This window comes from Gordonia sp. CPCC 205333 (genome assembly GCF_048537885.1).
GTDB lineage: Bacteria > Actinomycetota > Actinomycetes > Mycobacteriales > Mycobacteriaceae > Gordonia.
Window position 1 is genome coordinate 459,763 of the sequence record NZ_JBCLVI010000005.1, and the last position, 114,852, is coordinate 574,614.

114 protein-coding genes (2 of these 114 cut by a window edge) are annotated in these 114,852 nt (G+C 62.5%); 39 read left to right on the top strand and 75 right to left on the bottom strand.

The window, feature by feature from the left end:
* On the top strand, positions 1-380 hold the 3' portion of the coding sequence (locus AAFP29_RS20020; RefSeq protein ID WP_419219151.1) for a DUF3137 domain-containing protein. The gene continues 418 nt to the left of window position 1, outside the view; the window shows 380 of its 798 coding nt (coding positions 419-798); the start codon falls outside the window, past its left edge; the stop codon is at positions 378-380.
* Positions 377-970 carry a LemA family protein gene (locus AAFP29_RS20025; protein ID WP_419219152.1) on the top strand — a complete coding sequence of 198 codons (594 nt, stop codon included), beginning with the start codon at positions 377-379 and terminating at the stop codon, positions 968-970. Before AAFP29_RS20020 ends, AAFP29_RS20025 begins: the two co-directional genes overlap by 4 nt.
* 9 nt (positions 971-979) lie before the next feature.
* Here AAFP29_RS20025 and AAFP29_RS20030 read toward each other — a convergent pair whose 3' ends face one another.
* From AAFP29_RS20030 to AAFP29_RS20070, 9 genes are all read right to left on the bottom strand, one after another.
* Complete coding sequence (locus AAFP29_RS20030) at positions 980-1,858, bottom strand: lysophospholipid acyltransferase family protein (protein ID WP_419219153.1); 879 nt, start codon at positions 1,856-1,858, stop codon at positions 980-982.
* On the bottom strand, positions 1,855-2,784 hold the full coding sequence (locus AAFP29_RS20035) for a GNAT family N-acetyltransferase (RefSeq protein WP_419219154.1): 930 nt from the start codon (positions 2,782-2,784) through the stop codon (positions 1,855-1,857). Before AAFP29_RS20035 ends, AAFP29_RS20030 begins: the two co-directional genes overlap by 4 nt.
* Positions 2,785-2,860: 76 nt before the next feature.
* Positions 2,861-3,811 (bottom strand): electron transfer flavoprotein subunit alpha/FixB family protein, encoded by a 951-nt coding sequence (locus AAFP29_RS20040; protein WP_419219155.1) that lies wholly within the window; start codon positions 3,809-3,811, stop codon positions 2,861-2,863.
* 101 nt (positions 3,812-3,912) lie between these two features.
* Positions 3,913-4,695: an electron transfer flavoprotein subunit beta/FixA family protein gene (locus AAFP29_RS20045; protein ID WP_419219156.1), complete on the bottom strand. Its 783-nt coding sequence runs from the start codon at positions 4,693-4,695 to the stop codon at positions 3,913-3,915.
* A gap of 132 nt (positions 4,696-4,827) precedes the next feature.
* Complete coding sequence (gene sfnG / locus AAFP29_RS20050; RefSeq protein ID WP_419219157.1) at positions 4,828-5,952, bottom strand: dimethylsulfone monooxygenase SfnG; 1,125 nt, start codon at positions 5,950-5,952, stop codon at positions 4,828-4,830.
* A gap of 216 nt (positions 5,953-6,168) precedes the next feature.
* Positions 6,169-6,684, bottom strand: coding sequence for a DUF3558 domain-containing protein (locus AAFP29_RS20055; protein WP_419219158.1), 516 nt, complete (start codon positions 6,682-6,684; stop codon positions 6,169-6,171).
* 17 nt (positions 6,685-6,701) lie between these two features.
* Entirely contained in the window at positions 6,702-7,328 is a 627-nt protein-coding gene (locus AAFP29_RS20060; RefSeq protein WP_419219159.1) for a DUF3558 domain-containing protein, read from the bottom strand.
* Positions 7,321-7,833: a DUF3558 domain-containing protein gene (locus AAFP29_RS20065; protein ID WP_419219160.1), complete on the bottom strand. Its 513-nt coding sequence runs from the start codon at positions 7,831-7,833 to the stop codon at positions 7,321-7,323. Before AAFP29_RS20065 ends, AAFP29_RS20060 begins: the two co-directional genes overlap by 8 nt.
* A gap of 29 nt (positions 7,834-7,862) precedes the next feature.
* On the bottom strand, positions 7,863-8,381 hold the full coding sequence (locus AAFP29_RS20070) for a DUF3558 domain-containing protein (protein WP_419219161.1): 519 nt from the start codon (positions 8,379-8,381) through the stop codon (positions 7,863-7,865).
* Between the two features lie 229 nt (positions 8,382-8,610).
* Between AAFP29_RS20070 and AAFP29_RS20075 the strand changes: the two genes are divergently transcribed.
* The 4 genes from AAFP29_RS20075 (at position 8,611) to AAFP29_RS20090 (ending at position 13,075) form a co-directional block, all read left to right on the top strand.
* Positions 8,611-9,405: a class I SAM-dependent methyltransferase gene (locus AAFP29_RS20075; protein ID WP_419219162.1), complete on the top strand. Its 795-nt coding sequence runs from the start codon at positions 8,611-8,613 to the stop codon at positions 9,403-9,405.
* A complete protein-coding gene (locus tag AAFP29_RS20080) occupies positions 9,402-10,976 on the top strand; it encodes a 1,4-alpha-glucan branching protein domain-containing protein (RefSeq protein ID WP_419219163.1) in 1,575 nt (524 codons plus the stop codon). Before AAFP29_RS20075 ends, AAFP29_RS20080 begins: the two co-directional genes overlap by 4 nt.
* A 1-nt stretch (position 10,977) precedes the next feature.
* Positions 10,978-12,249, top strand: a complete 1,272-nt coding sequence (locus AAFP29_RS20085) for a glycosyltransferase family 4 protein (protein WP_419219164.1) — start codon at positions 10,978-10,980, stop codon at positions 12,247-12,249.
* Between the two features lie 160 nt (positions 12,250-12,409).
* Complete coding sequence (locus tag AAFP29_RS20090; RefSeq protein ID WP_419219165.1) at positions 12,410-13,075, top strand: AIM24 family protein; 666 nt, start codon at positions 12,410-12,412, stop codon at positions 13,073-13,075.
* A gap of 18 nt (positions 13,076-13,093) precedes the next feature.
* Here AAFP29_RS20090 and AAFP29_RS20095 read toward each other — a convergent pair whose 3' ends face one another.
* Complete coding sequence (locus tag AAFP29_RS20095; RefSeq protein ID WP_419219166.1) at positions 13,094-13,852, bottom strand: acyltransferase; 759 nt, start codon at positions 13,850-13,852, stop codon at positions 13,094-13,096.
* A gap of 174 nt (positions 13,853-14,026) precedes the next feature.
* On the opposite strand from AAFP29_RS20095, the gene AAFP29_RS20100 reads away from it, so the two are divergent.
* Positions 14,027-15,355 (top strand): PQQ-binding-like beta-propeller repeat protein, encoded by a 1,329-nt coding sequence (locus tag AAFP29_RS20100; RefSeq protein ID WP_419219167.1) that lies wholly within the window; start codon positions 14,027-14,029, stop codon positions 15,353-15,355.
* A 15-nt stretch (positions 15,356-15,370) separates the two neighbouring features.
* On the opposite strand, the gene AAFP29_RS20105 is transcribed toward AAFP29_RS20100, so the two are convergent.
* Genes AAFP29_RS20105 through AAFP29_RS20115 form a run of 3 tightly spaced genes read right to left on the bottom strand, consistent with a single transcriptional unit; the run spans position 15,371 to position 18,389 of the window.
* Positions 15,371-16,576, bottom strand: coding sequence for a THUMP-like domain-containing protein (locus AAFP29_RS20105; protein ID WP_419219168.1), 1,206 nt, complete (start codon positions 16,574-16,576; stop codon positions 15,371-15,373).
* Between the two features lie 11 nt (positions 16,577-16,587).
* Positions 16,588-17,565, bottom strand: coding sequence for a class I SAM-dependent methyltransferase (locus AAFP29_RS20110; RefSeq protein ID WP_419219169.1), 978 nt, complete (start codon positions 17,563-17,565; stop codon positions 16,588-16,590).
* A 35-nt stretch (positions 17,566-17,600) separates the two neighbouring features.
* Positions 17,601-18,389 carry an enoyl-CoA hydratase/isomerase family protein gene (locus tag AAFP29_RS20115; RefSeq protein ID WP_419219170.1) on the bottom strand — a complete coding sequence of 263 codons (789 nt, stop codon included), beginning with the start codon at positions 18,387-18,389 and terminating at the stop codon, positions 17,601-17,603.
* 57 nt (positions 18,390-18,446) lie between these two features.
* Between AAFP29_RS20115 and AAFP29_RS20120 the strand changes: the two genes are divergently transcribed.
* From AAFP29_RS20120 to ligD, 8 genes are all read left to right on the top strand, one after another.
* Entirely contained in the window at positions 18,447-19,766 is a 1,320-nt protein-coding gene (locus tag AAFP29_RS20120; protein ID WP_419219171.1) for an NAD(P)/FAD-dependent oxidoreductase, read from the top strand.
* Positions 19,763-20,500 carry a DUF1365 domain-containing protein gene (locus tag AAFP29_RS20125; protein ID WP_419219172.1) on the top strand — a complete coding sequence of 246 codons (738 nt, stop codon included), beginning with the start codon at positions 19,763-19,765 and terminating at the stop codon, positions 20,498-20,500. Before AAFP29_RS20120 ends, AAFP29_RS20125 begins: the two co-directional genes overlap by 4 nt.
* On the top strand, positions 20,497-21,768 hold the full coding sequence (locus AAFP29_RS20130; RefSeq protein WP_419219173.1) for a class I SAM-dependent methyltransferase: 1,272 nt from the start codon (positions 20,497-20,499) through the stop codon (positions 21,766-21,768). The genes AAFP29_RS20125 and AAFP29_RS20130 overlap by 4 nt, the downstream gene beginning before the upstream one ends.
* The gene (locus tag AAFP29_RS20135) at positions 21,761-22,546 is read left to right on the top strand and encodes a DUF1295 domain-containing protein (protein ID WP_419219174.1); all 786 of its coding nucleotides are present in this window, start codon (positions 21,761-21,763) and stop codon (positions 22,544-22,546) included. The genes AAFP29_RS20130 and AAFP29_RS20135 overlap by 8 nt, the downstream gene beginning before the upstream one ends.
* Before the next feature lie 94 nt (positions 22,547-22,640).
* Positions 22,641-23,219, top strand: a complete 579-nt coding sequence (sigK, locus tag AAFP29_RS20140) for an ECF RNA polymerase sigma factor SigK (protein WP_419219175.1) — start codon at positions 22,641-22,643, stop codon at positions 23,217-23,219.
* Entirely contained in the window at positions 23,212-23,943 is a 732-nt protein-coding gene (locus AAFP29_RS20145; RefSeq protein ID WP_419219176.1) for an anti-sigma factor domain-containing protein, read from the top strand. Before sigK ends, AAFP29_RS20145 begins: the two co-directional genes overlap by 8 nt.
* 30 nt (positions 23,944-23,973) lie before the next feature.
* Positions 23,974-25,359 carry a cryptochrome/photolyase family protein gene (locus AAFP29_RS20150; protein ID WP_419219177.1) on the top strand — a complete coding sequence of 462 codons (1,386 nt, stop codon included), beginning with the start codon at positions 23,974-23,976 and terminating at the stop codon, positions 25,357-25,359.
* A gap of 34 nt (positions 25,360-25,393) precedes the next feature.
* A complete protein-coding gene (gene ligD, locus AAFP29_RS20155) occupies positions 25,394-26,362 on the top strand; it encodes a non-homologous end-joining DNA ligase (RefSeq protein WP_419219178.1) in 969 nt (322 codons plus the stop codon).
* A 40-nt stretch (positions 26,363-26,402) separates the two neighbouring features.
* On the opposite strand, the gene AAFP29_RS20160 is transcribed toward ligD, so the two are convergent.
* Together AAFP29_RS20160 and AAFP29_RS20165 are read right to left on the bottom strand one after the other, a co-directional pair.
* Complete coding sequence (locus AAFP29_RS20160; protein WP_419219179.1) at positions 26,403-27,218, bottom strand: NUDIX hydrolase; 816 nt, start codon at positions 27,216-27,218, stop codon at positions 26,403-26,405.
* Positions 27,219-27,299: 81 nt separating this feature from the next.
* A complete protein-coding gene (locus tag AAFP29_RS20165) occupies positions 27,300-28,148 on the bottom strand; it encodes an ABC transporter ATP-binding protein (protein WP_419219181.1) in 849 nt (282 codons plus the stop codon).
* A gap of 100 nt (positions 28,149-28,248) precedes the next feature.
* Here AAFP29_RS20165 and AAFP29_RS20170 point away from each other — a divergent pair, with 100 nt between their 5' ends.
* Positions 28,249-29,274: an LLM class flavin-dependent oxidoreductase gene (locus tag AAFP29_RS20170; RefSeq protein WP_419219182.1), complete on the top strand. Its 1,026-nt coding sequence runs from the start codon at positions 28,249-28,251 to the stop codon at positions 29,272-29,274.
* A 73-nt stretch (positions 29,275-29,347) separates the two neighbouring features.
* Here AAFP29_RS20170 and AAFP29_RS20175 read toward each other — a convergent pair whose 3' ends face one another.
* From AAFP29_RS20175 to ctaD, 4 genes are read right to left on the bottom strand one after another with little or no spacing between them, the layout of a single operon-like run.
* Positions 29,348-30,142, bottom strand: a complete 795-nt coding sequence (locus AAFP29_RS20175) for a peptidyl-tRNA hydrolase (protein ID WP_419219183.1) — start codon at positions 30,140-30,142, stop codon at positions 29,348-29,350.
* Between the two features lies 1 nt (position 30,143).
* Entirely contained in the window at positions 30,144-31,031 is an 888-nt protein-coding gene (locus tag AAFP29_RS20180) for a DUF4190 domain-containing protein (RefSeq protein WP_419219184.1), read from the bottom strand.
* Positions 31,032-31,037: 6 nt separating this feature from the next.
* Positions 31,038-32,285, bottom strand: coding sequence for a phosphoserine phosphatase SerB (gene serB / locus AAFP29_RS20185; RefSeq protein ID WP_419219185.1), 1,248 nt, complete (start codon positions 32,283-32,285; stop codon positions 31,038-31,040).
* A 23-nt stretch (positions 32,286-32,308) separates the two neighbouring features.
* The gene (gene ctaD, locus AAFP29_RS20190; protein ID WP_419219186.1) at positions 32,309-34,009 is read right to left on the bottom strand and encodes a cytochrome c oxidase subunit I; all 1,701 of its coding nucleotides are present in this window, start codon (positions 34,007-34,009) and stop codon (positions 32,309-32,311) included.
* A gap of 328 nt (positions 34,010-34,337) precedes the next feature.
* On the opposite strand from ctaD, the gene AAFP29_RS20195 reads away from it, so the two are divergent.
* A complete protein-coding gene (locus AAFP29_RS20195; protein WP_419219187.1) occupies positions 34,338-35,369 on the top strand; it encodes an ABC transporter substrate-binding protein in 1,032 nt (343 codons plus the stop codon).
* 101 nt (positions 35,370-35,470) lie between these two features.
* On the opposite strand, the gene AAFP29_RS20200 is transcribed toward AAFP29_RS20195, so the two are convergent.
* Complete coding sequence (locus AAFP29_RS20200; protein ID WP_419219188.1) at positions 35,471-36,004, bottom strand: DinB family protein; 534 nt, start codon at positions 36,002-36,004, stop codon at positions 35,471-35,473.
* Between the two features lie 52 nt (positions 36,005-36,056).
* Here AAFP29_RS20200 and AAFP29_RS20205 point away from each other — a divergent pair, with 52 nt between their 5' ends.
* The 3 genes from AAFP29_RS20205 to AAFP29_RS20215 are packed head-to-tail and all read left to right on the top strand — an operon-like array spanning position 36,057 to position 40,102.
* The gene (locus AAFP29_RS20205) at positions 36,057-36,455 is read left to right on the top strand and encodes a PPOX class F420-dependent oxidoreductase (protein ID WP_419219189.1); all 399 of its coding nucleotides are present in this window, start codon (positions 36,057-36,059) and stop codon (positions 36,453-36,455) included.
* A gap of 41 nt (positions 36,456-36,496) precedes the next feature.
* On the top strand, positions 36,497-39,346 hold the full coding sequence (locus AAFP29_RS20210) for a DEAD/DEAH box helicase (protein WP_419219190.1): 2,850 nt from the start codon (positions 36,497-36,499) through the stop codon (positions 39,344-39,346).
* Between the two features lie 18 nt (positions 39,347-39,364).
* Positions 39,365-40,102, top strand: a complete 738-nt coding sequence (locus AAFP29_RS20215; RefSeq protein WP_419219191.1) for a hypothetical protein — start codon at positions 39,365-39,367, stop codon at positions 40,100-40,102.
* Positions 40,103-40,186: 84 nt separating this feature from the next.
* On the opposite strand, the gene AAFP29_RS20220 is transcribed toward AAFP29_RS20215, so the two are convergent.
* From AAFP29_RS20220 to AAFP29_RS20230, 3 genes are all read right to left on the bottom strand, one after another.
* Entirely contained in the window at positions 40,187-41,572 is a 1,386-nt protein-coding gene (locus AAFP29_RS20220) for a DUF2252 domain-containing protein (protein WP_419219192.1), read from the bottom strand.
* A 91-nt stretch (positions 41,573-41,663) separates the two neighbouring features.
* Entirely contained in the window at positions 41,664-42,665 is a 1,002-nt protein-coding gene (nrdF, locus tag AAFP29_RS20225) for a class 1b ribonucleoside-diphosphate reductase subunit beta (RefSeq protein ID WP_419219193.1), read from the bottom strand.
* A gap of 176 nt (positions 42,666-42,841) precedes the next feature.
* Positions 42,842-43,357 (bottom strand): TrmH family RNA methyltransferase, encoded by a 516-nt coding sequence (locus AAFP29_RS20230; RefSeq protein ID WP_419219194.1) that lies wholly within the window; start codon positions 43,355-43,357, stop codon positions 42,842-42,844.
* Positions 43,358-43,681: 324 nt separating this feature from the next.
* On the opposite strand from AAFP29_RS20230, the gene AAFP29_RS20235 reads away from it, so the two are divergent.
* On the top strand, positions 43,682-44,314 hold the full coding sequence (locus AAFP29_RS20235) for an LON peptidase substrate-binding domain-containing protein (RefSeq protein WP_419219195.1): 633 nt from the start codon (positions 43,682-43,684) through the stop codon (positions 44,312-44,314).
* Between the two features lie 35 nt (positions 44,315-44,349).
* Here the strand turns inward: AAFP29_RS20235 and nrdE are convergent, their stop codons facing one another.
* The 4 genes from nrdE to AAFP29_RS20255 all read right to left on the bottom strand — a co-directional run bounded on the left by nrdE (position 44,350) and on the right by AAFP29_RS20255 (position 48,507).
* Positions 44,350-46,542 (bottom strand): class 1b ribonucleoside-diphosphate reductase subunit alpha, encoded by a 2,193-nt coding sequence (gene nrdE, locus AAFP29_RS20240; protein WP_419219196.1) that lies wholly within the window; start codon positions 46,540-46,542, stop codon positions 44,350-44,352.
* 61 nt (positions 46,543-46,603) lie between these two features.
* Positions 46,604-47,074: a class Ib ribonucleoside-diphosphate reductase assembly flavoprotein NrdI gene (gene nrdI, locus AAFP29_RS20245; protein ID WP_419219197.1), complete on the bottom strand. Its 471-nt coding sequence runs from the start codon at positions 47,072-47,074 to the stop codon at positions 46,604-46,606.
* Between the two features lie 110 nt (positions 47,075-47,184).
* The gene (gene nrdH, locus AAFP29_RS20250; protein WP_419219198.1) at positions 47,185-47,418 is read right to left on the bottom strand and encodes a glutaredoxin-like protein NrdH; all 234 of its coding nucleotides are present in this window, start codon (positions 47,416-47,418) and stop codon (positions 47,185-47,187) included.
* Positions 47,419-47,901: 483 nt separating this feature from the next.
* Entirely contained in the window at positions 47,902-48,507 is a 606-nt protein-coding gene (locus tag AAFP29_RS20255) for a TetR/AcrR family transcriptional regulator (protein ID WP_419219199.1), read from the bottom strand.
* Between the two features lie 134 nt (positions 48,508-48,641).
* Here AAFP29_RS20255 and AAFP29_RS20260 point away from each other — a divergent pair, with 134 nt between their 5' ends.
* Positions 48,642-49,217, top strand: coding sequence for an NAD(P)H-dependent oxidoreductase (locus AAFP29_RS20260; protein ID WP_419219200.1), 576 nt, complete (start codon positions 48,642-48,644; stop codon positions 49,215-49,217).
* A gap of 25 nt (positions 49,218-49,242) precedes the next feature.
* Here AAFP29_RS20260 and eccB read toward each other — a convergent pair whose 3' ends face one another.
* Positions 49,243-50,733, bottom strand: coding sequence for a type VII secretion protein EccB (eccB, locus tag AAFP29_RS20265; RefSeq protein WP_419219201.1), 1,491 nt, complete (start codon positions 50,731-50,733; stop codon positions 49,243-49,245).
* A gap of 209 nt (positions 50,734-50,942) precedes the next feature.
* Between eccB and eccE the strand changes: the two genes are divergently transcribed.
* On the top strand, positions 50,943-52,682 hold the full coding sequence (gene eccE, locus AAFP29_RS20270; protein ID WP_419219202.1) for a type VII secretion protein EccE: 1,740 nt from the start codon (positions 50,943-50,945) through the stop codon (positions 52,680-52,682).
* Here the strand turns inward: eccE and manA are convergent.
* Genes manA through AAFP29_RS20285 form a run of 3 tightly spaced genes read right to left on the bottom strand, consistent with a single transcriptional unit; the run spans position 52,597 to position 55,424 of the window.
* The gene (manA, locus tag AAFP29_RS20275; protein WP_419219203.1) at positions 52,597-53,859 is read right to left on the bottom strand and encodes a mannose-6-phosphate isomerase, class I; all 1,263 of its coding nucleotides are present in this window, start codon (positions 53,857-53,859) and stop codon (positions 52,597-52,599) included. The two genes, eccE and manA, sit on opposite strands and share 86 nt — an antisense overlap.
* The gene (locus AAFP29_RS20280; RefSeq protein WP_419219204.1) at positions 53,856-54,944 is read right to left on the bottom strand and encodes a hypothetical protein; all 1,089 of its coding nucleotides are present in this window, start codon (positions 54,942-54,944) and stop codon (positions 53,856-53,858) included. Before AAFP29_RS20280 ends, manA begins: the two co-directional genes overlap by 4 nt.
* Before the next feature lie 30 nt (positions 54,945-54,974).
* Positions 54,975-55,424, bottom strand: coding sequence for a DUF3499 domain-containing protein (locus AAFP29_RS20285; RefSeq protein WP_419219205.1), 450 nt, complete (start codon positions 55,422-55,424; stop codon positions 54,975-54,977).
* A gap of 100 nt (positions 55,425-55,524) precedes the next feature.
* Between AAFP29_RS20285 and AAFP29_RS20290 the strand changes: the two genes are divergently transcribed.
* Positions 55,525-56,037 (top strand): metallopeptidase family protein, encoded by a 513-nt coding sequence (locus AAFP29_RS20290; RefSeq protein WP_419219206.1) that lies wholly within the window; start codon positions 55,525-55,527, stop codon positions 56,035-56,037.
* A 75-nt stretch (positions 56,038-56,112) separates the two neighbouring features.
* On the opposite strand, the gene AAFP29_RS20295 is transcribed toward AAFP29_RS20290, so the two are convergent.
* A complete protein-coding gene (locus AAFP29_RS20295) occupies positions 56,113-56,376 on the bottom strand; it encodes a WhiB family transcriptional regulator (RefSeq protein ID WP_419219421.1) in 264 nt (87 codons plus the stop codon).
* Between the two features lie 495 nt (positions 56,377-56,871).
* Here AAFP29_RS20295 and cofD point away from each other — a divergent pair, with 495 nt between their 5' ends.
* From cofD to AAFP29_RS20310, 3 genes are read left to right on the top strand one after another with little or no spacing between them, the layout of a single operon-like run.
* Positions 56,872-57,888, top strand: coding sequence for a 2-phospho-L-lactate transferase (gene cofD, locus AAFP29_RS20300; protein ID WP_419219207.1), 1,017 nt, complete (start codon positions 56,872-56,874; stop codon positions 57,886-57,888).
* A complete protein-coding gene (locus AAFP29_RS20305; protein ID WP_419219208.1) occupies positions 57,885-59,249 on the top strand; it encodes a coenzyme F420-0:L-glutamate ligase in 1,365 nt (454 codons plus the stop codon). Before cofD ends, AAFP29_RS20305 begins: the two co-directional genes overlap by 4 nt.
* The gene (locus tag AAFP29_RS20310) at positions 59,246-59,845 is read left to right on the top strand and encodes an NUDIX hydrolase (RefSeq protein ID WP_419219209.1); all 600 of its coding nucleotides are present in this window, start codon (positions 59,246-59,248) and stop codon (positions 59,843-59,845) included. Before AAFP29_RS20305 ends, AAFP29_RS20310 begins: the two co-directional genes overlap by 4 nt.
* A gap of 121 nt (positions 59,846-59,966) precedes the next feature.
* Here AAFP29_RS20310 and AAFP29_RS20315 read toward each other — a convergent pair whose 3' ends face one another.
* Both AAFP29_RS20315 and glgC read right to left on the bottom strand, forming a co-directional pair.
* Positions 59,967-60,428: a hypothetical protein gene (locus AAFP29_RS20315; protein WP_419219210.1), complete on the bottom strand. Its 462-nt coding sequence runs from the start codon at positions 60,426-60,428 to the stop codon at positions 59,967-59,969.
* The gene (gene glgC / locus AAFP29_RS20320; RefSeq protein WP_419219212.1) at positions 60,412-61,629 is read right to left on the bottom strand and encodes a glucose-1-phosphate adenylyltransferase; all 1,218 of its coding nucleotides are present in this window, start codon (positions 61,627-61,629) and stop codon (positions 60,412-60,414) included. Before glgC ends, AAFP29_RS20315 begins: the two co-directional genes overlap by 17 nt.
* Positions 61,630-61,760: 131 nt before the next feature.
* On the opposite strand from glgC, the gene glgA reads away from it, so the two are divergent.
* On the top strand, positions 61,761-62,996 hold the full coding sequence (gene glgA / locus AAFP29_RS20325; protein ID WP_419219214.1) for a glycogen synthase: 1,236 nt from the start codon (positions 61,761-61,763) through the stop codon (positions 62,994-62,996).
* Here glgA and AAFP29_RS20330 read toward each other — a convergent pair.
* The 9 genes from AAFP29_RS20330 to dapE form a co-directional block, all read right to left on the bottom strand.
* Positions 62,959-63,807, bottom strand: coding sequence for a methyltransferase domain-containing protein (locus AAFP29_RS20330; RefSeq protein ID WP_419219216.1), 849 nt, complete (start codon positions 63,805-63,807; stop codon positions 62,959-62,961). The two genes, glgA and AAFP29_RS20330, sit on opposite strands and share 38 nt — an antisense overlap.
* A gap of 41 nt (positions 63,808-63,848) precedes the next feature.
* Positions 63,849-64,016, bottom strand: a complete 168-nt coding sequence (locus AAFP29_RS20335; RefSeq protein WP_007320197.1) for a DUF3117 domain-containing protein — start codon at positions 64,014-64,016, stop codon at positions 63,849-63,851.
* Between the two features lie 101 nt (positions 64,017-64,117).
* Positions 64,118-64,474 (bottom strand): DivIVA domain-containing protein, encoded by a 357-nt coding sequence (locus AAFP29_RS20340; RefSeq protein WP_419219218.1) that lies wholly within the window; start codon positions 64,472-64,474, stop codon positions 64,118-64,120.
* 5 nt (positions 64,475-64,479) lie between these two features.
* Positions 64,480-65,472 (bottom strand): glucosyl-3-phosphoglycerate synthase, encoded by a 993-nt coding sequence (locus AAFP29_RS20345; protein WP_419219220.1) that lies wholly within the window; start codon positions 65,470-65,472, stop codon positions 64,480-64,482.
* The gene (gene folP / locus AAFP29_RS20350) at positions 65,469-66,344 is read right to left on the bottom strand and encodes a dihydropteroate synthase (RefSeq protein WP_419219222.1); all 876 of its coding nucleotides are present in this window, start codon (positions 66,342-66,344) and stop codon (positions 65,469-65,471) included. The genes AAFP29_RS20345 and folP overlap by 4 nt, the downstream gene beginning before the upstream one ends.
* A 54-nt stretch (positions 66,345-66,398) precedes the next feature.
* Entirely contained in the window at positions 66,399-68,180 is a 1,782-nt protein-coding gene (locus AAFP29_RS20355) for a long-chain-acyl-CoA synthetase (protein ID WP_419219224.1), read from the bottom strand.
* A gap of 48 nt (positions 68,181-68,228) precedes the next feature.
* Positions 68,229-68,765: a TIGR00730 family Rossman fold protein gene (locus AAFP29_RS20360; protein WP_419219225.1), complete on the bottom strand. Its 537-nt coding sequence runs from the start codon at positions 68,763-68,765 to the stop codon at positions 68,229-68,231.
* On the bottom strand, positions 68,762-69,577 hold the full coding sequence (locus AAFP29_RS20365; RefSeq protein WP_419219226.1) for a TIGR00730 family Rossman fold protein: 816 nt from the start codon (positions 69,575-69,577) through the stop codon (positions 68,762-68,764). The genes AAFP29_RS20360 and AAFP29_RS20365 overlap by 4 nt, the downstream gene beginning before the upstream one ends.
* 77 nt (positions 69,578-69,654) lie before the next feature.
* Positions 69,655-70,746: a succinyl-diaminopimelate desuccinylase gene (gene dapE / locus AAFP29_RS20370; RefSeq protein WP_419219227.1), complete on the bottom strand. Its 1,092-nt coding sequence runs from the start codon at positions 70,744-70,746 to the stop codon at positions 69,655-69,657.
* Positions 70,747-70,841: 95 nt separating this feature from the next.
* On the opposite strand from dapE, the gene AAFP29_RS20375 reads away from it, so the two are divergent.
* Together AAFP29_RS20375 and dapD are read left to right on the top strand one after the other, a co-directional pair.
* Complete coding sequence (locus AAFP29_RS20375; protein ID WP_419219228.1) at positions 70,842-71,288, top strand: VOC family protein; 447 nt, start codon at positions 70,842-70,844, stop codon at positions 71,286-71,288.
* A gap of 11 nt (positions 71,289-71,299) precedes the next feature.
* Positions 71,300-72,268, top strand: a complete 969-nt coding sequence (gene dapD, locus AAFP29_RS20380) for a 2,3,4,5-tetrahydropyridine-2,6-dicarboxylate N-succinyltransferase (RefSeq protein WP_419219229.1) — start codon at positions 71,300-71,302, stop codon at positions 72,266-72,268.
* On the opposite strand, the gene AAFP29_RS20385 is transcribed toward dapD, so the two are convergent.
* Together AAFP29_RS20385 and AAFP29_RS20390 are read right to left on the bottom strand one after the other, a co-directional pair.
* Positions 72,265-73,581 carry an ABC1 kinase family protein gene (locus AAFP29_RS20385; protein WP_419219230.1) on the bottom strand — a complete coding sequence of 439 codons (1,317 nt, stop codon included), beginning with the start codon at positions 73,579-73,581 and terminating at the stop codon, positions 72,265-72,267. The genes dapD and AAFP29_RS20385 overlap by 4 nt on opposite strands.
* 187 nt (positions 73,582-73,768) lie before the next feature.
* A complete protein-coding gene (locus AAFP29_RS20390; RefSeq protein ID WP_419219231.1) occupies positions 73,769-74,122 on the bottom strand; it encodes a hypothetical protein in 354 nt (117 codons plus the stop codon).
* A 207-nt stretch (positions 74,123-74,329) separates the two neighbouring features.
* Between AAFP29_RS20390 and AAFP29_RS20395 the strand changes: the two genes are divergently transcribed.
* Entirely contained in the window at positions 74,330-75,916 is a 1,587-nt protein-coding gene (locus AAFP29_RS20395; RefSeq protein ID WP_419219232.1) for a flavin-containing monooxygenase, read from the top strand.
* On the top strand, positions 75,916-76,473 hold the full coding sequence (locus tag AAFP29_RS20400) for an SRPBCC family protein (RefSeq protein ID WP_419219233.1): 558 nt from the start codon (positions 75,916-75,918) through the stop codon (positions 76,471-76,473). Before AAFP29_RS20395 ends, AAFP29_RS20400 begins: the two co-directional genes overlap by 1 nt.
* Here the strand turns inward: AAFP29_RS20400 and AAFP29_RS20405 are convergent.
* The 18 genes from AAFP29_RS20405 to fdxA form a co-directional block, all read right to left on the bottom strand.
* Positions 76,470-77,075 (bottom strand): TetR/AcrR family transcriptional regulator, encoded by a 606-nt coding sequence (locus AAFP29_RS20405; RefSeq protein WP_419219234.1) that lies wholly within the window; start codon positions 77,073-77,075, stop codon positions 76,470-76,472. The two genes, AAFP29_RS20400 and AAFP29_RS20405, sit on opposite strands and share 4 nt — an antisense overlap.
* Positions 77,075-77,773: a TetR/AcrR family transcriptional regulator gene (locus AAFP29_RS20410; RefSeq protein WP_419219235.1), complete on the bottom strand. Its 699-nt coding sequence runs from the start codon at positions 77,771-77,773 to the stop codon at positions 77,075-77,077. The genes AAFP29_RS20405 and AAFP29_RS20410 overlap by 1 nt, the downstream gene beginning before the upstream one ends.
* Before the next feature lie 89 nt (positions 77,774-77,862).
* Complete coding sequence (locus AAFP29_RS20415) at positions 77,863-79,461, bottom strand: flavin-containing monooxygenase (protein ID WP_419219236.1); 1,599 nt, start codon at positions 79,459-79,461, stop codon at positions 77,863-77,865.
* An 8-nt stretch (positions 79,462-79,469) separates the two neighbouring features.
* Complete coding sequence (locus AAFP29_RS20420) at positions 79,470-80,324, bottom strand: SDR family NAD(P)-dependent oxidoreductase (RefSeq protein ID WP_419219237.1); 855 nt, start codon at positions 80,322-80,324, stop codon at positions 79,470-79,472.
* Positions 80,321-81,886, bottom strand: coding sequence for a flavin-containing monooxygenase (locus AAFP29_RS20425; protein ID WP_419219238.1), 1,566 nt, complete (start codon positions 81,884-81,886; stop codon positions 80,321-80,323). Before AAFP29_RS20425 ends, AAFP29_RS20420 begins: the two co-directional genes overlap by 4 nt.
* A 77-nt stretch (positions 81,887-81,963) precedes the next feature.
* Positions 81,964-82,734: a hypothetical protein gene (locus AAFP29_RS20430; protein ID WP_419219239.1), complete on the bottom strand. Its 771-nt coding sequence runs from the start codon at positions 82,732-82,734 to the stop codon at positions 81,964-81,966.
* A 40-nt stretch (positions 82,735-82,774) separates the two neighbouring features.
* Entirely contained in the window at positions 82,775-83,728 is a 954-nt protein-coding gene (locus AAFP29_RS20435; RefSeq protein ID WP_419219240.1) for an MlaD family protein, read from the bottom strand.
* Positions 83,729-84,751, bottom strand: a complete 1,023-nt coding sequence (locus AAFP29_RS20440) for an MlaD family protein (protein WP_419219241.1) — start codon at positions 84,749-84,751, stop codon at positions 83,729-83,731.
* Positions 84,748-85,872 (bottom strand): MlaD family protein, encoded by a 1,125-nt coding sequence (locus tag AAFP29_RS20445; RefSeq protein WP_419219242.1) that lies wholly within the window; start codon positions 85,870-85,872, stop codon positions 84,748-84,750. The genes AAFP29_RS20440 and AAFP29_RS20445 overlap by 4 nt, the downstream gene beginning before the upstream one ends.
* Before the next feature lie 4 nt (positions 85,873-85,876).
* Positions 85,877-86,920: an MlaD family protein gene (locus AAFP29_RS20450; protein ID WP_419219243.1), complete on the bottom strand. Its 1,044-nt coding sequence runs from the start codon at positions 86,918-86,920 to the stop codon at positions 85,877-85,879.
* Complete coding sequence (locus AAFP29_RS20455) at positions 86,917-87,930, bottom strand: MlaD family protein (RefSeq protein ID WP_419219244.1); 1,014 nt, start codon at positions 87,928-87,930, stop codon at positions 86,917-86,919. The genes AAFP29_RS20450 and AAFP29_RS20455 overlap by 4 nt, the downstream gene beginning before the upstream one ends.
* Positions 87,927-88,982, bottom strand: a complete 1,056-nt coding sequence (locus tag AAFP29_RS20460; protein ID WP_419219245.1) for an MlaD family protein — start codon at positions 88,980-88,982, stop codon at positions 87,927-87,929. The genes AAFP29_RS20455 and AAFP29_RS20460 overlap by 4 nt, the downstream gene beginning before the upstream one ends.
* A gap of 4 nt (positions 88,983-88,986) precedes the next feature.
* The gene (locus tag AAFP29_RS20465) at positions 88,987-89,853 is read right to left on the bottom strand and encodes an ABC transporter permease (RefSeq protein WP_419219246.1); all 867 of its coding nucleotides are present in this window, start codon (positions 89,851-89,853) and stop codon (positions 88,987-88,989) included.
* The gene (locus AAFP29_RS20470) at positions 89,853-90,680 is read right to left on the bottom strand and encodes an MlaE family ABC transporter permease (protein WP_419219247.1); all 828 of its coding nucleotides are present in this window, start codon (positions 90,678-90,680) and stop codon (positions 89,853-89,855) included. The genes AAFP29_RS20465 and AAFP29_RS20470 overlap by 1 nt, the downstream gene beginning before the upstream one ends.
* Positions 90,677-91,687 (bottom strand): alpha/beta hydrolase fold domain-containing protein, encoded by a 1,011-nt coding sequence (locus AAFP29_RS20475; protein ID WP_419219248.1) that lies wholly within the window; start codon positions 91,685-91,687, stop codon positions 90,677-90,679. Before AAFP29_RS20475 ends, AAFP29_RS20470 begins: the two co-directional genes overlap by 4 nt.
* A 109-nt stretch (positions 91,688-91,796) precedes the next feature.
* Positions 91,797-93,188 carry an ABC1 kinase family protein gene (locus AAFP29_RS20480; RefSeq protein WP_419219249.1) on the bottom strand — a complete coding sequence of 464 codons (1,392 nt, stop codon included), beginning with the start codon at positions 93,186-93,188 and terminating at the stop codon, positions 91,797-91,799.
* 171 nt (positions 93,189-93,359) lie between these two features.
* Complete coding sequence (gene dapC / locus AAFP29_RS20485; RefSeq protein ID WP_419219250.1) at positions 93,360-94,454, bottom strand: succinyldiaminopimelate transaminase; 1,095 nt, start codon at positions 94,452-94,454, stop codon at positions 93,360-93,362.
* A 4-nt stretch (positions 94,455-94,458) separates the two neighbouring features.
* The gene (gene fdxA / locus AAFP29_RS20490; RefSeq protein WP_040525998.1) at positions 94,459-94,791 is read right to left on the bottom strand and encodes a ferredoxin; all 333 of its coding nucleotides are present in this window, start codon (positions 94,789-94,791) and stop codon (positions 94,459-94,461) included.
* A gap of 374 nt (positions 94,792-95,165) precedes the next feature.
* On the opposite strand from fdxA, the gene AAFP29_RS20495 reads away from it, so the two are divergent.
* Both AAFP29_RS20495 and AAFP29_RS20500 read left to right on the top strand, forming a co-directional pair.
* Positions 95,166-95,765: a cysteine dioxygenase gene (locus AAFP29_RS20495; RefSeq protein WP_419219251.1), complete on the top strand. Its 600-nt coding sequence runs from the start codon at positions 95,166-95,168 to the stop codon at positions 95,763-95,765.
* Between the two features lie 2 nt (positions 95,766-95,767).
* Positions 95,768-96,148 carry a rhodanese-like domain-containing protein gene (locus tag AAFP29_RS20500; protein WP_419219252.1) on the top strand — a complete coding sequence of 127 codons (381 nt, stop codon included), beginning with the start codon at positions 95,768-95,770 and terminating at the stop codon, positions 96,146-96,148.
* 192 nt (positions 96,149-96,340) lie between these two features.
* Here the strand turns inward: AAFP29_RS20500 and AAFP29_RS20505 are convergent, their stop codons facing one another.
* The 5 genes from AAFP29_RS20505 to typA all read right to left on the bottom strand — a co-directional run bounded on the left by AAFP29_RS20505 (position 96,341) and on the right by typA (position 104,239).
* Positions 96,341-98,899, bottom strand: a complete 2,559-nt coding sequence (locus AAFP29_RS20505) for a bifunctional FO biosynthesis protein CofGH (protein ID WP_419219422.1) — start codon at positions 98,897-98,899, stop codon at positions 96,341-96,343.
* Between the two features lie 142 nt (positions 98,900-99,041).
* Entirely contained in the window at positions 99,042-99,458 is a 417-nt protein-coding gene (locus AAFP29_RS20510; RefSeq protein WP_419219253.1) for a facilitated glucose transporter, read from the bottom strand.
* Complete coding sequence (gene mshB / locus AAFP29_RS20515; protein WP_419219254.1) at positions 99,455-100,330, bottom strand: N-acetyl-1-D-myo-inositol-2-amino-2-deoxy-alpha-D-glucopyranoside deacetylase; 876 nt, start codon at positions 100,328-100,330, stop codon at positions 99,455-99,457. The genes AAFP29_RS20510 and mshB overlap by 4 nt, the downstream gene beginning before the upstream one ends.
* Positions 100,327-102,204, bottom strand: coding sequence for an ABC transporter family substrate-binding protein (locus AAFP29_RS20520; RefSeq protein WP_419219255.1), 1,878 nt, complete (start codon positions 102,202-102,204; stop codon positions 100,327-100,329). Before AAFP29_RS20520 ends, mshB begins: the two co-directional genes overlap by 4 nt.
* Positions 102,205-102,325: 121 nt before the next feature.
* Positions 102,326-104,239 (bottom strand): translational GTPase TypA, encoded by a 1,914-nt coding sequence (gene typA, locus AAFP29_RS20525; RefSeq protein ID WP_419219256.1) that lies wholly within the window; start codon positions 104,237-104,239, stop codon positions 102,326-102,328.
* A gap of 96 nt (positions 104,240-104,335) precedes the next feature.
* On the opposite strand from typA, the gene AAFP29_RS20530 reads away from it, so the two are divergent.
* Positions 104,336-104,512, top strand: a complete 177-nt coding sequence (locus AAFP29_RS20530; RefSeq protein ID WP_419219258.1) for a hypothetical protein — start codon at positions 104,336-104,338, stop codon at positions 104,510-104,512.
* On the opposite strand, the gene AAFP29_RS20535 is transcribed toward AAFP29_RS20530, so the two are convergent.
* Genes AAFP29_RS20535 through AAFP29_RS20550 form a run of 4 tightly spaced genes read right to left on the bottom strand, consistent with a single transcriptional unit; the run spans position 104,509 to position 108,625 of the window.
* Positions 104,509-104,916, bottom strand: coding sequence for a (deoxy)nucleoside triphosphate pyrophosphohydrolase (locus AAFP29_RS20535; protein WP_419219259.1), 408 nt, complete (start codon positions 104,914-104,916; stop codon positions 104,509-104,511). The genes AAFP29_RS20530 and AAFP29_RS20535 overlap by 4 nt on opposite strands.
* Before the next feature lie 2 nt (positions 104,917-104,918).
* Entirely contained in the window at positions 104,919-105,956 is a 1,038-nt protein-coding gene (locus AAFP29_RS20540; RefSeq protein WP_419219260.1) for an ABC transporter ATP-binding protein, read from the bottom strand.
* Entirely contained in the window at positions 105,957-107,615 is a 1,659-nt protein-coding gene (locus tag AAFP29_RS20545) for an ABC transporter permease (RefSeq protein ID WP_419219261.1), read from the bottom strand. It abuts the gene before it with no gap.
* The gene (locus tag AAFP29_RS20550) at positions 107,579-108,625 is read right to left on the bottom strand and encodes a thiamine ABC transporter substrate-binding protein (protein ID WP_419219262.1); all 1,047 of its coding nucleotides are present in this window, start codon (positions 108,623-108,625) and stop codon (positions 107,579-107,581) included. Before AAFP29_RS20550 ends, AAFP29_RS20545 begins: the two co-directional genes overlap by 37 nt.
* Before the next feature lie 293 nt (positions 108,626-108,918).
* On the opposite strand from AAFP29_RS20550, the gene AAFP29_RS20555 reads away from it, so the two are divergent.
* Together AAFP29_RS20555 and AAFP29_RS20560 are read left to right on the top strand one after the other, a co-directional pair.
* Positions 108,919-109,776 carry a hypothetical protein gene (locus AAFP29_RS20555; RefSeq protein WP_419219263.1) on the top strand — a complete coding sequence of 286 codons (858 nt, stop codon included), beginning with the start codon at positions 108,919-108,921 and terminating at the stop codon, positions 109,774-109,776.
* 305 nt (positions 109,777-110,081) lie between these two features.
* On the top strand, positions 110,082-110,885 hold the full coding sequence (locus AAFP29_RS20560; protein WP_419219264.1) for a hypothetical protein: 804 nt from the start codon (positions 110,082-110,084) through the stop codon (positions 110,883-110,885).
* An 8-nt stretch (positions 110,886-110,893) separates the two neighbouring features.
* Here the strand turns inward: AAFP29_RS20560 and AAFP29_RS20565 are convergent, their stop codons facing one another.
* From AAFP29_RS20565 to AAFP29_RS20575, 3 genes are all read right to left on the bottom strand, one after another.
* On the bottom strand, positions 110,894-111,601 hold the full coding sequence (locus tag AAFP29_RS20565) for a lysoplasmalogenase (RefSeq protein ID WP_419219265.1): 708 nt from the start codon (positions 111,599-111,601) through the stop codon (positions 110,894-110,896).
* Positions 111,602-111,652: 51 nt separating this feature from the next.
* Positions 111,653-113,107: a sugar porter family MFS transporter gene (locus tag AAFP29_RS20570; protein WP_419219267.1), complete on the bottom strand. Its 1,455-nt coding sequence runs from the start codon at positions 113,105-113,107 to the stop codon at positions 111,653-111,655.
* A gap of 97 nt (positions 113,108-113,204) precedes the next feature.
* On the bottom strand, positions 113,205-113,705 hold the full coding sequence (locus AAFP29_RS20575; RefSeq protein WP_419219268.1) for a hypothetical protein: 501 nt from the start codon (positions 113,703-113,705) through the stop codon (positions 113,205-113,207).
* A gap of 32 nt (positions 113,706-113,737) precedes the next feature.
* Between AAFP29_RS20575 and AAFP29_RS20580 the strand changes: the two genes are divergently transcribed.
* Together AAFP29_RS20580 and AAFP29_RS20585 are read left to right on the top strand one after the other, a co-directional pair.
* A complete protein-coding gene (locus tag AAFP29_RS20580; RefSeq protein WP_419219269.1) occupies positions 113,738-114,316 on the top strand; it encodes an HhH-GPD-type base excision DNA repair protein in 579 nt (192 codons plus the stop codon).
* A gap of 32 nt (positions 114,317-114,348) precedes the next feature.
* Positions 114,349-114,852, top strand: the 5' portion of a protein-coding gene (locus AAFP29_RS20585) for a hypothetical protein (RefSeq protein WP_419219270.1). It continues 405 nt past the right edge of the window; 504 of the gene's 909 nt are visible here — the first part of the coding sequence; the start codon lies at positions 114,349-114,351; its stop codon lies off the right edge, out of view.

Genomic DNA, 114,852 nt, shown 5'->3' on the forward strand with positions numbered 1-114,852 from the left:
TCCAGGTCTCGACTCACTACCGGAACGTTTTCGCTTTGAAATTGCCGAAAGCGTTGCCTCCGTTGACCATTGGTCCGACGATCAGCACCGAAGCTGGCTCCACTGTCGCTTTTGAATCAATCGACTTCAACACGTACTGGTCGGTGACCTGCCCTGACCCGACCTTCGCGAAGGCAGCGATCACCCCGGTGACAATGGACCGATTGCTTGCGCTCGACCTACCCCTAACCGCCACCACCCGGATCGCGATCGTCGGCAATGAACTTGTCGCAATCAGCATCAGCGGCACGCGCGGTACCGATATCACTCGGATGTATTCTGCGTTACGCATTGTTGCCGAGGGCATTTCACCTTACGTCTGGCAGGAGTACGGCCAATGATCTGGATTTACGTAGCGATTGCCGTCGTCGTGCTGATTACGGTAGGAACCTGGCCGATCCGGGCACGCAATCGCCTGGTGTCGATGCAAACGACCGTCGCGGAATCATGGCGCAACGTCGACATCGAACTGGCGCGTCGCTGGGATCTGATCCCGCAACTCGTCGCCGTTGCCAAGGCTTACGCGGCACACGAGGCACAGACACTGGCCAATCTGGTGGCACTGCGTACCGGAGCCGGGGTATCCGCCGATCCGGCACATGCGTTGGCCGAACTGAGCGACCATGTGATTGCCGACGAGACTCGTCAGGAAAATGAATTGTCCACCGCGGTAGCGCAATTGCGTACGGTCGCCGAGGCGTATCCGCAGTTGCGGTCCTCCGACCACTACAGCGCGGTCATCACAAATCTTCGGGATACCGAGGACCGTATCGCCGCGGCTCGGCGCCTCTACAACGGGAATGTGTCGCGCTACAACGCCGCGCTGCACTCCTTTCCGGCATCGACGATCGCCAGGCGGGCCGCAATGACGCGCGCGGAGTTCTTCGAAATCGCAGATGCTCACAAAGGACTGCCCCGCCTGGAGCTGTAATCACTGGAACTATCCGGCCAGTGCGTGCACATAGGGCCGCTCGGGATCGGCGACGACGATGGGCCCCAGCTCATCGGGACGTATCCCAAATACCAGCTCTTCACAGCGAGTGGCGAGATATCGGCGGTCCGGCACCGGTAATTGCAACTCGTGCACTACGACGGTCACCGTCATCGAGCGTTGCGCGAGGACTCGGCCCATTGTGTCGTCGACCTCGTCGTCACCAATGAAAGCAGGTGCGGTACAAACTTTTCCGTCGATATCGGTATATTCCAGGGTCATCGGCAACACTGGTACGCCCGCGTCGATCGCGGCCTGGAAGAACGCCGGCCGAAAGCGGCCCGAGCTGCGTCCACACCACGTGGTCCCCTCCGCGAATACGGCGGCACACTTATCCCGGTGCAGCGCCTCGACCACGGTATCGACCGAGCTGGGGAGCTTGCGCAGCGAACCGCGATCGACGGGGATAACTCCCAGGGCGCGAGCAAGTGCTGAGACGGCGCCCATCTCCATCACATCGGACTTAGCCACAAAATGCGCCGGACTCACCGAGGCAATCGCCAGTACGTCCAGGAAGGACACGTGATTGGCGACGATCAACCCACGCGCGTGGGCCGGGAACGGTCGCCGATCATCAATGACGATATGAATTCCCATCGCGCCCAGCAGCATTCGTGCCACCGACCGCAAATATCGACGTCGAACCACACGTGGCGTCGGCAGGACGAACACCACCGTCAGCACGAGGTATCCGACGACGAGCAGCAGTGCGCATACCCGCAGCGTCATCCGGAGCCGACCGACACCAGCCGCTTGGGCGCGGACACAACTCGCATCACACGGGCTGGCTGGAAACCACGCGTGTCGATGTTCCGTCGCGGTAGTCATGCCACTCCCTCGGCCGACAGGCGAGAAACGGTGTCCTGCAATCGTTCCCGGTATCGCGAGACACCAGCGTCGCTATCGAGGACGGTAAGGAAGTCGCCGACGTCGAAGATGTCGTCGATGGCTGGATCGCCACACACCTTGGCGCCCAGTCGAAGGTAGCCGCGCATCAGCGGCGGAACGATCACCTTCGTCGGTGGATCGATATCGTCGAGCGGCGTCCCGTCCACAACGGGCCGTCGCAGTGGGCGAACCCGCCAGGGCGCCGCGTGATCGGCCGCGAGTGTGTCGCGAATTCCGCGCAGGTCGACGCCGCGGCTGTTACGCAGTCCGCGGCCTCGGACCGCAGCACCGTCGAGCGGCACCGACACACAGCCCATCAGATATCGGTAGTCAGTTTGGGTCAGATAGTCGAGGATCGCGGCCCACATCAGCGCGGTAACCGAACCGCTACGCTGATCGCCCGCGACACACGCCCGCCCCATCTCGACGGTCTGCGACCGGATGACGTCGAGTTCGCTCAGATCGAATTCATCTGCCGAATACCACCCGCCGGCGGCGATCGCGCCCGGCGGCGGCAGGAGTCGGCTACAGCCGACCAACGCGCCGGTCTGCTCGTCACGGGCCAGCAGATGGTCGCAGAACTCGTCGAAGCGATCGGCGTCGAGGCCAGTGCTCGCATCGCCGATCTGATCGGAGAAACCCGGCTCTGCGGCGAACACGTCGTAACGCAGGCGTTGAGCGTCGACAATGTCGTCGGGATTATTGGAAATGTCGAGGACGTAGCCGCCCCCGGCCAGAATCGTGCGGCGTCGATCACCGGTAATGATCGTATTTGCGCTGCTACCAGTCATGATTTGAATGAAAGCGATGGCAGGAGACCACACCGCAACCGCCGACTGTCGTGTCGGGGGTCGGCGCGTGAACATGCCTCAACCTGCGGTGAAAAACACGATGACCCCCGGCTTACCGCCGGGGGTCATCGAGTTGAACAGACTTGTGAGCCTACTTGCGCTTGTTGATCGCTTCGGTCAACTGCGGTGCGACGTTGAACAGGTCGCCGACGATGCCGTAGTCACTGATCTCGAAGATCGGGGCTTCCTCGTCCTTGTTGACGGCCACGATGGTCTTCGAGGTCTGCATACCCGCGCGGTGCTGGATCGCGCCGGAAATGCCCAGGGCGATGTACAGCTGTGGCGACACGGTCTTACCGGTCTGACCGACCTGGAACTGGCCCGGGTAATAGCCCGAGTCGACAGCCGCACGCGATGCGCCGACTGCGGCACCGAGCGAATCAGCGAGCTCTTCAACGACCGAGAACTTCTCGGCCGAGCCCACGCCACGACCACCGGAGACGACGATCGACGCCTCGGTGAGTTCGGGACGATCGCCGCCGACATTCGGCTCAACCGAGAGAACCTTCACGGCGTTCTCGGCCGGAGCGGGAACCTCGACGTCAACGCGGGTACCCGCGCCGGCGGCCGGAGCTGCTTCAATGGCACCCGGACGGACCGTCGCGATGACGGTTCCGGTTACCTCGGCGTCGACGGTGTATGCGCCACCGAAGATCGAGTGGACGGCTCCACCCGGCTTGACCTCGATGACGTCGGCGAGAACGCCGCCACCGAGGCGCACGGCGAGGCGACCAGCGATCTCCTTGCCGTCCGAACCGGCGGCCAGCAGGATGCCTGCCGGCGCGGCGGTCTCCGCGATGGACGACAGGACGTCGACCTGCGGGCTCAACAGATAAGCGGTGTTCTCATCGGACTCCGCGACATAGATCTTTTCGGCGCCGGCTTCGGTAAGTCCGGCGATGACGGCGTCGGCCGAACCGGACTTGCCGATGACGACGGCCGACGGCTCGCCAAGCGCACGAGCCGCGGTGATGAGTTCTGCGGTGACCTTCTTCAGTCCACCTTCGGCATCCTGCTCTACGAGCACGAGTACTTCTGCCATGGTTTCTCTCCTGGAATATGTGGTGTGAGTGTCTTCGAACGCGATCGGCCCGGTGCGGGGTCCGCTACTGATAGGCCCGCCGCCCGGGATCGATGGTTGAGTTAGATGATCTTCTGTCCGACCAGGAACTCGGCAACCTTGGTGCCGCCGTCGCCCTCGTCGACCACACGCTCACCGGCCTGCTTGGCCGGCTTGGGGGTCACCGCGGTGACCTTGCTGCCCGCATTCGCCAGGCCGACGACGTCTGCCTCGATGCCCAGGTCTGCCAGCGTCAGAACCTCGATCTCCTTCTTCTTCGCAGCCATGATGCCCTTGAAGGAGGGGAAACGCGGTTCGTTGATCTTCTCGTTCACACTCACAATCGCCGGGAGAGCGCCCTCGACGGTGGTGATGCCTTCGTCGGTCTCACGCTCGCCGGTGATCTTGTCGCCGTCGACAGTGACCTTGCGCAGCGAGGTGAGGTGCGGGAGTTCGACGTACTCGGCGATCATCGCCGGCACCGCGCCGACTCGACCGTCCGAAGCCTCGTTGCCCGCGATGACCAGCTCGACACCTTCGACGGTCCCCAGCGCAGCAGCCAGCACATAGGCGGTCTGCACGGCGTCGGAGCCGTGGAGCAGCTCGTCGTTGATGTGGATCGCCTTGTCCGCACCCATTGACAGCGCCTTGCGAATCGCGTCGGTTGCCTTGTCGGGTCCGGCGGTCAACACGGTCACTTCGCCGCCGTTGGCCTCCTTGATCTGCAGGGCTTCTTCGACGGCCTTCTCGGTGATCTCGCAGATCACCGGGTCGATCTCGCGATCGAGGGTGAAGTCCGAGTCATTGAGCTTGCGTTCCGACCCGGTGTCGGGAACCTGCTTGATCAGTACGACAATGTTTGTCATGGGTCTTCGTCGACCTCCTGCGTCGGGTTCAGGCAACTTACCGGCGGGTAAGGCCTATGGGTCCTCCCTACTTTAACGCGTTGCCACGACAGACCAAACGGGGCCTACCTCACAGTTTGGGTGAGAAACTTCTCACACCCCGACCAAAATCTGATCCTTCTGGCGCTCGGCGGCCTCGATCTCGCGAACCAGCGGGAGCACTTTCGCGCCGAAGTATTCGATCTCTTCCTGGAAGTGCAAGAAGCCACCCAGAATGAGGTCGACGCCGCGGCGCCGATAGTTGGCGATCCGCTCGGCGATCTGCTCAGGAGTGCCGATGAGCTGCGTGCGGAACCCGTCGTTGTACTGCACCAGGTCCTCGAAGCTGGAGTCGGCCCACATGCCCTGCTTGCTCGACGTCGAGCTGCCCGCCTGCTGCACCGCGTCCCGGAACCCTTCCACCGCAGGACGATTCGCCTTCTCGATGATTTCACGAAGGGTGTCGCGGGCTTCTTTTTCGGTATCGCGGGCGATGATGAAGCCGTTCAAGCCGAACTTCACCTCGCGATTGTTGGCCTGAGCCTCGGCACGAACATCAACGATCTGTTCGGTGACGCCGTCGTAGTCCTTGCCGTTCGAGAAGTACCAGTCGGCATGACGACCGCCGTTACGTCGAGCGGCCTGCGAGTTTCCGCCCTGGAAGATTTCCGGGTTGGGCCGCTCGGGAGTGTTGAGCGGTTTGGGCTTGAGGGTGAAATCGTGGATGCGATAGAAGTCGCCGCGGAAGTCGACGTCGTCTTCGGTCCAGATCTTGCGCAGCACCTGTAGGAATTCGGCGCTGCGACGGTACCGCTCGTCGTGTTCGAGCCAGGGCTCTCCCAGGTGGGTGAACTCGTCCTTGAACCAGCCGCTCACCACGTTGACCGCGAACCGGCCACCGGAGAGGATGTCGGCGGTCGCGCCCAGTTTTGCCAGTACAGCCGGCTGCCACAGGCCCGGGTGTACGGCGGCGATGACCTTCAAACGCTCGGTGGCCAGCAGTAGCGCCAGACTGAAACTCGTCGACTCGTGCTGGAATTCCGCGCCGTAGCTGGCCTCGTAGCGCACCTGAGAGAGCGCGTAGGTGAAGCCGTTGTTCTCGGCGGTCTGCGCGAGCTTCTTGTTGTATTCGTAGTCCCAGCTGGTGCGCTGCTCAATGTCGCTGGTGACAAGGCCACCACTCACATTGGGTACCCAGTAGGCGAATTCAACTTCGTCGGCGACGCGTTCGGTTGTCATGGTGTCCCTCTCCTTCACGCGACACGACAAATCAGCCCTCCACCGTGCGAGGAGAGCCAAATATGCTGCGGCACTACAGGTTTGATGATTCTCGTTACGCGACGAGACGTCGTCGCATGCGGCTTCAGGACATCACCGGGCGACCGAAGTGGTCAACAAAATCGCTCAGCGTGAGTTTAAGGAGGCGATGGTGCACCCATCACCCGGTTCCCGTCGCTACGCGCTCAATTCCAGCGACAACTCCATCAGTTTCTTCGGCGCTGCGCACGGATCTCCCCCGCCAACCGGGCGATTCACAAACCAGGTGTAGACCCCCCGGCCCGGCGATTTGGCGGTCACACCGCACGTATCCGGCCGACGACCCTTCACCTGGGTGAAGCCGGTGGTGCCACCGATCTTGATGGTCTCGGTCGTGTAGCCCAGTGCGGTGGCAACCGACTTCTCCCGCCGAATCGTGTTCCACTCGAACCAGTGAAAACTGACCCACACATCGCCGGCGGCTTCCCACCGGCAGATCGGCCCGGTGAATTCGTTGTCCTTGATCGGCGCACCCACGGTCTCGGCGATCTGCTCGATTGTCAGTAATTCGCACTCAAGGCTCAGTCGCTCGAACTTGTCGGTGTCCACCCGCGCCTGACGACTCGGATTCGATGAGGCGGCAACGTCGGGACCGTCTGTCGTGGACCCACCGCAGGCGGTGAGCGCCACCATTGCACCGGCCACAACCGCCACCAGTTCCCGCGTGCACCTCATTTGGCGCGCTCAATCGAAATCCGTGCCAATTCACGCACTGCGTGACACACTTTCTCGATCCCGACGTTGTTGGCGCCTGTCTCGTCCATCCGCGCACTCCACTCGATGAAATCCGCGTCGAAGCCAATGCCGGTCTCGCAGACCGATCCTTGCCACGCGATGAATCCGGTATGCCCCGCGATCTCGACGTCCTGGATGAAGTCTTTTGTCCGCTCGACGCCTCCCCGCTCCCGATCGATTGGCGAGCCGCGATACCAGTTGAAAGAGACGCGCGCCGAATTGCCTGCCACCCACTGACACTCCGCCGTCGTCTCGGCGACTAGCCGCACACCGCTGAAACCGGTTTGAGTCGCAACCTCGTCCAGGTCGACGCCGCCGCACGCCCGGAACGACGGACCAGTAACCGTCGGAGTCGCGGTGGTTGTTTGGGCGTCGTCGGCGGCATCGTCGGCGCAGGCGGTGATAACTAACAGTGCCGCGATTAGCACGACGACTATCGAAACCCCTGACCGCACAATCAACTCCAACTCATCGCGAACCCGATAACGGCGGATATTCGGCATAGCCAACGTCGTTGTTACGGTAGCAGCAGTCGCGGTGTCCGGTGCCTGTTCGCTACGCACTCGCCTTCAACACAAGTTCCATCAGTTTGAGCGGAGCATCGCACGGATCCCCCACTGCCACTGGTTGATTCACGAACCAGGTATAGATTCCGCGTCCGGACGCTTTGGCGGTCACACCGCAGGTTCCCGGCCGTTGCGGGTCACGTTGAGTAAATACGGTCGCGCTGTTGATCTTTCGAGTCTCCGTCGTATAGCCGAGCCGGCGGGCAACATCCTTCTCGCGCGCCATCGTGTTCCACTCGAACCAGTTGAATGTCACCCACACATCGCCGGTGGCCGACCATCGGCAGATCGGGCCGGTGAAACTGTCGCCGATGATCGTCTGGCCGATTGCCTCGCCCATTTGCTCAGTGGTGAGCATCTCGCACTCGCGGTCGAACAAGTCGTATTTGTCGGTGTCAACCCACCCAGCTTGCGCATCATTCGATGCCCCTGCGGCCGCCTGCCGCTCAGCATTTCCGCAAGCCGCCAGGATCGATGCCAAGACGAAGAATCCCACAATCACCAGAGCACATCTAGCTGCCAAGGATTTCATCATCGCGCCCGCTCAATCGACAGGGTGGCCAACTCGCGAACGGCCTGACACAGTTTCTGCACGGGAATGTTGTTGACACCGCCATCTTGCCGTGCGGCTGACCATTCGATGAAGTCGCGACCGAATCCGATGGCAGTTTCACACACATGCGAATTCTTCGCGATGAATCCTGGGTAACCCTTGATCTCGATCTCTTCTATCGAATCCTTGCTCAATTGAATGCCGCCGCGTTCCCGGTCGATCGGCGACCCCCGATACCAGTTGAACGAGATGCCCGCATAACCGGAGTCAACCCATTCGCAGTCCGATGTGGTGCGCTCGGCCAATCGAAGCCCGACGAACCCCGACGCCGAAGCGACCTCGTCGAGTTGGACACCCCCGCACGTGGCGAAGAACGGACCAGTGTGCGACGGAACCTCCTCCGTCGCAGGTTCGGCTTCCCCGGAATCGTCGCCACAGCCCGACACCAACACAGCCATCACCATCGACAAACACACCGCAACAACGCTTGATCTCAAGTCGCCTCCACCCACCGGTATTCACGATTCGCAATACTGACATCACAGTATCAGTGGCTGCCCCAGCGGCGATGACTCGAATTCCAGCCAACCCAACCGCATCGAATTGAAACAAGTTCACCCGGTCGCGCCGCAGGCAACGCCCCGATTCGCCCCCTTGGCCGCACCATATGACTGGTCAGTAGGATCAATTGTCGCTGCCTATCCCCCTACGGCTACCCTCAAAGGGATGACCGAATCAACGAGCGCTGCGACCGATGCGTCAAATACCGCCACTGACCAGGAAACTCTTGCCCTGACCGGTGAGCGGACCAGCCCCGGAATTCCCGAGGAGAACTACTGGTTCCGTCGGCACGAGGTGGCCTATGAATACATCCTCGACGCCGTCGCCGGCAAAGACGTGCTGGAGGCCGGTTCCGGCGAAGGATACGGAGCGTCGATGTTGTCGACGCGCGCAGCGGCTGTCGTGTGCGTCGACTATGACGTCTCCGCGGTCGAACACACTCGTGCCCGCTATCCCCAGTTGACCGTCCACCAGGGCAACCTGATCGACCTGCCGCTCGCCGACGAATCGGTCGACGTCGTGGTGAACTTTCAAGTCATCGAGCACCTGTGGGATCAGCCACTGTTCATCCGCGAATGCGCGCGCGTGCTGCGACCAGGCGGTCGTCTGCTCATCTCGACGCCGAATCGCATCACCTTCTCACCGGGGCGCGACACCCCCCTCAACCCGTTCCACACCCGTGAACTCAACGCGCTGGAACTTACCGAACTCCTCGTCGAGAACGGCTTCGACATTCCCGAAATGCTCGGCGTACATCACGGCGACGCTCTACTCGATCTCGACGCAAAATGGGACGGATCGATCATCGACGCACAGATCAATCGAGCCCTGGCCGGGGAACCGTGGCCAGCATCGCTGACCGCCGACGTCGCAGGCGTCACCACTGCCGATTTCGCGATCCGTCCCGGCGACGTCGACGCAAGTCTTGATCTCCTTGCCTTGACGACTCGGGGATCATGACCGACCACGTTCCCGGACAGTTCACCCTGGTCCTGCATTCGCATCTCCCGTGGCTCGCCAACCACGGGCGGTGGCCCGTCGGCGAGGAATGGCTCTACCAGTCCTGGGCAGCGTCGTACCAGCCGGTCTTCGACGTTCTCCGTCGCCTCGCCGACGATGGTATGAAAAACCAAGTGTCCCTGGGTATCACGCCCGTCCTCGCCGCGCAGCTCGACGACCCGCACACAACCGCGTCGATGTATGAATGGCTCGCGGATTGGCAACTGCGCGCGATGGAATTGGCAACCAGCCGGGATCCGATCCGGCGTGAACACGGCAATCGCGAATATCGTTCGGCCGCAGCCGCTTTGACCGACTTCGAACAGCACTGGCGGCACGGCGGGAGCGCGGCCATCCGGCCGCTGATCGACACCGGCGTGATCGAACTACTCGGCGGACCGCTGGCACATCCGTTCCAGCCCCTCCTTCACTCCCGACTGCGCAGATTCTCCCTTGCCGAGGGTCTCGCCGATGCGCGGCGGCGGTGGGGGCATGTCCCGACCGGCATCTGGGCACCCGAATGCGCGTTCACCCCCGGCATGGAAGCCGAATACTCCGCTGCGGGCGTCGCACATTTCATGGTCGACGGCCCAACCCTGCGCGGCGATACTGCCCTGGGCCGTCCCATCGGTGACACCGATGTCGTCGCCTTCGGTCGTGATCTACAGGTCAGTTACCGCGTATGGTCGCCGAAATCGGGATATCCGGGTCACGCCGCATACCGCGACTTCCACACCTACGACCATGAGTCGGGCTTGAAACTCGCCCGGGTTACCGGTCGTACCGTTGATGGCCCCGACAAAGCTCCGTACGACCCCGTACGCGTGGACGCCGTTCTGGACCGCCATGTTGACGAATTCGTGAGTCATGTCCGACAACGTCTCATCGACGAGTCCCAGCGCATCGGCCGCGACGCACTCGTAGTCGCCGCCTTCGATACCGAACTCTTCGGCCATTGGTGGCATGAGGGTCCACAATGGCTCGAACGCGTCCTACGTCGCCTGCCCGAGGCAGGAGTCACCGTCGGAACCCTCGACAACGCGCGACGTGACGGATTCGTCGGCGCGCCAGTCGAACTCACCGATTCATCGTGGGGATCGGGTAAGGATTGGCGAGTCTGGGCCGGACCTCAGGTCGAGCATTTCGTCGATCTCAACGCTGAGGTCGTCGAGACCGCGCTCGACACCGTCGACAAGCAAATGGCAAGTCACCCAATGACATTCCGCGATCGGGTGAGTGATCAAATTCTGCGTGAAGCGTTGCTGACAGTGTCATCGGACTGGCCGTTCATGGTCTCCAAAGACACCGCTGCCGGATATGCCACCGATCGCGCGCACAAACACGCGCATGCCACGCGGGAGATCTGCGATGCCGCGGCGTCAGGCCGCTCCCAGACCGCAGCTCGACTGGCGGCGAACTGGAATCGCGCGGACAATCTATTCGCGGAGATCGACGCGCGCAGGTTGCCCGCGACGCTGGACGTAATCGAATCGGTCCCGCGGTCCCAGCGGTCACCATCCGAAGGGATCTGAGATGAAAATCCTGCTCGTATCCTGGGAGTACCCACCTGTCGTCGTAGGTGGACTGGGCCGACATGTACATAATCTCGCCATCAAACTGGCCGCCGACGGCAACGACGTCGTCGTATTGACCCGACGACCGACGGGTACCGACGCCCTCACTCACCCCACCGTCGATCATCGGGTCGAAGGTGTCCGGGTGATCGCTGCTGCTGAGGACCCCGGCGCATTCGATTTCGGCAACGACATGATGGCCTGGACTCTCGCGATGGGTCACTCACTGATCCGCGCGGGCCTGAAGATGGCTGCGTTCGGTGCTACCAATACCGGTGAGCCGTGGGTGCCCGACGTCGTGCACGCACATGACTGGCTAGTCGCGCATCCGGCCATCGCACTCGCCGAATTCTTCGACATCCCACTGGTTTCCACGATTCACGCGACCGAAGCGGGCCGTCATAGCGGCTGGGTATCGGGTCCAGTCAACCGGCAGGTGCACTCAGTCGAGTGGTGGCTGGCGGCTGAGTCCGATGCATTGATCACCTGCTCGACGTCGATGCGCGACGAGGTGAATCGACTCTTCGGGCCCGACATTCCCGAGATCAGCGTCATCCACAACGGAATCGACATCGCCACTTGGCCTTTCGCGGAGCGGCCGGTGCGAACCGGCGGGCCTGAGCTGCTATTCGCCGGACGACTGGAATATGAGAAAGGCGTGCAGGATCTGCTCGCCGCACTCCCGCGTATCCGGCGCAGCCACCCCGGTACGACGGTGACGATCGCTGGTGCGGGTACGCAACTGGACTGGCTCACCGAACAGGCAAAACGCCATCGGGTTTCCGGAGCGGTCGAGTTCATCGGCGGCGTCGATCACGAGGGCCTCGTCGACCTGATGCACCGCTGCGACGCGATCGTGCTGCCCAGTCGCTACGAACCGTTCGGCATTGTCGCACTGGAAGCCGCGGCAACCGGTGCGCCCCTTGTGGTTTCGACCGCGGGTGGCCTGGGCGAGGCAGTCGTCGACGGCGTGTCCGGGATGACCTTCCCGCCAGCCGACGTCACCGGACTGGCCGCAGCCGTGCGAGCCACCCTCAACGATCCAGCCGCAGCGTCGAATCGCGCCCGTCGCGCCCGTGAACAACTAACCGAAGACTTCTCCTGGGGCGAGGTAGCCGAACGGACGGCCGGTGTGTACCTGGCCGCCAAACGTCGGGTCCGGCACGCCATCGGGCGCCCGAATATCGTCGAACGTCCACTGCCGGAACGGGATCCGAATAGGCCGGCCTAGCCCCCATGAGAAAATCGTCCGAATAACTGTGCGGGAAGGGCAATATGCCCTTCCCGCACAGTTATTCGGACGATTTTCACCGAGTGGGGACCAGCTTCACAAAACGGACACCGGCCTGTCGTAGGATCGATGCATCATCGCAAATGCCATAGGAGAACTGATGCGTAGCAATATCTTTGACCAGGCCAACCAAGCGGTAACCAGCCAGGAACGATGGAGCCTTCAATCCACCAAGATGCTCCGCGTCGGATTCGGCCCCGACGTCCTGGCCGCGAAGGGCGCGATGGTCGCCTATCAGGGCCAGTTCCAGTTCAGACACGAAGGCGCCGGCAGCGTCGGAAACTTCCTCAAACGCGCGGTGACCAACGAGGGCGGCCAGATGATGCGCGTTTCGGGCCAGGGCGAGGTCTACTTCGCGCAGAACAACCACAACGTCTTCACGCTGCAGCTGGAGGGCGACGCCATCACCATCAATACGTCGAGCTTGCTTGCCTTCGACGCCGACCTCCAGTGGAAGATCACCACTATTGGCAATGCCGGCATGCTCGCCGGTGGACTGTTCAACCTCGAGGTCGCCGGTCACGGCACCGCGGGCGTCACCTGTCACGGGACCCCGCTGGTACTCGACTGTTCAAAGCAGCCGACCTTCGTCGACCCACAGGCCGCGGTGTGCTGGTCGGCAGGTCTGCAGCCAACCATCAAGAACGATATGAAACTCGGGGCACTGATCGGTCGCGGCTCGGGTGAAGCATTCCAGCTCGCTTTCCACGGCCCCGGATTCGTCGTGGTGCAGCCCAGCGAGGGGCGCAGCGTCCTACCAGGCTGAGCAAAATAGGCGCGGACGTCAGACGCCGCGCTGGTCGGCCTTCGCGGCCGCCTTCTTACGTTCGATGTCGGCCAGTGCGCGTTCAAGTTCCGCGCGCTGGGCCGCATTGGAATTCCAGTCGTCGAGCCGGTTTTTCACCACGCGGGCCGGAGCGCCGACCGCGATCGAATAGTCCGGGATGACGCCTTTCACGACGGCGTGCGAGCCAAGGACGCAGCCACGACCAACGGTTGTGTTGCGCAACACCGAGACTTTCGCCGCAACCCAGGTGTCGGCGCCGATCCGCACCGGCCCCTTGACGATGCCCTGGTCTTTGATCGGCATCTCGATATTGTCCATCTTGTGGTCGAAGTCGCAGATGTAGCACCAGTCGGCGACCAGAGTCGACGCCCCGATTTCAAGATCGAGGTATGAGTTGACGACATTGTTGGCGCCGAAGACCACTTTGTCGCCGATACGCATACTGCCCTCGTGCGCACGCAGTGAGTTGCCGTCGCCGATATGGACCCACCGACCGATCTCCATCCGCGCCAATTCAGGTGTCGCATGGATCTCGACGTTGCGGCCCAGGAAGACCATGCCACGCAGCACGATATGCGGATTGGCGGCCCGAAACCGGAAGAGCCGGTAATAGCGCACCAGATACCACGGGCTGTACGCGCGATTGGACAACACCCAGCGCAACGAGTCACGAGTCACGAAACGCGCCTGCATCGGGTCGCGTCGACGGCCCGCCCGCCAGCGCGATTTATAGGACGCATTCCACATCGTCGTCATCGGTGATCTCCCATCGCACTACGCACTATCCGTATCGGATATCCGGTCGACTTTATCGCTCGACACCGGCGCGCCGGGTGGGCGGACCCGTGGTCGGTCGACCACGGGTCGGCACACGATAGGCTCACATGCGTTGATGCCAGACCGACGGCGTCGAATCAGCGAGGAGAACAGATGCGTGCAGTGGTCCGCCGACTATCCGGTGCAGTTCGGGTCGCCGTCGGAGTCGCTACCGTCGCGGTGACCGCGACCGCGCTCGTTTCCTGCTCCGACGGTCACATCGACGTTCGTTCGGTTGCCAGCCCGGGATGGTCGAGTTTCGGCGGCAATGCCGCGAATTCCAACTACGCCTATCCAAGCGTCCCCGACGACCTGGCATTGCGTTGGTCCCGGCCGACCGGCGGACCGATCACTGCGCCGATCACGCTGTCGAACCAGTCGAATGTCGGGGTCACGGCTACGACGCCGAGCGGCTGTAATCTCCTCGTCCTCGACCCGAATTCGGGCAGGAAAAACTTCTGCAAGCGAATGCGTGACGGTGTCGCGGTCAATTCCCTACTCGTCGATCAGTACGACCAGCCGTATATCGGCGAGTCGACCGCGTTCCTCGCTTTTAACGCCGGCGGTGCGATTCGCTGGCGAATGCCGGTGATCGGGGTCCCGCTGTCGTCGAAGTTCGTCGCACCGGGTGTCGTACTGGCCGCGACCACACAGGGGCAGGTCCTCCTGCTCGACACCCAGACCAACACCTTCGTCGCGCCCGAAGTACGACTGCGGCCCGACATCCATCCCGAGGACGGCCTGTACGGCTTCGGGGACTGCGTCACCAATGGGCCACGCTGTGCCATTCCGGCACCCGCTGCAGTGGATATCGGCGCCGAGCGGATGTTCATCAACTTCTGGCCAAATGGTGCCATCGCCTCCCAAATCCGCGCATTGGACTACTCGGTGGTCGACGGAAAACGCGCTGTCCGCGAGGCGTGGCACGCGGACATTCCCGGCGGCGTCATCGGACCGGCGACGCTCTCGGCCGACGGCAAGACGGTATATACCTACAGCCGATTGGGGCAGATCTACGCCCTGCACGCCGACACCGGAAAAGTGAAGTGGCGCTTCGAGAACGGCGGCTACGGATTCGGCACGATGACGGTGTCGCCCAGCGGTGACATAATTCCGGCGGGAGTCGTCGGGGCACCGCTGAAGATGATCCACGACGCCGGCGACCACGCCGAACAGGTATGGCAGCGCGACGATCTCAAATCGGTGAGCCTGTCGACGCTGACCGAGGCGAAGACCGCATGGACTGTCGTGCGGGATGCGGGCAAGGATTCGCTGTCGCTCACCGAGGTGTCATCGACCGACGGAAAGACCAAACGCACACTGCCGCTACCTGATTCGGTTGGTTTCGCGACGGGAGTCGCGGTATCGCCGAAGGGGCAAATCGCGGTCGCGACGAATATCGGCAAGGTCTATTTCTTCGACAGCAAGTCCGAGTTCGAGTAGGTCAATCCAGTTCCCCTAGAACCGGACCCCAGCTTCGCAGATGAATCCGACGCCCTGCTTTCCGATCCTGGTCAATACCAGCGACAGTGACCGAGAACCTTTGAGCTTCAGCTTCTTTCGCAGTTTGTCCGGATCGACGTCCAGCCCGCGAACTAAGATCTCCAACGTCCCGCAGTCCTGCGCCGCGAGCGCGGTACGCAATCCACGTTCGGCGACGCCGACCTGTTCGATAACCCGAAAGCCGCGCTGGCCCAACGGAACTGCGTCGCCGGACAGGTAGGCGATCTGCGGATCCAGTTGCCACAACCCGTGCCGGACCGCGTAGTGACGCACCAGCCCAGCCCTGACCACCGCACCGTCGGGGTCGATGATCCACTCACCCGCACCGCGTACCTCTGAGTCATCAGGGTCGTCGGAGGTGACCTCCTCGACGCGCACGCTACCGTCGGCCTGGGTGCGCACCACTGTCGCGCGTTGGGCCGCAAGACCTTCGGCAGCGACGTCGTTCCACAGGCACGCCTCGCGAACCCCGCCGTCGAGTGAGGTGATCTGCACCTGTCCGTCAAATCCGAACCTTGCCCGCAACGCCAGATAGTCGATACCTGGTGCGGATTTCACCAGTAGCGGCTGACCGCCGTATGTGGTGAGCAACCCGAGCAACGATGGCTGCAGATCTTCCAATCGGAAGGTTCGCGAACCGCCGACGCGTCGCGCGGGATCGGCGATCACGACATCGGCGTGCGACGTCGGAGCAAGAGCATCAGCCCGCAACAGGGTCGCAGTGGGGACATTGTGCCGGGCCATCGACAATCGAACCGGATCGATGTCACTACCCATCACCGCTGAAATACCTTCGGCGGCAACGAGTTCACGGAGTTCAGCACCGATTGAACAGGTGACGTCGGCGACGACTACGCCGGCAAACCGGTAGCCGATCTCGGCGGCCCGCAACGCCGCGACCGGGGTTGGCGTCGCCTGTTGCGCGGCATCGTCGGTGAGCAACAAAATGTCGGCAGCGCGTAATTTCGCCCGCGCTCGTCGTCGACAACGCACCGTCTCGATCAGTGCCGCCTCATACGGCGTATAGCGGCTCTTCACCTCGCCGACGTCGGCGATCATCGACACCGCCGAAAGCTCCAGTGCCGAGACGTTTTCCAGCGCTTTGACGCCATGCCGGGATGTCAGAAACGCGACATCGTCGAGCGTGAACTGATAGCTCACGAATTCAGGTCCTACTCGGCCTTAGTCCCAGTCACCATAACGTTGTAGAAGAACTTTGGCGGCACCACTTTGCGCAGTACATTCTCATCGAGCCAGCTCAGCCGCTTCCAGCCGCCGAAGGCGAAACGACCCCAGCCCCAGCCCAACTTCTCCGGCGGCACGGCGGCCTCGAAGGTGCGGACCGGCCAGCCAAGGAACGCCGCGGCGAGTTCTTCGGTCGCGGTCTTGACGTTGGCGGCACCAGCCGAGCGGGCGATACCGGCCAACTCATCCGGGTCGAAGGTATGGATGTCAACGACGGCTTCGAGCGCTGCCGCACGCGACGACTCGTCGAGCTCGGCCTGTGGGCGACGCCAACTCTGCAGCGGAGCCAACTTGGTGACGTTGGTGGTCGCGAACCAAGTGGCTCGCGAGATCCAGCGCGCGTAGAAGTCACCGATAGTCGACGGCTCACCGGCGAACACGAACCGGCCACCGGGCTTGAGCACACGCAGAACCTCGCGCAGCGACTTTTCGACGTCGGGAATGTGATGGAGTACCGCGTGTCCGACGACGAGGTCGAAGGTGTTGTCGTCATACGGAATCTTCTCGGCGTCAGCGACCCGGCCGTCGACATCGAGGCCAAGGCCCTGCGCGTTGCGCAGCGCGACCTTGACCATGCCCGGTGAGAGGTCGGTGACCGACCCCTTTTCCGCGATCCCGGACTGCATGAGGTTGAGCAGGAAGAATCCCGTTCCGCAGCCCAGTTCCATCGCCCGGCCATAAGGAAGCTTGTCCGACTCGTCGGCGATGGCGTCGAATCGGCCACGCGCGTAGTCGATGCAACGCTGGTCATAGGAGATCGACCACTTCTCGTCGTAGGTCTCCGCTTCCCAGTCGTGGTAGAGCACCTGGGCGAGTTTGGTGTCCTTGAGGGCGGCGGCCACCTCTTCCTCAGTCGCGTGGGGATTCGGCTTCGGATCAGAGGATGGCGTGAGATTCGCAGTCATGGTTTTCGCTTCCGGTTGTAGAACGTGTAGCAATCTTACTTGCCGGTAAATCGAGCCTTACCTGGACCATTCTCGATGAACGAATCCATTCCGATCTTGCGGTCTTCGGTGGCGAACAACCCGGCGAAGACGTGCTCCTCGATGGCGAGGCCGGAAGCCAGGTCGACCTCGATTCCCTGGTCGATCGCTGCCTTCGCGGCCCGCAAAGCCACCGATGCACCGTTCTCGAACTGCGCGGCCCACTTGACAGCGGCGTCGTACACATCATCGGGGGCGACGACTTCGTCGACCAACCCGATCGCCAGCGCTTCGTCGGCCCCGACGAAACGACCGGTGAACACCAAATCCTTGGCCTTCGACGGTCCGATCAGCCGGGCGAGCCGCTGTGTGCCACCGCCACCCGGAATCACGCCGAGAAGAATTTCGGGGACACCCAGTTTTGCGTTGTCGCCGGCGATCCGGCGGTCGGCGCCGAGCGCCACCTCGAGCCCACCACCGAGGGCATATCCGGTGATCGCAGCGACGGTCGGCTTGGGGATATCGGCAATCGAACCCAGCGCGCTCTGCAACCGGCCTGCGACCTTCGCCATATCCGCGTAGGACATGTCGGTCATCTCTTTGATGTCGGCGCCCGCGGCGAGCACCTTTGGCCCGCCGTAGATGACAACGGCTTTGATGTCGTCGCGGATCGAGGCTTCCTCGGCTGCCGCCTGCAATTCCGTCTGTACCTGGCGGTTCAGCGCGTTCATCGGCGGCCGGTTGAGCGCGATGGTGCCGACGCCGGGGTGATCTTTGTGGGTTTCGAGGGTGACGAACTCAGGCATGCCTACAACCCTAAGGCCACTACCTATCCGGCCTCGACGCGGCTCCGAATACCCAATATGACGACGTCCTCCGACACCCGCCGACGTTTCGCCGTCATCGGTTCCGGGATCTCCGGCTTGATGGCCGCGCATGTGCTGGCTCGCAACGACCACGTGACTCTATTCGAAGCCGATGACCGCCTCGGTGGGCACGCCCACACCCACGAGGTGCCCATACCCGACGGCCGGAGCATCCATGTCGATACCGGCTTCATCGTGCATAACCGGCGGACCTACCCCACCCTGATTCGGCTATTCGACGAACTCGGGGTCCAGACTCGTGAATCAGATATGTCGATGTCGGTCACTATCCCCGGCGTCGGTCTGGAATACGCGGGCGGCAAGGGTATCCGGGGCCTGATCCCAACCGCGAGGTCGTTGCGCAATCGCCGGTATTTGCGGGTGCTCACGCAGGTGCCGAAGTTTCACCGCGCCGCGCGCGATCTGCTCACCGAAACCGAGTCCACTCCGATCTCATTGCGCGCATTCCTCGACGACATCGGCTTCGACGTGGATTTTCGCGATTTCTTCATCACACCACTGGTCTCCGCGGTCTGGTCATGTGATCCCGCCGACGCATTGGACTATCCCGCCCGTCACCTATTCACCTTCCTCGATCATCACGGCATGCTGTCGATCTCTGGATCGCCGACGTGGCGCACCGTCGTCGGCGGCTCGGCACGCTATGTGGAGCGAATCGCCGACGGTCTGCCCGACGTCAGGCTGGGCACAGCGGTATCCACACTGACGCGCCGGTCCGGCGGCGTCACGGTGACCACCGAGGCCGGAGCATCTGAGGAATTCGACGCCGCGGTTGTCGCAACCCATCCGCATCAGGCGCTGCGAATGTTGGCCAATCCCACTGTCCGTGAGCGAGACCTATTGGGCGCCATCACCTATTCACCCAACCGAGCGCTGCTGCATACCGACGAATCAGTGTTGCCGCGTACCGCGAACGCTCGCGCATCGTGGAATTATCTTGTGCCGCAGTCAGCTAAAGCGACCTCCGGTGTCGTCGTCACCTATGACGTGACTCGCCTGATGCGGTTGCCGTCGGATGGCCCGCGCATGCTGGTGACCCTCAACGGCTCCGAGTTCATCGACCCGGCCACGGTCATCGACGAAATGGCCTACGAGCATCCCCTTTTCACCACTTCCGCAGTCAGCGCCGCCGCGCGGCTCGACGAAATTGACTCGGACACAATGGCTTTCGCTGGCGCCTATCGTGGCTGGGGTTTTCACGAGGACGGTGCCCTGTCCGGCCTTCGCGCGGCGCAGCGACTCGGTGGTCGCTGGACCGAAGAGTCGACGACCCCGGTAGCACTGGTCGGCCGATGACTCATACCCGCGCGATGTACCGCACCGATATCACCCACCGACGCACCTCGCCGGTCGCCCACCAGTTCCGATACCGGAGCCTGTCGTGGTTCATCGATATCGACGACGTCACCCCGATCACCCGCTGGCTGCGGCCATTCGTCAGCTTCCGCGCGCAAGATCATTTGACTCCGCCGACGCATGGTCTCGACACCTTGCGCGGGCGAGTCGACGCCGAACTCGAACGCCACGGCATCACGCCGCACGCGGGCAAGGTGACCGCGTTGCTCAACGCTCGCGCACTGGGTTATGTCTTCGATCCACTCACCCTGTACTGGTGTCACCGCGACGACGGCCAGCTGTATGCCGTTCTCGCCGAAGTACATAACACTTACGGTGGAAGGCATTGTTACGCAGTGGTCCCCGACGAGCAAGCGCGAGCACGTGTCGACAAAGAATTCTACGTGTCGCCGTTCAACGTCGTCGGCGGCCATTACTCGATGCGCGTACCCGAACCCGCTGACGCGCTGGCAATCGACATCACTTGGTATCCGCCGAGCGGCCAACCCTTTCATGCTGCGGTTCGGGGCACCAGGGTACCGGTAACCAACCGCGCCGTCGTTGCCGCACAGCTACGCGCCCCGCTTACGCCGATCGTCGTATCGGCACGTATTCGGATTCAAGGAATTGCCCTGTGGCGCAAAGGCCTTCGAATCATCCCCCGTTCAGCTACCCGAGTGAGGAGACACTCATGACGATGGAATTCCACCTGCGACCACCAGTTGTAGACACCCGCTCGTGGCCCGATGTGGCGTCCGTACCGGCCGGCGTACGTGCCCGCGTCGCCGCGCCGATCACCTTGTCACTGTTGCGCCGAGCAGCCGACCGCGCGGGAATCTGCGTCGAAATCGCTTCCGGCACACCATCGCATATCGACGCACCGACGATGATGATCGCCGACCCCGACGCCTTCGCACGCCGGGTCGGGACCAACGGACTGATCGGACTTGGCGAGTCATATATGGCGGGCGAATGGGATTCACCCGATCTGGTCGACGTCCTGACCCGGCTGGCCGGGATCATCGCCACCTCGGTTCCCCGATGGTTACAACGCCTACGGGCCCTCCATCTGACTTCACCACCGGCCTCCGACGACCCGGCGAAAACCAACTCACGCAACAACATCGCTCGACACTACGACCTCTCCAACGAATTCTTCGCCGGCTTTCTCGACGAGACCATGACCTACTCCGCCGCCCTATTCCATGATCCCGACGCCGCACGCTGGGATAGTCTCGCGCAGGCACAACGACAAAAGATCGACCGCTTGCTGGATCAGGCGGGCGTGACGAGGGGAACACGACTACTCGAAATCGGCACCGGTTGGGGCGAATTGGCCGTACGTGCTGCCGCTCGCGGCGCGCGAGTTCATTCGGTCACGCTTTCGAGTGAACAACTCGAAGCAGCGCGGGCCAAGGTGAATGCGGCGGGACTCGCTGATCGCGTTGACATCACCCTGACCGACTATCGCGACCTGACCGGGAAGTATGACGCCGTGGTGTCCGTCGAGATGATCGAAGCGGTCGGTTACGCCTATTGGCCGACCTATTTCGCAACCCTTCGAAGCCTCGTGACGCCGGGCGGAAGGATTGCGCTGCAAGCAATCACGATGCCGCACGACCGAATGCTGGCCAGCCGCAACACCCATACCTGGATTCAGAAGTACATCTTCCCCGGCGGCCTGCTCCCATCCACCCAGGCCGTCGTCGACAACGCGGCGGCGGTGGGTCTGCGCGTCACCGACCGCCTGAGTATGGCACCCCATTACGCACAGACGCTGAAGTTGTGGCGGCATCGATTCGACACCGTTGGCGTGGCGTCATTGCCACCCGGCGGCGATGACGTCTTCGTGCGGATGTGGCACTTCTATCTGACGTATTCCGAAGCGGGTTTCCGATCGAATTATCTCGACGTCGAACAGTTCACCTTCAGCGTCGACGACGGCGAGGGACATCATGTCTGACTTCGCCCTCGTGACCCTCTACTCGACGGTCGCACTGTTCCTGGTGCAAGCCATCGCCTATGTCATCGGGCGCCGGATCGGTCGGTACAACGTGGTCGATGTCGCGTGGGGCGTCGGTCTGGTCGCCGTCGCGATCGTCGCTCTGATCGTCGGCGACGGCGACCTGACTCGGCGGATCGCGCTCGCGGCGATCGTGACCGTCTGGGGTGTGCGGCTGTCCTGGCATATGTGGCGCAAAAGCGCGGGCGCGGGTGAGGATCCACGCTATGTCGCCCTCCTGGAACGTCACGGCGGCGCGCGAACCATCACGGTCATCACCCGGATCTTCGTCACCCAGGCGCTCGCTCAATGGGTCATCTCACTGCCGGTCCAGGTGGCCGCGGTGAGCGGTCCCGTCAATGATGGTTGGTGGTTGTTGGCCGTCGCGGGGATCGCCCTATCAGTCGCCGGGATCGGTTTCGAAGCAACCGGCGACTGGCAGTTGCGTCGCTTCAAATCGGATCCGCGCAATCGCGGAGTCGTGATGGATCGCGGACTGTGGGCGTGGACACGTCACCCCAACTATTTCGGGGACGCTTGCGTGTGGTGGGGTATCTTCGGCATATCGGCCGCTGCCTGGCCGGGTGTGCTGACGATCGTGTCGCCGGTCCTGATGACATATTTCCTGGTCTTCGCGACCGGCGCTCGGCTACTGGAACAACATATGGCCAATCGTCCTGGATTCGCCGAATACCAGCGCCGCACAAGCTTTTTCATCCCACGGCCACCCAAGGTCTGAGATGATGGCGACCAGCGCTGGCAGGATGGACCTAATCGAGGTGGACGATCGGCGGGATATACGAGACCGTCGGGAAGCGACCGGAAGGACACGTATGGATCAGCGGGCGTCTGCCGAAGCCACGACCTTGGACGCGCTGCTCGTCCGCGTCGGGGATGGCGACACCGCCGCATTCAGCGACTTCTATCACCGCACGTCCGCGCGGACCTATGGTCTCATCCTGCGGGTGCTGCGCGATCCGGGTTACAGCGAAGAAGTACTGCAAGAGGTCTATCTCAACGTCTGGCGCTCAGCCCGATCCTTCGACTCCTCCACCGGCTCGGTGATGGCCTGGCTGCTGACCATCGCGCATCGCCGCTCGGTCGACCGGGTGCGGGCCGAACAGGCCGCGAGTACGCGCGACGCCAAATACTCGGCGGCTACGTACACACCGCCGCGCGACGACGTCGCCGACGCGGTAGTGCACGGCTCCGAGTCGGCGACGGTTATCGACTGCCTGGACACGCTAAGCGACGCGCAACGACTAGCGGTCGAATCGGCGTACTACAACAGCCGCACCTACCGCGAGGTCGCCACCGATCTCGGCCTTGGGCTCTCAGCGGTCAAGGCGCGTATTCGGGACGGCCTGCGCCGGCTGCGCGAATGCGTGTCGGGGGTGAACACCGATGCCTGAATTGTCTTCCGAAGAACTGCTCGACCTGGCCGAGGTCTTCGCACTCGACGCGCTCGACGACGCCGAACGACGCGATATCTCACTCGCGCTCGCGGCAGCAGCTCCCGATGTGCGCAGGCGATTCGAATCGGTGGTGGTCGAGGTTCGAGAGACATTGGCCGCACACTCGGCGACCTTCGCTCTCGCACCGCCCGCCCGGGCCTACGATTCACTCATGGCCGAAGTAGCCCCGGCGTCGGGCGCTACGGTTACCGATCTGACATCACGACGTCGGCGTCTGGTCGTGGCACTCGCCGCCGCTGCTGCGGTCATCGTGGTCGCACTCGGCGGCATCGGCATCGCATCCCGACTCGGCCAGTCCCCCACGCCGCCACCATCGGCCGCCGAACAGCTGATGTCGGCTCGCGATCTTCGAACATCGTCGGCGGCGGTCCCCGGCGGCGGCACGATGACCGTGCTCTACTCGCGTAGCGCGAATTCCGCCGTCGTGGTTCTCAACGATGTCCCGGCACCGACGGCCCAGACCGCCTACCAGATGTGGAAGGTACCCGGTGCCGGAGCGCCGAAATCCCTCGGCGTGATGGACGCCGCGTCGATTACCCCGTCGACTCGGGTCTCGGTACCGAATATCGAAGCGACGTCGGCGATTTCGGTCAGTGTCGAACCACCTGGTGGCTCGCCGACGCCGACGAAGGTCGTCGTATCGGTGCCCTTGAATGGCTAGGCCGTCTGTGCCGGCGAAGGGAACCGGGCGATGACCGGTCCCGCGATCATGTGGTTTCGGCGTGACCTGCGCTTCATAGATCTCCCACCGCTCCTCGCGGCGGCCGATCGCACCGAGGAGGCTCTTGCGGTATTCGTCCTCGACGATGCGCTGCTGAGCACTTCCGGTACCCCGCGGACAACATTTCTCGTCGGCTGCCTGAACGCACTCAACGATGACCTTGGCGGCCGGCTGCACATCCTGCGTGGCCCACCGGCCACCGCCATTCCGGCCCTCGTTCGCGACGTCGAGGCCGACTCGGTGCACATCAGCGCCGACTTCGGCCCCTATGGCGTCGCACGCGATACCGAGGTACGTACCGCCCTCGACGAGATCGGCGACGGCGTACCCCTGATCGCGACCGGCTCGCCGTATGCGGTTTCGCCCGGCCGCATCCTCAACAAGACGGGTAAGCCCTATCAGGTGTTCACACCGTTCCGTCGAGCCTGGCTCGACCACGGTTGGCATACACCCGCTCGCACTGGACCGGACACTCTGCGCTGGCGTGACCCGGCCGATCTGAGAGCACATGTGCCGCTCGAATCCGTCTTCGGTGACATCGGTGGCGACGGCCCCCAACTCCCCGCGGTCGGCGAACGAGCAGCACTGAAACGTTGGCGTACCTACCTGCACGAAGATCTGGACACGTACTCCGCCGAGCGCGACCGACCCGATCTCGACACAACGACGCGGCTGTCGGCCTATCTGAAATTCGGGTGTATTCATCCGCGCACTATCCTGCACGAAATGCGTTCCCGCAGTGATGAAAACGCGCGGACGCTACGCAGTGAACTGGCCTGGCGCGACTTCTACGCCGACGTTCTGTACCGCCGCCCCGACACCGCACGGCAGAACTACAACACGAAATTCGACGGCCTTCGATACAACTCCGGTCCGCAGGCCGATGCCGCGTTCCATGCCTGGTGCACCGGCCAAACCGGCTACCCGATCGTCGACGCCGGGATGCGGCAGTTGCTCGCCGAGGGCTGGATGCACAACCGGGTCCGCATGATCGTCGCGTCCTTCCTCACCAAAGATTTGCATCTCCCGTGGTGGTGGGGCGCAAGGCATTTCATGACATATCTCGTCGACGGCGACTTGGCGTCGAATCAGCACGGATGGCAATGGACCGCGGGCTGCGGCACCGACGCGGCGCCCTACTTCCGAGTTTTCAACCCGACCGGCCAGGGCGAACGCTTCGATCCCGCAGGCGATTACGTCCGCCGGTGGGTGCCCGAACTGCGCGGCATCGACGGCAAAGCCGTGCATCAGCCGTGGAAGGTTTCGGACTCGACCGACATCGGTGGCTATCGGCCGCCGATCGTCGATCATGCGGCCGAGCGCATCGAAGCACTCGCCCGCTACGACGAGCTGTAGCGCGGTGTACCGCCGCTGACCTGCCACGGCAGTTATGCTCACTCACGTGGGCGCACAGGGCGAGCCAATCCAACTCGACGTCGAAGGCAAGACGGTCCGTATCTCCAGTCCCGATCGGGTGTATTTCCCCGAACGTGGCGAGACCAAACTAGACCTGGTCAACTACTACCTGTCGGTGGGCGATGGAATTGTGCGCGCCCTACGCGACCGACCCTGTATGTTGCACCGTTTTCCCAAAGGTGTCACCGAGAAGAAGGTGCATCAGAAGCGACTGCCGGCGGGCGCTCCGGACTGGATCGAGACCTGCGAGATCTTCTTCCCGCGCTACGGCCGCACCGCCGATGAGCTGTGTGTGACCGAGTTGGGCAGCGTCATCTGGGCGGTACAGATGTCGACTGTCGAGTTTCATCCGTGGAACTCGCGGCGATTCGACCCCGAAGTTCCCGACGAATGGCGGATCGACCTCGATCCAATGCCGGACTGCCCGTTTGACCGTATTCAGCGGGTGGCGCATGTCGTCGAGGAGATCCTCGATGAATTGGGTATGCGCGGTTTTCCGAAGACATCGGGCGGTCGGGGCCTGCACATCTACGTGCGCATTGCTCCCGAATGGGGTTTTCCGCAGGTTCGGCGAGCAGCGCTTGCGTTCGCGCATGAGGTCGAACGTCGGGCACCGTCCGAAGTCACGACGATGTGGTGGCGTAAAGACCGCGATCCCACGGCCGTGTTCGTCGACTACAACCAGAACACCAGGGATCACACGATGGCATCGGCGTATTCGGTACGCGGCAATCCGCGTGCGACAGTCTCAGCTCCGTTGCGCTGGAACGAGATCGACAACATCACCCCCGACGATTTCACCATCGCGACGATGCCAGCTCGCTTCGCCGAACTCGGTGACTTACACGCGGAGATCGACGACGTCGCCTATCGCATCGACACTCTGCTCGATTGGGCCGACCGGGACGACCTGCCCGAGGACGACAACTCCGAATTGGAATGACGTCGATGCGACACCGCCGACGGCGGCCGTCGTCACGTACTTAGAATTTCAGGCCGTCCTTGTTCTGCGCGGACATAGTCGCGAAATACTCCGTGGAGTTCTCGAACGCGAGCCCGGCGAAATTACCGTCGGACGGAACCGCAGGCTCTATCGGCTCGATAATTCGTTGCACGGCAAGCAGATCCGCCACCGTCTCGTACCGCGCGATCTCCTTGAGCTGGGTCCATGTCGGCGGCAGTAGAAAACATGTGCCGGCCGCCCAATCGTCCAATGCCCCGGCCGCTGAGCGCCAATACGCCTCTTCGACCTCGGTTGTCCGATCGTCGGCAACCTGGCCGGCCGGTAGTGCGGCAAGAAAGAAATGCGTATCGTAGCGACGCTTCTCATTCTTCGGCGTAATCCAATGTGCTAGTGGCACAAGGTAATCCGCGCGCAGAGCGAGTCCGTTATTCGCCAGGAACTCGGCGAGCGACAGAGTTCGATCCTCCAGGAGTGCGCGTTGTGGCGCCAGCGCCCCCACGTCAAGTGTCGAGCCATCCACGGTGCCGACCAGAAGGACACCGCATTCCTCGTAGGTCTCCCGAACCGCCGCGCAGACCAGCTTTTGGGCCACCTCGTTATCGGTATCGAATTGTGTTGCCCACCAGTCGATTCCAGGTCCCCGCCAAGTAATATCGGCGCCGCCATCGCGAGGATCTACCCCGCCACCGGGAAACACCGTCATACCGCCGGCGAACGCCATCTGCTTGACGCGATGTTGCAGGAACACCTCGATGCCCTGCTCACCGTCTCGGACCAAGACCACTGTCGAAGCATCTTTTAGCGGCGCGACCGTCGACTCGGAACCCTCAGACATCTGTGCCTCACTTTCACTCACTGTGAGGCACGCTACTTAACGCGTCGGCCTAGCGAACGCTCGGGTGCCCACTGCACTGTTCTACCCGCGACGATGTCCGCCCGCCGACCGCTGACGTCGAGCGAAGAAGCGACCGTCAATGCGGTCGAGTGCGATGCGCTGGCTGAACGCTGTCGACAAGTTCTGTGCGGTCAGCACGTCATCGAGCAGGCCCTGCGCGACAACTGTCCCCTCGGCGAGGAGCATCGCGTGGGTGAAACCCTCCGGGATCTCCTCCACGTGGTGGGTGATCAGCACGGTAGCCGGTGCGTCGGGATCTTGAGCCAGGCGCCCGAGCCGCTCAACTAACTCTTCTCGTCCGCCGAGGTCGAGTCCTGCGGCGGGTTCGTCGAATAACAATAATTCGGGGTCGGTCATCAATGCCCGCGCTATGAGGACGCGTTTACGCTCCCCTTCCGACAATGTGCCGAAACGTCGGCCCGCGAGATGTTCGGCGCCCATCGACTCCAGGGTGTCGATGGCCTGCCCGCGGTCGATATCGTCGTAACGCTCCCGCCACCGTCCGATCACCGCGTAACCGGCTGAGATCACCACGTCGCTGACCACTTCGTCATCAGGAATCCGGGCCGCCAGAGCGGGACTGGACACACCGATCCGCAATGACAATTCACGCAATTCGGCGCTGCCCAGGCGTTCGTCGAGCAGCCGCACGGTCCCCGACGTCGGGTGCAGCCGACCCGCCGCGATGGAAAGAAGCGTCGTCTTGCCCGCGCCATTGGGACCGAGAATCACCCAGCGCTCATCCAGTTCGACCTGCCACGACAGTGGTCCCACCAGGGCACGGCCATCGCGTACCACCGAGACATCGCGCAGGTCGATCAAGAGGTCTGGATTGGACTGGGAGGAGTCGGCCGTAGTCACCTCACCCATACTATTGAGCCGGTCCGCCAAGGCGCTCACTTACCGCGTCGGGCGAAGGTGTGTCGCGTGGTTCGGGAATAATCGACGTCGCTCATCGTTGAGATTCGACGTGGCTGTTCCTCTCTCACTACTCGATCTCGCGCCAGTCAATCTCACCGCGGGCGAAACGCTCGCGGACAGCATCAAACATAGCGTGACGATGGCCCAGAACGCGGAAGCCGGTGGCTACGAACGCATCTGGTACGCCGAACACCACAACATGCCGACCATCGCGTCAGCCGCTCCAGCGGTGCTCACCGGAATCATCGCGGCGCAGACGTCCACCATTCGATTGGGCGCGGGCGGTGTGATGCTGCCCAATCACGCGCCGCTCACCATCGCCGAGCAGTTCACCACGCTGGCCGCCGCCCATCCCGGCCGCATCGACCTCGGCCTGGGCCGGGCACCAGGAACCGACCAGCAGACCTTCGCCGCGTTGCGTCGCAACGTCGCATCGGCCGAACGATTCCCCAGCGATGTCGTCGAGTTGCAGGCATACCTCCGCGGCGAGTCCCGTATTGCGGGGGTGTCGTCGCTGACCGGTCAGCCGACCGACGTCGAGTTGTACATCCTCGGGTCGTCGTTATTCGGCGCACAGCTCGCCGCCCAACTGGGTCTGCCGTATGCATTCGCCTCACATTTCGCACCGCAGGCACTCGATCAGGCGATTACCATCTACCGCAACGAGTTCCGCCCCTCGGACGCACTCGCCGAACCGTATCTGATCGCGGGGATGACCGCGATCGTCGCCGACGATCCCGACGTCGCCGAGGACCAACGGCAAAAAGTCGTCCACAGTCGGGTTCGTCGGCAATTGCCTGCCGACCGCGTCTACAGCGACGAGGAGATCGACGCACTCCTGTCGACTCCGGGCGGCGCGTCGATCGCCGACATGATGCGATACAGCGCCGTCGGAACCCCCGACGTCGCACGCGCGGCCATCGAAGATTTCGCCGCATATACAAACGCCGACGAATTGATCATCGCGCCGACGGCACTTGATCGAGCGATTTGGCATAACACCGTGACGGCGCTGGCACCGTCGGCACCCGAGGTGTCAGCTTCGGGCCTCCACCGGGAAACTGCGGCGTCGTAACCCGGTTCTCCCGTCGTTCGCGAAAATCGTCCGAATAGTTGCTCGGCGAGGGCATATTGCCCTAGTGAGCCAACTATTCGGACGATTTTCCCGAGGCGAGGGGCCTCGACGGTAGTGGTGAGGGCACCGAATCAGGTTCCGACGGCCACTGGGCGATCACCGTCACCGATCCCGGTGCGATCTCGGTGAATCCGGCGTCTCGCACGGCGACCATCGTCCCTCGACTTTCGGCGTCGAGCAACCGCGCCCAGATGGCCTGTTCCGGGGCACACACTTCGATCGGGCAGCCACCCTGATGCCACGCCCGAGCCTGCTCAAGCGACATCAACTTCACGCCGAGCATCGCGCCGTGGCCCACCTGGGCCGCCAACTTGCCGACGGTCATCTCCAATGCCGGGTTGATCCACAGCACCAACGTGCCGACACTGCCGTCAGGTGTCGAAGGCAGTTCACCGTCAACCTCGGTTCCGCCGATCTGCAATCGCTTGATCCGGGGGTCGACGTCGCCGACTCGGCCGGGCACGAAGGCGCGGGCCTGCGCCGTACCGTGCGACGCCGTGATGCCCCAAACTTGCTGTGCGGCTTGCCAATGCGAAGTGCGTGCGCGTCGGGCGATCTTGCGGATGCGCGCAGCGCACCACGCGTCCAGCTCCGCCGCCCACGGCCCGTCACCGCCGCTGCGCTCGTCAAGACACAACAACACCACGGCGCGCGCGGCTGCGATCAGCAGTTCGGCCCGACCCGGCGGGTCAGTCTTCTCGATCCGCAACACCATCGCCATCGCGAGAACTTTGGCCGGGTCGTCGTAGTCATCGGCACCGCCGACGTAATCACGCAGTCGTTGGTACGCGTCGTCGAACTGCCCCAACCTACCGACCTTTGATCGACGAGGTACGCGGGGTGGTGAAGGTAGCAACGCAACTGAAGTCCCGGTCGCCCCGCGCCCACGACGACGCCATCGGATACACGTAACTGACTTCGACATCCGATTCGGTTGCGGCCGTAGGTGCATAGACCGACAGCTGATCGACACACTGCTGGGCCTTTTGTTCGGCCTCGGTCGCCGTCGGCGCACTCGTCCCGGTCAACGTGATCTCATAGAACACCTCGGCCCGGTGCGAAGTTGTGCAGGACACGACGTCGAGGTCAGTAACCTTCGACTCACCTGCGGAGTTCTTCTTCGACAGATCCAACTCCGATAGGCAGTCGCCCACGCTGACATCGATCCCGGTCGACGGAACGACCGGGACTGTGAACGACGGGATGGCAAACTTCGACGAATCGGAGCCGCTCGCTCGGTCATCGTCGTCGAGCACATCCGTGACGGCCCCAAGCACAAGCAAACCCACGAACCACAGTGCACCGCAAACGATTCCGGCAATTGCCAGACCGCGACCCTTCTGCCCTCTGGTTTTGATCTGATTCAGCGCGACGATGCCGAAGATCACGCCGAGCAGGCCAGCGCAGATGATCGGAATCAGGCCGGTGACCAACGCTGCGATCGCCAGCCCATTGGTGGTCTGTGACGCCGGATTCGGTGGCGGCGGTGCGTACCCGTACGGCGCACCGGACGGCTGATTTCCCCACTGTGGGCCGCCCGGCGGCGAATAGCCTTGCTGCGGTTGATATCCCTGATTCGGATCTACCGGTGACGAGTAGCCCTGCTGTGACGGATAACTCGGCTGCGGCTGATAGCCCTGCTGCGGTGGGTTCGACTGCTGCTGCGGATCCCAGTTGGGTGGTCCAGGTTGTGACATAGCGGATTACATTAGCGGAACGCGTCGCAACGTGCCGTCGACGGCATCGGCGGCCTCAATCTCGTGGCGGGTCACGCCGAGGATGAAGAGCACCGCGTCGAGGAACGGATAGCTGAGCGCCGTGTCGGCGATCTCGCGTAGTGCGGGTTTCGCATTGAATGCGATACCCAGACCGGCGGCGGTCAGCATATCGATGTCGTTGGCACCGTCGCCGACGGCGATCGTCTGCTCCAGTGGTACACCGACCTGGTCGGCGAAGGCTCGCAGCGAACGTGCCTTGGCAGCGCGATCGATAACCTCACCCACCACCCGGCCGGTCAATTTGCCGTCCACGATCTCCAGGGTGTTGGCCCGGACGAAGTCCAGCTCAAGTTCATGGGCCAGCCCGTCGATGACTTGACGGAAGCCCCCGCTGACCACTCCACAGTGGTAACCGAGGCGGTGCAGAGTACGGATGGTAGTCCGGGCGCCCGGCGTGAGCTGCAATGCCGACGCCACTTCGTCGACTACCGATTCATCAAGTCCGGCAAGGGCTTTCACGCGTTGATGCAATGACTGCTCAAAGTCGAGTTCGCCGCGCATCGCCGCTTCGGTCACCGCCGCGACTTCGGCTTCTTTGCCGGCCTTCGCGGCCAACATCTCGATGACTTCACCTTGGATCAGCGTGGAATCGACGTCGAAGACGATCAGGCGTTTGGCGCGACGCGACAGTCCGGCCCGCTCCACAGCTACGTCGACGCCGTGTTTGACGGCGACCGCGGACAGCCCTTTGCGCAGCGCCACGTCGCCCTCGGCATCGTCCGAAACGACACTGACGAGCAACTCCAGTCCGGTCACCGGGTAGTCCGCGATACCTCGGATCGCATCGATATTGCCGCCCTGACTTGCCAACTCCGACGCCAACGCGCGAAAGGCGCGAGCGGTGACCGGGCTACCGAGTACAACCACGGCGTGCGAGGACCGGGTGCCGCTGCCCGGATCATGCCCGACCTCCACATGCACGGTGATCCCCGCGCTGACATGCCCGCCCGCAGCCATCGCCTGCTCGACCGAATCTTGGAGTTCTTCGGGATCGTCGGCTCCGGTGACGAGCACCCCGAGAATCAGACGTCCCCGAATCACGACCTGTTCGACGTCGAGTAATTCAACCTGCGCCGCCGCCAACGCCCCCATCAGCGCCGATGTGACGCCCGGTTTGTCGGGGCCGCTGACGGTGATGAGGACGTTCGACGGAGCTGTACTTGAGTTAGCCACCACTGTTCGGTGAGTTGTGTGGACTAGTGTCCGCCACCGGGTCCGGTATGCGCCTCGGCTCGCATTCGCTCGATCATGTGCGGATAGTGCAGCTCAAACGCTGGACGCTCCGAACGGATACGGGGCAGCTCGGTGAAGTTGTGCCGCGGCGGCGGGCAACTGGTTGCCCATTCGAGCGAGTTACCGAAACCCCACGGGTCGTCGACGGTCACAACTTCGCCGTAGCGGTAGCTTCGGAAAACATTCCACAGGAACGGCAGCGTCGACAGACCCAGAATGAATGCGCCCGTCGTCGACACCATGTTCAGCGTCGTGAAGCCATCTGACGGCAGGTAGTCGGCGTAACGACGCGGCATGCCTTCGTTGCCCAGCCAGTGCTGCACCAGGAAGGTGAGGTGGAAGCCGACGAAGGTGAGCCAGAAGTGGATCTTGCCCAGCTTCTCGTCGAGCATGCGTCCGGTCATCTTCGGGAACCAGAAGTAGATACCCGAGTAAGTCGCGAACACAATCGTGCCGAAGAGCACATAGTGGAAGTGCGCGACAACGAAATACGAGTCAGACAGGTGGAAGTCCAGCGGCGGGCTGGCCAGGAGCACACCGGTAAGTCCACCGAAGAGGAAGGTAACGATGAAGCCGACCGCGAATAGCATCGGCGTTTCGAACGTTAAGTGCCCCTTCCACATCGTGCCTATCCAGTTGAAGAACTTCACACCGGTCGGCACCGCGATGAGGAATGTCATGAATGAGAAGAACGGCAATAGAACGGCACCGGTGACGTACATGTGGTGCGCCCACACGGCTACCGACAGGGCCGCGATCGAGATAGTCGCGTAGACCAGGCCGTTGTAACCGAAGATCGGCTTGCGACTGAACACCGGGAATACCTCGGACACGATGCCGAAGAACGGTAGCGCGATGATGTACACCTCGGGGTGACCGAAGAACCAGAACAGGTGCTGCCAGAGCAGGACGCCGCCGTTCGCCGGATCGTAGAGGTGGGCACCGAACTGACGGTCGACCTCCAGACCCATCAGGGCCGCGGTGAGCAGCGGGAACGCGAGCAAGATCAGAATCGACGTGATCAGGATGTTCCAGGTGAAGATCGGCATGCGGAACATCGTCATGCCGGGTGCGCGCAAACAGATCACCGTGGTGACCATGTTGACGGCACCAAGGATCGTGCCCAGACCGGAGACGCCGAGACCCATGATCCAGAGGTCACCGCCAACGCCCGGCGAGTGAATCGCATCGGTCAGCGGGGTGTAGGCGGTCCAGCCGAAGTCAGCCGCACCACCGGGGGTCAAGAAGCCGGAAACCGCCACGCTCGAACCGAACACGAACAGCCAGAAGCCGAAGGCGTTCAGACGTGGGAACGCGACGTCGGGCGAACCGATCTGCAGCGGAAGCACGAAGTTCGCGAACCCGATGACGATCGGTGTCGCGTACATCAGCAGCATGACGGTGCCATGCATGGTGAAGAGCTGGTTGAACTGCTCGGTCGACAAGAACTGAAGACCCGGATGCGCCAGTTCGCCGCGCATCAGCAGGGCCATCAGGCCGCCGATCAGGAAGAACGCGAAACACGCGACGATGTACATCATGCCGATCAGCTTGTGATCGGTCGTGGTCAACAGCTTGTAGAGGAACGACCCCTTCGGCTGGTAGCGCTCCGGGAACGGGCGCTCCACTGCCACCTTGGGGGTGGGCTGGTCTACCGCAGTCAACAGATCCTCCTGAAGTTCACAAATCCCAGTATCGAACTTGCTGGCGTAGCAAGCCGCACGCGTTTCGTCGATCAATGATGGACGCAACTCGCACACGGACAGGCCACACCCGATGGGTTGATCCTAAACCCTTCACGTGGACAAAGCGGAGTGGGTCCTACGAACTGTCGTATTTGATTGCGCGGAGGGCCGTTTTGCCCGGTCGCAGCCGATAGCTCGCCCGACCGCGGCGCGCCGCGCCGATTCCGAGTTGGGCCTCGGATCCGCGGGCGGTGCGCTCAGTCGCGCGAAACCCGGTGTGCCAGACCCACAGTGCTAGCGTGATCGGGTGTTGCGCACCCTCCCTCGTCGTATTCGGTCGGCCCACTCTCGTCGCACTGGCCGGATCGCGCTGCAGGTCGGACTCGCCGGCGCCGTCGCGGTCGGGGTGCTCAGCGGCTGCGGTGAAGAACCGCCGTTGACAACGCCCGAGGGCAAACTCATCTCGACGTCGACGACGAGAATCGCCGACGTCAACGTCGTATCGGCCGACCGCGACTTCGCACGTACCTGCCTGGCACCCACTGCTCCCGACGCCGGTAAATCCGATGTCGCGCGCATCGTCGTAACCGATCCCGCACTGCTCGACGCGATCTGCGGCCTGGGAATAGGGCCGAAAGTCGTAGCCGTCACGGCGGCGGCGGGTTCGGTCCCGGCTTATCTCGGACCACAACTCACCGGCGTGCCGGCCGTCGGCACCTCCCCCGACGCCGCCGCGGTCGCATCGGCGAAACCCGACGTCGTGCTCACCACCCCGGAAACAGCGGCGTCGGCGAAGGCGTTCCGAACAGCGAAAGTCGAAACCATCGCACCCGGCAGTTGGCAGGAGCGATTCCAATCTGTCGCATCGGCTCTGGGTCGCTCGCAGGCCGGCGAAGAACTGCTCGACGAATTCACGACCGAAGCCACGAAAACAGGTCGGCGGATGGACGCCGCGCACAACGAGGTTTCGCTGGTTCGATTCGGCGCGAACTCGGAGATGATCGCGGGCACCGACTCATTCGGCGGCCAGATCCTGTCGCTCGTCGGCGTGCAGCGGCCCGGCCCTCAGCGTCACGGTCAACAGACCACGTTGTCGGATAAGACATTCAACGACGCCGACGGTGATCTGATACTGGTGAGCTTCCAGGGCGACGCCGGCCTCGCGCATGGCAAAGAGGTATTACTGTCCGACCGCTGGCTGGATATGGGCGCACCGACGTGGAAACGCGTGATGATCGTGAACGACGATGTGTGGTACCGCTCATCGGGATTGGCGGCGGGTTGGCTGGTGCTTAACGACATCAAGGGGTCGCTGGACGGAAATTCGGCCCAGTTCTAGTCCCCGACTTAGCCCACGGCCAGAGCATGGTACAGGTCAATAATTGTCGTGAACCCTCAGAATGCTGAGGGGTATCTCGCGCCGCCGAGACTGAACCTCACCTAGCAAGCGCGTTCACCGGTCACATCCCACCAGTGATGCACCGGGTCGTGGATGAAATACCGGGCAAGAGTGTCGGTGGTGAAGAGTGATCCGTTGCTCCGCCGGCCCGTTCGCTCCCACTGCGGCCCACTGACTGCACTGAATCGATTAGCCAAATCCGTTGCCGCCGAGAGTAATTCACCGGCAACGATACTCGAATCCTGCTCCCCGTAGCGCCCTTGAACCGCCGCGTCGTCTTGGTCCCAATTGGGAAACATTGGATCGTTCCGAGTCAGCATTAACTGCAGTCGCTCGTCGAAGATCCGCATGCAGTCCCGCACGTGGCAGCCATATTCGAGCGCCGACCAGGTGTCCGGGGCCGGTCGCCGCGCAAGGTGCCGACCACCGGACAGAAATTGCGCGAAACTTTCGGAGATATCGCAGAGCATCCGCGGTACGGCCGCGACATCGATCACCGATGCGTCAAACCCGCATTCGTCGCAGGACCGCTCGATTACCCAGGTCCAATCCTTCTCATCCGGCTCGATGCTCATACGCCAAGCGTAGGCAACCGCGCTGTCATACTGCGCACGTAAGCTGGTAGCCATGGCAAACACAGTCCCCAGCGGATACGAAGACCTACTGGAACGGCCCATCGTCGGTGTACTGACCACCGTCTCGACAGACGGCGTGCCTAACTCGACGCCAATGTGGTTCCTGTGGGACGGCGCGAGCGCGCAGTTGCGATTCACCCACACCAACGCTCGCAAGAAGATCAAAAACTTGCAGGCCAACCCGAACTTCTCATTCACCATCACCGACCCGGACAATCCGTACCGCTATCTCGAGGTCCGTGGCGAGTACGGATCCGTCGAGCCCGACCCCACCGGCTCGATGTACGTCACGCTCGGCAAGCGTTACGGCAATGCCGAACAGACACCACCGCCGGACTCGGCCGATCGGGTGATCCTTAACCTCACCGCGACCTACTTCGGAAAGAAGTAGCCACTCTGGATCTGCATGCATTGTGGCGTCCGGGCGCGGGTATGGCTTTGTGGTACGACACCGACCAGCAGCCGCCGATGCCAGAACCATTGCGCTCGAAGAAGTTTCGCCACAAGACACCATTCATCGACGCACACGGCAAGCGCATATTCGTGACGTCAGCGATCGTCGGCATCACCGGTACTGTTGATTTACTCGACTCATTCAACGAGGTTGCCGACGAAGAGCTGTCCGGCGACCTGCGTTACTACCGAAATATGCTCGCGGGCATTCGCGCATTCGTCACCTCTGGCTCGGTGGCACCAGCAGTCGTCACGGTGGCCGACGAGCCGCTGCTGCGGTGGCAGATCATCGCGACGCCGATCTGGCGTGGCTGGTTCGCCGCACTCAACCACGCGTCATCTCCCGCTCTCGATGCGAACGGCGGATCGGTGACCATCGCAGATCTAGCGGCGGAGTTCGTCGACCACGAATGTCGGCGGCGATGCCGTGAGATCACCATCGACTCGATCTCCACCCCCGCGTTGCGGGCGCTGCTCCCCAACGCTGCCGACGACCTGCCATTTCCGCCGGGCAAGGCCGCATCGGCGTGGTCTGCCTGGTCGGGCAGCGTGGCGGCAAGCGAATCAACGCTCTTGTTGCGTCTGTTCGAACCGCAGTCGCCGACCGATGAGTTGACATTCGACGATCCCGACTTCGAACCGGTTGAGACACCGGAACGATGGCGCCTGGCGGTATGCCGCCGGCTTGTCGACGGCGCGGTCGAATCGGTGCTCCCCCATCGCTTAGAATCCGTCGAATTAGATTCCCTCACAACCGATCTCGCTCGGGTTGTGACCGCGTGGCCGCAACTCGCCGAGGCGGACCACGATCCGCACAACCTCGACTTCTTGCTACCAACATCGCTCACCGAAGCATTCTTGGCTACCGGCGCGACCACGCTGGCCGAGAACGGCGTCCAAGTCTTGTTGCCGCGCACCATCGCGACCGTCCGGCCCACCCTGGCGGTTCGCGCGCTACCCGTCGGACTCAGCTCGGCGGTCAACACCATAGTCGGGCTCGACGATGTGCGAGACTTCGAATGGCGGCTCGCCCTTGGTGATTCACCGGACGCCGCTCTGCTCAGTCAATCTGACCTCGACGAACTGGCACGCCAGCACGGAAGCCTCGTCCGTATCCGAGGCCAATGGGTCACCGCCGAGAACGAGACCCTCACTCGCGCCGCGAAATTCATCGCCGCGCAACGACTTCAATCCACCTCCGACCACCCGGCGGACTACGGTGAACTATTCGGTCTCGTCACCAGTGACACATTGCCGGTGCCAGTCAGTTCGGTACGGGGTTTGTCGTGGCTCGATGATGCCATCACCGGATCTCTTATCCCGCAAGACCTTTCTACACCTGAGACGCTGACTGCCACCCTGCGCCCATATCAGCAACGCGGATTCGAGTGGCTGGCATACCTGGCGCAACACGGCATCGGTGGCGTACTCGCCGACGACATGGGCTTGGGTAAGACCATTCAAGTGATCGCGCTGACTTGTCACGAGCTGGCATCGGCCGCAGCGGTCGGCTCGACTGACGACATCGCCAAACCCCCCGCAGCACTGGTGGTGTGCCCGATGTCGTTGGTTGGCAACTGGGAACGGGAATTCGCGCGCTTCGCGCCGACTGTTCGCACCGTGGTTCATCACGGCTCGGGGCGAACCATCGGCGACGATTTCGCGAAAGCTGTCGCCCACGCCGACGTCGTGATCACCACCTTCGCGCTCGCGGCCCGCGATAGCGAACTTCTGACCCGCTTCCACTGGCGCCGAGTAATAGTGGACGAGGCGCAACACGTGAAGAATGTCGCAACCCGACAGGCAAAGGCGTTGCGCCTGTTGCCGACCCGTCATCGCATCGCGCTGACCGGCACACCGGTGGAGAATCGATTGGAGGACTTGCGCGCCGTAGTCGACCTGGTCAATCCCGGTCTACTGGGCAGCCCGTCGGTATTCCGCGCGCGCTTCGCCGATCCGATTGAGCGTGAACGCGATAGCGGCGCACTGCGGCGGCTCAACTCGATAACCCGCCCGTTCATCCTGCGGCGTGAGAAGACCGATCCGACCATCGAGGTGGACCTACCGACGAAAACCGAGTTGACCGTTCGCACCAACCTGACGGTCGAGCAGGCTGCTCTGTACCGAGCGATCATCGACGACCTAATGGAAGCACTGAGTGACGCACAGCAACGGGCACTGCGCCGACGCACGGTACTGGCCGCGCTGACCAGACTCAAACAGGTCTGCAATCATCCGGCGCACTATCTGGCCGATGGGTCAAAGGTGTTACGGCGCAACGTACATCGCTCCGGAAAAGTAGAACTGCTGACCGACATTCTCACCACGGCGACGGCAGAGGGTGATCGGACTCTGGTCTTCACCCAGTTCGCTGCCTTCGCTGAACTATTGGCGCCGTGGCTCACCGAACAGCTCGGCGTCGAGATCCCGATACTGCACGGCGGTTTGTCCCGATCCGCCCGAGACGACCTGGTCGCCGACTTCCAATCCGGCGACGGACCGCCCGCACTACTGGCAACTCTCAAAGCCGGCGGCACCGGCCTTACCCTGACGTCAGCGAATCAGGTTGTGCACGTAGATCGTTGGTGGAATCCCGCCGTCGAGGAACAAGCCACCGACCGTGCGTACCGGATCGGTCAGCAGCGCTCGGTACAGGTTCGCAAGTTCGTCTGTGTCGGGACCCTGGAAGAGCGGATCGATGAGATGATCACCGCCAAGAAGGAATTGGCCGGACTTACCGTCAACGCCGGCGAACACTGGCTTGGTGACGTCGGCGACGACGAACTCTTCGAACTGTTCCGGTTACGCGACGAAGCGGTAAGCGAATGACCGGCTGGAGTGGCCGCAATGGCCGCTAAGCGACAGCCACCAGTCCGGGCATACGGAGTCACCGTCTGGTCCCAAGCATTCCTCTCGGTGATCGATCAATCCCAACCTCGACGAGTGACTAAGGCACGCAGCTACTTTCGTGAGCGACATGTCCATCGACTGAGCATCGGAAAGGGGCTGATCACGGCCACCGTCGACGGCAGTCAACTCGAGCCGTTCGAAACCACGCTGCGCACTCGCGCCGTCGACGCGGCGACTGTCGTCGACCTGCTGCGTCAACGCAACGCTCTCGATGACCTAATGGCAGTCGCGCGCGGTGAACAGCCAGTGGTTCTGCGCGAATTGATCGCACCCACCGAACCTGCCGACGTCGTCGCCGCGTGCACGTGCCCGATCGACGACACGTGCATTCACGTGCTCGCAGTCGCCTTCGAAGTCGCTGCCGAAATCGACCGCCGCTCAACGACTTTGCTTACCGTGATGGGAGCAGATCTGGCCGACCTGCTGGCTCGTCAGTCCGACGACATCGAGCCCGCCGAAGACAACTCGAGCAATCCGCTGGACGTCACCGACTACTTCGGCGACTCGCGGACGCTACCCAATCTGCCGGCTCCGCCACCGTTTCGGGTGTTCACCGAACTCGACGCCAGCGCCTTGCGCGCGGCCTTGCGCGCGTGCGGCGTTGGAGCCCTCGATGTTGCCGAGGCAACCGACGAACTGGCCGAGTTATACGATCACGTCACGCGGGACGGCTGAACTCAGCTCGATGCGGCGTCGCCGGGGCATCACTCCCCCCCGCCTGGGGTGCCAGCAGATTTCAGTCGGCGACAGATTGCGGCGTCACGGCCACCCCTCGACTGCGGGCACTTCGCCGTCTTCGATAGCCTTCGCCAACTGCGCGTGGTCACGGTTATTCTGTTCGGCATATGCGAAGGCGAAGGCCGAGAACGCTTCCGCTGCCTTATTCGACGTGCCGAGATAGTCGTTGATCGCTTGGACATCGCCGCTCCTCGCATGCGCGCGGGCCAGGACATGACCACACGCGGTCGCGAACTGCGCCAGGCGCGAAGCGATCATGTCTCCCTTGGGGATAACCTTTCCGTCACGGAACTGGCGCACGTAGAAGTCCAGGGCGTCTGCTGAGTCGGGCCCCTTGATCGACGTCCAGCCGACGAACATGTCAGTGGCACTCTGAATCATGCGCTGTCCGTGAATGACTCGCGATCCATGATTGTCATACTGACTAGCGCCGAGGAACTGCTCATATACCGACGGACCGGCTTGCTTCACCTGCAGAAAGATCGGATCGCCGGTACGGCGTTCTTCGCTGAGCGTCAGGAACACCCGCATGCCAACACTTCCCACACCGACGACCTGCTGCACCGCATCGACCAAGTCATAGCGTGACCACAGCGACGAGATGTGATCGGGAATGGATTTTTGGTACGCCGCGATAATCGCTTCCAGCTCATCGTAGTGATCACGTAATGCGTGCGTTCGGTACGGCGGTTCCTCGGTGATCCGACGTCCACCATCGACGACAGCGGTGAGTTTCTTGAAAGCCCCTCGATTCGATCGCTTGGCCGCGCGCTTTTCGATGATCTGGTCGAGACGGTGATCATCGTCATCGGTGGTGTATCCGACGAGTTGTTCGGTACTGACACTGTCGTACCAGATATCCAGTTCGGGCCAGGTCGAGTACGTGCCGATCCAGTCTCGGTAACCGGCGAAACCCGCGGCGACGGCGGCCCGGGCGACGTCGGGGACGCCATTCGATCGTGCCAGAATCACCAGACTCGTCAAGAATCGCTTGACATCCCACTCGAACGGACCGGGCAGGGTCTCATCGAAATCGCGGAGATCGAAGGCAAGGTTACGTTCCGGGGTATTCCATAGTCCGAAGTTCAGCACGTGCGCGTCGCCGCAGAGTTGCACCGCGATGCCGGTGTTCGGCGCCGACGCCAGGTCGGCGGCCATCACGGCCGCGGCCCCTCGATAGTAGGTCCACGCCGACGCGGCCATCCGGCCATGACGCAGCGGGAGTAGACCCTGATCACGAATATTGTTCTGCGCCAGGATGGTTTGTAACGCATCGTGTCCGCGCTTCGTCGAATCCCATTGCCCCAAGGCGCGACGTCCCACCACCTTGCGCTGCGCCGCGCCGTCGACCGAAACGATCTTGTTGGGACGCGCCGGAAACGCGGTCTCACCCTGCCACAAATTCATTCGGTCATTATCCCCCTGCGGAAACTAACCGACACAAAAACCGGGGTTCGCGACAACTATTGTCGCGAACCCCGGTTCTTGTGGGGGTCGCTCAGAAGGCCCAGTCTTCGTCCTCGGTATTGACGGCTTTGCCGATTACATACGAACTGCCCGAGCCGGAGAAGAAGTCGTGATTCTCGTCCGCGTTGGGTGAGAGCGCTGAAAGGATCGCCGGGTTAACGTCGGTCTCATCGCGCGGGAACATCGCTTCGTAGCCGAGGTTCATCAGCGCCTTGTTGGCGTTGTAGCGCAGGAACTTCTTGACGTCTTCGGTGAGTCCGACTTCGTCGTAGAGTGCCTCGGTATAGTCGGTCTCATTGTCGTAGAGGTCGAAGAGCAACTCAAAGGTGTAGTCCTTCAACTCATTTCGACGCTCCGGGCTCAGCGTCTCAAGTGCCCGCTGGTACTTGTAGCCGATGTAGTACCCGTGTACCGCCTCGTCGCGGATGATCAAGCGGATCAGGTCGGCGGTGTTGGTGAGCTTTGCGCGACTGCTCCAGTACATCGGCAGGTAGAAGCCGGAGTAGAACAAGAATGATTCCAGTAGGGTCGAAGCGACCTTACGTTTGAGCGGATCCTCGCCACGGTAATAGTCCATGACGATGCGAGCCTTGCGCTGCAGATGCTCGCTCTCCTCGGACCAGCGGAATGCCTCGTCGATCTCTTTGGTGGAGCACAGCGTCGAGAAAATCGAGCTGTAGCTCTTGGCATGCACCGACTCCATGAACGCGATGTTGGTGAGCACCGCTTCCTCATGCGGAGTGGTGGCATCTGGAATCAGCGACACCGCGCCGACGGTCCCCTGAATCGTATCGAGCAGCGTCAGGCCGGTGAAGACACGCATCGTGAGCTGCTTCTCATGCTCGGTGAGTGTGTTCCACGACGGGATGTCGTTGGAAACGGGCACCTTCTCCGGCAACCAGAAGTTCCCGGTCAGACGATCCCAGACCTCCGCGTCCTTCTCGTCGGGGACGCGATTCCAGTTGATCGCCGACACCCTGCTCACGAGCTTGATAGGTGCGCCGTCGGCTGGACTGTGGGCGGTTTCAGTCATGGTCCCTCGATCTCACAGACAAGAATTTGCGATTGCGTATCTGAGACTACTCGCAACAACGGGTAGTGGATGGAGGCGCTCCGACGCACTAGATGGTGTGTGATTTATGTTCCGCAGGTGGCGGCGTGTCGAACGAATATCCATCGCCGGGCGTGTCGGATACTCTCGTCTTCCACTCACGCCAGACCGGCGAGCTTGTACCCAACCAATGATCCGGCAACCGCTACATTCAGGCTCGCGCCGCGCCCGATCATCGGGATCTCGACTACCTCGTCGAGCAGATCGAGCGCTTCGCCGGGAATGCCGGAACGTTCGTGACCGAGCACGATGACCGTTCGTTGCCGAGCCGCGCCGACGTCGGCCAGTCGCGTCGCACCTTCGGCCAACTCGACGCCGACGATATAAGTCCCACGCTGCCGTTCCCGATCAAGCCAGCCGATCGGATTTCCGGTCCGATGGATACAGGACCGGCCGGGGACAGTGTTTCCGCGCCGCAACGCTTCGGGGACCCAATCATGTGGCGGCACAGCCATGCAGGCGCCGATAGCATCACATGTGCGTAGCAGGGTGCCGAGATTCGCACCATGCTGCGCCCACAGCGGCGCGAAAATTAGGTGGTCCCAACAGGAATGACTGCGACGGCGACGCGAATCTCTCAACTCGTCCGGCGTGCGGACGCGGACGCGGGCCATCAGATGCGGTGAGGCTCAGCGCCCCTTTCGATATTCGGCATTGTGGTCACCGTAGCGCACTCGTCGCCTATCGGGAAGTCCACGCGACTTCGAGTCTTGGCTCGCAGTCGCGAAATATCAACTGCGACAACGACCGTCGATGTGAAGGGGCTGCATTCGCCGCCGTGATGGCCGGGGCCGCTCACTTCAGTCATGGCTGATCGTGCTCCGAAACCGCACGAGTGGCGTCACCGGGGAGGCAACTCGGTGGCCGATACTGACCACTTGCGGCCTGTCTATCCCACTTCGGCGCACGATCTCGGACGAATGCGCAATGCTGTAGCGATGACCGAGATGCCGATGTTCCCGCTGGGATCTGCCCTCATGCCGGGCGAGCACCTGCCGCTGCGGATCTTCGAACCGCGCTACCGGGAGATGCTGCAAGATTGCATCGACTCCGGCGAGATGCGTTTCGGCGTCGTGCTGATCGAACGCGGCAGCGAAGTTGGCGGCGGTGATACGCGCGCTGACGTCGGAACCATCGCCGAAGTGGTCGAACATCAACGCGCCCGAAATGGCACCTGGGCGCTCCTGTGCCGCGGCATCGAGCGGATTCGGATCGATGAATGGCTCGACGACGCTCCCTATCCACGTGCTCGGATGTCGACCTGGCCAGATGGTGCAGTAAGCGACGAAGCATGGAATATCTGGCTGCAGGAACTCAAAGGGAAGGCGTCCGGGCTGATCAATTTTCTCAGCGCCATCGCCGAAGAGGCTAACCAGAATTTGCCGATTCCCACACTTGCCCACGCGGACCAACCGGCAACTGAATACACCTATGCCACAGCACATTTCATGCCGATCACCCAGGCCGACCGGCAGCGCGCGCTATGCGCCGCCGATCCGATCAGCCGAGCAAAGATCCTAATGGAGGCGATCGACGACGCTCGGTCCGCTCTGCAGTTTCAGTTGAGGTGACTGCAATACCCGCAACCCTGCTTGCCGGGGGTGCCTCACAACATGCAGGACACGCAGCCCTCGACTTCGGTTCCCTCCAACGCCATCTGACGCAGGCGGATGTAGTAGAGCGTTTTGATTCCCTTACGCCAGGCGTAGATCTGAGCCCGGTTCACATCGCGAGTGGTCGCGGTGTCCTTGAAGAACAGCGTCAGGCTCAAGCCCTGATCCACATGCTGCGTCGCCGCCGCATAGGTGTCGATGATCTTCTCGTAGCCGATTTCATAGGCATCCTGGTAGTACTCCAGGTTGTCGTTGTCCATATAGGGCGCCGGATAGTAGACGCGACCGATCTTGCCTTCCTTGCGGATCTCGATCTTCGCGGCAACCGGGTGGATAGAACTGGTCGAGTGATTGATGTAGCTGATCGACCCGGTCGGCGGCACCGCCTGCAGGTTCTGGTTGTAGATACCGTGCTCGGCCACCGAGGCTTTCAGCTCACGCCAATCCTGCTGGGTCGGGATTGTGATTCCGGCCTGGCCGAACAGATCTCGCACCTTCTGGGTGGCGGGCTCCCACGTCTTGTCGGTGTACTTGTCGAAGAACTCGCCGCTGGCGTATTTACTCTTCTCGAAACCAGCGAAAGCATTGCCACGCTCTTTAGCGATACGGTTCGACGCCCGCAGTGCGTGATAGAGCACCACGTAGAAGTAGATATTGGTGAAGTCGATCCCCTCTTCGCTGCCGTAGAACACTCGTTCACGGGCGAGGTAGCCGTGCAGATTCATCTGGCCCAGCCCGATCGCGTGGCCGTGATCGTTGGCCTTCTTGATCGACGGAACAGAATCGATCGCGGTCTGGTCTGCAACAGCAGTCAGACCACGAATCGCGGTCTCGATGGTCTGCGCGATATCCGGGGAGTCCATCGCCTTGGCGATATTCAGCGAACCCAGGTTGCAGGAGATGTCGCGGCCGACCTCTTTGTAGGACAGGTCGTCGTTAAATGTCGACGGCGTCGACACCTGCAAGATCTCCGAGCATAGGTTGGAGTGGGTGATCTTGCCCTCGACCGGATTGGCCCGGTTCACCGTGTCTTCGAACATGATGTACGGGTAACCCGACTCGAACTGCAACTCGGCGAGTGTCTGGAAAAACTCACGAGCTTTGATCTTGGACTTGCGGATTCGCTTGTCCTCCACCATCTCGTCGTACTTCTCGGTGACGTTGATATCGGCGAACGGCACGCCGTAAATACGCTCGACGTCGTACGGGCTGAACAAGTACATGTCGTCGTTGTTCTTGGCCAGTTCGAAGGTGACGTCAGGGATGACGACGCCGAGACTCAGTGTCTTGATCCGGATCTTCTCATCTGCGTTTTCCCGCTTGGTGTCGAGGAAGCGATAGATATCGGGATGATGGGCATGCAGATATACCGCACCGGCACCCTGACGTGCACCGAGCTGGTTGGCGTAGGAGAACGAATCTTCCAGCAGTTTCATAATCGGGATGACGCCCGACGACTGGTTCTCGATCTTCTTGATCGGCGCACCGTGCTCGCGAATGTTGCTGAGCAGCAACGCAACTCCACCGCCGCGCTTAGACAGCTGCAGTGCGGAGTTGATGGAGCGGCCGATGGATTCCATATTGTCTTCGATGCGAAGCAGGAAGCAACTGACCGGTTCGCCCCGCTGCTTCTTTCCCGAGTTGAGGAAGGTCGGGGTGGCCGGCTGGAACCGACCGTCGATGATCTCGTCGACGAGGTTGCGGGCCAGCGTCTCGTCGCCGTCGGCGAGGGTCAATGCCACCATGCAGACCCGGTCCTCGAATCGTTCGAGGTAACGCTTGCCGTCGAAGGTCTTGAGGGTGTAGCTCGTGTAGTACTTGAACGCACCGAGGAAAGTCGGGAAGCGGAACTTCTTCTTGTAGGCGTGCCTGAACAGTTCCTTGATGAACTCGGGGTTGTAGCGGCCCAGCACCTCGGGCTCGTAGTAATTTTCCTCAACCAGATAGTCGAGCTTCTCTTCAAGGTCGTGGAAGAAGACGGTGTTCTGGTTGACATGCTGCAGGAAGTACTGATTGGCCGCTTCACGATCCTTTTCGAACTGGATCCGCCCGTCGGCGTCGTACAGGTTGAGCATCGCGTTGAGCGCGTGAAAGTCGAGGTCACCGGGCTCGTGGCCGCCTGGTCCGGCGTGGGCGCCGGACTTACTGGCCGACGGGGCGTCTGCAGAGGTGAGGGTTGGCGACACGACGACTCCTGAAGATAGTGAAAAGTATATGCGGAACTGCGATTGACAAGCCCGAACGCCGTCAGGCGCTCGGGGTAAGCGTGGGTTGCGCGAAACGCGTGGTGTTGGCAAATTCAGCGAGCCCGGCCTGAACGCGCTGCACGTCGTACTCGGTTCCCATGAGTTCGAATCGGTAGAGGTACGGGACGGCGCATTTGGCGGAGACCACATTGCCCGCCATGCAGAACTCCTCACCGAAATTCGTATTGCCCGCGGCGATCACCGCTCGGATGAGGGATCGATTGTGGTGGACGTTAAGGAATCTGATGACCTGCTTGGGTACATACCCGCCACCTGTCGATGATCCGATCTTGCCGCCACCATATGTCGGGGTGATCAAGATGTAAGGCTCATCGACCGTGAAAGCTCCTGTGGCACTTGCAGATCCGCTAACCGGAATACGCACGGCACGCATTCCCAGCTTCTTGACGAACCGGTGGGTGTTCTCCGATACCGACGAGAAGTAGACAATCAATGGCGATGGATCCGCCATGTCTACCTCCACGTGGTGTCCGACGTCGATGTTGGTTACGTGTTGTCCTGCTCGGCTTACGTCGTCGCGTCGATCCGGCTTCCCCGTCGGATCGATCACTCCAGTGACGATCAGGCCGCGTTGGCTGCCGCCGCTTTGATGCGGTCTGGCCGGAAACCCGACCAGTGCTCACCATCGACGACAACGACCGGTGCCTGCAGGTAACCCAATGCCATTACATAATCGCGAGCTTCTGGGTTCTCGCTGATGTCCACGACGTCGTAGGACAGACCCTGCTTGTCGAGCGCCTTGTAGGTCGCATTGCACTGAACGCAGGCCGGCTTGGTGTAGACGGTGATTGCCATTTCTCAGGTGCTCCTCACAGCAGATGGGATCAGAGGATTCAAGGATCTCCCGGGTGGTGAATCGTGAACTTTCGCTCCCGACTCCCACTAGCGTGAGCACGTCCTGATGGGGATGGTGCCGTCTGCCGTTCCGGTCCCTCAGACACTACACCTAGTGGTCGGTCTTTGGAACCAACACAAGAGCTTGTGAATAACATTCGTGAAAGTCGCAGGTCGCGAGGGTGCAGAATCTTAAACTTCGGCGTGTCGCAGCGCATTTCGGCGTGTCGAGTCTGGTGTCCTGGATTCAGACACCGAGCGCTGCCGTCGGCGGTCAGTTTTCTCATGTTTTCAGCTCTACACCGGGGGTACGACGCCCACTTCAGCTCGGGCGCGGCTAGAAACTGCAGAGTGGGAGCAGTCGAGGGAGATATGACCTCGCCGACACTCACGACGCAGAGTTCGACCCACACCGCTGGGCAGCCAGCACGCGCCACCGCCGAATCAAGAGATTGCGCCAGCGACTAGAGCACGCACCATCGTTTCCCACTGTGCGATCACATCAAGCAGATCCAGTCCGAGTCCGGCAGTCATATGAGCCACGGACGCAGCCTCGAACGGCGCCTGAATGGCGACCGCGAGCACCGTGGTGTCCTCGAAACCCAACTGCCGCAGCAACATCGTCACGTGAGCGCTCGACGCCGCCCAGACAGGATGTCGAAAGCGTTCGACGCCGGATTCGTCGGCCTCCAACAAGAGGTCGAGATGATCGGCATGCATTTGCAGTCGCGCCCGACCGTAGGCGAGCAATCGGTCGAGCGGCGGAGCTCCGGGACCGAGCGGAGGCGGCCCGGAAATAAACGCCTGCTGCAGTTCGGTCTCCGAATGATTAAGCAGGGCGCGCATCAAGCCGGTTCGGTTGCCGAACCGCCGGAAGACGGTGCCCTTACCGACGCCAGCTTCGCGGGCCAGCGCATCCATCGTCACCCCGGCGGCGCCGTGCCGCTCGATGAGGGTCGCGGCAGCCTGCAACAGCAAACGACGATTCCGCGCGGCATCCGCGCGCTCGCATTCGCTGGACATGGGCAGAGTGCTGCCGAGATCTTGCATGTGATGAGCGTAACTGTTGACGGGAACGGGAATTGGTCGGACTGTGGTCCGGTTACTTCCACTGTAGCGACAATCACGCGCAGCCGAATTCAGAGTCGGTCGGCGCGACAACCACAAGGCATAGGGGCTAGACAATGAGCACTGACAACACCGTCGAGATCGCCGTACTAGTAGGCAGCCTGCGCAAGGCATCGATCAATCGCCAACTCGCCGAAGTGGCACGAGACAACGCCCCTGACGGCGTCACAGTTAACATCGTCGACCTGCAGGCACTGCCCTTTTACAACGAGGACAACGACCCCGCGACGCCCGATGGCCAAGGTGCGACTCTGGCCGAATCCGTCGTCGCTGTCCGTGCCGCAGTCGGCGCAGCCGACGCGGTGCTATTGGTCACCCCCGAGTACAACGGCACCATCCCGGCCGTCCTGAAAAATGCCATCGACTGGCTTTCCCGTCCGTACGGCACCGGCGCCGTCAAGGACAAGCCGGTCGGCGTAATCGGCGCGGCGCTCGGCCGATTCGGTGGTAAGTGGTCCCGTGAGGACACCCGCAAATCAGTTGGTATCGCCGGCGGACGAGTAATCGAAGAGGTCGAGGTCGGCATCACCACCGCCGATCTCACCGACGAAGGCGTCGGCCACGCCGACGTGGTGGCGCAGGTTCTTGTCGCCGTGTCCCGCCTCGCCGACGAGGTCAAAGTCAACGCCTAAGCGCGTAGGACGGGCAGGCCCGGGCTCAGCCGGGCCCCTCAACCGAGATGGGCACAGCGGCGGTGTCCGGCGACATTCCCGCGTGCGCGACCAGAGCGTCGGCACGCGCGAGCGCCGGACCCGCGGTGAGGAGTGCGAGCATCGGCCACGGCGCGAGCAAGTCGGCGTCCTCCCCCAAGCCGAGCATCGCGCCCTCTTCGATGCCACCGACGCCATACCGAATCCCGTTGTCGGACACCAAATATCTGCTCTCGCGTCGAGGGCTGTCCGGTTCAATGCCGGTAAGTCGTATATATAGCCCTTGGCCTGGAGGCACCGCTACCTCATCTAGCCCCGGTCCCCCGCCGTCCGCGCCAACCGGCACCGCGACCCGCTGGTCGGCGCCGGTCGGGACCTGCGTGGCGAAGCGTAGCCGCGTATACGACGACCCATCCGAGCCACCATGCCACTCATGGCAGAGCACCGGTGCAGCCGCGATGTCGACGAGACGCGGTGTTACAGAGGGATAGTGGGCGACCGCCAAAACATCGCTGACTGGCACGCCGACGAGAGTTGCCGGATTGATCGCCCTGACGGTGCCTTCGACTTCGGCGGCCCCTCCCCATCCGCCGAGTACCAAAATGTCGGCGACCACGCTCGAAATACGTTGCACCCCATCGGAAAGCACTGCGAAATGGGATTGCCGGCCGGCCGCGTCGACAGTCTTCACAACCGATCCAACTGAGATATCGGCGCCGAGAACACTTGCCCGACCTACGCCAGCCACAGCCGGTACCACCAGGTCGGGCATCCTCGGCAGACTGTTGAGCAGCCCCGGGCTCGCCGGACGCGCAACGGCGTTTTCCGCTCCGAGTGCCCTGCGCACCGGCACACTCGCGGTATCGATGCGGGCCCGAACCGGACGAGCTCGATCGCCGGCAGGTACCTGATAGACGAGATATATTCCGTCGGACGCGGTAAGCAATGCGGCGTCGCGCGTCGCGGTGATCGACCCCGGCGCGGGTGGACCGATAATCAGCGTTGTTGTTCGCACGTTGACGTCGGCACCGCGCCCGCCGTCGCTATCACATACTGCCCAGTCCGATGATCCGCCCGACGGCGTCGGCAAAGAGCTTGGGGCACCTGGTATTCCGAGGAGCGGCCCACGCGGATATCTCGCAAGCACTGAGTCGCCAACCGATTTGGGCGAGGCCGCCGTCCCGACGATGAGCCGCGCCGACGCCAGGTTGAGCACCGGATGCAGACGATCATCGAGCCGGACATACATCGCACCGCTGCTCTTACTCAGCAGAATCGTCGCGTCGCCGACGTTTCCCTGTGGCCGCACCAACCCGTAGACGCCGCACCCGCCGAGTACCAGCGTGGCGATGAGCAACCCCGCGAACAGGGCGGTGCGCTCCGAACGCATCGGATCGTGCAGCATCCGAACATCCCTGCGCACCAACGCATGCTCTTGGCGCCTCAATAGAAACCGGTATCCGTTGACCTGCGCTTTGGTCGTCAGTTGACGCACCATGATCCGCCCTCCCCTGAAGACTCCACATCGTTCCCCGTCGGCGATATGCCCATTCCGGCATATCCATCCTCGACGTGGATTACCGTAAGCCACGTCGCCGCCCGGTGCCGGACTTTTGACAAGGTCCGGGTGATCGCCGCGATGGGGACACGGGGCGGCAAGGGGGCCACTAAATGGAAGTATCTATCCGATCCTCGCGGTGTGCCGCGATGACTAACTGGGCACTCGCGATCGAAGCGATCGCCGCGATCGGGCTGCTGTTGTGGAGCGCGATCGGCGATGCTCGAGGTGGCTACGCATTGCTCGGAGCCTTGACAGTCGGCTTGTTAGCGAGCCTGCGCCCGATCCGCAGTCGATTCACGAATCGTTGGCGCCAAACACAATTCGCGCTGCGCCGGGCTCGACGCGATCCGCGCGACGTGCTCTCCCCCGCTTTCGACATTCCCTTTCCAGATACCTCTCGGCGGGCCGGTGGCATCACCCCCCAGCTAGGCGCCCGGTGGATCGGCGACACACTGATCACGATGCTGGGTGTCCACGATCCCGAGCCGGGGCTTACGCACATCACTCGCGACGGCGTCGTCGCCGGCCGCTCCGGACAGACGCTGACGATGTCTGTTCTCACCAACTGTCTCAACACTTTTGATATCCCCGTCGACTCGGTGGATCTCATCAGCCACGGTCGACGAACCGCTGGGCCCGGCCATATCGCGAGGGTTTACGACGCCACGCTCGGCCCCCTGCCCGCCGTCGCCGATCGCGTCACCTTCCTCGTTATCCGACTACGCCCGGCGGATTTCGCTGCCGCCATCGCGCGCCGGGGCGGCGGATCGCTCGGTGCGCTTCGTGCCGCGGTTGTCACCACCCGACGGATCGCCGCAGCACTACAGAATGCCGGGATTGCATCCTCGATACTGACCGCACGTCAAATCACCGATGCGACAGTATTTCTCACCGACGGAATCCCCCTGGCAGACATACGTGAGACATGGTCGCAGCTGACCCACGGCGCCACCCGCACCCGCACCTTCGCGATCACTCCCGGCGATCTGCCCGTGATCGCCACCTCGTCCGGGTGGTCACACGGTGCACTGTCGACAACGCTGAGTCTGCGCCTTCGCCCTGGCGTGCAACCTGACTCATGTGCGGGTCTGCTGCGGATAACTGAAAGTCCGTCGTCGAATCACATTCTGAGCAGAGATATCTCAGGGCTTCGACCACTGCACGGCCATCAGTTCGAAGCCCTATGTGAGACGCTGCCCGTCGGCAGGTCCACCTGGCTGGACCGCGGCCTGGCATGGGCGCCGCTCGCTCACCTCCACCCGCTGCCGCTGGGTGGTTGCGGCCAGCTCCTGGGAGCCGACTGCGCCGGCCGCGGCGTCGCGGTAATGCTGACCGCGGTCGACTCTGTCGTGGCAGTCGGTCGACAAGAGTGGGTATGGCAGCTGGTCGCGCGCGCTGTTGCGACCGGCGTAAGCACGTCCATCGTCACCCGCCGTCGTGCCTATTGGGAGCCGTTAATCGCGACCGTGGCCGATCACAACGCGCTATCCTTCGGTGATCACCCGAGGCGATCACCGGTGCAGCTGCAGATAATCGACGACAATCGTTGGGTGCCAGCGCAATCCACCGATGGCAACGCGTGCGAGACCAGTACCCGACTCCATATCTTCGATCACATCGCCCAGGCGACACGCTCGGCGCATGACGCCGGAATCCAGTTGATCCAAGACGTCGAAGCGCCAGGCTACCTCGATCTCGAAGTAGGCGGACGCCGACATCGGGTTTCACTCGTGACAACTCCAGACGAATGGCGGGTGCTCGGCGTCCTGGCCGCCGCGCAGACGATGCCGGCGGATTCTTCTAGTTTGCCGGTCGACCAGAAAGTGGCGCAACGGGAACCAATGCCCGAAAGAACGTCGCCTTTGCTGCTGCGGCCCGCACGATAACGTCCGGATCATTATCGGCGATCCAAATAGCCTGTCCCGCATGAACAGTCGTAGTCCCGCCGGTCATCGACCGCACTTCAATCGTTCCGCGTAGCACCGCGAGTATCTGGGGGCCTGGCATGTCGAATGAGATTGATGACGCGTGCCGCAGGCCGGTGCCGTCCAGTTCCACTCTCGACAAACGGAACTCGCGAGCTTCGGTCAGATAGATACGTTCGGCGTTAATAGTTCGGATCCGCGGCGCCAGATCTTCCGGTGTCACCGGACTGAAGTCCAGAACGCGCAACAGTTCGGGCACGTCGATATGTTTTGGGGTTAGACCGCCGCGCAGCACATTATCGGAATTTGCCATGATTTCCACGCCGGTACCCTGCAGATATGCGTGCAGATTTCCGGCCGAAAGAAAAAGCGCCTCACCGGGTTTGAGATGGATCCGATTGAGCAACAACGCCGCCAGGACTCCCGGATCGCGGGAATAGGACTCCCCAAGTTCGAGCAATGTTTGCAACTCGGCGCGGAATCGAGTCTCTCCGTGCGCCAACAGGGCGACTGCGGCGTCGAGTACCGCTGGGACCAGCGTGGCGATCACCGCCTCGGGCAGGGTGATCCAGGTGGTGAACAGGGCACGCAAGCCATTCGAGTCGGGTTGCCCGGCGAGCATGCCCAGGTACGAATCAAGTTCGGCAACTTGCAACTCGCGCAAGAGATCTACGGTCTGCGCGGGATCCCGGAAGCCGGCCAGCGCATCGAATTCGGTGATCGCGACGATCACCTCGGGCTTATGCCACCCGTCGCGGTAGTTGCGCTCCGGCGCATCCGGCGCGAGCCCCTGCGCGTTCTCTCGGGCGAATCCCTCGGCGGCCTGCTCCGCGCTCGGATGAGCCTGCAACGACAGGGGTTCATCGGCGGCAAGGACCTTCAGCAAAAACGGCAGTCGCGGGCCGAATTCGGCCACCGCACCAGACCCAAGGGCTTCGGTTGGGTGTGCGTCAATTTCGGCCAGCAACGTCGAGGGCTCGCCGCCGCCGTCGACACATGACGACGGTCCGGCCGGATGCGCGCCGAACCACAGTTCGGCCTCCGGATGTGGCGATGGCGTGGGTAAACCGCGAATGGATGCGATCGCTGTCCGGGACCCCCAGGCGTACGGACGGACCACACCTTCGAGCAGTCTCATGCCCGTCCAGCTCCCAACAGTCGTAGATATACCGCTGCCATCTCGGTTCGCAGTGTCACCACAAGGTAGCCCATCGTCTCGTCGCGCCCGGCCACCGCAGTGCTCCCCGAATCTCCAGTGTCGAGGGTATCGACGAGGATATCGGCGGCCAAGTCGCCGACTCGTTGCCGGGTCTGCCAGTGCCGGCCGGCCGAACTGATCACGAGCAGTTGCGGCGGGCGACCGACCGGATCGTCGAACTGCGGATCGTAGAAGATCGAATCGGCTCCGGATTCGGTACTATCCGATCGCACCAGGACCGCACTCAGCGCAGCGGTGAGAGTAAGAGCTGCTCCCGGTATCGCTGCGATGGTTGCGAAGATGACACTGGCCCGACGGGCCACGACATCGGTCGGAGCGTCATCACCGGCCCAAATGGTCTCGCGCCCTTGGACTTTCGACGCCAATAGCTTCGCCTGGTTACGGAACCCTTCCCGATCGGGATGATTGGCTGCTGCCTCGGCGTCGAGTGCGGCCGCCAAGTCGTCGAAGTCGATGACCGCCCCGGTGGTTCGCACCTGGATAAGCGCGGCGCACACGGCGAGTAATCCGGCCACCAACCCACAGAACCGGAATTCCGCGGCAACGTGTATCCGAGGTGACAGATCGATGACTCGTCCGGCCACCGCATCGCGCAGGGGTCCTTCCAACGGAACGAGGCTGACCACTTCGGCTCGACGCCGCGCGCCCCGCGCACCCGCGTCGATGAGCGCGGGGTCGCCCGCGTCGTCACCGGCCAGCACCACGACGTCGAGCGGGCCGATCCAGCCTGGCATCGTCGGAATAACAACAATCGGAACGTCGACGCGCGCGCCCATCGCCGCGACCACGAAACTCACCGCATCGGCGCCGACGGTGGACGCGCCGGTAACGATGACCAGACTCCGCGGACGCAGATCAGCGAGGGCATCGAGTACACCTTCACGGCGGGCCTCGGCGATTGCCCGAACCTGGGCGCCAGCGAGTGCCACGACTTGTAATAGTCCGTCCCGGTCGGCGGACAATAATTCCTCGACGTCGTCGAGGTCAGCGGTGTCAGAGCGCATACGTCTCAGCGTATCGACTCAACCACCGATCTAGTCGACGGGATCGGGAAGTACCCGTAGATGTCCGCGACGACCCGGACGCGGCTTGACCGGCGCACGGTGGCGCCCACCTTCAGCGGGTGCCATCCGGTCGAAGCGAGCATTGGCACTCGATGATGCGGAACGATGCAGCGGTAAGTCATCGAGGCCATCGAGCGGCACACTGCCCACTGCCTTACCGGATTCGCGAACTGCCTCCGCCAACGCGGTCAATTCCAGATCTTCGGGTGGTGCGCTGAAAGTGCGTTCGCTACGTAACATTTCCCAGCCACGCGGCACCGTTATGGTTTCCGCGTGCTCAACACACAAGTCCCACGCATGCGGCTCCGGATTGGTGGACAAGGGCCCGATCACCGCGGTCGACTCGGCGTAGACAAAGGTCAGTGTCGCCACGGCGGCACGCGAGCAGCCCGGGCGGCGGCACTGACGAGGAGAACTCACTCGTAGAGGTTATCCCGTACAACCCCGATGACAGTCGCTGACACACCGTCGAACGGGCGAACCTCACCGATTTACCCGAGTGGATCTAGACTCCATATCCATGTCCAGCCGACGCAGTTCCCGCGCACAACCCCTCGCGCGGCCGTCGGCCCGGCAAACGCCGAGACGGCGACGTGACCGGCGCGGCCGGGGGCTCAGGAGCCCTCTGTTACCCCAACAGGTGCCAGCCTGGCGATCGCGAGCCGACGTATTCGACGCGGTCGCCTTGGAAGCTTTCGCCGATATAGATATCCGCTGGCGAGAGCGCCTGACGGGCCTCGACGTGGCAGTTGACGACATCCCGCGCATGCTTCCCCGCGACACCGAACGTGTCGAATGGCCCGAAGAAGTCACCGCGGACGGAAATGTGCCGCTGGCACGCCTCATCCACGCGGGAATCGACATCCAAGGCAGCCCAACGCGGGCACACATCATCCTGTTTCGGCGCCCTCTGGAGAGCCGCGCGAAACGTGGCGACGACTTACTCGACCTGGTCCACGAAGTTCTTGTGCAACAGATCGCAACCTATCTGGGCGTCGACGAGGAAACTGTCGACCGAGGTCCCGAGGAATGATCCTGTTGGGATCGTCGAACAGCGTCGCCTGGCACGACGAACCTTGAAACTGAGCCGGCCGGGGCCGACGTGGTTCTAGATAATGCCGCGCTTGAGCCGACGACGCTCCCGCTCGGAGAGTCCGCCCCAGATGCCGAAGCGCTCATCGTTATGCAACGCGAACTCAAGGCATTCCGGTTTGACCTCACACCCTTGGCAGATGCGTTTAGCCTCGCGGGTTGATCCGCCCTTCTCAGGGAAGAATGCTTCTGGGTCTGTCTGCGCACACAACGCGCGCTCTTGCCACTGCTCCTCGACCGCATCAAACAGTTGATCAAAGTCGTTGGGTACCAACGACAAATGCTTACGAGCCCCCGCCGCGTCCACGCCCGGGTCGGCGGGATGAAGCGGAGTGTTGAACTCATGGGTATTGCAGTGCGGTTCAAGGGCATTGCCGATGCGGTTTTCAAAAGCCATCGCCGGCGCCTCCTTGGAAGTATCGTTTTCGTCAATCACTGGTCACTTCTGACGCCCATCCGGGGGCATTTTCTCGCACTAGTACAACTTCTCCACTCGCACGCTAGCGTCTGGGTGTAAACCCAACATCCGATACTTCGAACAAATTGTCGAATATGTTGTTAGACAGCGAAGTCTCACACAACATTCTCGATATCGAAAACCGGAATGACACTGTTGTTATTAGATACTCGTAAGGGTACCCAGGTCAAGCCAAAGTGGAAAATTTGCTTTATACCACCGACTTTCGGTAAAAACCGGGCTCGACACGTACCTGAGGTCAGGTGGCGACGGAGCGGGCAGCGCCGCCACGAACGACCCACACTACAGTGAACCCTCGTGAAGGTGACTGTGCTCGTCGGCGGCGTTGGTGGGGCTCGATTCCTGCTCGGAGTTCGAGAACTACTCGGCGTAACGCCATTCCCCCCGACCGACTCCGACCATCAAGCAGCGGCCCATGAAATCACGGCAATCGTAAATGTCGGCGACGATGCGTGGATGCACGGCGTACGCATCTGCCCGGACCTCGACACCTGTATGTACACACTCGGTGGCGGCATCGACACCGAGCGCGCATGGGGACGCCAGAACGAGACATGGCATGCGAAAGAAGAACTCGCGGCCTATGGCGCCGACCCAGATTGGTTCGGATTGGGCGACCGCGACTTGGCGACCCATTTGATCCGCACCCAGATGCTTGAGGCCGGCTATCGGCTCGCCGATGTGACCGCAGCCCTATCCAAGCGGTGGCAACCCGGCGTCCGACTCCTGCCCGCCACCGAGGACCGTCACGAAACGCATGTCGTGGTGTCCAAGCCGGGCGGCCAGGACGGTGAGCGGGTGGCCATCCACTTCCAGGAATGGTGGGTCCGACATCGTGCGGCGATCCCAACTTTCGGCTTCGCCCAGGTGGGGTCGGAAGCAAAACCCGGGCCCGGCGTGGTCGATGCCATCGCCGATGCCGATCTGGTGCTCTTCGCGCCGAGTAATCCAGTCGTGTCGATCGGTGCGATCATGAGCGTGCCGGGACTACGTGCGGCCCTGCGTAATACAACCGCACCGGTGGTCGGCATCTCCCCGGTCATCGATAACAAACCCCTGCGGGGCATGGCCGATGAATGCCTGACCGTGATCGGGGTGGAAACCACGGCGCAGGCGATCGCCGAACACTACGGAGCGCGCAGCGGCAATGGACTCATCGACGGCTGGCTGATCGCCGACGGCGACTCCGCGCAGGTCGACGGGATCGCCATCGGTACCGCACCGCTGCTGATGACCGATCCGGTGACCACGGCGAAAATGGTTGTCGCAGCGGCAGAACTCGTCGGCGTCACAATGCCGGAGGCGGACCGGTGACCGGTGACAAGGCAGCGGCCATCTCCGATCATCGCGCGAGCGGCGAACTGCGAATCCTGCCGGTGACCGGACTGGGCGAATTCGGACCGGGTTCACATGTCGCGGCCGAGATCGCCGCGGCGGCCCCCTGGCTCGCCGATGGCGACGTCGTGGTGATCACCAGCAAGATCTTCTCCAAGACGGAGGGGCGAATGGTGTCAGCGCCGACCGATCCCGACGAGCGAGATGCCTTGCGTCGCAAGCTTGTCGAACAAGAGTCCGTCCGGGTGTTGGCGCGCAAGAACCGCACGCTGATCACCGAGAACGCATACGGACTCGTCCAAGCGGCAGCAGGCGTCGACGGATCGAATGTGCCGTCGGACCAATTGGCTCTGCTGCCAGTCGATCCCGACGCCAGCGCGGCCCGCACCCGTAGCGCGTTGCGGCAGGAGCACGGAGTCGACGTGGCCGTCGTCGTGACGGACACCATGGGTCGCGCCTGGCGCAACGGTCAGACAGACGTCGCCATCGGCGCATCGGGTATCGCGGTAAGCCATCCGTACGAAGGCGGCGTCGACGACTACGGAAATCCGTTGATAGTCACCGACATCGCGGTGGCCGACGAGATCGCCGCGGCAGCCGATCTCGTGAAAGGGAAGCTCGCCGGCGTGCCGGTCGCGGTGATTCGCGGCCTGAAGCCCCGCGACGACGGTTCGACCGCGCGGGCGCTGGTCCGGTCCGGCGAGGAGGATCTGTTCCGGCTGGGGACCGATGAGGCACTCCTACAGGGCCGGGGCGAAGCGCTACTGACTCGCCGTTCAGTGCGTCGGTTCGTCGAAGGCAATGTCGACGAGGAAGTGATGAACGCCGCTTTCGCCGATGCCTTGACCGCTCCCGCCCCGCACCACACACACCCGGTCCGCTTCGTGTGGGTCCGTGACGGTAAACGGCGGCGCGCGATGCTTGACGCGATGACGCAGACCTGGCGCGCCGATCTTACCGACGACGCGAAGACACCAGAATCCATCGAGAAGCGTCTGCGCCGCGGTCAGATCCTTTATGACGCACCCGAACTCGTCGTTCCGTGCCTGGTTCCCGATGGCGCGCACGACTACCCGGACGAGCGGCGTCGGGCGGCCGAACACACAATGTTCACCGTCGCGGCGGGCGCTGCGGTGCAGGGACTGCTCGTCGCCCTGTCGGTACGCGGCGTCGGCAGCTGCTGGGTCGGGTCGACAATCTTCGCGCCGGCTGCGGTGCGGTCGACGCTCGCGCTCGATGCCGACTGGGAACCTTTGGGGGCCATAGCGATCGGCTATCCCGACGACGCGCTGACACCGCGTCCGCCCGCGCCGATCGATGAGTGGGTAGTGCGCCGGTGACTGACTCGTCGGGCCGGGTATTGGCGCGCTCCGCCGTCGAATTGCTGTCGGAGTGGACCACTGGGGACATCGGGCAGGACTCGCTTCGACACACCTATCTCGCATTTCTTGCCGCGAATCCCGATGCCTGCCTTCGTCGTTCGGCGTCGGGACACTTGACGGCGTCGGCGCTTGTCCTGGACGATCGCGGCACGCACACGTTGCTGACGTTGCATCCGCGGATCGGGCGGTGGGTGCAGTTGGGCGGACATATGGAACCCGAGGATCCGTCGGTCGACGCGGCGGCATTACGCGAGGCGACCGAGGAGTCGGGATTGCCGGGACTGCGGCTAGCCCGATCGCCGAGCGGCCGGCCGTCGATCGCGCGGCTGCACACCCATCCGATCACCTGCTCGCTCGGTGTTCCCACCCGCCATCTCGACGTGCAGTTCTGTGCTGTAACACAACGGGATTCGTCGGGCGAGCTGCCTGAGCCCACGCGCAGCGACGAATCGGTCGACCTGGCGTGGTGGCCGGTCGACGACCTGCCAACCGATGCCGACGACATAACCCTGACGCCGCTTATCGCGGCCGGGTTGGCTCTGGTGAACGGGTAGCAGACGTCGGGGCGCAGATTCCTGTCCGGCTGAAGTCTGCCGAGTCAACGTCGGCTAGGGAACAGTTCCCTTGCACAACCTCGCCGCGCAGATTCCAGTCTCCGGCCCGCCCGACGTCGCGTCAGACCCCGGTCGACTTGGTCACCGAGAACGTCGTGCATCCCTCGCCGCTGATTGTGCCACTCATCTGCGTCGACGACACTTTGTCCGCCTGTGCGTTGACCATCACGTAGTTGCGCGGGGCAACGATCCATTCCGTTGCGGTAAAAGCGATTCCGCCGACCTGGTCGTCGGCCGCCGTCATCGCGAAACTACCGCTCGACGCCGTATCGGTGCCGCCGGGGCCAAAGGTGAAGACCGCTCGGTTGGTCCCGTTATCAGCGGCCGCTTCGACGGTGAGGGTCAGTTTCGTTGATCCCTGCGCGCAGGTGTAACTGCCGGTCCACGATCCGACGACCGTGCTGACGAGTGTGCCTGGCACCCGATGTGCGGTGCCCTCGGTCGTACACGCCGACGTTGACCACAGCGCCGCGAACACCCCCAGAGCCACCCCCAGCCGGGTCGCGCTACTCGATCCGAACACCCTTACCCACCGTCACGATGCCACCCGGGCTAACTGCATAGTGCTGACGATCATGTTCGAGATTCACTCCTAGCTGGGCTCCGTCTGCGATCACCACATTCTTGTCCAGGATCGCGTTGCGCACGACGGCTCCCGCGCCGATTCGCACACCCGGCATAAGCACACTTCCCTGTACTACTGCCCCGTCGCCGACGGTGATATTGGAGCTCAGAACGGAGTTACTCACCGTCGCCGCGGACACGATCGACCCCGCTCCGACGACAGAGTCCTGCGCGAGTCCGCCGCGCACGAACTTCGCCGGCGGCAAGTTATGTGTCTCGCCGCGAATCGGCCACCGACGGTTGTAGAGGTTGAAGACGGGATGGATTGACACCAAATCCATATGCGCGTCGTAGAACGCGTCAAGGGTCCCGACGTCCCGCCAGTATCCTTTGTCGCGTTCGGTCGCTCCCGGCACTTCGTTGTCCTTGAAGTCGTAGACATTCGCCTCTCCGCGCGCGACGAAGGCGGGAATGATGTCGCCGCCCATATCGTGGTCGGAGTCCGGATCGGCGGCATCTGCCCTGATAGCGTCGATAAGTGCTTCGGTGGTGAAGACGTAATTCCCCATCGACGCGAAGGTGGCGTCGGGATCATCCGGAGTGCCGGGCGGGTCACTCGGCTTCTCCAGAAATTGGGTGATGCGGCCGCTGTCGTCGGCGTCGATGCAGCCGAATGCGAATGCCTCCGACCTTGGTACCCGAATCCCGGCGACGGTCACCCCGGCACCGGAGGCGATATGCGCATTGACCATTTGTGAGGGGTCCATGCGGTAAACGTGATCGGCGCCGAATACGACGATGTACTCCGGCTCCTCGTCGTAGACGAGGTTCAGCGATTGGAGGATCGCGTCGGCACTGCCTGTGTACCAGCGCGGCCCGAGGCGTTGCTGCGCCGGGACCGAAGTGATGTATTCACCGTGGAAACCAGACGACCACCATGTCTGCGAGATATGTCGGTCGAGTGAATGAGACTTGTACTGGGTGAGCACGCAGATCCGCTCGTAACCCGCGTTCACCAGGTTGGAAAGTACGAAGTCGATGAGTCGATACGCACCCCCAAACGGCACAGCCGGTTTGGCGCGATCGGCGGTCAGCGGGTAGAGCCGCTTGCCTTCGCCACCGGCCAGGACGATTCCGAGCACATTCGGTCCAGAACTCACTCGTTCAACTTATCCGTACACCGTCCTACCGGCCACCGCGCGGCCGAAACTGCCCGAGTATTTCTCGTACCACCGACACGGTCCGGCCAACTGTCGCGCGCATCGCGATGCGGAGAGATAGCGTCGTAGGCATGACTTTCCCCGCCGGCCGCTCCCCGAAAGTCGCTGTGCTCACTCGCGAATACCCGCCGGAGGTCTATGGCGGTGCTGGAGTTCACGTCACTGAGCTCGTTCGCAACCTCCGCAGCCTCACCGAGGTGGACGTACACGCGATGGGCGTCCCGCGCGACACCGCTTTCACCTATCAGCCCGACGCGGCACTGACCGACGCCAACACCGCGATCGCGACTCTCTCAGCAGACTTGCGTATGACCTCCGCGCTCGCCGACGCCGATCTGGTGCATTCGCATACCTGGTACACCGGGCTGGCCGGACATCTGTCGAGCCTGCTCTATTCGATCCCGCATGTGGTGACCGCACATTCACTGGAACCTTCCCGCCCGTGGAAAGCCGAGCAGCTTGGTGGCGGCTATCAGGTCTCGAGCTGGTCCGAACGCAATGCGATGGAGTACGCCGCGGCGGTGATCGCGGTCAGCGCAGGAATGCGCGACGAGGTATGCGCCACTTATCCGCGGATCGCGCCGGAGCGAGTTCATGTGGTGCGCAACGGTATTGATACCTCACGCTGGTTTCGCGTTGACGACCCGTTCACTCCCGGGTCGGTATTGTCCACCCACCGCGTTGACCCGACACGACCGATCGTCGCGTTCGTAGGACGAATCACCCGACAGAAGGGTGTCGCACACCTGGTTCGGGCCGCGGCCCGATTCGCCCCCGAGATCCAACTCGTGCTCTGCGCCGGCGCGCCGGATACGGTGGAACTGGAAGCCGAGGTGACAGCGGAGGTAGCGAAACTCGACGCGCTGCGATCGGGCGTCTTCTGGATCCAGGAGATGCTTCCAGGCGCCAGCATTCGTGAAATACTTAGTGCGGCAACAGTATTCGTATGCCCATCGGTCTACGAGCCGTTGGGCATCGTCAACCTTGAAGCGATGGCCTGTGGCACCGCTGTCGTCGCCTCAGCAGTGGGCGGCATCCCCGAAGTCGTCGACGACGGAGTGACCGGGACGCTCGTGCCGTACCACCCCGCCGACCCCACCGGCTTCGAATACGCCTTCGCCGACGCGGTCAATGCGGTGGTGGCGGCGCCAGCGGTAGCCGCGACGATGGGTGAACGCGGACGGATCCGGGCACGCGACGAGTTCTCCTGGGAGAGGATCGCCGAACAGACTCTCGCAGTCTATCGATCTGTACTTGACGCCTACCCGGTCACACCGGACGTAGGACCGTCAGGCGCACGGCGATAGTCACCGATACCCCGGCCGATCCGGCGAATGCGGTTGCACGAGAGGTAATTTCGTCGACCGATCTGTGAAATGCGCTGGGGCCCATAGCAACCAAGTCGACAACCTGTGCGGATGACACTTGGGGCCGATAGCCGACGACCTCCGACGAGACCGCGACGAAGCGACCCTGAGTCGCCGCCAACAACCCGTCGTATTTATCCTCGCCGACACGCAACATGCCCATCGGCTCAATCAATTCGCCAAGATGGTTCGCCTCCGGCGCCGCGACCACGAGGTGCCCGTCGCCGCGCAGCACACGCGCGAAATCCGCAACGTTACGTGGCGCGAAAACCGACAACACCGTGCGCACCGATGAATCGGCCACTGGCAATCGGGACCAAGCATCGGCCACAACGCCGGCCAATCGCGGATGCGCGCGGGCCGTCGAACGTGTACAGGCTTTGGACAGATCGATTCCGATACCCGCCGACATCGGCAGCCGGTCCAGACATGTCGCGACGTATTGCCCGGTCCCCGACCCAACGTCGAGTACCGCCGGCCCCTGTTCGTCAGTGGCACCGCCGACCGTTACCTCGGCGACCGTGTCCGCGATACGCGCTCTGAGCCGCGCGAACGGGCCGTCGTCGCTCAGGACTCTTGTACGCGCCGCGACCATTTCAGTGGTATCGGATGCCAGTCCGCGGTGCGCCCCGGACAGCAGTGAGACATATCCCTGCCGCGCGACGTCGAAGCGATGACCAATCCCACAACCCAACACACCCGGAGCAGCATCGCCGCGAAGGGCCACGACACTTAGTTCCCCCGTACACACCGGGCAGGTCAGAAATCGCGTGACCCGCGTGAGCGGATCACTCAGCCGGTGACTCCACGCAGCTCTTCACCGAGCGCTGCCGCCTCGTCGGGAGTCAGCTCGACTACCAGGCGCCCGCCTCCCTCGATGGGAATCCGGACGACAATGCCGCGTCCTTCCTTGGCCGCTTCCATCGGGCCGTCACCGGTACGTGGCTTCATCGCCGCCATTTGCCGAACTCCCTCCTCTGACCGCGATGGGGCGGCCATGTGATCTTCGGTAGTGACTTACGGGCAAACCCGCAGCACACCCCCACAATCATACTCGGTAGTCAGTTCCGGTCGTCTTCGGCCCGCGTCGACGGCGCCCCCGGCGCCCGCGCCAGTGTGGCATCAACACCGTCACGAGCCTGAAGCGTCTGGGTCAGAGCGCGCAGTTCATCGAGTTCGCGGGCCAACTTCTCCAGCGTCCAATCCACCTCGGTCTGCCGATATCCACGCAGAACCAGGCGAAAACGCACTGCCCGCACGTCATCGCCGGTGATGGAATCGCGGGGCAATCGGGTGAGCGTGGTGCCCGGTTCCAGCGGCGGAAGATCTTCAGCGCGACCGAAGACAAACCACACCACCACGAACAGCGCCGACACCACGACCGCCATGATGAGCAGGTACAGCAGGAGCGTCGTCATAACTTCTATGGTGTCACGTGGATCGACTCTCGCCCGGCGCGACCGGCCGACGCCGGCACCACTGTCGCCATCGGTGGCCGGTCGGTCAAGTTCACTTCAGTATCGGATCGCATGAATTGCGGGATATCGCCGGACCGACCCGTTCCCTGGTCCCCCGCGCTGTCCGCTTCACTGTCGACCTCGACGAATTGAGTCAGCGCGGCACCCGAATCGGTTACTCCGCATCGGCGCAGCAGTACACCGACGATCTGGCGACTCATGACACCCAACTCGGTGAGCTTCCGATTGCGATGTTTGCGCACGCCGAGGTTGACCTGCGCGATGGCATCGATGCCGCAACGATCGTATGCGTCGATCAGTAGGCCGATTTCCACGCCGTAACCCGGCGCGAATGACACCGAGCTCAACAGTTCACGAGTACCGCCGTATTCACCACCGAGCGGCTGGATGATGGTGCCCAGTTCTGGCTTCAGCGATGAAAGCAGGGGGCGCGCAACAAGTTCAGTGACTCGGCCGCCGCCACCCTCGTCGCGGTTCTCGCCGATGCGCAGCGGACGGCGGTAGTAGGCCTTGACCAACTGCACCGACCGATCGGCCAGCAGCGGGCCGACGAGCCTGGGCACAAACATCGGATCGGGATCGATGAGATCGGAGTCGACGAAGACGATCAAGTCGCCGGTCGTCGCGGCTATCGAGCGCCAGAGCACCTCGCCTTTGCCGGGGACCGGAGCGATCGACGGTACCGCTTCCTCCCGCGTCACCACGCGCGCTCCAGCTGCGGCGGCACGCTGCGCGGTCGCATCAGTCGAGCCCGAATCCATCACCACCAGATCGTCGACGAGACCGCCGAGCAGTGGTCGGATCGACGCGACCACCTCACCAACGGTTGCCTCTTCGTTGAGAGCGGGCAGAACCACCGAAACGGTACGACCGTCCTTGGCGGCCACCAGATCCTCGACCGCCGACCAATCGATGCGCCGCGGTCGGGTAACGCTCACGCGAGGCCCCGCACTGCCCGCATCGGCGGTCGCTGCCCGGCAATGGCCGCCACCATATCCACCACACGACGCGTCTGCGCGACCTCGTGCACCCGAAATATCCGGGCGCCGTGTTCGGCGGCCAGGGCAGTCGCGGCGAGAGTCCCGGCAACCCGCTCGCGCAGGTCGACACCCAGTGTTTCGCCGACAAAATCCTTGTTGCTCAACGCCATCAGCACCGGACGACCGGTCGCAACCAGGGCGTCAACGTGGCGCAAAAGCGCCAACCCGTGATGGGTGTTTTTGCCGAAGTCGTGTGTCGGGTCGATCAGGATCGAATCCGCCGGTATCCCGGCCGCTTCGGCACGGTCAGCGGCAGCGGTGAGTTCGGCGACCACCTCGCCGACCACGTCGGGATAGCGAACACGATGGGGGCGCGTACGCGGCGCGGCGCCGCCGGTATGTGAACAAACGATGCCGACCTGATGTGCCGCAGCCACTTTCACCAAGTCCGGATCTGCGCCCGCCCAGGTGTCATTGATGAGATCCGCACCGACGGAACACGCGGCGTCGGCGACCTCGGCACGCCAGGTGTCGACGCTGATCAGCAGATCCGGGAAGTTCTCCCTCACCCATCCGATGAACGGGACGACGCGGGCGGCTTCGGCTGCCGCGTCGACCTCGACTCCCGGTCCTGCTTTGACTCCACCGATGTCGACGATGTCAGCGCCAGCCGAAACCGCCTCCGCGATCCGGGCCTGGGCGGCGTCGTCGGCAAAACTCGCCCCAGCGTCGTAAAACGAGTCCGGGGTTCGATTGACGATCGCCATCACCAGCGCCCGATCCGATGCCACCGGCCGACCGCATAGTGTCTGCGTCGTCGAAGTCGTCATACGCCCGAGGGTAGTGCAAGCATACGACCGTCCGACCGGCGCGCCGACGCCGTCCTACCCGCGCGGAGCGCGGGCGTTGGCGACGTCGGCCGGGTAGTCGTCGTAAATCTCGACGTAGCCGTCCTTGCGGCCGGCGAGCACATACACCGGGTCGTCGCCGGTTCCCGAATAGCCATCCTCGCGAAGTTCAACCTTGCGACTCTTGAAAGTCGAGGTGGCCTCGAGTTCGTCGACGAGCCGAATGAACAGCGGTAACGCATAGGCCGGCAACGTCTTGTACAGATGCTCGGCAATGCTGGCCGGATCGAACTGCGCACCGTCGCGCAGCTTGACTGCGGCCATCCCCGCCTTACCGTCCGAATCGGGAATTGCGACACCGTAGACCACCGATTGTTCGACACACTCGTGGCCGTCGACGGCCCCCTCGACCTCCGTTGTCGCGACATTCTCGCCCTTCCATCGGAAGGTATCGCCGAGTCGATCAACGAACGCGATGTGCTTGAACCCCTGCTCGCGCACCAGATCACCGGAGTTGAACCACGAGTCGCCAGTGGAGAAGGCGTCCCGGATGATCTTCTTCTCAGTGGCAGCCGAATCGGTATAGCCGTCGACCGGAACTCGATCGCTGATTTCTGCGATCAGCAAACCTGGTGTGCCCTTAGGACTTTCAACCAGACGGCCCGACCCGTTGCGCTTCGGTTCACCGGTCTCGTCGTCGTATTGCACGACCTTGTAGGGCAGCGGACAGAAACCTGCTGTGCGTTTGACCCCAAAAGCGTTGACAAAAGCGAGATTCAGTTCACTTGCACCGTAGAATTCGACGATCCGCTCGATGCCGAATCGCTGGGCGAATTCATCCCAGATCTCCGGTCGCATTCCGTTGCCGACGATGAGGCGCACCGAATGCAGGCGGTCGGTCTTCTTCGGAGGCTGCGCCAGCAGGTAGCGGCACAATTCGCCGATGTAGCAAAACGCGGTGGCGCGGTTGAGAATTACGTCATCCCAGAATTTCGACGCCGAGAACTGCTTACCGATGGCGATACATGCGCCCGCTGCCAACACCGACGACAGCGACACCGACAGTGCATTGTTGTGATAAAGCGGCAGCGGAACGTAAAGGGTGTCGCTATGCCGCAGACGCACGGCCATCCCACCGATCCCGGCCATGCTGGCCAGCCAGCGGTTATGGCTCATCACACTGGCCTTGGGCAAACCCGTTGTGCCCGAGGTGAAGATGTAGAACGCCTTGGTCGACGCGGGGAGGGATTCGGTGATCGCGGGGTTGACCTCGGACTGCCCCTGCGATGCCTCGTCGAAAGCGGCGAAGTCGAAAACGTGTTCCGGCAGAACCGATTTGGGGATCGAGTCCAATGCTTCGGACGTTTCCGGGTCCCAGACGAGCACCTTGGCCCCGAGTAGGGACATGCTGTGCTCGATCACCTTGCCGCGCTGGTTGTAATTGAGCATGCCGGCCACCGCACCAAGTTTCACCGACGCGAGCATCAGGAGCAGGCTCGTTGTGGAGTTCTTCGCGAGGATCGCGACTACGTCGCCTTCACCGACGCCGAGTCCGCTCAGTGTCGACGCATAGCGGTTCACGGTCCGATTGGCCTGACCGTAGGTGGTCGAGTTGCCCTCGAAGCGTACGAACGGGCGGTCGGGATGGGCGGCGGCGTGTTTCTGAAAGACCTGGCCGATAGTCCGTTTGGCATCGGCCGGGCGATGGATCAGGCCTGGCGCATGGCGCAGGATCAGCGGCACCGACGGTGCCATATCGACTAGACCTTTGGCGATATCGGCAATGCCGACCTTGTTGGCTGACGCAGTGGTGGTCAATGAGTGCTCCGTACGTGTCTACAGGTGGACGCGATGATGTGGGCAATCTTACCGAGCAGTAGCAAGTGTGATCGCCTCGGTCACCGTTTTCGCGATGAGCAGTCGATTCAGCGCGCGTTCCTGGACGAACCCCCGTCCGCGCAGGTTCTCCAGCCAATCCAGCAGCGGTGCGTAGAAATCATCGATGTCCAGCAGCACCACCGGCTTGTCATGCATACCGAGATAGCCGCCGGTCCACGTCTCGAATAGCTCCTCCAGCGTGCCGATGCCGCCAGGCAACGTAATGAATCCATCGGCCCGGTCGTCCATCATCGCCTTGCGCTGACGCATCGTGTCGGTGATGACGAGTTCGTCGGCGGCGGTGTCGGCGACCTCCCGGTCGACCAACGCCTGCGGAATGATGCCGATAGTTCGGCCGCCGGCGGCGCGGGTGGCACGCGCGACCGCTCCCATCATCGAGACGTTGCCGCCACCGGAAACCAGCGAGTGCCCGGCACCGCCGAGTGCGGTTCCTAATTCGCCCGCGAGAGCCAGATACTGCTCGCCTACCGGACCAGACGCACAGTAGACACAGATTGCGCTCACTGCTCCGCTGCCTGTCGGTCCAATTCCCGACGCGTCCGGGCGATCGCCTCGACTACCTCATCGGGTGTGTCCACGACATGCAATAGGTCGATGTCGTCGGCGCCGATCATCTTCTCGGCGACCAGAACATTCCTGATCCAGTCAATCAGTCCCGACCAAAACTCTTGTCCGACAAGCACAATCGGAAACCTGGTGATCTTGTTGGTCTGCACCAGGGTCAATGCCTCGAACAGTTCGTCTAGCGTGCCGAATCCGCCTGGCAAGCAGACGAAACCCTGGGCGTATTTGACGAACATCGTCTTGCGGGCGAAGAAATAGCGGAAGTTCAGTCCGACGTCGACCCATTCGTTAAGGCGCTGCTCGAATGGCAACTCGATGCCGAGGCCGATTGATTGAGCACCAGCCTGATACGCCCCCTTGTTGGCCGACTCCATTGCACCAGGACCACCGCCGGTGATCACCGAAAATCCGGCGCGACCCAGCGCTTCGCCGACGTCGACGCCGAGCTGATAGAGCTCGGTTCCGGGCTGAATTCGGGCCGAGCCGAAAACGGTCACCGCCTCACCGATATCGCGCAAGGCGTCGAATCCGGCTACGAACTCCGATTGGATCCGCAGCACGCGCCACGGATCCTTCTGTGCGCGTTGGGCTCTCGCATCGGCGGTGCGCTGGCTGGCGTCGAGTAGCCGACGATCGGTTGTCATCGCCAGTTGGTCGGCGGTGCGGCGCACCCGCATCGGGCCTACATAGCAGCCTTCGTCGGGCGACGATTCGTCGATCGCTTCTGAATCGGGCGATTGTCCAATGGGCATGGCCGCAAGCGTAGTCGGAACCGGACCTACGACGGCACCTCCCCACGCCGCGACGAAGGACCTCGGCGTGACGGGAGTTATCGCAGGTAGTTCCGCAGCACTCGATGAACGGTGTCGATCTGGGCGACTGGTACCCGCTCATCAACGCGATGGGCGAGGTTGGGGTCGCCCGGCCCGTAATTCACCGCTGGAATACCCAGCGCGGAGAATCGTGAGACGTCCGTCCAGCCGTATTTCGCGCGGAAGTTGCCGTCGGCGGCAGCGACGAGTTCGGCCGCTGCCGGATTGGCCAGTCCGGGCAGCGCACCGGCCGCTGAGTCAGTCACCGTCACGGTGAGTTGCTCGCCGCCCGGAGCCGATGACACGACGTCACGCACATGTTCGGTCGCCTGCTCGACGCTGCGGTCGGGTGCGAACCGGAAGTTGACGGTCACCGACGATTCATCGGGGATGACATTGCCCGCGACGCCGCCGGTGATCCCGACCGCCGACAGCCCTTCTCGGTATTCGCAGCCGTCGATGTCCACGCGGCGGGGCTGATACTCCGACAACGTTGTCAGCAGACCGCCCAGTTTGTGAATCGCGTTGTCCCCCATCCATGCCCGCGCTGAATGGGAACGCTGGCCCGACGCCGACACGGCGACTCTCAACGTCCCCTGACACCCCGCCTCGATGAGACCGCCGGTCGGTTCGCCGAGGATCGCGACATCGCCGGCCAACCAGTCCGGCAACTCACGCTCGATGACGCCCAGTCCGTTGTACTCCGCGGCGATTTCTTCGCAGTCGTAGAAGATCAGTGTCAGGTCATGGCGCGGGTTATCCAGTGTCGCGGCCAGATGAAGGAAGACCGCGTCACCGGATTTCATGTCGACGCTGCCGCAGCCGTGAATCACATCGCCCTCATCGACAGACGTCTCGCGGCGGTGCGGCACATTTCCGGCGATCGGCACCGTGTCTAGATGGCCGGCCAAGACTACTCGACTCTCGCGACCTAGATCGGTTCGCGCGAGGACGCGATTTCCGCTCCGGAGGATCTCGAAACCCCTTGTCTGCGTACGTAATGCATCTTCAACGGCATCGGCGATAGCCGCTTCGTCACGGGATTCGCTTGCGATGTCGATCAGGGCCGCGGTCAGGTGCGCCGGATCGGCGGACAAATCGAGAGGCATAGCTAGACGCTACCGTGGGTCGACGCTCCCGGACCGTGCGCCGGTACCCCACAAGTTTTCCCGTGTTGTCGGTGTGTGCGGTTACCGTTACCCACATGACGCCGACTCCGCGATTCAACGCCATCTCCGTACTCGTCGCCGATATGTCCGCCAGCGTCGAGTTCTACCGGCACTGCGGCCTGACATTCTCAGACGATCAGTTCCCCGACGGCATTGAGAAGGCGATGCATGTGGAGGCATATATCGGCGAGTTCCGGCTCATGTTCGACACCCACGCTGTGGCCAAATCGTTCCAGCCGAATTGGACTCCTCCGTCGAGCCCGAATGAAGGTGTCTCCCTTGCCTTCGACTGTGGCTCCCCCGCCGATGTCGACCGGGTCTTTGGTGTACTCGTCGCGGCCGGCGCGCACACCTATCTGGAGCCGTTCGACGCGTTCTGGGGGCAGCGCTACGCCAGTGTTACCGATCCGGACGGCAACGGTGTCGAACTGTATGCGGCGCTACCCCAGGACACTTCGCCGTCGCCTGACTCCCCCCGGTAAACTCGGCGCTCGTGACTACGCATGGAGCATCCGCGATCGGAATCGCCACCCTGACCAACGGCACCGGTGCCGACACCCACACGGTGCTCGACGCCTGGTTCCCCGAGCCCGAGCTGGCCACCATCGACATCACCGGGACCGTCGTACTCGATGAGGCGGACACTCCGGACTACCTTCGCGAACTAGTCGGCGTCGATGACGTACGCGGCGTCAAGACTGTCGCCATCCGCACCAATATCGCCGATATCACCGAAGCCCCGACTGATGCCTACGACGTCTATCTGCGCCTGCACCTGCTGTCGCATCGCTTGGTAGCACCACACGGTGCCAACCTTGATGGACAGTTCGGATTGCTCGCCAACGTCGTGTGGACCAATCACGGCCCGTGCGCGGTCGAAGGATTCGAGCAGGTTAGAGCCCGTCTGCGTGCCGCCCGCGGGCCGGTGACCGTCTCGCATATCGACAAGTTCCCGCGGATGGTCGACTATGTGGCACCCGGCGGCGTACGCATCGGCGATGCCGACCGAGTTCGCCTCGGAGCACACCTCGCACCCGGCACCACCGTGATGCACGAAGGTTTCGTCAACTTCAACGCCGGCACGCTGGGCGCATCGATGGTCGAGGGGCGAATCTCGGCCGGTGTCGTCGTGGGCGACGGCTCCGACATCGGCGGCGGCGCGTCCACGATGGGCACCCTCTCGGGCGGTGGCAAGGAGATCATCAGCCTCGGTAAGCGCTGTCTACTTGGCGCCAACTCCGGGTGCGGTATCCCCCTCGGCGACGACTGCGTCATCGAAGCGGGTCTCTATGTCACCGCAGGAACCAAGGTCACCGGCCCCGACGGCACCGTGGTCAAGGCCCGCGACCTCGCGGGGCAGTCGAATATCCTGTTCCGCCGCAATTCCTCGACCGGCGCCGTCGAAGTTGTGCCGTGGAAGGGCGACGGCATCGCACTGAACGACGCGCTGCACAAGAACTAGCCGCGGTCGTCGGGTTCGGGGTCCGTCCATTTCTCGACCAATCGGCGAAATGGTGCAGATGCCTCCATTTGCGCACTTATTCCGATGAAGCCGAGCAATACTCGAAATAGCATCGTGTACTCGGGTGGAGCTGACAATCGATGACTGGTCCGGTATTCCGCACTAGTAATGTCGGTCGCCTTCCCCGCCGCCCGCTGCAACCATCGTCGAGTAAATGTGAACTCGTCGGTGTATAGCGGGTCGACGAAGGGCGCCAGAAACGCCGTGACTTCGTCGGCAGTGACTTTTGCCCCCTTGGGCACGAATCCTGCGGCGGCGAGTTCTATCAGCAGGTCGTCGTGACGCCGATCGCGTGCTAGTCGCAGAATACGTCCGACAGCGGCCGGAAAACCGTCAGGTAGTTCCGCGACGGCTCCGAAATCCAGAACGACCAGCCGCCCATCCTCGGCAATCATAAAGTTTCCCGGATGGGGGTCGCCATGCAGTAGGCCTACCCGGCGGGGCGAGCTGAGTTCGAACTCGATGAGCAGTCGTGCGGCCCTGTCCTGTTCCGCCCGGCTGCCCGATTCGATGACCCGGCGCAGGCCGACGCCATCCACCCATTCGCTGACGACCACCTTGGGTGCGCTCGCGACCACAGCCGGAATCCGAACGTTCTCGTCGTCGGCGAACACCTGCGCGAATCGGCGTTGGTTGTCGGCTTCAGCGCGATAGTCGAGCTCGCCGAGCGTGCGCTCGGACAATTCGTTGATGATCGCCTTGACGTCGGTGCCACCTGCGAATGCGGACAGAAGACCGCCAATCCGCCGAAGCGTTTTAAGGTCGGCGACGAGCGCTTCATCAGCACCGGGATACTGGATTTTCACCGCGACCGGACGTCCGTCAGACCAGACCCCGCGATGTACCTGACCTATGCTCGCGGACGCTGCCGCCACCTCATCGAACTCAAGGAAACGCTCACGCCATCGGGTGCCCAGCTGCTGGTCGAGGACCTGCGTGACGGTCGCGGCCGGCATCGGCGAGGCCTCGTTCTGAAGCTTCGCCAATGCCTCCCGATAAGGTGCCGCATATGCCGGCGGAACCGCGGACTCCATCACGCTAAGTGCTTGTCCGACCTTCATGGCTCCACCCTTCAGCTCGCTGACGATGCTGAAGATCTGCTCCGCGGTTTTCGCCTGCAATTCAGCAGTGACGGTCGCATTGTCGGCTCCGGCGAGTCGTCGACCGAACCCGACCATCGACCGACCGGCAAGGCCGATCGGCAGTCTTGCCAGTTGAGCTGCCCGTTTAGTGGAGCTTGAGGTCAATTCCATCGTTCAGTCGCCTTCGCTTTCGGCTGTTCACATGTGTGATAGGGCGTGACTCGCCAGCGTGCGCTTCGTGGAGGCCGCGAGGTAATACCCGCGAGTACGACTCCGGATGCCAGCTCCACGAGTTCGGTACGGGTCAAATCCCAGGAGAACCAGTGCGTTGACCGACTCACTTGTGGGCATCGTGCAGCTAGTCCGCGAAGGTCGGCTCGGACACCTGGCCGCCGGCCCGAAGTTGGCCGGTGATCGCAGTGGCAGCACGGTCACCGAGATAGGCGCAGTAGACCAACAGGCCGATCACGCCAGCTGTCCTGGTCCGCGAATCGAGCAACGCGAGCCCGATCGCGGCCTCCGACGCACCGTTCACTTTGACCCAATTGTCGGTGTCCTCCGGGAACACAAATCGGGAGATCGCCACGAACGGGCCGGGTGCCACGAAATGTGCGAACCCCGAGGTCGCCAACCCCACACCGCCGACCTTGAATCCGCGATCCACCACGCGTGATCGGGCAATTGCCTCACCGAGCCGTCCCAGTAGCACCATCGTCTCCTCTTCATAATTTCGACGGCCGCCAGCAAGCCACTGACGTCCGTACGCTTCGACTACTAATCAGACTGGCATGTCAGTTCTACAAAAACAAGTACCGCACTCACCGCCTCTGACCAGTCAATCAATTAATAGTACTGATACGTCAGTGCATCTGCTATCGTCAGCATTCTAGAAGAGCGTCGGGCGAATCAGGAGACCTATATGACCGAATCATCGAGCACGCCAACCGTCGAACCCAACTTCGACGTCGCGATAATTGGCGCCGGCGCGGGCGGCATCTGCGCCGGCATCAAATTGCAGGAGCTGGGCATCGACAACTTCGTACTGATTGAACGTGATTCGGGCATGGGTGGCACGTGGCTCGCCAACACCTACCCCAACGTCGGCGCTGACCTCCCCTTTCTCGCCTACCAGTTCTCGTTCGCACCGAAGGCCGACTGGGATCACTTCTTCGCGAAGGGACAGCAGATACAGGACTATCACGTCGGACTGGCGATCGACGCTGGGTTGCATCACAAGACGAAACTCAACACGGAGGTCGTCAAGGAAGAATGGGACGAGACTGGCCATCAATGGCGACTGCACATCGCAGACGGGTCGACGATCACTGCCCGTTTCGTCCTCAGCGCGGTCGGCGCTTACATCAACCCCAAAGACAAGCCTGCGATACCCGGCCTCGACGACTTCGCTGGCGAGGTGTTGATTCCCTCGCGGTGGAATCACGACTACGACTTTCGACACAAGCGGGCCGCGATCATCGGGGTGGGTTCGAGTTCGGTGCAGATCGCACCGGCTCTGGCCGCCGACGTGGAACATCTCGACATCTACCAGCGCACACCGCAACGCTATTTCCCCAAACCAGATTTTCGAACGCCGCGATGGATGCAGCGACTCCTAGGTTTACCGAAAATCGCGGGACTTCTCCACGAGGCGGTACTCGCCGTACTGGAAGTCGGTCTGCGCGTATTGATCTATACGCCCCGGCCACTATTCAACGCCGGGTCGACAGTATTCGATTGGGCCGGTGACCGGCTATACAACCTATGGCTGTGGCTATGTGTGCGCAACAAATCCGATCGCGACAAACTGCGCCCTGCCTTCGGCGCCGCTTGTACGCGCGGCACTCTCGGCGGCGGTTACCTGTCAGTCTTCAACCGCGACAATGTCGATCTACACACGACGTCGATCGACCACATCACCGCTGACGCGATCGTCACCGCCGACGGAGTCGAGCACAAGATCGACGCCCTGGTGCTCGCCACGGGATATGAAATGTTCTCCGACCCCGAGACATATCGCGAAGGCACGGTGATCGGCTACGACGGATTCGATCTGGGGCGCTTCTACAACACCCACGGACTCCGCGCGTATCACAGCACCGCCGTCGCGGGCCTCCCAAATCGGTTTCTACTGGTTGGCCCGTACTCCTGGACCGGTACCGCATTCCACTACATCCTGGAAAACGCGACCCGCCACATCATCGCCGTCCTCGATGAAGCTCGTTCCCGTGGTTGCACGCGTGTCGAGGTCAGCATCGAGGCACAGAATGAGTTTCACGCCGACATGGTTTCCAAAGGCGCCAATCTCGCTCGCTATTTCACGGTCAACTGTGCGGGATCAAATACATACTTCGTGAACTCTCACGGCGATGCTGTCTATGTACGCCCGTGGACGATTTATCAGTCACGCAACCGCAGTGTCTCCTTTTCGCGGGCCGACTATAACTTTGACCGGATAGCTGCGAACCCGCCTGCCCCGGCAACGCCGAAATCGAAGGCAGTCATCTGATGCAACCATTCGCACGATTCCGTTTCCGCGCAACTGACCCCGTGTACGACGAGGGCATAGAGTCCTTCCTCAATTCGTCACCGTTTCGAACACATATCGTCTACGACTACCCGCGTATTTCGGCCGACGACCTTTGGCAGGTCGTCTCATCTGACCGGATGTGGTCATGGCTGCCCAGCGTATGGGGTTGCCGCTATCCAGTCGGCGAAGAGGTCGCACCTGGGACGGTGCGCGATTTTCAGATGTTCGTCCACCACTGGCTGATCTACGCACAACGCGAGAAGATTCTGGTCTGGGAGCCAGGGAGCCGACTGGTCTACACCGCTACAGATGCGACGCTGCCATTCTTCGGTACCTGGTGCGAACAATACGTCGTCGAACCGCTCCCCTCAGGGGGCTCACAGCTGACCTGGACAATGGGAGTGAAACCCCGCTTCATCGGATGGCTTCCGATGCGCTGGCTTACACCCGTGATGAGTCGCGTCTTCCGCTTCGGTCTGCGCGGGCTGGTTCGCGAGGTCGGCACCGGTATCGACGGCACCGAGCGCGTCGTCTAGATAAGCGATTCGACGGCTGGCAGGCCGTCGAGCAACAGCACAGTCAACACGTCTGCGACGGTGGCGACCTCACCGATGTCGCTGCCGTCGGCGATCACCGGCCCGCCGATTCCGAGCAGGTAGGACATCCAGGCCTGGCCAGCGAAGTCCACGTGCAATTCCGGGTCTGCGATCCCGTCATCAACCGCGGCCTGCAACATCTCCGTCGCACGCCGAGCGGCGGCGCGGAACATCGTGATGTGACCGTCGAGGGCTTCTTGGTCGACCCCAGGTACGTCGATCAAGATAAAGGACAACACCTCGGCGTGGTCAACCATCAGTTGAAGCAGGCCCTCATTCAGCGCGCGGACCGACGCGCGGAACGATTGCTCGTCGCACGGCCTCGGCAAACTAGCACTCACCTGGTCAAACATCGCGAAAAAGTCGGCCATCTCACGCTCGACGAGCACGGTCAACAAGTGCCGTTTGCTGTCGAAATAGTTGTAGAAGGTTCCGTGACTCACACCCGCATGAGTTGTTATCTCTTTGACCCCAACCGTCGCGTAACCCACATCGACGAACTCTTCTAGCGCGGAATCGAGCAATTGGTCAGCACGATCCATTACCGCTCCCCACGTCGCAGTACACCGTAGCGTTCCAGACTTCCCGCAGCACGCAGATAAGCCGCTCGCCTCTCCGGCGAATCCCCTTCGCCGGTAAGGACTTGAATCAGCCCCGGCAGCGCGAGCGCAGGGATGGCCCGGCCGGCCGTGCGTCTGCGCACCTCACTGACCGGATCTACTCCCGCACCCGGTGAGATCCGTTCGAGCAATGTGTTCACCAGGCTGTCCAAAGTCGCATACAGGCCGGTCAGCCGGTACTTGACCTCACGGTCGACCGTGCCGACCTGAACGGTCAGGATTTTCAGTATTCCGGGATATTCGTCCACCAACGCATATAGTCGCTCGCCCAGTCGTCTGATCTCGTCCCGAACCATCTCCCCAGATGGTTTCTGTTCGGCCAGTGCGAGCAATTCATCGGCATCGATCACATCCATCAACTTTTCGATACACCAGTCGACCACCATGTCGAGCAGCTCCCGCTTTCCATCGACATATCGATAGAGAGTGCCCTGACCGAAGCCCGCCTCTTTGGCAATGGAACTTACCGCTGCGTCCTCGTAACTGGTTTCTGAAAACACCTTGAATGCCGCGACAGTCAATTCCTGCCGACGTTTGTCGCCGAGTCCGACCGATTGCGGTCGGCCCCGACGACGCCGCGGCGTCTCAGATCCCGAGGTCTCGGGAGTGCCTATGGCCATGGGAGCCAAGTCTATCCAGCTCAAGGGACAACACTCGAATCGACGCGCATGAGCCCGTAGTCGCTACCTCGGCTCGATGGTTCGGACCTTCAGTCCAATCCCGCTAAGGTCACGGTCTGCGCGGGCGTACTTTCGGCAACCGACCCGCGTCGGAAGTCGAAGTCATCGAACCGGAGGTTCTTGCTGGCCCTCGTTGACTGATAAGCGGTTGTCGGCCGCAGGAAGCCAAAGTCGCCGTGCTTGTCGATGTAATACGAGTTCGCATTGATACAAGCCTTGCCGTGCATCAACGTCTCCTTCCCGCGCTCGGAGATGAAGTCGAAGAACCTGTCATTCGCTTCGTCGGTTACCGCGACCGACGTTGCCCCGCGTTTTTCCGCCTCGGCGATGACCTTTGTCGTGATCCGCATCGCGTTCTCCACCATCACATGCCAACTGCTACCGCTCCAGGCGAACGGCCCGAAAACCATGAAGTGGTTGGGCAGTTGCGGCATACATACGCCCTCATAAGCCTTCGCTCGGTTGTGCTCGTAGAAATCTGCGAGATCAAATCCGTTCCGACCGCGAACAGGCCTGCGGCGATATGGCTCGGGACTCTGCGACATCTCGAACCCGGTTGCCAGGACGAGAGCGTCGATACGATGCTCTCGTCCATCGCGGGTCAGAACACCGTTGGCCGTGATTCGCTCGATGGACTCGGTGATCAGTTCGACGTTATCGCGGGTATAGGTCTTGTAGTACAGGTTGGAGACGCTGGGCCTTTTGCATCCGAATCCGTATGTCGGAGTGAGCTTTTCGCGCAGTCGACGATCCCGCACCTGAGTGAACAGGAAGGCCCGACAGGCCCAATTGGGGACCAGCGTCAGCGGCGCGATCTGCTTTCCATAGACCGTGATTCCGACCAGGCCCAGTTCTACGAGGCCCGCGACGATTCCTCGAATCACGCTCTGCAACGCGGGAACACGCCGAAACGCGGTCGCGACGATTCGCGGAATACGGAAGTCCGGCTTCGCGAACACCCAGATCGCTCGACGCTGGAAAACAGTCAAGTGTTCCGCCATCGTTGCCAGTTGAGGCACCAACTGAACCGAGGTCGCCCCGGTTCCGATAACCGCAACCCGCTTACCCGTGAGGTCGTAATCGTGGTCCCACACCTGCGTCTGAATCACCTTCCCGGTGAAATCCTCCAGACCCGCGATATCGGGAACCTTCGGTTCGACGAAGGCACCAAGAGCGGTGACCACGTACTTAGCCGTGATTTCGCGGTGATCACCGAGACCGAGTCGCCAGAATTGTCGGTCTTCGTCCCACTGGCGGCTCACCACATCATGATCGAACCGCAGATGTCGATCTAGGCGATAGTCGGTCACCAGTCCTTCGATGTACTGCCTGACCTCCGCCCCTTTGGGAAAGGTACGCGACCAGTTGGGATTCTTGGCGAACGAGAATTGGTACACAATGCCCGGAACATCAACCGCCACATCGGGATACGTATTGGCGTACCACGTTCCCCCAACGCCGTCCGCGCGTTCGAGGACCACAAAGTCGTCGATGCCTGCCTGCTTGCAGGCGATTGCCATGCCCAGTCCGCCGAATCCCGCACCGACTATGGCCACCAGGTGATCGGGGCGTTCCGCCGACTTCGCCGACGTCGCACCATCGTGGGCGCGCTTACGTTTCTGTGCCATCGGGTTACCTACCCGTCCTGCGCTTGTCGCGTAATTCTGCCGTCATATTCCGCGCGTTTTTCCAGGTCGTACGGTTCCAGCGTGCGATCGGCTCCAACCACTCGGCGTCCGGCAAGCCACAACGCTTCGGGGACCAGCGGATAGAGTCGCAGTCCCACCACCGTCCCGATCGGTGCGCCGACGACGGCTGGACGCCGACGCAACGTGCCGACCGCGCGACGCGCGACCATCTCCGGTGAGATGATCCCGATGCGTTCCCACCATTTGAACGGTATGCCATCGACGAGCTGGGTCCGCACTGCCGATGGCATGACAACGGACAAGGTCACGCCGGTGCCTTGCAGTTCCTCACGTGCACTGCGCCCGAATCCGGTTGCGGCATGTTTGCTGGAGACATAGGTCGCGAGGCCCGGCGAATGGATAGCGCCCGCCGCCGAGGTGATGTTGATGAAGTGACCGCGACCGCGCTCGATCATCTTCGGCGCCAGGGTCTGGAATGAATGGTAGTGACCCCAGAAGTTCACCCGCATCGTCGCGTTCGCGACTCCGACGGACTCTGACAGCAGTGGCCCCACCGGCATGATGCCCGCGTTATTCACCACGATGTCGATCGGGCCAACCGTGGACTCGACCAAATCCACTGTGCGCGCGTATTTCTCGGCATCGCCAACGTCGAGCCCCAGTCCAATCGCACCCCCGCCGATCCGGTCTGCCGAGCTGATCGCCACGGCTTCTTCGAGGTCTGCGATCACCACCCGCGCTCCCTTGGCGGCCAGCTTCCGCGCCGTCGCCAAGCCAATGCCGCGCGCTCCGCCGGTGACCAGCGCTACGGCGCCCGCCGTCTCGAAACTCTGAAATTTCATGCGCTGATCTCCGTGTCGGTATGGTTTTGGCCCGCCACGTCGGCAACGGCAGGTGCGTGGAACTGATAGGCATTCAGGTCCGGGGTCCGACTGTCGCGCCTGGCCTCGAATAGGCTCGTCGGCCGGATATATGGCATGTCACCCACGGAGTTGACGTAGTACGTGCGGAGACCGCGGTTGACAGTGTTGAAGTAATAGTCGATGTTTTCGTCGTTGCGACGGATCATTGAGTGATAGTCGCGATGAGCCTGCTCGCGCACTTCGGCGATCTCCTCGCCACGTCGGCGAGCCTCGGCGATGATATTCGTGGCGTGGGTCGATGAGATTTCGACTAGTTCGTGCCACCCCGTGCCGATCCACGAATACGGTCCGACCAGCATCCAGCGGTTGGGCAGTTTGGGAACCGAAACCGACTGGTATGCCTGGAGTCGTTCCTCGTTGTAGAACTTGCCCAGATCGAAGCCGTCGCGGCCGACCACCGTACCCTCCACGTAGCTCTCTGGATCGGAGAACAGGTGATAACCCGTCGCGAGGACGATTGCGTCGAATCTGCGCAGCGCACCATCGCGGGTGATGATTCCCTCCGGGACGATCTTCTCGATCGCCTCGTCCACGAGTGTCACATTCGGCCGGTTGAATGCCTGCAGAAATGAATTCGATAGCGTCGGCCGCTTGCCCAGCGGACCGTATCCCGGCATCAGCCGCTTACGGGTCGAAGGATCTGCGACCACGACAGAGAGATACACCGAGTAAAGTCGTCGTGCAACGTCGTCGAATCGCGGCGCCAGTGCGCGGAATAACGGTCGGGGTGTCTGATAGACCAGTCGCAGTGCCGCCTCGACGACAACATTCGCGATCCCGCTCAATAACGGGCCGATCCCCGGCGCCCCGACAACTCGACGAGCTGGCGCCGGCATCGGGAAATCCGGTTTCGGCAATGCCCACACCGGCGTGCGCTGAAACACTTCCAATGCGTCGACCTGCGGCGCGATCGACGGCGTGATCTGTACCGAGCTCGCGCCCGTGCCAATAATCGCGACTCGTTTGCCGGTCAGGTTGTAGTCGTGATCCCACGAGTTGGGACGCAAGATCTTGCCCGCGAAGTCGAGATATCCGGGAATGCCCGGATCTTCTTTGGCACGAATGTATGCCCCGATCGCTGAGATGACATAGCGGGCGGTGATCTCCGAGCCGTCGGCGGCGGTGAGACGCCACAGACCGGCGTCGTGGTCCCACACTTCCCGCTCGATATTGACGCCCCACCGCGCTTTGTCGTAGAGGTCGAAAGTCCGCGCGACTGACCGGTGATACTCGAACACCTCACCCCCTTTCGGAAAGAGTCGAGTCCATTCCGGGTTTCGCGCGAAAGAGTATTGATAGGTGAATCCGGGCACGTCCACGCCTAGACCCGGGTAATGGTTGTCGCGCCAGCTGCCGCCGAAGTCATCGGCGCGATCGAGGATGACGAAGTCGTCGATCCCCTTCTTCTTCAGCAGTACCGCCGCGCAGATTCCGCCCGGTCCGGCTCCGATGATCGCTACCGAATGGTCTGGTGTTGTCATGTCACATCCTCCTGCAACGATACTGACACATCATTACTATTAATTCAATTCCCAACCCGCCAAGCGGCGTTCCGACGCTATTTCGCGCCAGGTATCACGCCGTTGTCGCCGCCTTGAACCTTCGGATCAGGCGCAAAGTTCGCCACCTTCCACTTGCCGTCCAGTCGCACGACGACCACCCGGAGAATTACCGCCGTCGTGGTGCGTTCCGGTTGCTGAGTCGTCGTCGACGTCTGACGAGCGAGCACGACGAAGTTCCAGGGGTCCCCGGATTTGCGGTCAGCAGTGACATCTCCGTCGAGGAAGGCGTAAACCACTTCGCCTTCTGACACCATGCGCAACTGCTCCAGAAGTTCCTTGGTAAGCGCACCCGCCCCGTTCGGTTCGAGGCTGAATGTCTTGCCGAACGCATCGGTGGTACCCGACGACAGTCCCTTCACGAATTTGGTCGCATTGCGATAGTCGATCGTCAGGGCTCGCGTGGCGTAGCCCTCCGCGGCCTGCCGCGCCTGCTCGACTAAGGCGGCCCGGCTCTGAACCGATTCTCGCTGCTGCGACAGGTCGCTCGCAGCCGACTGACGCGCGACCGCGAAGCCGATCGTCGTACAGAGCAATAACACTGCGATCGCGCCGACACCAACCACCATTCGGATGAGTCGGCGTGTGCGCTGCTCCGACGCCGCAAGGTCAGATTTGAGCCGGTCCTTCACACGAACCTTCGTCCGCTTCTTTTCCGCATCCTTGCCAGACCGATTCACCTCCACATCGTCAGATGTGGGTGATGTGTCGTGGTCGGGCACCTCAACCGAATCGGCCAATTCGGTAGTGGGCGGTGACTCGTCTGCCATTAGATATCACCTAACCTTTCTTGTCGTGAATCGCTTCGGGTCACTTGACAGTCAGTTGCACACGCATAGGGCCACCCGACGGAAATGCCCGCGCCCACAGGTCAGTGAATGCACCGACGTTGACGCGAATACCACGAAGTTGCGCAGTCACCGGGGCGAGCGCGGCAGTGATGCCACCGAATTCGGGCAGCAGGACGCTCACGTCCTTGAGCAGGCGGGTCATAAACGGGCCTATCTGGCTATTCCAGGTATCGCCTTTAGCCGACATCGCCCCGAATCTGTTCAGTTGCCGAATTACATCAGCGAGTGGTGCCGCGAGGTTCTGCAGCGTTCCAGCTACTGGCCGCAGACGCCCTGGACCGTCGACACTCATCAGTCGCATATCCAATGTCTGAGCGGCGACGAAGAGTTCGCGGATCACAGAACTCTTGTCCGCGATCGTCGACGCCATCAGTTCAGCGACCAATTTCATACTGCTCAATGCGGCCTTGTCTGCGGTAACCGACTTGAGCACGACTCCCATTCGATCAATGACGGCTGGATCGATGAGTTCACCGAGCCGGTCGATACGACCGAGAACCGACCCAACGGACGCTGAGTCGACCACTTGTTCTCGACCAACGCGTGCGCCATCGGCCAAATAGGGTCCGGCCGGCGAGTCCGGACGGAAGTCCAGATACTGCTCGCCCACCGGCGACAGGTTTTGCACGATTACCTTCGACGACGCCGGCACCGCATACTTCGCGTCAATACTCACCGTGACGTCGACGCCGTCACGACCGGCCACAATTGAGCGCACTCGCCCGATCGTCAAACCATGCATCGCGACGGCGGACGTGTCCATCAGACCACCCGTATCGCCCATGGTGACGACGATCTCGACATTCTGCCGGCCCGGATTTATGTCGAGTACTCGAAATGCCAAATAGGCCAACGAAATAGCCAAGATCAAGCCGAGACATCCGCAGGAGAGCAAGCCTTTGCGCAGCTTCATTCACACCACCCCGATTGCCCGTAGAACATCGGCGACCCGTGTTGAGGCGCCATTCGAGTCGTTGACGCGGAGCACGTCGATCTCGCCACGACCGGTGAGAAACGGCGCGATCTTCTGAGCGAGCAGATCACGCACCGCCAGGGCATTTCGCCCCAACGAGCGGTCGCCGTCGGCGATGGTCATCAGCATCGGGTCCGCAACCGCCAGGATCTTCTTCAGATCCGAGTATGTGGGTTGTACCAGCAAGTCGCCGCCTGGTTTGGTTAGCATGCGCAGATCGGCGATCAGCTGTACCACCGTCAGGAACAGCCGCTGCAATCGGCCGAATCGATCCGGCCCGATGACCAATGCTCGCTCGATCGACTCGCGATTCTTGGCCAAATCATCGACGATCCGGCCTCCATCGGCCAACATCGAGTCCAGCGTGTCTGTCGAGGCACCCAATTCCACCATCTGCCGAGCCGACTTCTCGGTGAGAGTCCGCAATTCATTGGGGTCAGCGGGAAGCGCGCGGTTGAGTTTGCGGATCACATCCTGCGATCGCCCGACAATGCCTCCGTTAATAAACTGTGCCAAGCCAGTCATCACTGTTTCGACATTGTCCGGCGGCACAGTACGATTCACCGGGATTCGGCCCCCGACGGGCAACAATTGATCAACGCGACCATCCGGCGGAATCAGTGCGATGTACAGATCCCCCAGCAGAGTGGTCTGGCGCAATTCCGCTCCGATTGCCACCGGCAGCCTGACGCCGTCGGATATCGCGACCCGTGTGATCGCCGTCTTGACTCCCAGGCGGACCGACTTGAGTTCTCCCACGCGATTTCCGTTGAGCAGCACCTTCGCCCCGTCTGGAATATTCAGAACGTTCGCGAATTCGATCTCGATTTCATACGTCGGGCCGCCGAGCTGACCGGGGAGTTTGACAGTAGCGGTACTGCCACACCCGACGAGCCCAATACAGGCGACGATGAGCGCCATGGTGAACCGCAGGATCGATCGGTGGGCTGCAGGAGTATTCATCGGTCACCGCCCAGGATCATCTGAATAAGGCCCGACTTCGCAGCATCCTGCTTGGCACAACCGGCCGGCTTGTTCAACAACGAACACAAAGCGGATAAATCCGAACGCTTGATGGATACCGCGGGCGGCGCCCAGGTCACGCGCAAAGCTCCGGTGCGCTTGTCGAAGATTTGGTCGGTGACACTGGCCAACCCCGGCAATTGAGCAACCAGTTGCGCGATTCGAGTCGCGAAGGGTGCCAATACCTGCACCCACGGCGTCACGAATTCGACGATCGAGAGAATACGGTCACCGAAGCGTCCAGTGATTCGGCCAAGCACGGGCACCAACACAATTGCCGACTTGAGCCCTTCGGCGAATTCTTCGGAGAACCCCACGAAAGCGATGCCTGCGTCGTTGACCGTGCGTACGAGTTTCTCGATCTCTGGCCAATGTTCGACCGTGCCCTTGGCGAGGGTGTTGGAATTGTCGAGGATCCCCCGCAAAGCGGCATCGGTTTGAGTCGGATTCCCTTGCAGCCTAACGAAATTGCGCAAAACCTGGACCAACTGCGGGCCGCGGCCCGCGAAGTTCCGATCGGCCATATCAAGCAGGCGGGCCAAGTCAGTACCGGCTGCGTCAGCCCGTAGTTCACCATCGGGTCCCAACACGTCGGCGAGCAGATTATCCAAGGCCTGATAGGCCTGGCTTACCCCCCGGGGCGTCTTAGTGCGGTCCACCGAAATACATGAGCCAGGTGACAGGGTCGCTCCGCCACGGTATGGGCCGGAGAACTCGACACGGCGGTCAGCGACGATCGACGAATCAATGACAACTGCTCCCACATCGGCAGCAAGTTGGAGATCCTGCCGTACCGACAGTGTCATTCGCACCCCACCGGTCCGAGGCTCGATCTTGTCGATCTTCCCTACCTGCAGCCCCATCATGGACACGGCATTGCCTTGGTACACCCCGACAGCATCGACGAAGTCGACGCATACCGTGCGCGTCTTCAACTCCGCAGTTAGTCGCGGCGCGAAAGCGATAACGGCACCGCCGCCGACCAGCACCGCGGCTACGATGACGACGGTCAGCAAGCGCAGACTTTTCCGCGGTCTGCGCTCAGGCGTCAGTTCAGTCATTTGATCAGCACTTCCTCGAAGCAGACGGAACACAGAGCGACACTCCGGAGACCGTGGCATCCGAGTCGTCGATGGTCAGACCACCGCCGTCGCCTCCGACAAGCCCTTTCACCCGAGCGAGTGCATTCTCGACCGCACTAACGGCCGAGTCCACTTTCCGCACGCTCGGTTCGAGGCGTTCCAAAATATCGGCCAGGTCGTTCACCGGGCGCTCTATCTTGTCGGCGTAGGCGACCAGCGGTCGCTCGAAGAACTGGAACAGCTTGGTGAGCAGGGCGAATACACGATGCACCTGTTCGTGACGGGTACCCAACTCGAGTCCGATCTCACCGATATTGCGGATCAGGGTGAAGAGGATCTGACGATCAGCGGCCGTGGCGCGTGCGTACTCGTCGGATACTTTCAGTGCACCACTGAGTTCAGTCGAACGTCGGGCGAATTGTTCAGTCAACGATGACGTCGTGTCGAGGATTCGGGCTACTGCGTCCGGTTGTCCAACAAGACCGCTTTCGACGGTGGTGATCAATTCGCGCAATTTCGCTCCGTCGAGTGCCGCCGCTTTCGGCGTCACTTCTTCGAGGAGCGCGGTGAGGTCATATGTCCCAGTGACCCGTTCTGCCGGGACAGGCCGAACGCCGAGCGGCGACCGCCCCTTGGGGATCAGTTGTAGATAGCGGCCGCCGACCGGAGTAAGCAGCCGAATGTCGATCGACGTATCCGATCCGATATGTAGATCCTTCTTGACGGAGAACTCCACTCGCACATGGTCGCCGTCGACAGTGAGCGCTTTCACCTCGCCGACCAAGATTCCCGCGATCCGCACCTGATCCCCCGACCGCACCCCCGACGCGTTGGCGAATTGAGCCGTGTAGTCGGCATAGCCAAGGGGCCGAAGGTATACCAGCCCCAACGCCGCGGCGACGATTCCAACCACGACCGTGGCGAGGAGCCCGACCAGCAACTGGTGACGTCGGGCGCGGTCCTCAGATGGCACCCGCCCAACACCCATCACGTCTTTGACAGCGTCGAAGACCTGGCGACGACTCATGGGCGACACACCACCACGTCGCGGCCTCCCACGAGGACTTTGGTGACTACCGGCAAATTCAGTCTTCCTCTCGTACAAGTGAAGTCGGCGCTCGCACTCGCTTTGCCCGCGTCGTTGACCGAGGACAATAGGCCGGGAATGGCCTCTAGCAGCCGGACGAGATCCGGGGTGAAGGGAATGACCCGGTTGAGTAGGGCATCGAGCGGTCCATAGTTCGAGTCGTAGCTACCTTGGAGAGTCCGCAAGAGGTCGACGAATGGGACGAGCACACGATCCCCGTAGTCCAACGACTCTTTGACCACCTCAATCCGGGTCGTGAATTGCATGATCGACTGGTTAAGACTGCTGACCAGTTTCGCCACACGCTGGGATCGGCCACCGATCTGCTTGGCCAGTCGATTCAGATTGTCGACCATGGTGATCAACACCAGATCTTTACGTCTTACCAGCGCGGTGATGCGATCGATAGCAGCTAGTGCGGGCGCCATTCCCCTGCCGTCACCCTGCAATAGCAACGCCGCATTCTGAGCGAATTTATTCACCTCGGTGGGATCGATCTCACCAATCAGCGGAGCGACCCCGTTGAACAAAGCGGTGACATCGAATGACGGGATGGTCCGACTAACCGAAATAGTGGTATTCGGATCCTGTGGGCCGCCCGATCCATCCTGCCGAATCACTTCCAAATACCGCTGCCCCACCAAGTTCTGGTACCGCACCGCGACCTGTGAATTGTCGTCAAGACGATGGGCTTGCTGAACGTCGAACTCAACCAGGGCCGTCGATGTCGACGACTCAAGGCGCACGCTTCGCACCTTGCCGACCGCAACGCCCGCGATGCGAACAGAGTCACCATCGTAGAGTCCCGCGACATCGGAGAACGCGGCCGAATAGTGGACCTTGTCGCCGGCGACCGGACCGATCATTGTGCGGCCTATGAACGCCATCGCACCTCCGATGAGCGCGGTGAAAACCAACACCAGAATTAGCGAAGACCGTACAGATTTCACCGTTCTCCCCCACGAACTTCCTTGTAGAGCAACGGCGCCGCGATCTGAGGCGCCTTTGTCAACAAAACTTCGATGAGCAATCGCACTTTGCCGTCGGGCTGCAGCGCGAACGCATCACCGGTCGAGCGGATGAGTGTGTTGAGTCGGTGGTAGGCGTTGGGAACTGTGCCGACCGAAACTACGATCGGGACTCCGAAATCGAGTGCGACGCCAATCAAGGATTTGAGGGGTTCGGCATTTCGCCCACCGATGATGCGACCCAAGGGCTTCACCAGACCGTTGATCAAGCCATCGATTCCGGTAGTAGTCCGGTTCAGTCCAGTGGGCTGGTCCAAATATGACGACGCGTTGAGCGATTGATCTATTACGCTGAAGATCGGCGCGACGGCGGGCCTGATGACATCAAGCACCTTTTGCGTATCGCGCAAAGCCTGCCCGATCGAGATCCGCTGGTCGGTGGCCAGGCCGGACAGCAGTGGCAACAAATTGCGGACGAGCTTGATGTAAGGATCTGCGTCAGTCAGCACACTGTCGAGTGACCTGAGCGTTTCGGCGTCGCTGAGCGGCGTAGTCAACTTTCCCAGCCGGCTCAGGACACTGGTCATTGTGCCCAATGCGGTGCTGGCGGAGCGAACGGTCAGAATTGCGCCGCTGCGCAGAGCGGAACCGCGTCGCTCTGCCGGCACCAACTCGACACCGGTCGCCGCGAACATATTGGTCGCCCGATATACCGGCACAACATCGGTGGTCAGCCCAGCGGTTTGGCCATCGTCAATGCTCAGTTGGACACGTTGTGAACCATCGCTGCCAACCGTCAGACTCGATACCTTCCCGATCGTGTAACCGCGGTACTTGACGTCGGCTCCTTCCGCGAGTCCATCCCCGATCTGGGTGGACACCACAGTGATAGTGAACTTCTCCGCGAATCCACCACGCGACCAGGTCGTTAACACAATTCCAGAGATCACCATGACCACGACGACAACAACGCCGACCGCGCTCAGTACGGCTGGGCGCGGTTCGCGCCCCGATGGATCTACCCACAGCGGCATAAGATCAACCCGACACTCTCACACCGGAGTCGAAGCCCCACAAAAGCAAGGTCAACAACATATCCATGGTCACAACTATGACGAGACTCGCCCTGATTGCCCGGCCAGCGGCAACCCCAACACCTTCCGGTCCACCCATCGCGTAGTAGCCCTGATACGAGTGAATGAGCACGATAGCGACGGCGAATACGATGACCTTGACGATCGAATAGCCAATGTCACCGGCTGAGACGAAGGTCGTGAAATAGTGCAAATAGGTGCCGATCGACTGGCCGTGTACTACCGAGACCAGCACTTCACACGCGATATATGCGGCAACCAAGGTCATTAGATACAGCGGAACAATAGTGATTACACCTGCGACGACCCGAGCGGATACGACATAGGGAATCGGCCTGATCGCCGTCGCCTCCAACGCATCAATCTCTTCAGAAATACGCATGGCACCGGCCTCCGCAGTGATTCGGCAGCCGACCTGGGCTGCGAATCCCACAGCTGCGATTAGCGGCCCAAGTTCGCGCGTCGTCGCATAACCGGATACGAATCCGGTCAGTGGCCCCATGTTGACCATGTTGAGCAGTGAGAATCCTTGAATTCCCACTGTGCCACCGACCGCTACCCCGAGAAACAGCAGGACTCCGAGCATGCCACCGCCAACGATCACCGAGCCATTGCCGAAAGTAATGCTGCCCACGTGTGCCAGTACCTCGCGGCGGTATTTGGTCACCGCCAGCGGGACCGCGCGCAGCACATTGAACACAAAATAGGCCTGATGCCCAATGAGCGCCGCCGCCGTCACTGGCTTACCGGCCACCGCTCGGCCGCTGCGGACAATGACCCCGAATCCGACCGGGGTATATCGCGACGCCATCACAGAATCCGCTGCGGAAAGAACATGGTAGTCAGCTGAGTGATCACCAAATTGAGCGCGAACGCCGCCACGACACCAATCACGACCGCTGCGTTAACCGAGTCTGCGACTGCCTTCGCGCCGTGTTTGGTCTCCAGACCGCGCTGACACGCGACGACCGCGACAACGAAGGCGAACAGTATCGACTTAACGACCGCGATGGCTATATCCGTGAATGATGCGAATGATGCGAAAGACGACACATAGGAGCCCGGGGCGACATCCTGGAACGCGACGGCAATTACGTATCCAGTAGACAAACCCATGATTATGGTCAAAAAGCAGATGAGGGGTGCCACGACGACCATCGCAGCGATCCGCGGCGCGACCAAACGAGAGATGGGGTCGATGCCCATCGTGCGCAACGCGTCAACCTCTTCCCGCATCACTCGCGCGCCGAGATCTGACGCGACGGCCGCCCCGGCCGCCCCGCCGAGTAGGAGCGCGGCGACCATCGGGGCGCCTTGCTGGATCACACCCAGACCACCTGCTGCGCCGGAGATCGATGTCGCGCCGACCTGCTGAGTCAGACTCCCCGCCTGGACCGAGACAATCACACCGAACGGAATTGACACCAACACGGTTGGTGGCGCGGTAACTGTGATGACGAACCACGTCAGCGTGACGAAATCACGAATTGGAAAGCGACCACGAATCATATCTATCGCGCCGAACAGGCTCGCCGCGGCCGCTAGTTGTATCGCCCGTCCAAAGGTTGCGATCGACCCGACCATTGTTCGTCGCACATAGTGATCGGCCCGATCGAGCAGATCTGCAGCCGGGGTCATGCAGCTTTGTCGGTCCGTGCGACGGCGAGGCTCGCCAGGATATGCGTGGTCAGGCGATCGAGGGCCAACTTACCCTCTGGAATGAAATCGGCGCCTGCTTGGAACACGTGGATCTGGCCGGGAAAGACGTCGAGGCGGACCGCACCGCCGGCAACAGCGCTCAATCCAACTAGAGCATCTGAGTCGGGGCGCAAGATCTCCTCACCACCCACTTGAATGAGCAGCGGGGGCAACGCGGCGAGTTCAGCCGGCGATGCCGTTGCCGGATGTCGCAGGTCTTCTCGAGCAGCCTCGTCTTCCTCGGCGGCGGAGATCAGTGTCCACATCGCGTCGAGGGCCGAAGCCGGAAAAAGCGGGTCACGATCGGCATCGGGTCCGGCGAGCTTCGCTGAGGGCTCAAGGTCGATGATCGGCGATATACACGCCACCGCGCCGAGGCGCCCGATACCCCGACGCTGGGACTCCAGAGCCACTCGCAACGCGAGGTATCCCCCGGCTGAATCGCCCGCGATAGCAATATTGTGCGGCTTGACGCCCGAATCGATTAGATAGCGCAAGCCGTCAAGACAGTCGCTCAACGACGTGCTCACCGACGACTTCGGGAGTTGACGGTAGTCCACCGCGAGGGAGGGCACGCCAGTCGCTCGTACGATCCGCGATACAAGCCGACGATGACTGCGCACGCCGCCGACTATGAAAGCTCCGCCGTGGAGGTAGAGGATCGCCTGAGGCTCCCGGTCGCCGGGCACGAAATCCGCGGGCCGGATTCGCTCGGCCGCGCAGTTCCGCAGGACGATTCTGGTGCGTGTGACCCCACGTACCGCAGGCAGCAGTGATGCCAGGAACTCCAGCACCCCGTAGGGCCATGGCAATCGCGGATTGCTGGCCCACATTTTGAGCACGGGCTTGACGAATATTCGCGATGCGCGGGTCGCCGACCGTGCGCGCAGACTGGTGCGGTCGTATGTCCAGGTCTGCAGTACACGGAACGCCTCAACATTTGCCATGGGATCTACCTCACATTCGGATCCTCAGATTTATACCAGACTGACACACCAGTCACCTAACTCGCGCAGCTTTACGGGAATTGATTTTCAAAGGTTTTCGGCGAGCGTTTCAGCCCCGCGCCGACCATTCCGCGATGAGGTCACCCATCGGCGTTGCCGGTGGCGCGAGACCGAGCACCTCGGCAGCAATGCGGGACCACGGCGCCGTAGCTTCGAGCCGCCCCAAGAGTGCGCAGGTCGATAGTTCATTCCGCCGGCCAAAGGCATGCGCCTCAACCAACTGCTGGCCACTCATCGCTCCGACATGCCCGCCGGTTGGCAGCACCGCGGCGGCAGCGGCGGCGGCGGCGACCTCGCTAGTGATCATTGACTCGCCTGGATTCAAGTGCCAGCCGACGACCGCCGAGACATACTCACCTAGCCGCTGCGGCCCAACTTGGTCGGGGTTGACGATGAAACCTGCGTCGATCGCCTTTCGATAGGCACCGTCGATATCGTTCGTCAGCAACGCGCTGAACACCTGACGTTCGGTATCGAGTTGATCCGGCGTGAGCGACACACACAACCCGAAGTCGAGGAAGCCGACCTTGCCGTCAGGCAGTATCAGCACGTTTCCCGGATGAGGATCTGCGGAGAACCGGCCAATTCGATACATCTCGCCTAAATAGAATCGGTAAATCGCCTCGCCGATGACATCCCGGCGTTCGCGATCGAGCGTGCACGCGTCGCTGAACGACTGGCCGTCCAGAAACTCGGTGACCATCACGTCCGAGCCGCATAGTTCAGGTACCGGCCTAGGCACCCGAAAGACAGGATGACCGGCGAACCGATCGGCGAATTCCTGACCGTTGGACAACTCGCGCGCGAAGTCGAGTTCACCGCTGATCTGGTGGACCACTTCGGAAACTATCTGCTGGACGTTGACTGCGGGCGCATACGCTCCCAGCACCCGGACTAGGAGACTGAGATTCTTCAGGTCGGCACGGACCATGTCGTCGATATGCGGATACTTGATCTTGATCGCCACTTCCCTGCCGTCACGCAATTCGCCTCGGTAGACCTGACCTATCGAGGCAGCCGCGATCGGCTCGCCCAGATGCGCGATCTGCGCTGACCGGGGACCGAGTGAGCGCTCGAGCACGCGGCGCATGCGGCGATCATCCCAGCGCGGCGCCGATGCGAAGAGCGGTGCCAGCCGCTCGTTGAATGCGACTCGAGTCGTAGGAGTCGCCAACCCCAGATCCAATACCCCCAACAATTGCCCGAGCTTATGGGCGGCACCGCGCATACCCGCGGCCACCGACACGATGTCGTCGGCGAGTTTGAGAATCACTTCCTCTCGAGCGACGTCGACTTCAGTTGGCGTGCGGAACGGAGCCTTCGCGGCGCCCGCCGCCGATCTGAAAGCGTGCCTCGCAGCGACACCACCGATCTTGCTCCCCCGACGAATCCGCCCCGGCACTGCCCGGTCTTGAGCATCAGGCCCGTCGTTCAACGTCACACCGCTTTCCGGCTGGTATCGCATCAGCCAACTTCGCGCACCATTCTGACGATCCCGCGGGGCGGAATGTTCGTGAGCGGGCCACTGGCAATTACCCACACTGATGTATCACTCTGTCGCAATCAACAGAATACGACGTTCCGACTAAATCCCGATCCCGACTCGACTCGGTCAGGCCAGCCGCTTGACTGCCGCCGCGATGCGCTCATCGGTCGCGGTGAGTGCGATTCGCACATGGTTGGCGCCCACCGGTCCATAGAAGTCGCCGGGTGCCGCGAGGATGCCCCGCTCGGCTAGCCACGCGACGCTAACCCGTCCAGGTTCGTCGCGAGTCGACCACAGGTAGAGACCAGCCTCCGAATGATCGACGGTAAATCCGGCGGCCTCCACAGCGGGCATGAGGAAGTCTCGGCGAGCGCGGTAGCGGGCAGCCTGTTCGATGACATGCCGGTCGTCGTCGAGTGCCGCGATCATCGCGCCCTGAATCGGGAATGGCACGATCAGGCCCGAGTGCTTTCGGACAGCGAGCAATTCGGCGATCAGTTCGACATCACCGGCGAAGAAGCCCGCACGATACGACGCCAGATTCGACACCTTCGACAATGAGTGCACCGCGATCAAACCCGTGTGGTCGCCGTCAGACACTCTGGGATCAAGGATTGAGACCGGCTCGGCGTCCCAGGCCAAGCCGAGATAGCACTCGTCGGATACCACCACCGCGTTCCGCTCGCGCGCCCACGCGACGACACGACGCAGCGTATCGACATCCATCACCGCACCTGTCGGATTCGACGGTGAATTCACAAAAACCAACGCGACGTCGCCGACGTCGGCGGTACCGGTCGCATCGGCGCGTACCGGTGTCGCACCGGCCAGAATCGCGCTCACTTCGTAGGTGGGATAGGCGACCTCGGGGATCACGACATTCTCGCCCGCACCAATACCCAGCGTCGAAACAAGCCCGGCGATCGCCTCTTTGGTACCGATCACCGGCAGGATCGCCGACTCGCTCAACTCCGAGCTGCCATAGCGTCTAGCCAAGGCGGCTGCTGCGGATCGTCGTAGTACGGGCGTCCCCACCGTCGTCGGGTAGCCGGGAAACACCGACGCGTCGGCCAACGCCTGCCGGATCACCGGGTCGACCGGGTCAACGGGAGTGCCGACCGAAAGATCAACTATGCCCTCAGGATGCCCCGCTGCCGTCGCTTTCACATCTGCGATCGTGTCCCAGGGGAAATCGGGCAGCGCGGTGCTGACGCGTCGCACTCGTTCAGTCTTCTTCGGTGTTCATCGGGGGCAGTCCCTTAATGAACGGCGCATCGGCGTCGACCTTGCCGACCTTGCTCGCCCCGCCGGGCGATCCGAGATCGTCGAAGAAGTCGGCATTCGCGCTGACGTATGGTTCCCACTCGTCGGGCACATCATCTTCGTAGAAGATGGCCTCGACGGGGCACACCGGCTCGCACGCGCCACAGTCGACACATTCGTCGGGCTGGATGTAGAGCATCCGATCACCCTCATAGATGCAATCGACCGGACACTCCTCGACGCATGCTTTGTCCAACACGTCGACGCAAGGCTCGGCGATGATGTACGTCACCACAATCTCCTTCGCTGCAACCGATAGGCCGGACTCGGACTCACGATGTCGGCCCTACTGGCGCGGGGGGCTGTCCCACACCACAGACTTCGATCAAGAGTATCCGCCACCACGGTAGTGCCTCTAAACCCAGGTCCCACTGATCATGTGGCCGGTCACACCTATTCCCAGGTCGTCAGACACCTCAGGTTTAAATCACCGCAGCGTAAAACCTCGACGCCGTGCTGGCCGACGGCGAGGATGGATCGCGTGATCCCTGACTCGATGTCGCCGCAGATGTATCTGCGCTGTTGTCGCTGACTGAACCACCTCGCGTCGCCCACAACAGCGCCATTCCTGCTCATCGATATCCACTTCGATCACCGAAAGCCGTAACCATGACTTCGATCTTGGACCGCCCCCTATCCTCGTCTGCTTCCACGGGCTCGGCCGCCCACCTGCCAACCCGGCTGCGGCCCGCCGATCTACTCCGTATCACCGATCAGGGTGCGGCCGACGTTCTCGACGGCCGGTACGACCACCTGCTCCCCGCCCAGTGGGACACCGTCAACCGCTGGGCCACTCGCCTGCAGGCCGACGACGACCTCGACGTCTGGCTGATCAGCTGGACTCCCAACGAACACACTGAATTGCACGATCACGCCGGCTCACTCGGTGCGCTAACCGTTCTCTCCGGGTCGCTGGTCGAATACCGCTGGAACGGTGCGGGTTTGCGGCGACGGACCCTGGACGCCGGCGACCAGGCATCGTTCCCGCTGGGCTGGGTACACGACGTCGTCGCCAATCCGGATGCTGTCGCACCGACGACGATCTCGTCCTCCGGCCCGTCAGCACGTACCGTAACGGCACAGGCCGCGCCGGTGTCGTTGAGTGTGCACGCGTACTCACCGCCGCTGACCGCGATGTCGTATTACGAGGTCACGCCTCACCGCACATTGCGCCGTACTCGAACCACGTTGACCGATCAGCCGGAGTGAATATGCCAACCATCGACGACATCCTGGCCCGTGCTCGGCGCCGACTGCGGCGCGTCAACGCGTCCGATGTCACCGCCGAACTCTCAGCGGGCGCGGTTCTCGTTGATATTCGACCTCAGGCACAACGCGACGCCGAAGGCGACTATCCCGGCGCGCTGGTCATCGAGCGCAATGTATTGGAATGGCGTACCGACCCGGCCAGCGACGCACGTATCGCCGAAGCCGTCGACCACGACGTGCGCTGGATCATCTTGTGCCAGCAGGGATACACGTCCAGCCTGGCTGCGGCATCGTTGCAAGAGTTGGGATTACGTCGTGCGACCGATGTGGTTGGCGGCTATGAGGCACTGATCGCGGTGCAGAGTCCAGTCCCCGCGTACTGAGCCACTGACCGATCCGCCGCTGATCGAGTGCCCGGCGAGGCGCCAGCCAAGCGGTTACGCCGCTAACCGAGTGGCTACGTCACCAGCCAAGCGGTGACGCCGCTGGTCGAGTGCCCGGCGAGGCGCCAGCCGAGCCGGGTGTATCGAGACCCACCCAAGAACCTCTCGCACAGGACCACTCAACCAGCGAGCCTAGGTCGCGATCGGCAATTCGGTCCGGCTCGGAATCCGACCGTAGGTAGTGGTGCGTTCACGCGCGGGACGGCCGATGCCTTCGGCCATCTCGCGCAGTTCGGCGATAGTCTTCTCCGAACCGTGCATCGAACCCGCCATCCGGGAGATGGTCTCCTCCATCAACGTGCCACCCAGATCGTTGGCGCCGCCGTTGAGCATCACCTGCGTTCCTTCGATGCCCAGTTTTACCCAACTCGTCTGGATGTTGTGGATGCGACCGTGCAGCATCACCCGTGCCAGCGCGTGCGCCGCACGGTTGTCGCGATGTGTCGGCCCCGGCCGCGATGCCCCCGCGAGATACAGCGGAGAGGACTGATGCACAAAGGGCAGCAGGACGAATTCGGTGAAACCTCCTGTGCGGTCCTGGATTCCGCGCAAGGTGTTCAAATGCCCGACCCAATGTCGCGGGGTGTCGACGTGGCCGTACATCATCGTCGAACTCGACGGCAGCCCAACCTCGTGGGCGGTCGAGATGACTTCGATCCACATCGCGGTCGGCAGTTTGCCCTTGGTCAGCACCCAGCGCACCTCATCGTCGAGGATTTCCGCGGCGGTGCCGGGAATGGTGTCCAGGCCAGCCTCTTTGAGCGCGGTGAGCCAATCGCGGATGGACTCCCCACCGCGTGATGCTCCGTTGACGATTTCCATCGGGCTGAACGCGTGAACGTGCATCGACGGCACTCGCGCTTTCACCGCGCGTACCAAGTCGGCATACCCGCTGACCGGCAGTTCCGGATCGATTCCGCCCTGCATGCAGACCTCGGTAGCGCCCGCGACATGGGCTTCCCACGCGCGGTCGGCGACCTCCGAGGTCGACAGGGTGAACGCGTCCGCGTCGCCTTTACGTTGGGCGAAGGCACAGAATCGGCAGCCGGTGTAGCAAATGTTGGTGAAGTTGATATTACGGTTCACCACATAGGTGACATCGTCGCCGACGACGTCTCGGCGCAACGAATTCGCCAGCGCCACAAAGGCTTCCAGACCGTCGCCCTCGGCAGTCGCCAGTGCCAGGTAGTCGTCGTCGGACAGACCGGCCGGGTCCGCCTCGGCCCGGCGCAGCGCGCTCAACACATCTGAGTCGACTCGAGCTGGCGCGGAGTGCGACGCGATCTCCAATACCTGTTCGCGGACCGTCTCCCAGTCACCGAACGCGCTCGACAGGTCACTGCGCGTATCGGTGTTACGACCTTCGGTATCGATCGCGGTGTTCAGGTCGACGCGGCCTGCTGACTGCCAGTCCTCGTCAGGTTCTTGCCATGGCAATCCGACAGGCGTGACGTCGGCGGCCAACCCGGAGTCCGGGTCGGCGAGTGCACGCACATGTGTGCTGACGCGGGGGTCAATCCACGGTGATCCAGCCTGGATATACTGCGGCTGAGCCGTCAATCGCTCAGTGAGCACATAGCCACCCGAAGCCGTAATCTCTTTCAGCACATCGAGATTCGGCCACGGACGCTCAGGGTTGACGTGGTCGGGCGTCAACGGCGACACCCCGCCCCAATCGTCGATCCCCGCCTCGATCAGCATCCGGCATTCCTCTGCCGACACCAGATTAGGCGGCGCCTGAATACGCATCGACGGCCCCAGCAGCAGCCGCGCCACCGCGATCGCGGCACGATATTCGTCCAGACCGGCGTCGGGCTCGGCCCTCATCGCGGTATCCGGCTTGGCCCGGAAGTTCTGCACGATCACTTCCTGGATATGCCCGAAAGCCTTGTGCGTCTTGCGGATCTCCATCAACGAGTCGGCGCGCTCGTCGAGAGTCTCGCCGATTCCGACGAGGATTCCGGTAGTGAACGGCACCGACAAGCGGCCCGCGTCCACGAGAACCCGCTTACGAATCTCGGGATCTTTGTCGGGACTGCCGTAATGCGGTTGCCCCTTCTCAGTGAACAGGCGGGTCGAGGTGGTCTCCAGCATCATGCCCATCGACGGCGCGACCGGTTTGAGCCTTGAGATCTCCTCCCAGCTCATCACTCCGGGGTTCAGATGCGGCAGTAAGCCGGTCTCTTCCAACACTCGGATCGACGCGGCACGCACATACTGCAAAGTCGAATCATAACCACGTTCGTCAAGCCACCGGGCGGCTTCTGGCCAACGCTCCTCAGGGCGGTCACCGAGGGTGAATAACGCTTCCTTACAACCCAATTCGGCGCCGCGCCGAGCGATGTCGAGCACCTCGTCGATCTCCAGGAACGCTCCCTTGCCCTCCCGCGCGAGTTTGCCGGGAACAGTGACGAAGGTGCAGTAGTGACAACGATCGCGGCACAGATGGGTCAGTGGAATGAAGACCTTCCGCGAGTAGGTGATCTGACGATCACGCCCGACGGCGGCCAGACCCGCATCGCGAACCCTGGCCGCGCTCGACGACAGGTCGTCGAGGTCCGCACCCGTAGCGGCCAGCAGAACCGCCGCTTCGTCGACATTGATGGTGGCTCCGTCACGAGCGCGACGCAACGCCCGGCGCATCGCGGCCGGTGTCGGCCGCGCCTGGGTCGGCGAAGTCACTTCCCCCATTTTTGCTACCCCCGTGTCGGTTGCGTTGGGTGGTACCTGTTCGTGCGCTGGCATCGAAGGCTCGGGCAGCGGTGTACTACTCACCATTCCGATAGTAACCTCGCGACCTACGTCAGAAATTCCGGTGCCGGGGTCCGAGATTTCAGTTGGCGTTGAGCAAACCACGCCAGCCGAGGAACGCCGGCCCCACCACACCGCCGACAAGCAGCGCCATCGCGCGCCAATTGGTGATCAGCAAAACGTCACCGCCGGGGCCGGTGACGCCGCTGACCAGCAGTACCACCACCCACGCCAGCAGTGGCCCCCAGCGCAGCGGCGAATCGGTGAACCGGGACGCCAACCACACCAGCATGCTATTGCCGACGACAGCGATCGCGATTCCGATCGGCACCGCGGTATCCCCGACGCGGAGATAGGTCAACGACACCGACAAGACTCCGACGATGAAACCGTCGGCGATGAGGAAGACGAGCAACGCAGCGTCGGTGAATCTCGACAATCCTGCCGGAGAAAATCCCGTCCGTGACAATCCCGTCCGCGACGATCCCGGTGTGATCATGACAGTCCGGCGAATAAGTCGTTCTCAACGGTTTTCGACACGTCATCGGCGCCGTACCAACCGGTACGGATGAAGTGTTCGCGACGGCCGATCGGTTGCAGGATGTTGTTGGACAACGCGTATTCGGTCCCCGACGGCGCCACTGTCACCTGCGTGGCATGGGCCCGCAGCGCGGCCACCTTACGGCGGTAGACGGCTTCGACATCGATTTCCGCGGTAATGCGATCGTCGGGATAACTCGGCAACTCTCCCGCCGTCGGCATCCGCCAGCCGTCGGGTATCGCCCCGACTGCGCCCAGCCCTTCGAGCAGGGCCGAGGACTGGGTCACCGACTCATAGACTTTCAGTTGTGCGTCAAGGGTTTTCACTGCCACCGGAATGGCTGCGGCCGAGACGGCGTGCACAGTCTGGTGATCGGGGTGACCGTAGGTTCCGGCCGGGTCGTAGGTGACGACAACTTGTGGCGCGAATTCCACCAGTTCGCCGACCAGGGCCGCTACGACGTCGTCGAAGTCCGCTCCGGCCAACGCTCGCGGATGTGCGGCCGATGGCGCACCGGCCATCCCCGAGTCACGCCAGTGTCCGGCACCGCCAAGAAACCGCGGTGCCAGTGGCTCGCGACCCTCGGGGGTGAGTTCGGACAGTGCCGCGGCGAGTTCACCGATTCGCAAACCGCCCAGTTGATCGGCACCGCCGGCGGCAACCAACTGCGCCCACTGATCGCCGATGACTTCACCCTCCTCACCGAGCGTGAAGGTGAGGACTCGAACGTCAACGCCCTCGGCCAGATACCGCGCGATCGTCCCACCGGTCATCAGCGATTCGTCGTCGGGATGGGCGTGTAACAACAGCAGTCGTCGACTCAACGTCACTTGACCAGCCCCCACCGGACCGAGTCACCGAAGATGCCGACTTGCACCGGTCCGGTCAGCGGCACACCGAATACCGACGGTGTGACGCCGGCCAGCATCGAGTCCTGATAGAAGGGCAGATAGACGGCCTTTTGGGCGAGCAGCCCTTCGGCTTGTGACAATAGCGGTCCCGGCTCAACCGAACTGAGGGCGCGGCGCGCAAGGTCGATCAACGCGCTGTCGCATAGGCCGGAAACATTGGACGCGAAATTCGAGGCGCCGTCCTCCGACGACTGCCCGGGCGCGATGCTGGTCGGCGTCGGCGGAGTGGACAGCGACGGCGCGGTGCGGGCCTTAGGCTGATCACAGTCGACCTGCGAGGCGAGAGAGGTCGCCGGCGGAACGCCAAGTCCGGTCCAGCCAACTACCAATTCGACGCGCGAATTGGTCAGTGCCACACCGTAAAGCTCGCTATTGGGTAGCGCCACGACCTTCGCGCGCACGCCACCGCGTCGGAGCTGGTCAACGATACTCGCGGCGGCCGACGTCGACTTGGGATCGCTGGCCACCGCCCCGACGCGCACGACGAGCGGTGTGCCATCGGTCGACAACCACGGCGCGACACCTGCCGGAACGTCGGCGACGTCGGCCAGTTCCTCGTCACTCGGCTCGGACGGATCAGAGGTCGATGGCGTCGTGGTACTCGGCGTGGACGACGTACGTGAACTCGATGACGGCGATGTTGACGGCGGCGCACTCGATGATGGCGATGCCGTCGGAGATGGCGCACCCGACGTCGGGTCCGGCGATGCCGGTGCCGCCGTACCCGGTTCGCCACGCTGATACCCGGCGGTTGCCATCAACTGGGCAACCGTGGCCGATGTCGGACGTGATCGTTGCGCCGGGAAGTAATTCGGATCCGATGGCGCGTACACGGTATTGGCGTACGGGGTCACGATGTCATCGCCCGCGCTCGCGAACGTGACCAGGCCGCCGTCGATCATGCCGAGCAATGCGGCCCGCAGGGATTCCGATCTCATCGCCGGTGACCGGGTGTTCACGTTGAGAGTCAGCGCACGCGAGGTCAAGTTGCGCTGTGCGGTCATACCGGGCACGGTGGCCAATTCGGAGGTCACCCCCGGTGCGGTACTGAGTGCGGTGATCGCCGAGTCGCCCGACCGTACCGACTCGACCATCTGCGGCGCGGTACCCGCCCGCCGCAGCACGATTTGGTCGAGCAGCGGCGGCGTCACCCAGTAGCGATCGTTGCGCGCCAGACGCACCTCGTCGCGAGTCTGGTCGATACCGACGAGGGCGAACGGTCCGCCCGACACCGGTTTTCCGGAGTCCATACCGGTCTGGAATCCGGCTGGTGCACCTTTGAGCACGTGACTGGGCAGCAGGAAACGGAACAACTCACGCCAGGCCGGATACGGCCGGGCGAAAGTGACCGCGACAGTCTTGCCGCCCCCGCTGGTCGCCACGTCGTCGATGAGTCGATAGCCGGCCGGGGCAACGGCGTTGGGTTGCCGCGACATCTGCTGCCAGAGGTAGGCGAAGTCGTCGCCGGTGATGGGCAGGCCGTCGGACCACTGGGCGTCGTTGTGAATGCGGTAGGTGACCGTGAACGGCTTCTGATTGGTCACTTCGGCTGAGGTCAGCAACGCCGCCGACCGCCGCCACACCACGCCGCCGGCACCAAGGCTCGGGTCGAACGCGCTCGGCAAGGTCATCGCAGCGATCGCGGTGGTGATCGGCGACTGATCGGCACCGATATGCGGGTTGAATCCCGCTCCGATCGAATTGGTCGCGATGAAGACCGTTTTCTCCGTCGGGTACTCGGCCTGCGGTGGTGCGGCCGCGGTGGGTTGCACCGCGGCCGGCGGAGAAGCCATGCAGGCACTCGTTACCACGGCGCAAAGGGCCACAATGAGTGCTGCCGACCAGCGCTTGCCGAGTACGCCGAACCTGGCGCGCGGGCTGACTGCTGCCCTCACGTCCGAACCCCCGCCTCTATTAACCTGCGCTCTGATCGCGGGACTTGGCCCGGGACCGTTCACGTGCTCGCGTCGATGCATCGAGATGCACCTTACGCACCCGCACGACCGACGGGGTCACCTCGACGCATTCGTCCGCGGCGCAGAACTCCATCGCACCTTCGAGATCGAGTTGCATCGGCTTGGCAAGGGTCTCCATCACGTCGGCCGACGACTGACGCATATTGGTCAGCTTCTTCTCACGGGTCACATTGATGTCGAGGTCTTCCTGGCGGGGGTTGATACCAACCACGTGGCCCTCGTAACTGTCATCGCCCGGATTCACGAAGAAGGTGCCCCGGTCGGCGAGCTGGATCATCGCGAACGGTGTCACGGTGCCCTGGCGATCGCTGACTAGCGAACCGGTGTGCCGGGCGCGGATTTCGCCGGCCCACGGCGCGTAACCGTCGAATACGGCGTTGGCGATGCCGGTGCCGCGGGTCTCGGTGAGGAAATCGGTGCGGAAACCGATCAGGCCACGCGAGGGCACGACGAATTCCATCCGGACCCAACCGTGACCGTGGTTGTTCATCTGGTCCATCCGGCCCTTGCGGGCGGCGAGCAGCTGAGTCACCGCGCCGAGGTGTTCCTCGGGTACGTCGATGGTCAAGTGTTCGAACGGCTCGTGAGTCTTGCCGTCGACCTGACGAGTAACTACCTGAGGTTTGCCAACGGTCAACTCGAAACCCTCGCGACGCATCTGCTCGACGAGGATGGCCAGCGCCAATTCACCACGGCCCTGCACCTCCCAAGCGTCGGGGCGACCGATGTCGAGCACGCGCAGCGAGACGTTGCCGATGAGTTCGGTATCGAGTCGGGTCTTGACCATCCGGGCAGTCAGTTTATTGCCCTTTTCGCGGCCGGCCAGCGGCGACGAGTTGGTGCCGATGGTCACCGAGATGGCTGGCTCGTCGACGGTGATTCGCGGCAGCGCCTGCGGATTCTCGACGTCGGCGAGGGTGTCACCGATCATGATCTCGGGCATGCCCGCCACCGCGACGATGTCGCCCGCGACGGCAGATTCGGCCGGCTGACGCTCGACGCCGACGGTTGCGAGCAATTCGGTGATCTTGGCTTTCTCGACGACGGGCTCACCGTCGACCTCGCGCAACCATGCCACTTGCTGGCCCTTGCGCAGCGTGCCGTTGTGGATGCGGACGAGCGCGAGACGGCCGAGGAAGGCTGACGCGTCGAGGTTGGTGACATGTGCCTGCAGCGGAGCTTCGACCTCCCCCTTGGGGGCGGGCACGTACTCCAGGAGCACGTCGAAGAATGCGTCGAGGTTTTCGCCCTCGGGCACGGTGCCATTTTCCGGCTTGACGGTGCTGGCGACGCCGGCGCGGCCCGAGGCGTAGAGGACCGGCAAGTCCAAGGCCAGCTCAGCGGCAGCGGCGGCTTCGGCGTCGTCGAGGTCGGAGGCGAGGTCGAGGAGCAGGTCCTGACTCTCGGTGACCACCTCATCGATGCGAGCGTCGGGGCGGTCAGTCTTGTTCACCACCAGAATCACCGGCAACGACGCCGACAGCGCCTTACGCATCACAAAGCGGGTCTGCGGTAGCGGCCCCTCCGACGCGTCGACGAGCAGCACGACACCGTCGACCATGGACAGGCCACGTTCGACCTCACCACCGAAGTCGGCGTGGCCGGGGGTGTCGATAACGTTGATGACGACTTCGGTACCGTCAGGTTGTGTGCGGTGGACCGCGGTGTTCTTGGCGAGAATGGTGATTCCCTTCTCGCGTTCGAGGTCACCGGAGTCCATGACTCGGTCGACCAGTTCCGCGCGCTCAGCGAACGCGCCTGACTGGCGCAGCATGGCATCGACCAAAGTGGTCTTGCCGTGGTCGACGTGCGCGACAATCGCGACGTTGCGGAAGTTAGGAGCTACGCTCACTGGCTCTCTTTCGTATGGCGGTCAACCCTCACAGGGTATCCGCCCACCCGTTGAGACGCCCATCACAGCCCACTTAGGCTGTGCTAATTTGCCTAGGTGAGCAAGATGTCGCCGGCGAAGATCCGCAGCGTGAAGCCGAAGAAGAAATGCTGCCGCTCGTCTAAGCGATGCACCAAATGCCCCGTGGTGTTGCATCGACTGCGCAAGGAGCATGCCGAGGACATGTCAGCTAAACAGTTCGCGAAAGCGCTCAAGAAGGCGCGGGCGGCTTAGCGGGATCCCTCGCCCAACAACCCCACCAGATCGTCGACCCACACCGCATCAGCGGGGACTACTTCGTTCGCGCGAACCATCTCGCGCAGGTCGGTCGCGGTCACCCATTTGACGGCGGTATGCTCGACGGCCACCGGCTCGCCGTCAAGCAGCCACGCATGTCGCGCGACGAGAATGAGGTTGTCGCGCAACGTAACCGGCCCTCCGATACCGCGCCCGACAGTGATCTGAACCCGCAACTCCTCGGCTATCTCGCGTTCCAGCGCAGAACTGACCGACTCTCCTTCTTCGACCTTTCCACCGGGCAATTCCCACAATCCGGCGACGTCGGCGGGATAGCTACGCTGCGCCAGCAGCAGTTGACCAGCGCGGACGATCGCGGCGGCGACCACCGTTGTCGCCACCGTCACCGCGCCCCGATGATCGCCACGCGATCTCCGATCAATCTCAACCCGACGTCGTCGCCGACGGCGACGTCGGCCAGGTCGTGATCAGCGTCGGCGTCGACTTCCAGCCCGGCGGCCGATACTCGCAACCGCACTCCTGCGGGTAGCGGTGTAACCCGGGTGACGATGCCGGTCACGGCGGAATTCGATGGGGCACACGCGGTCGTGGCGTCCGGCCGCAGGCCGATACTCAGCGATTCGACGGAATTCGGCAGACGGTGGTCAACGATGAATTCGCCGAGGGCGGTGGACACTGCCGCGCCGTTGGCGGTCGCCGGCACTATCGCGGTGGCACCCAGGAAAATCGCGGTCTGTTCGTCGACCGGATAACGCCAGAGGTCCTGCGGCGTGGCGGTCTGCGCGACGACACCGCCGGAGATAACCGAAATCTGGTCACCGAGAACAGCGGCTTCGGTGTGGTCGTGGGTAACCATAATCGTCGGAGTGCCGGTGGCGCGGATGATGTCGGAGATCTCGCCGACGAGTTGTTCACGCAAGAGTCGATCCAACGCGGCGAGCGGTTCGTCGAGTAGTAATAGCCTCGGCCGGGGAGCGAGTGCCCGCGCGAGGGCGATCCGCTGCGCCTGGCCGCCGGACAGTTCGTCGACCGAAACCTTCTGGTAGCCAGACAGTTTCACCAAGTCGAGCAGTTCGGCAACCCGCTCGTGCGCGTCGGCGCGGGAGTAGCCACGCATTCGGAGGCCGTAAGCGACGTTTGACTCGACGCTGCGGCCGGTGAACAACTGCCCGTCCTGAAAGACCACACCGAAGTCGCGGCGGTGCGGCGGGGTGTGCGCGAGGTCTACGCCGTCGAATGAAATCGCACCGGACACAACGGGTTCGAGACCCGCGATAGCTCGCAGCAACGTCGATTTGCCGCATCCCGACGGACCGAGCGCGACGGTGACCAACCGGTCAACGTCGCCGGCCGCCCAGTCCAAGCCGTCGATGACCTTGTCATTGCCATATGCGACAACAAGTTTCGAGATCTCCAGCATCTATTGCCTCAGTTTCGCGGGTCGACGTCGACCCAGCAGTTCGATGACGAGAACCGCAAGCGTCGTCGCCACCACCAACAACACCGAACAGGCCATCGCGGTCGCCACTTGGTCCGCACCGGGCTTATTCAACGCCGATCCGATCAGGACTGGCAGGGTCGTGGTGTTCGGCAATGCGAGGAACCCTGTCGCCCCGAACTCGCCGAGCGCCATCACGAACGCGAAACCAGCTGCGGCGCCAATAGATCGACCTACCATCGGCAACTCTATCGTCGCCAGCACACGAGCCGGTGATGCACCAAGCGTCGACGCGGCCTGGCGGGACCGCAGCGGAACGGCGTCGAGCGCGGGTGCCACGATTCGGATGACGACCGGGATCGCGATCAGCGACTGGACCGCCGGGATGATCAGCGGCGACGTCCGGATATCACGTGGCAGGGCGGCAAGGACGATCAAGTAGCCGAAGCCCAGAGTGACCGCGCTAATTCCCAGCGGCAGCGTCGCCACGAAGTTGCCGACTCCACCGGCGATTCGGCCACCGCGTGAGATCACCAACGCTCCAAGTGTTCCGATGAGCAGCGCCGCCACCGCCGCAACGGCTGCGCTGAACACGCTGTACCCCAACGTCTCCAGCGGCGTCACTCCATTGACCGGAGTAACAAGGGCGCGATAGCCGTCGAGAGTCCACGGGCCACCGGCCTGTGGCCGGACTGACCACAGCGCTAGCACTGCCAGCGGCGCGACGAGCCACAATGCCGTCCATCCGCAGACAGCGACCACGACCATCCACACCGCGCCGACCGGACGACGGCGTCGGCCCGCGCGCTGAGCAGCCATCGCGCCGTCCGCCGCACCGGATCCGCTTGCGCCGCAGACTCTTACCAGTCCAAGAGCGGCCAGCACCACGACGATCTGCAACATGGACAGGATCACCGCGTCAGAGATCTGGAAGTAGCCGATCGCCCGGGTGTAAATTTCGGTTTCCAGCGTCTGCAACTCACCGTTTCCCAACACGATGATGACCCCGAAACTGGTGGAACAGAACAGAAATACCAGAGCTGCGGATCCGGCGAAGGCCGGCAGCAACCTCGGCAGCGTCACCGTGCGAAATGCCCGCCATCGCGTGGCCCCCAGTGTGCGAGCGGCCTCCTCGGCCCGACCGTCGATGCCCTGCCAGGCGGCCGCGACGACCCGCACGACCACCGCGACATTCAGAAAGATATGCGCCGCCAGGATCGGCCACAGCCCCGACGACACGCCCAAAAACTCCAATGGGCCGTCAAAAACCGTCCGGAAGGCCACGCCGACGACAACCGTTGGCAGCACGAAGGGCACCGTGACAACCACCATGAGTAGCCGCGATCCTGCGAAATCCACCCGGGCGACCAGCCAAATGATCGGGGCCGCAACGATAACCGTCAGTAGGGTCGATGCCGCGGCCTGGCCGAGGGTGAAGCCAAGCAGACTCCACGCATGAGTGCGGGTCAGTGATTCGCTGATCGGAACTCCGGCGGCATCGTTTCGTGCCCGGTTGATCAGCGCTGCGATCGGCCAGAGAAAAAAGATGCCCAAGAAGAGCGTCGGGACAACCGCGAGAGCACTGAGCCGTAGGCGCAACGGATCTACCGACCCATCACGGTGCGCCACTGCGTCAGCCACTGCTCCCGGTTGTCAGAGATATAGGCAGGTGGCATGTTGACTGTCCACTCCGGGATCGGCGCGCGGGCCTGCCAGCCGTCGGGCAGCGGCGTGTCCTTGCGCACCGGGTAGACGTACATCGACGATGGAAGCGCCTTCTGCACAGTCGGACTCAGCAGGAAGTCGACGGCCTTGCGAGCCCCCTCCTCATTCGCCGCGCCCTTGAGGACTCCGACGTATTCCACCTGCCGGAAGCAACTCTTCAACAGCGCCGAGGTCCCCGGTGTGGCGGCCGGCGACGACGCATAGGACACCACGATTGGCTTATCCCCCTTGCCAGTCCCGGCGCTGAAGAGTTGGTTGTAGGCGGTCTCCCACCCCGATACGACGGTGACCCCGTTGTTCTTGAGCGTGCGCCAGTAGTCCTGCCAGGTGCGCGGATAGACGCCAATCGTGGTGAGCAGGAAGGAGATTCCGGGTGACGACGTCCCCGGATCCAATACCACCGCTTGACCGGCATATTCGGGTTTGGTCAGATCCGCCAGCGATGTCGGCGGTTGCTGGCCCTTGCTGTCGTACCACTTGTCGTCGACATTGAGGCAGACGTCGCCGCGATCGACCGCCGTCAGCAACCCCTTTGCGTCGGGCAGGGCGTACTCGTCGGCACCGTTCACCGCCTCGGGCGACGTATAGGGCGCGAGGGCACCGGCCCGTACCGGCCGGGAAGCGAAGGTGTTGTCGATGCCGAAGACCGCATCGCCCTTGGGTGACCCAGGGGTCAGCGATACCGACGATGCCAACTGTCCGGCATCGCCCGACGTGACGATCTTGAGGTCAAGTCCGGTTTCGGTCTTGAATTTCGCTAGGACGTCGTCGGGTAGCGCGAACGAATCATGGGTCAGCAGCACCACTTGGGATCCAGAGTCGTCTGAGCCGCAGGAGGCGAGCCCGAGCATGGACGCCGTCACCGCGACTATCGCGACCGTGGCGCGACCCAACCGTTTGCTGTCATTGCCAGCGCGTTTGACCATGTCCGCCTGTTCAGGTTCTGGTATGCGGCCTGCTCCGGCCGGCCGATCGGCGATCGGCGCCCCTAATGATAAGAGCCGGTAGCGGTTCACCGTCGAGTCACCTCGATCGGAACACCGCGAAGATGAATCCCAAGAATCACATGAGTAACAATTGCATCACCAGACACACAGGATATTGGTTCGGTCCGTTAGGCTCGCTCCCAGATGCGATGCCGCGCAGCGCGGCGTGCGCTCAGCACCTTAGACTGACTCGGGCCCCGGGGCCCGATTTCACCGACAACCGTAAGGACACCGTGACAGTGCGTCTCACACGAGTGCCGAACTCATCCCCGGCCGGCATTGGCCGACGGATAATCGCAGCCAGCGCCATTGCCGCCGCGGCTTCGTTGACCGTGGGAGGTATCGCGACAGCTGCGCCCGCTCCGGCCAAGCCGACAGTCAACGAGCACGCGCTCAGGTCACTCGGCGCTTTCGCGCCGGCGATCATCGGCTCGGCGGCCACCCCGGACGCGCACGGCAAGGTGAATGGCGACCTTCTCAAGCAGGCTCGCACGATGGCCGCCGCTCCTGGTGTGCCGACCGAAGTGAAAGCCATGTGGGACAAGGTGATCGCCTTCCTCGGCGAACCCGGCGAACGTCAGGTCACCCAGATGCTGCGATCCGAGGCGGCAAAGCCCGGCGACCCAACCATCCCCAAGGGACCGAGTAAGCCGCGTATCCAGGAATTTCTCTACCCGACACTCGGCTTCGGCTGCATGGCCGGAAACGGCTCCCCCAACGGCGGCAACTCGATGGGCCGCGCTCTGGTGAGTGCCGGGCCACAGAAGGCCCCGGCCCCCGGCCCCAAACGCGGCCAGGCCGGCTACGTCTACACCAGCCTCGGTACTGGGCCGGCGCTCAACAACACCGGTCGCCCACTGCAGGTCAGCTGGATCAACATCGATAATGGCCGCACCGGGCAGTTCTCGCTCAAGCGCAACGCCAAGATCAACGCCACCGATGGCCCCGGCACCTTCACCGGCATCGCCACCACCGGCCGTGGCCGTGTGCTGTCGACCATCTACGGCGACGTGACCACGCGCAGTACCACCAACAAGAAAAAGGTCTACACCTGCACGATCATCCCCACCGTCGGCCTGGCTGTTATCTAGCACCAAATCCCCTCGGGGCCATTGACACGAAATACGGCGCGACTCGCAGAATACGGCGCGAGTCGACGCCGTATTTTGCGTTCTGCGCCTTAGCAGGCTGAGCGCCATCCATCTCGGCGAACCCCGCGATCGACGTCAGCAGATTCGCTGCCCATAACGTCGGCATCGCGCCTATGTCACGGCTCGGACTCGCGGCTTGCATTCGTACTCACACGCATGTTGTTCTTTAACACAAGCACCATCAGTCACATCTGTCACAGCACCGTGTGCGTGACGGGTAACCCAGACTTCCCACAGGAGGCGTCATGTTCGGCACCAGTACCCGTCGTCTCAGCACCGGTCTCGTCAGCGTCGCTGCTGTCTCGGCTCTCACCTTGGGAGTGTCCGGCGTCGCCAACGCCGCACCGGCACCTGCACCGGCTCCCGCCGCCCCATCAGCGTTGCCCAATACCATCCCGCTCGGCGAGATTCCATTTGACGCCGAACTCGCCGCAGCCCTTCGGATGATCAAGCAAGCCGGAATCGACAAGATCGCCATCGAGGCCGCCAAAGCCGTCCTGGGCACCGTCGGTCAACTGTCGGTGAGTCAGGCCGTAGCCACCCCCACCGCGACGGTGACAGACCCCCTCGCCGTACTCAAGGCGCTCGGCATCACACCACTGTCGCCGTCGGTTGCTCCGCTGTGCGCTACCCCGACAGCCGACAACCCGTTCGGCCTGGTGACCGCTGGGGCCGGCGCGGTCAAAGGCCCGTGGCCGCTCAAAGTCGCGACGCCGGCACTGCCGCTGAACCTCCCAACCGCCAAGATCGACCCGAATATCGTCAAAGACGGCTCCACCGCGTATGCATTCGTTCCGGCCTCAACAGAGAGCGGAGCAAACGGCAAGATGCAGGTCGCGTGGTTCAACACCACGACCTTGCAGGGTGGCTTCGCCGACCTGGACTCCGTCGCAAAGAACAACCCACTACTGGCATTGGTCCCCGGTGCGGCAGGTCTGCGGCTCGCGCCGGTCGATACCGGTAAGGGCACCGTCCTATCCGCGGTCTACGGCACCGCGCAGGTCGGGAACCGCTCGTGCTACTTCCTACCCGCCGTCGGAATCGTGTAGCGGCACATCTACGCCCGCTTGACTAGTCCGTCGACCAGGAGGGCCTGAGCGGTGAAGTAGCTGCCCAGCACCCACCCTTCGACCACCTTGCGCGCCAAGCCGATTCGCGCATCGTCGGCGGCAAGAAGATGTCGCCGATTGATGATCGCCAGGTCGGAGGCCTGGAAAACTATGCCCCCGAGGGCTGCCCGACGAGTGCCCGACGTCGACGCGAACATCGACATTGACGCCAACGCCCAACCGTATGGCCCCAGCACCGGCAGTACCCCGGGGCGGAATTTGGCCAGGACTGCGGCCGGCTCACCCATCACCGCGAGGCGCGGAGCGAGCGCACGCACCGAGAATCGCGCGCCGCGTCGATACAACGCTGCCGAGTAAAGTCCTTGGGCCACACCGAAAGTGGCAGCACCAAACCGTAGATTCTGGTCTTTGTCGGCATCGTCGGCCGCAAATTCTTCTTGATACATCCACACGTCGCCGATCGCCGAGGCGGCTAACGCGCCGCCGACCAGAGCGCGGTCAAACTTACTAAGCTCATCACTTCCGACGACTCGAATACCTAGCAGAACCAACGGAATCGGCTTGGTCGCACCGGCCGCACCGCGCAGACCAAGGGCGCCAGTCACCGTGGCCGCTGCCGAAGCCGCGCCATATGCGCTCCACCAGAAGCGATGTCGGAGCTTACGGTCTTCGGAAAGTCGGGAGAATATCGTCACAGATCTCATTGTGCCGCATGCTCTCATCGATCGGGCGAGCCCGTGCGAGGGTCAGTGTTTGGTCTTAACCTCGGACAATCGCTCGGCCGCAACACCGTCCATTTCCTCGAGTTCTAGCCCCTTGGTCTCCCGGACATAGCGGGTGACATATAAGTACGACGCCGCCGCGCAGAACGCGAAGAACCCGTAAATCCATGCCAGCCCAACGACTTTCGTCATCTGCGGGAAGAGCATCGAGATAGTGAAGTTGGCGATCCAGTTCACCGCTGTACACACACCGAGTGCGACGCCGCGGATGCGGTTGGGGAACATCTCCCCCAGCATCACCCACATAATCGGACCCCACGTCGCCGCGAATGCCACGACGAACAGATTCGCGCCGATTAAGGCAACGACGCCCCAACCGTCCGGCAGCGTGACATCGTCACCCGAACCTTGCTGCTGGGTAAAGGCGATACACGCCATCAGCAGTCCGACGAACATGCCGACTGAGCCGAGCAGCAATAGCTTTCGACGCCCGACACGATCCACGAACAGAATGGCGACGAAGGTCATCGCCACATTGATCACCGCGGTGATCACCGACGTGGTGAAGGACTGACTCTCGGTGAATCCGACCGACTGCCACAGCGTCGTCGAATAGTAGAAGATCGCGTTGATTCCGACGAACTGCTGGAAGACCGCGAGCCAGATACCAACCCACACCAGCGGATGCAATCCGAATGTCGGTCCGGTGATATCGCGGATCGATGACGCCGATTCCCGCTTCACCGTGAGCTTGATTTCCTTCACACGGTTGAGCGGATCGGTCTCGCCAGTGACCTCCTGCAGAATCCGGGCGGCTTCCTCGTCGCGATTTCGGCCGACGAGATACCGCGGCGACTCCGGAATCAGCAGCGCGAGAACGCCATACACGACTGCCGGGATCACCCCGACCAGGAACATCCAGCGCCAGGCTTCCAACCCCCACCACAGGTCATTCGATGCGCCATCGGCCGCGTCGCGCAACAGTGCATCGGAAAGCAAGGCGGCGAAGATACCCAGGGTGATGGCCAATTGCTGCATCGACGCCAATGCGCCGCGGAACCGTGCCGGGGCGATCTCAGAAATATAGGCTGGGGCGATTACCGAGGCGATACCGATACCCAGACCACCGAGTACGCGCCACAGCAGCAGATCGCCGATTGTTTGGGTATAGGCGGTGCCGATCGCCGAAATGACGAAGAGAACCGATCCGATGAGCATGACTCTTTTGCGACCCCAGATATCGGCCAGCCGGCCGGCGAAGGCCGCGCCGGCGGCACAGCCGAGCAGAGCTATCGCCACCGCGAAACCGGTGAAGAGATCACCGAGCCCGAAATTGTCCTGGATCGAATTAACCGCACCGTTCACGACTGACGAGTCGAATCCGAAGAGGAAACCACCGACCGCCGCCGCGACGGTGACGCCGATGACCTTACCTACATGCTGTTCGGACACCTCGGCCTGATGAGCCTCTGACATCATTGTCCCTTCGCCGCACTGAGTTCGCCGCAAGTATGGTCACACTACGCTGAATTCCATAGCGGTATGCGGGATTTGGCGGTTGGCGCGGCGCGAGTGATCACACCGCCGAGGCGGTACCCCGGCAGGTCGAAAACTGCGGATTGACCATCGGCACGAACGCCATCGCGCCGATCTTCTGGCCGATGGTGAAGGCCACCCGGCCCTTGCCGGAATGGATGTTCACCTCCCAGGTATTCGCCCGCGCCCGCGTCGGCACCACGATCCGACCACTGCGACCCGTCGTCAGATTGCGCCAGGTGACCGTCGTTTCCGAGGTGTACTCGAGGAACCCCGCAGTGCCGCCCTGCAACCGAGGGTTGGTGGCGATCAGAGTGATCACCGGACCCGGCAGTCCATCAGATGGGTAGGCCACCTGATTGAACACATCAACGTGGGTGCGTAACGGCGGACCCGGCCACGGATCGGGAACATCGCATCGGAGAGTTCTGACGAGATTCGGCTCGACGCTGCGCGGCACCGCTGACGCGGCGCCCACACCGCTGGCTCCCATACCGAGAGCTATCAACCCAGCTGTCATTACCTTCAACCGCAAGCGCATGGGGCAATGGTAATGGCTACTACACTGATCGAATGGCGAAGTTGCAGATAGCTCAAGAACCCTCGGCCGACGAATTGCTGTCGAGCGACCCCTTCGCACTATTGACCGGGATGCTTCTAGACCAACAGTTCCCGATGGAACGCGCCTTTGCCGGACCGGTCAAGATTCGCGATCGGTTCGGGACGATGGAGCCGGCGGCCATCGCCGCGACTGATCCCGAGGCATTCGCGGACCTCTGCTCCACTCCGCCTGCGATCCACCGCTATGGCCGGTCGATGGCTGGGCGAGTTCAGCAACTCGCGCAGGCCATTGTCGACGACTATGACGGAGATACCGCGAGTCTGTGGACCGGTGCGAAGTCGGGCGACGATCTATTCGCGCGACTGCGTGCTCTGCCCGGCTTCGGCGATCAGAAAGCGAAGATCTTCGTCGCGCTGCTCGCCAAGCAACTCGACGTCAAACCCGCGGGCTGGACGAAAGTCGCCGGCGACTACAGCAAGAAGGGCTTCCGATCGGTCGCCGACGTCGTCGACGGCGATTCACTACAGCAGGTTCGGGACTTCAAGAAGGCCGCCAAGGCGCGGGCCAAGGCAGAATCGGCCGGCGGCTGACACCACTAGCGTGGTGCCTTAAGGTTCTAGCCATGGATAACCCGAAGGTAGACGCCCGGACCCTCGTCGGGCTCCCTTTCCGCCTGGGATTCGCCGTCACCGGCGTCGCCCTGACTGCCGTCGAATCAGCTGTGTCGATCGCGCGCGTCACCGCCGAAGGCGTGCAACACGAGCTCAACGACCTGCTGGGTGTCGAGGAAGACAACCTGGCCGCGGCCCGTACCCCACTGGCGCTACTCTCCCAGCTTTCTGAATTGCTCGGACCCGATCGCCCCTTCGGCCGAGTACTCGCCTCAAACGGCCCGGTGGACCGGCTGCTGACACCGAATGGCGTCGTCGATCGCCTGACCGCCGACGACGGGATCCTGGAAAAGCTCACCGAACCTGGCGGCCTCCTCGATCAGATGACCGAGGACGGCGGCATCCTGGTGCGACTGACCGCCAAGGGTGGCCCACTCGACCGGCTGACGCGTACCGGCGGCGTAGTAGATCAGTTCACCGAGAGCGAGGGCATTCTCGAGCGCCTGACTTCGGAG

What these genes read in the sequence shown, in the direction of transcription:
- AAFP29_RS20025 (WP_419219152.1), top strand. Translation starts at nt 377, where the DNA reads ATGATCTGGATTTACGTAGCGATTGCCGTCGTCGTGCTGATTACGGTA.
- AAFP29_RS20030 (WP_419219153.1), bottom strand. Translation starts at nt 1,858, where the DNA reads ATGACTACCGCGACGGAACATCGACACGCGTGGTTTCCAGCCAGCCCG.
- AAFP29_RS20035 (WP_419219154.1), bottom strand. Translation starts at nt 2,784, where the DNA reads ATGTTCACGCGCCGACCCCCGACACGACAGTCGGCGGTTGCGGTGTGG.
- AAFP29_RS20040 (WP_419219155.1), bottom strand. Translation starts at nt 3,811, where the DNA reads ATGGCAGAAGTACTCGTGCTCGTAGAGCAGGATGCCGAAGGTGGACTG.
- AAFP29_RS20045 (WP_419219156.1), bottom strand. Translation starts at nt 4,695, where the DNA reads ATGACAAACATTGTCGTACTGATCAAGCAGGTTCCCGACACCGGGTCG.
- sfnG (WP_419219157.1), bottom strand. Translation starts at nt 5,952, where the DNA reads ATGACAACCGAACGCGTCGCCGACGAAGTTGAATTCGCCTACTGGGTA.
- AAFP29_RS20075 (WP_419219162.1), top strand. Translation starts at nt 8,611, where the DNA reads ATGACCGAATCAACGAGCGCTGCGACCGATGCGTCAAATACCGCCACT.
- AAFP29_RS20080 (WP_419219163.1), top strand. Translation starts at nt 9,402, where the DNA reads ATGACCGACCACGTTCCCGGACAGTTCACCCTGGTCCTGCATTCGCAT.
- AAFP29_RS20085 (WP_419219164.1), top strand. Translation starts at nt 10,978, where the DNA reads ATGAAAATCCTGCTCGTATCCTGGGAGTACCCACCTGTCGTCGTAGGT.
- AAFP29_RS20090 (WP_419219165.1), top strand. Translation starts at nt 12,410, where the DNA reads ATGCGTAGCAATATCTTTGACCAGGCCAACCAAGCGGTAACCAGCCAG.
- AAFP29_RS20095 (WP_419219166.1), bottom strand. Translation starts at nt 13,852, where the DNA reads ATGACGACGATGTGGAATGCGTCCTATAAATCGCGCTGGCGGGCGGGC.
- AAFP29_RS20100 (WP_419219167.1), top strand. Translation starts at nt 14,027, where the DNA reads ATGCGTGCAGTGGTCCGCCGACTATCCGGTGCAGTTCGGGTCGCCGTC.
- AAFP29_RS20110 (WP_419219169.1), bottom strand. Translation starts at nt 17,565, where the DNA reads ATGACTGCGAATCTCACGCCATCCTCTGATCCGAAGCCGAATCCCCAC.
- AAFP29_RS20115 (WP_419219170.1), bottom strand. Translation starts at nt 18,389, where the DNA reads ATGCCTGAGTTCGTCACCCTCGAAACCCACAAAGATCACCCCGGCGTC.
- AAFP29_RS20120 (WP_419219171.1), top strand. Translation starts at nt 18,447, where the DNA reads ATGACGACGTCCTCCGACACCCGCCGACGTTTCGCCGTCATCGGTTCC.
- AAFP29_RS20125 (WP_419219172.1), top strand. Translation starts at nt 19,763, where the DNA reads ATGACTCATACCCGCGCGATGTACCGCACCGATATCACCCACCGACGC.
- AAFP29_RS20130 (WP_419219173.1), top strand. Translation starts at nt 20,497, where the DNA reads ATGACGATGGAATTCCACCTGCGACCACCAGTTGTAGACACCCGCTCG.
- AAFP29_RS20135 (WP_419219174.1), top strand. Translation starts at nt 21,761, where the DNA reads ATGTCTGACTTCGCCCTCGTGACCCTCTACTCGACGGTCGCACTGTTC.
- sigK (WP_419219175.1), top strand. Translation starts at nt 22,641, where the DNA reads ATGGATCAGCGGGCGTCTGCCGAAGCCACGACCTTGGACGCGCTGCTC.
- AAFP29_RS20145 (WP_419219176.1), top strand. Translation starts at nt 23,212, where the DNA reads ATGCCTGAATTGTCTTCCGAAGAACTGCTCGACCTGGCCGAGGTCTTC.
- AAFP29_RS20150 (WP_419219177.1), top strand. Translation starts at nt 23,974, where the DNA reads ATGACCGGTCCCGCGATCATGTGGTTTCGGCGTGACCTGCGCTTCATA.
- ligD (WP_419219178.1), top strand. Translation starts at nt 25,394, where the DNA reads ATGCTCACTCACGTGGGCGCACAGGGCGAGCCAATCCAACTCGACGTC.
- AAFP29_RS20160 (WP_419219179.1), bottom strand. Translation starts at nt 27,218, where the DNA reads ATGTCTGAGGGTTCCGAGTCGACGGTCGCGCCGCTAAAAGATGCTTCG.
- AAFP29_RS20165 (WP_419219181.1), bottom strand. Translation starts at nt 28,148, where the DNA reads ATGGGTGAGGTGACTACGGCCGACTCCTCCCAGTCCAATCCAGACCTC.
- AAFP29_RS20180 (WP_419219184.1), bottom strand. Translation starts at nt 31,031, where the DNA reads ATGTCACAACCTGGACCACCCAACTGGGATCCGCAGCAGCAGTCGAAC.
- AAFP29_RS20200 (WP_419219188.1), bottom strand. Translation starts at nt 36,004, where the DNA reads ATGAGCATCGAGCCGGATGAGAAGGATTGGACCTGGGTAATCGAGCGG.
- AAFP29_RS20205 (WP_419219189.1), top strand. Translation starts at nt 36,057, where the DNA reads ATGGCAAACACAGTCCCCAGCGGATACGAAGACCTACTGGAACGGCCC.
- AAFP29_RS20210 (WP_419219190.1), top strand. Translation starts at nt 36,497, where the DNA reads ATGGCTTTGTGGTACGACACCGACCAGCAGCCGCCGATGCCAGAACCA.
- AAFP29_RS20215 (WP_419219191.1), top strand. Translation starts at nt 39,365, where the DNA reads ATGGCCGCTAAGCGACAGCCACCAGTCCGGGCATACGGAGTCACCGTC.
- AAFP29_RS20220 (WP_419219192.1), bottom strand. Translation starts at nt 41,572, where the DNA reads ATGAATTTGTGGCAGGGTGAGACCGCGTTTCCGGCGCGTCCCAACAAG.
- nrdF (WP_419219193.1), bottom strand. Translation starts at nt 42,665, where the DNA reads ATGACTGAAACCGCCCACAGTCCAGCCGACGGCGCACCTATCAAGCTC.
- AAFP29_RS20230 (WP_419219194.1), bottom strand. Translation starts at nt 43,357, where the DNA reads ATGGCCCGCGTCCGCGTCCGCACGCCGGACGAGTTGAGAGATTCGCGT.
- AAFP29_RS20235 (WP_419219195.1), top strand. Translation starts at nt 43,682, where the DNA reads ATGACCGAGATGCCGATGTTCCCGCTGGGATCTGCCCTCATGCCGGGC.
- nrdI (WP_419219197.1), bottom strand. Translation starts at nt 47,074, where the DNA reads ATGGCGGATCCATCGCCATTGATTGTCTACTTCTCGTCGGTATCGGAG.
- nrdH (WP_419219198.1), bottom strand. Translation starts at nt 47,418, where the DNA reads ATGGCAATCACCGTCTACACCAAGCCGGCCTGCGTTCAGTGCAATGCG.
- AAFP29_RS20255 (WP_419219199.1), bottom strand. Translation starts at nt 48,507, where the DNA reads ATGCAAGATCTCGGCAGCACTCTGCCCATGTCCAGCGAATGCGAGCGC.
- AAFP29_RS20260 (WP_419219200.1), top strand. Translation starts at nt 48,642, where the DNA reads ATGAGCACTGACAACACCGTCGAGATCGCCGTACTAGTAGGCAGCCTG.
- eccB (WP_419219201.1), bottom strand. Translation starts at nt 50,733, where the DNA reads ATGGTGCGTCAACTGACGACCAAAGCGCAGGTCAACGGATACCGGTTT.
- eccE (WP_419219202.1), top strand. Translation starts at nt 50,943, where the DNA reads ATGACTAACTGGGCACTCGCGATCGAAGCGATCGCCGCGATCGGGCTG.
- manA (WP_419219203.1), bottom strand. Translation starts at nt 53,859, where the DNA reads ATGAGACTGCTCGAAGGTGTGGTCCGTCCGTACGCCTGGGGGTCCCGG.
- AAFP29_RS20280 (WP_419219204.1), bottom strand. Translation starts at nt 54,944, where the DNA reads ATGCGCTCTGACACCGCTGACCTCGACGACGTCGAGGAATTATTGTCC.
- AAFP29_RS20290 (WP_419219206.1), top strand. Translation starts at nt 55,525, where the DNA reads ATGTCCAGCCGACGCAGTTCCCGCGCACAACCCCTCGCGCGGCCGTCG.
- glgA (WP_419219214.1), top strand. Translation starts at nt 61,761, where the DNA reads ATGACTTTCCCCGCCGGCCGCTCCCCGAAAGTCGCTGTGCTCACTCGC.
- AAFP29_RS20335 (WP_007320197.1), bottom strand. Translation starts at nt 64,016, where the DNA reads ATGGCGGCGATGAAGCCACGTACCGGTGACGGCCCGATGGAAGCGGCC.
- AAFP29_RS20340 (WP_419219218.1), bottom strand. Translation starts at nt 64,474, where the DNA reads ATGACGACGCTCCTGCTGTACCTGCTCATCATGGCGGTCGTGGTGTCG.
- folP (WP_419219222.1), bottom strand. Translation starts at nt 66,344, where the DNA reads ATGACGACTTCGACGACGCAGACACTATGCGGTCGGCCGGTGGCATCG.
- AAFP29_RS20365 (WP_419219226.1), bottom strand. Translation starts at nt 69,577, where the DNA reads ATGCCCATTGGACAATCGCCCGATTCAGAAGCGATCGACGAATCGTCG.
- dapE (WP_419219227.1), bottom strand. Translation starts at nt 70,746, where the DNA reads ATGCCTCTCGATTTGTCCGCCGATCCGGCGCACCTGACCGCGGCCCTG.
- AAFP29_RS20375 (WP_419219228.1), top strand. Translation starts at nt 70,842, where the DNA reads ATGACGCCGACTCCGCGATTCAACGCCATCTCCGTACTCGTCGCCGAT.
- AAFP29_RS20385 (WP_419219230.1), bottom strand. Translation starts at nt 73,581, where the DNA reads ATGGAATTGACCTCAAGCTCCACTAAACGGGCAGCTCAACTGGCAAGA.
- AAFP29_RS20390 (WP_419219231.1), bottom strand. Translation starts at nt 74,122, where the DNA reads ATGGTGCTACTGGGACGGCTCGGTGAGGCAATTGCCCGATCACGCGTG.
- AAFP29_RS20395 (WP_419219232.1), top strand. Translation starts at nt 74,330, where the DNA reads ATGACCGAATCATCGAGCACGCCAACCGTCGAACCCAACTTCGACGTC.
- AAFP29_RS20400 (WP_419219233.1), top strand. Translation starts at nt 75,916, where the DNA reads ATGCAACCATTCGCACGATTCCGTTTCCGCGCAACTGACCCCGTGTAC.
- AAFP29_RS20405 (WP_419219234.1), bottom strand. Translation starts at nt 77,075, where the DNA reads ATGGATCGTGCTGACCAATTGCTCGATTCCGCGCTAGAAGAGTTCGTC.
- AAFP29_RS20410 (WP_419219235.1), bottom strand. Translation starts at nt 77,773, where the DNA reads ATGGCCATAGGCACTCCCGAGACCTCGGGATCTGAGACGCCGCGGCGT.
- AAFP29_RS20415 (WP_419219236.1), bottom strand. Translation starts at nt 79,461, where the DNA reads ATGGCACAGAAACGTAAGCGCGCCCACGATGGTGCGACGTCGGCGAAG.
- AAFP29_RS20420 (WP_419219237.1), bottom strand. Translation starts at nt 80,324, where the DNA reads ATGAAATTTCAGAGTTTCGAGACGGCGGGCGCCGTAGCGCTGGTCACC.
- AAFP29_RS20425 (WP_419219238.1), bottom strand. Translation starts at nt 81,886, where the DNA reads ATGACAACACCAGACCATTCGGTAGCGATCATCGGAGCCGGACCGGGC.
- AAFP29_RS20430 (WP_419219239.1), bottom strand. Translation starts at nt 82,734, where the DNA reads ATGGCAGACGAGTCACCGCCCACTACCGAATTGGCCGATTCGGTTGAG.
- AAFP29_RS20435 (WP_419219240.1), bottom strand. Translation starts at nt 83,728, where the DNA reads ATGAAGCTGCGCAAAGGCTTGCTCTCCTGCGGATGTCTCGGCTTGATC.
- AAFP29_RS20440 (WP_419219241.1), bottom strand. Translation starts at nt 84,751, where the DNA reads ATGAATACTCCTGCAGCCCACCGATCGATCCTGCGGTTCACCATGGCG.
- AAFP29_RS20445 (WP_419219242.1), bottom strand. Translation starts at nt 85,872, where the DNA reads ATGACTGAACTGACGCCTGAGCGCAGACCGCGGAAAAGTCTGCGCTTG.
- AAFP29_RS20450 (WP_419219243.1), bottom strand. Translation starts at nt 86,920, where the DNA reads ATGAGTCGTCGCCAGGTCTTCGACGCTGTCAAAGACGTGATGGGTGTT.
- AAFP29_RS20460 (WP_419219245.1), bottom strand. Translation starts at nt 88,982, where the DNA reads ATGCCGCTGTGGGTAGATCCATCGGGGCGCGAACCGCGCCCAGCCGTA.
- AAFP29_RS20465 (WP_419219246.1), bottom strand. Translation starts at nt 89,853, where the DNA reads ATGGCGTCGCGATATACCCCGGTCGGATTCGGGGTCATTGTCCGCAGC.
- AAFP29_RS20470 (WP_419219247.1), bottom strand. Translation starts at nt 90,680, where the DNA reads ATGACCCCGGCTGCAGATCTGCTCGATCGGGCCGATCACTATGTGCGA.
- AAFP29_RS20475 (WP_419219248.1), bottom strand. Translation starts at nt 91,687, where the DNA reads ATGGCAAATGTTGAGGCGTTCCGTGTACTGCAGACCTGGACATACGAC.
- AAFP29_RS20495 (WP_419219251.1), top strand. Translation starts at nt 95,166, where the DNA reads ATGACTTCGATCTTGGACCGCCCCCTATCCTCGTCTGCTTCCACGGGC.
- AAFP29_RS20500 (WP_419219252.1), top strand. Translation starts at nt 95,768, where the DNA reads ATGCCAACCATCGACGACATCCTGGCCCGTGCTCGGCGCCGACTGCGG.
- AAFP29_RS20505 (WP_419219422.1), bottom strand. Translation starts at nt 98,899, where the DNA reads ATGGGGGAAGTGACTTCGCCGACCCAGGCGCGGCCGACACCGGCCGCG.
- AAFP29_RS20510 (WP_419219253.1), bottom strand. Translation starts at nt 99,458, where the DNA reads ATGATCACACCGGGATCGTCGCGGACGGGATTGTCACGGACGGGATTT.
- AAFP29_RS20520 (WP_419219255.1), bottom strand. Translation starts at nt 102,204, where the DNA reads ATGGCTTCTCCGCCGGCCGCGGTGCAACCCACCGCGGCCGCACCACCG.
- AAFP29_RS20540 (WP_419219260.1), bottom strand. Translation starts at nt 105,956, where the DNA reads ATGCTGGAGATCTCGAAACTTGTTGTCGCATATGGCAATGACAAGGTC.
- AAFP29_RS20550 (WP_419219262.1), bottom strand. Translation starts at nt 108,625, where the DNA reads ATGGTCAAACGCGCTGGCAATGACAGCAAACGGTTGGGTCGCGCCACG.
- AAFP29_RS20560 (WP_419219264.1), top strand. Translation starts at nt 110,082, where the DNA reads ATGTTCGGCACCAGTACCCGTCGTCTCAGCACCGGTCTCGTCAGCGTC.
- AAFP29_RS20570 (WP_419219267.1), bottom strand. Translation starts at nt 113,107, where the DNA reads ATGATGTCAGAGGCTCATCAGGCCGAGGTGTCCGAACAGCATGTAGGT.
- AAFP29_RS20575 (WP_419219268.1), bottom strand. Translation starts at nt 113,705, where the DNA reads ATGCGCTTGCGGTTGAAGGTAATGACAGCTGGGTTGATAGCTCTCGGT.
- AAFP29_RS20580 (WP_419219269.1), top strand. Translation starts at nt 113,738, where the DNA reads ATGGCGAAGTTGCAGATAGCTCAAGAACCCTCGGCCGACGAATTGCTG.